This is a genomic window from Pantoea sp. alder81 (assembly GCF_020179835.1).
GTDB lineage: Bacteria > Pseudomonadota > Gammaproteobacteria > Enterobacterales > Enterobacteriaceae > Pantoea.
This window is the reverse complement of sequence record NZ_JAIUDA010000001.1, coordinates 173,015-288,357: the sequence shown is the minus strand read 5'-3', so window position 1 is coordinate 288,357 and position 115,343 is coordinate 173,015. Positions and strand designations below refer to the sequence as shown.

At 55.6% G+C, this 115,343-nt stretch carries 103 protein-coding genes (2 of these 103 running past the window's edge); 38 read left to right on the top strand and 65 right to left on the bottom strand.

What is annotated here, in order from left to right; translation table 11 throughout:
- The 4 genes from artJ (LBW88_RS01380) to artJ (LBW88_RS01365) form a co-directional block, all read left to right on the top strand.
- Positions 1–226, top strand: partial view of an arginine ABC transporter substrate-binding protein gene (gene artJ, locus LBW88_RS01380; RefSeq protein ID WP_034820697.1) — the end only. Its footprint begins 506 nt before the window's first position; only the last 226 of its 732 coding nucleotides appear in the window; its start codon lies beyond the left edge, outside the window; the stop codon is at positions 224–226.
- Between the two features lie 6 nt (positions 227–232).
- Positions 233–946, top strand: a complete 714-nt coding sequence (artQ, locus tag LBW88_RS01375) for an arginine ABC transporter permease ArtQ (protein WP_224929610.1) — start codon at positions 233–235, stop codon at positions 944–946.
- Positions 947–949: 3 nt separating this feature from the next.
- A complete protein-coding gene (artM, locus tag LBW88_RS01370) occupies positions 950–1,618 on the top strand; it encodes an arginine ABC transporter permease ArtM (RefSeq protein WP_097119344.1) in 669 nt (222 codons plus the stop codon).
- Positions 1,619–1,811: 193 nt separating this feature from the next.
- Positions 1,812–2,543, top strand: a complete 732-nt coding sequence (artJ, locus tag LBW88_RS01365; protein ID WP_224929613.1) for an arginine ABC transporter substrate-binding protein — start codon at positions 1,812–1,814, stop codon at positions 2,541–2,543.
- Between the two features lie 63 nt (positions 2,544–2,606).
- On the opposite strand, the gene rlmC is transcribed toward artJ (LBW88_RS01365), so the two are convergent.
- The 10 genes from rlmC to LBW88_RS01315 form a co-directional block, all read right to left on the bottom strand.
- Positions 2,607–3,743 carry a 23S rRNA (uracil(747)-C(5))-methyltransferase RlmC gene (gene rlmC, locus LBW88_RS01360; RefSeq protein WP_224929616.1) on the bottom strand — a complete coding sequence of 379 codons (1,137 nt, stop codon included), beginning with the start codon at positions 3,741–3,743 and terminating at the stop codon, positions 2,607–2,609.
- A gap of 48 nt (positions 3,744–3,791) precedes the next feature.
- Positions 3,792–4,256 (bottom strand): YbjO family protein, encoded by a 465-nt coding sequence (locus LBW88_RS01355; RefSeq protein WP_224929619.1) that lies wholly within the window; start codon positions 4,254–4,256, stop codon positions 3,792–3,794.
- A 199-nt stretch (positions 4,257–4,455) separates the two neighbouring features.
- Positions 4,456–5,301: a putrescine ABC transporter permease PotI gene (gene potI / locus LBW88_RS01350; protein WP_224929622.1), complete on the bottom strand. Its 846-nt coding sequence runs from the start codon at positions 5,299–5,301 to the stop codon at positions 4,456–4,458.
- Positions 5,298–6,254 (bottom strand): putrescine ABC transporter permease PotH, encoded by a 957-nt coding sequence (potH, locus tag LBW88_RS01345; protein WP_224929624.1) that lies wholly within the window; start codon positions 6,252–6,254, stop codon positions 5,298–5,300. Before potH ends, potI begins: the two co-directional genes overlap by 4 nt.
- A 9-nt stretch (positions 6,255–6,263) precedes the next feature.
- Positions 6,264–7,397 carry a putrescine ABC transporter ATP-binding subunit PotG gene (gene potG / locus LBW88_RS01340; protein WP_166936485.1) on the bottom strand — a complete coding sequence of 378 codons (1,134 nt, stop codon included), beginning with the start codon at positions 7,395–7,397 and terminating at the stop codon, positions 6,264–6,266.
- A 118-nt stretch (positions 7,398–7,515) separates the two neighbouring features.
- Positions 7,516–8,625, bottom strand: coding sequence for a spermidine/putrescine ABC transporter substrate-binding protein PotF (gene potF, locus LBW88_RS01335; RefSeq protein ID WP_224929628.1), 1,110 nt, complete (start codon positions 8,623–8,625; stop codon positions 7,516–7,518).
- A 372-nt stretch (positions 8,626–8,997) separates the two neighbouring features.
- Positions 8,998–9,480 carry a YbjN domain-containing protein gene (locus LBW88_RS01330; protein WP_034820718.1) on the bottom strand — a complete coding sequence of 161 codons (483 nt, stop codon included), beginning with the start codon at positions 9,478–9,480 and terminating at the stop codon, positions 8,998–9,000.
- Positions 9,481–9,566: 86 nt separating this feature from the next.
- Entirely contained in the window at positions 9,567–10,469 is a 903-nt protein-coding gene (gene rimK, locus LBW88_RS01325; RefSeq protein ID WP_224929631.1) for a 30S ribosomal protein S6--L-glutamate ligase, read from the bottom strand.
- A gap of 17 nt (positions 10,470–10,486) precedes the next feature.
- Complete coding sequence (gene nfsA / locus LBW88_RS01320) at positions 10,487–11,209, bottom strand: oxygen-insensitive NADPH nitroreductase (RefSeq protein WP_224929634.1); 723 nt, start codon at positions 11,207–11,209, stop codon at positions 10,487–10,489.
- 12 nt (positions 11,210–11,221) lie between these two features.
- Positions 11,222–11,473, bottom strand: coding sequence for a DUF1418 family protein (locus LBW88_RS01315; RefSeq protein WP_224929637.1), 252 nt, complete (start codon positions 11,471–11,473; stop codon positions 11,222–11,224).
- A gap of 261 nt (positions 11,474–11,734) precedes the next feature.
- On the opposite strand from LBW88_RS01315, the gene LBW88_RS01310 reads away from it, so the two are divergent.
- The gene (locus LBW88_RS01310) at positions 11,735–11,998 is read left to right on the top strand and encodes a GrxA family glutaredoxin (protein ID WP_034820748.1); all 264 of its coding nucleotides are present in this window, start codon (positions 11,735–11,737) and stop codon (positions 11,996–11,998) included.
- Between the two features lie 33 nt (positions 11,999–12,031).
- On the opposite strand, the gene ybjM is transcribed toward LBW88_RS01310, so the two are convergent.
- Positions 12,032–12,403 (bottom strand): inner membrane protein YbjM, encoded by a 372-nt coding sequence (gene ybjM / locus LBW88_RS01305; protein WP_224929643.1) that lies wholly within the window; start codon positions 12,401–12,403, stop codon positions 12,032–12,034.
- A 255-nt stretch (positions 12,404–12,658) separates the two neighbouring features.
- Here ybjM and LBW88_RS01300 point away from each other — a divergent pair, with 255 nt between their 5' ends.
- The 3 genes from LBW88_RS01300 (at position 12,659) to ybjG (ending at position 15,897) form a co-directional block, all read left to right on the top strand.
- On the top strand, positions 12,659–14,347 hold the full coding sequence (locus LBW88_RS01300; RefSeq protein ID WP_224929646.1) for an aspartate:alanine antiporter: 1,689 nt from the start codon (positions 12,659–12,661) through the stop codon (positions 14,345–14,347).
- Between the two features lie 202 nt (positions 14,348–14,549).
- Complete coding sequence (locus tag LBW88_RS01295) at positions 14,550–15,311, top strand: phosphatase PAP2 family protein (protein WP_224929649.1); 762 nt, start codon at positions 14,550–14,552, stop codon at positions 15,309–15,311.
- Positions 15,292–15,897: an undecaprenyl-diphosphate phosphatase gene (gene ybjG, locus LBW88_RS01290; RefSeq protein WP_224930313.1), complete on the top strand. Its 606-nt coding sequence runs from the start codon at positions 15,292–15,294 to the stop codon at positions 15,895–15,897. The genes LBW88_RS01295 and ybjG overlap by 20 nt, the downstream gene beginning before the upstream one ends.
- A gap of 37 nt (positions 15,898–15,934) precedes the next feature.
- On the opposite strand, the gene LBW88_RS01285 is transcribed toward ybjG, so the two are convergent.
- Positions 15,935–17,140, bottom strand: a complete 1,206-nt coding sequence (locus LBW88_RS01285) for a serine hydrolase (RefSeq protein ID WP_224929652.1) — start codon at positions 17,138–17,140, stop codon at positions 15,935–15,937.
- Between the two features lie 276 nt (positions 17,141–17,416).
- On the opposite strand from LBW88_RS01285, the gene LBW88_RS01280 reads away from it, so the two are divergent.
- Complete coding sequence (locus tag LBW88_RS01280) at positions 17,417–18,073, top strand: HAD family hydrolase (RefSeq protein ID WP_224929655.1); 657 nt, start codon at positions 17,417–17,419, stop codon at positions 18,071–18,073.
- Between the two features lies 1 nt (position 18,074).
- On the opposite strand, the gene LBW88_RS01275 is transcribed toward LBW88_RS01280, so the two are convergent.
- From LBW88_RS01275 to LBW88_RS01265, 3 genes are all read right to left on the bottom strand, one after another.
- Positions 18,075–19,208, bottom strand: a complete 1,134-nt coding sequence (locus LBW88_RS01275) for a PQQ-dependent sugar dehydrogenase (RefSeq protein ID WP_224929658.1) — start codon at positions 19,206–19,208, stop codon at positions 18,075–18,077.
- 105 nt (positions 19,209–19,313) lie between these two features.
- Positions 19,314–19,970 (bottom strand): DUF3313 domain-containing protein, encoded by a 657-nt coding sequence (locus tag LBW88_RS01270; protein WP_224929661.1) that lies wholly within the window; start codon positions 19,968–19,970, stop codon positions 19,314–19,316.
- Positions 19,971–20,088: 118 nt separating this feature from the next.
- On the bottom strand, positions 20,089–20,724 hold the full coding sequence (locus LBW88_RS01265) for a carbonic anhydrase (protein ID WP_224929664.1): 636 nt from the start codon (positions 20,722–20,724) through the stop codon (positions 20,089–20,091).
- Between the two features lie 330 nt (positions 20,725–21,054).
- On the opposite strand from LBW88_RS01265, the gene rimO reads away from it, so the two are divergent.
- On the top strand, positions 21,055–22,380 hold the full coding sequence (gene rimO, locus LBW88_RS01260; protein WP_224929667.1) for a 30S ribosomal protein S12 methylthiotransferase RimO: 1,326 nt from the start codon (positions 21,055–21,057) through the stop codon (positions 22,378–22,380).
- Here the strand turns inward: rimO and LBW88_RS01255 are convergent.
- Entirely contained in the window at positions 22,377–22,826 is a 450-nt protein-coding gene (locus LBW88_RS01255) for a DUF4385 domain-containing protein (RefSeq protein ID WP_224929670.1), read from the bottom strand. The two genes, rimO and LBW88_RS01255, sit on opposite strands and share 4 nt — an antisense overlap.
- Positions 22,827–22,940: 114 nt before the next feature.
- Between LBW88_RS01255 and LBW88_RS01250 the strand changes: the two genes are divergently transcribed.
- A complete protein-coding gene (locus LBW88_RS01250) occupies positions 22,941–24,605 on the top strand; it encodes a methyl-accepting chemotaxis protein (RefSeq protein ID WP_224929673.1) in 1,665 nt (554 codons plus the stop codon).
- A gap of 183 nt (positions 24,606–24,788) precedes the next feature.
- On the opposite strand, the gene gsiD is transcribed toward LBW88_RS01250, so the two are convergent.
- From gsiD to LBW88_RS01225, 5 genes are all read right to left on the bottom strand, one after another.
- Positions 24,789–25,694 carry a glutathione ABC transporter permease GsiD gene (gene gsiD, locus LBW88_RS01245; protein ID WP_224929677.1) on the bottom strand — a complete coding sequence of 302 codons (906 nt, stop codon included), beginning with the start codon at positions 25,692–25,694 and terminating at the stop codon, positions 24,789–24,791.
- Positions 25,695–25,704: 10 nt separating this feature from the next.
- Complete coding sequence (gsiC, locus tag LBW88_RS01240; protein ID WP_224929680.1) at positions 25,705–26,625, bottom strand: glutathione ABC transporter permease GsiC; 921 nt, start codon at positions 26,623–26,625, stop codon at positions 25,705–25,707.
- Positions 26,626–26,674: 49 nt separating this feature from the next.
- Positions 26,675–28,210 carry a glutathione ABC transporter substrate-binding protein GsiB gene (gene gsiB / locus LBW88_RS01235; protein WP_224929683.1) on the bottom strand — a complete coding sequence of 512 codons (1,536 nt, stop codon included), beginning with the start codon at positions 28,208–28,210 and terminating at the stop codon, positions 26,675–26,677.
- A gap of 64 nt (positions 28,211–28,274) precedes the next feature.
- Complete coding sequence (gsiA, locus tag LBW88_RS01230; protein ID WP_224929686.1) at positions 28,275–30,128, bottom strand: glutathione ABC transporter ATP-binding protein GsiA; 1,854 nt, start codon at positions 30,126–30,128, stop codon at positions 28,275–28,277.
- 9 nt (positions 30,129–30,137) lie between these two features.
- Positions 30,138–31,103, bottom strand: coding sequence for an isoaspartyl peptidase/L-asparaginase family protein (locus tag LBW88_RS01225; RefSeq protein WP_224929689.1), 966 nt, complete (start codon positions 31,101–31,103; stop codon positions 30,138–30,140).
- A gap of 228 nt (positions 31,104–31,331) precedes the next feature.
- On the opposite strand from LBW88_RS01225, the gene moeA reads away from it, so the two are divergent.
- Together moeA and moeB are read left to right on the top strand one after the other, a co-directional pair.
- Entirely contained in the window at positions 31,332–32,567 is a 1,236-nt protein-coding gene (gene moeA, locus LBW88_RS01220) for a molybdopterin molybdotransferase MoeA (RefSeq protein WP_224929692.1), read from the top strand.
- Positions 32,567–33,322, top strand: coding sequence for a molybdopterin-synthase adenylyltransferase MoeB (gene moeB / locus LBW88_RS01215; RefSeq protein ID WP_224929694.1), 756 nt, complete (start codon positions 32,567–32,569; stop codon positions 33,320–33,322). The genes moeA and moeB overlap by 1 nt, the downstream gene beginning before the upstream one ends.
- A gap of 476 nt (positions 33,323–33,798) precedes the next feature.
- On the opposite strand, the gene LBW88_RS01210 is transcribed toward moeB, so the two are convergent.
- The 7 genes from LBW88_RS01210 to mntR form a co-directional block, all read right to left on the bottom strand.
- Positions 33,799–35,391, bottom strand: a complete 1,593-nt coding sequence (locus LBW88_RS01210; protein ID WP_224929697.1) for an ABC-F family ATPase — start codon at positions 35,389–35,391, stop codon at positions 33,799–33,801.
- 185 nt (positions 35,392–35,576) lie between these two features.
- Positions 35,577–35,978 carry an H-NS family nucleoid-associated regulatory protein gene (locus tag LBW88_RS01205; RefSeq protein ID WP_224929700.1) on the bottom strand — a complete coding sequence of 134 codons (402 nt, stop codon included), beginning with the start codon at positions 35,976–35,978 and terminating at the stop codon, positions 35,577–35,579.
- A gap of 837 nt (positions 35,979–36,815) precedes the next feature.
- Complete coding sequence (locus tag LBW88_RS01200; RefSeq protein ID WP_224929702.1) at positions 36,816–38,333, bottom strand: efflux transporter outer membrane subunit; 1,518 nt, start codon at positions 38,331–38,333, stop codon at positions 36,816–36,818.
- A gap of 1 nt (position 38,334) precedes the next feature.
- Positions 38,335–39,903 carry a DHA2 family efflux MFS transporter permease subunit gene (locus tag LBW88_RS01195; protein ID WP_224929705.1) on the bottom strand — a complete coding sequence of 523 codons (1,569 nt, stop codon included), beginning with the start codon at positions 39,901–39,903 and terminating at the stop codon, positions 38,335–38,337.
- Complete coding sequence (locus LBW88_RS01190) at positions 39,900–41,027, bottom strand: HlyD family secretion protein (RefSeq protein ID WP_224929707.1); 1,128 nt, start codon at positions 41,025–41,027, stop codon at positions 39,900–39,902. The genes LBW88_RS01195 and LBW88_RS01190 overlap by 4 nt, the downstream gene beginning before the upstream one ends.
- 187 nt (positions 41,028–41,214) lie before the next feature.
- A complete protein-coding gene (locus tag LBW88_RS01185) occupies positions 41,215–42,324 on the bottom strand; it encodes an SLC13 family permease (protein ID WP_224929709.1) in 1,110 nt (369 codons plus the stop codon).
- A gap of 21 nt (positions 42,325–42,345) precedes the next feature.
- Positions 42,346–42,804: a manganese-binding transcriptional regulator MntR gene (gene mntR, locus LBW88_RS01180; RefSeq protein WP_224929712.1), complete on the bottom strand. Its 459-nt coding sequence runs from the start codon at positions 42,802–42,804 to the stop codon at positions 42,346–42,348.
- Between the two features lie 265 nt (positions 42,805–43,069).
- Here mntR and LBW88_RS01175 point away from each other — a divergent pair, with 265 nt between their 5' ends.
- The 4 genes from LBW88_RS01175 (at position 43,070) to LBW88_RS01160 (ending at position 47,358) form a co-directional block, all read left to right on the top strand.
- On the top strand, positions 43,070–43,264 hold the full coding sequence (locus LBW88_RS01175) for a hypothetical protein (protein WP_045814029.1): 195 nt from the start codon (positions 43,070–43,072) through the stop codon (positions 43,262–43,264).
- A gap of 307 nt (positions 43,265–43,571) precedes the next feature.
- Positions 43,572–44,300: a gluconate 2-dehydrogenase subunit 3 family protein gene (locus LBW88_RS01170; protein ID WP_224929715.1), complete on the top strand. Its 729-nt coding sequence runs from the start codon at positions 43,572–43,574 to the stop codon at positions 44,298–44,300.
- Positions 44,300–46,078 (top strand): GMC family oxidoreductase, encoded by a 1,779-nt coding sequence (locus LBW88_RS01165; RefSeq protein ID WP_224929718.1) that lies wholly within the window; start codon positions 44,300–44,302, stop codon positions 46,076–46,078. The genes LBW88_RS01170 and LBW88_RS01165 overlap by 1 nt, the downstream gene beginning before the upstream one ends.
- 11 nt (positions 46,079–46,089) lie before the next feature.
- Positions 46,090–47,358, top strand: coding sequence for a c-type cytochrome (locus LBW88_RS01160; RefSeq protein ID WP_414004073.1), 1,269 nt, complete (start codon positions 46,090–46,092; stop codon positions 47,356–47,358).
- A gap of 59 nt (positions 47,359–47,417) precedes the next feature.
- Here LBW88_RS01160 and ompX read toward each other — a convergent pair whose 3' ends face one another.
- Positions 47,418–47,930 carry an outer membrane protein OmpX gene (gene ompX, locus LBW88_RS01155; protein ID WP_224929721.1) on the bottom strand — a complete coding sequence of 171 codons (513 nt, stop codon included), beginning with the start codon at positions 47,928–47,930 and terminating at the stop codon, positions 47,418–47,420.
- Positions 47,931–48,309: 379 nt separating this feature from the next.
- Between ompX and rhtA the strand changes: the two genes are divergently transcribed.
- The 6 genes from rhtA to ybiO all read left to right on the top strand — a co-directional run bounded on the left by rhtA (position 48,310) and on the right by ybiO (position 54,945).
- On the top strand, positions 48,310–49,218 hold the full coding sequence (gene rhtA, locus LBW88_RS01150; protein WP_224929724.1) for a threonine/homoserine exporter RhtA: 909 nt from the start codon (positions 48,310–48,312) through the stop codon (positions 49,216–49,218).
- Positions 49,219–49,513: 295 nt separating this feature from the next.
- Positions 49,514–50,017, top strand: a complete 504-nt coding sequence (dps, locus tag LBW88_RS01145; protein WP_038647945.1) for a DNA starvation/stationary phase protection protein Dps — start codon at positions 49,514–49,516, stop codon at positions 50,015–50,017.
- 320 nt (positions 50,018–50,337) lie between these two features.
- Positions 50,338–51,084 carry a glutamine ABC transporter substrate-binding protein GlnH gene (gene glnH, locus LBW88_RS01140; protein ID WP_224929727.1) on the top strand — a complete coding sequence of 249 codons (747 nt, stop codon included), beginning with the start codon at positions 50,338–50,340 and terminating at the stop codon, positions 51,082–51,084.
- Between the two features lie 85 nt (positions 51,085–51,169).
- Positions 51,170–51,829 (top strand): glutamine ABC transporter permease GlnP, encoded by a 660-nt coding sequence (gene glnP / locus LBW88_RS01135; protein ID WP_224929730.1) that lies wholly within the window; start codon positions 51,170–51,172, stop codon positions 51,827–51,829.
- Positions 51,826–52,548 (top strand): glutamine ABC transporter ATP-binding protein GlnQ, encoded by a 723-nt coding sequence (glnQ, locus tag LBW88_RS01130; RefSeq protein ID WP_038647952.1) that lies wholly within the window; start codon positions 51,826–51,828, stop codon positions 52,546–52,548. Before glnP ends, glnQ begins: the two co-directional genes overlap by 4 nt.
- A 162-nt stretch (positions 52,549–52,710) precedes the next feature.
- Positions 52,711–54,945 (top strand): mechanosensitive channel protein, encoded by a 2,235-nt coding sequence (gene ybiO, locus LBW88_RS01125; RefSeq protein ID WP_224930319.1) that lies wholly within the window; start codon positions 52,711–52,713, stop codon positions 54,943–54,945.
- A gap of 95 nt (positions 54,946–55,040) precedes the next feature.
- On the opposite strand, the gene rlmF is transcribed toward ybiO, so the two are convergent.
- Positions 55,041–55,967, bottom strand: coding sequence for a 23S rRNA (adenine(1618)-N(6))-methyltransferase RlmF (gene rlmF / locus LBW88_RS01120; RefSeq protein ID WP_224929733.1), 927 nt, complete (start codon positions 55,965–55,967; stop codon positions 55,041–55,043).
- Positions 55,968–56,199: 232 nt separating this feature from the next.
- Between rlmF and LBW88_RS01115 the strand changes: the two genes are divergently transcribed.
- Positions 56,200–56,829 (top strand): flavin reductase family protein, encoded by a 630-nt coding sequence (locus tag LBW88_RS01115; protein WP_224929735.1) that lies wholly within the window; start codon positions 56,200–56,202, stop codon positions 56,827–56,829.
- A 606-nt stretch (positions 56,830–57,435) separates the two neighbouring features.
- Here the strand turns inward: LBW88_RS01115 and LBW88_RS01110 are convergent.
- The 7 genes from LBW88_RS01110 to hutI form a co-directional block, all read right to left on the bottom strand.
- Positions 57,436–58,920 carry an HAL/PAL/TAL family ammonia-lyase gene (locus LBW88_RS01110; protein WP_224929738.1) on the bottom strand — a complete coding sequence of 495 codons (1,485 nt, stop codon included), beginning with the start codon at positions 58,918–58,920 and terminating at the stop codon, positions 57,436–57,438.
- On the bottom strand, positions 58,917–59,717 hold the full coding sequence (locus LBW88_RS01105) for an ABC transporter ATP-binding protein (RefSeq protein WP_224929741.1): 801 nt from the start codon (positions 59,715–59,717) through the stop codon (positions 58,917–58,919). The genes LBW88_RS01110 and LBW88_RS01105 overlap by 4 nt, the downstream gene beginning before the upstream one ends.
- Before the next feature lies 1 nt (position 59,718).
- Entirely contained in the window at positions 59,719–60,447 is a 729-nt protein-coding gene (locus LBW88_RS01100; protein WP_224929744.1) for an ABC transporter permease, read from the bottom strand.
- A gap of 11 nt (positions 60,448–60,458) precedes the next feature.
- Complete coding sequence (locus LBW88_RS01095; RefSeq protein WP_224929748.1) at positions 60,459–61,178, bottom strand: ABC transporter permease; 720 nt, start codon at positions 61,176–61,178, stop codon at positions 60,459–60,461.
- Between the two features lie 12 nt (positions 61,179–61,190).
- Positions 61,191–62,042, bottom strand: a complete 852-nt coding sequence (locus tag LBW88_RS01090; protein ID WP_224929751.1) for a transporter substrate-binding domain-containing protein — start codon at positions 62,040–62,042, stop codon at positions 61,191–61,193.
- A gap of 424 nt (positions 62,043–62,466) precedes the next feature.
- Positions 62,467–63,258 (bottom strand): N-formylglutamate deformylase, encoded by a 792-nt coding sequence (gene hutG / locus LBW88_RS01085; protein WP_224929754.1) that lies wholly within the window; start codon positions 63,256–63,258, stop codon positions 62,467–62,469.
- On the bottom strand, positions 63,255–64,472 hold the full coding sequence (gene hutI / locus LBW88_RS01080) for an imidazolonepropionase (RefSeq protein WP_224929757.1): 1,218 nt from the start codon (positions 64,470–64,472) through the stop codon (positions 63,255–63,257). Before hutI ends, hutG begins: the two co-directional genes overlap by 4 nt.
- An 85-nt stretch (positions 64,473–64,557) precedes the next feature.
- Here hutI and LBW88_RS01075 point away from each other — a divergent pair, with 85 nt between their 5' ends.
- Together LBW88_RS01075 and LBW88_RS01070 are read left to right on the top strand one after the other, a co-directional pair.
- Positions 64,558–65,913 carry a formimidoylglutamate deiminase gene (locus LBW88_RS01075; RefSeq protein WP_224929760.1) on the top strand — a complete coding sequence of 452 codons (1,356 nt, stop codon included), beginning with the start codon at positions 64,558–64,560 and terminating at the stop codon, positions 65,911–65,913.
- The gene (locus LBW88_RS01070; RefSeq protein ID WP_224929763.1) at positions 65,910–66,449 is read left to right on the top strand and encodes a HutD family protein; all 540 of its coding nucleotides are present in this window, start codon (positions 65,910–65,912) and stop codon (positions 66,447–66,449) included. Before LBW88_RS01075 ends, LBW88_RS01070 begins: the two co-directional genes overlap by 4 nt.
- On the opposite strand, the gene hutC is transcribed toward LBW88_RS01070, so the two are convergent.
- Positions 66,433–67,188: a histidine utilization repressor gene (hutC, locus tag LBW88_RS01065; RefSeq protein WP_084936049.1), complete on the bottom strand. Its 756-nt coding sequence runs from the start codon at positions 67,186–67,188 to the stop codon at positions 66,433–66,435. The two genes, LBW88_RS01070 and hutC, sit on opposite strands and share 17 nt — an antisense overlap.
- Positions 67,189–67,507: 319 nt before the next feature.
- Between hutC and hutH the strand changes: the two genes are divergently transcribed.
- The 3 genes from hutH to LBW88_RS01050 all read left to right on the top strand — a co-directional run bounded on the left by hutH (position 67,508) and on the right by LBW88_RS01050 (position 72,287).
- Complete coding sequence (hutH, locus tag LBW88_RS01060; protein ID WP_224929766.1) at positions 67,508–69,061, top strand: histidine ammonia-lyase; 1,554 nt, start codon at positions 67,508–67,510, stop codon at positions 69,059–69,061.
- 10 nt (positions 69,062–69,071) lie between these two features.
- A complete protein-coding gene (hutU, locus tag LBW88_RS01055) occupies positions 69,072–70,757 on the top strand; it encodes a urocanate hydratase (protein WP_224929769.1) in 1,686 nt (561 codons plus the stop codon).
- Between the two features lie 372 nt (positions 70,758–71,129).
- The gene (locus tag LBW88_RS01050; RefSeq protein ID WP_224929773.1) at positions 71,130–72,287 is read left to right on the top strand and encodes a M20 aminoacylase family protein; all 1,158 of its coding nucleotides are present in this window, start codon (positions 71,130–71,132) and stop codon (positions 72,285–72,287) included.
- Between the two features lie 301 nt (positions 72,288–72,588).
- Here the strand turns inward: LBW88_RS01050 and ybiB are convergent, their stop codons facing one another.
- The 3 genes from ybiB to LBW88_RS01035 all read right to left on the bottom strand — a co-directional run bounded on the left by ybiB (position 72,589) and on the right by LBW88_RS01035 (position 76,757).
- Entirely contained in the window at positions 72,589–73,557 is a 969-nt protein-coding gene (ybiB, locus tag LBW88_RS01045; RefSeq protein WP_224929776.1) for a DNA-binding protein YbiB, read from the bottom strand.
- 71 nt (positions 73,558–73,628) lie between these two features.
- On the bottom strand, positions 73,629–75,806 hold the full coding sequence (gene dinG / locus LBW88_RS01040; protein WP_224930322.1) for an ATP-dependent DNA helicase DinG: 2,178 nt from the start codon (positions 75,804–75,806) through the stop codon (positions 73,629–73,631).
- Between the two features lie 54 nt (positions 75,807–75,860).
- On the bottom strand, positions 75,861–76,757 hold the full coding sequence (locus tag LBW88_RS01035) for a LysR family transcriptional regulator (RefSeq protein ID WP_224929779.1): 897 nt from the start codon (positions 76,755–76,757) through the stop codon (positions 75,861–75,863).
- 124 nt (positions 76,758–76,881) lie between these two features.
- Between LBW88_RS01035 and speB the strand changes: the two genes are divergently transcribed.
- Both speB and LBW88_RS01025 read left to right on the top strand, forming a co-directional pair.
- A complete protein-coding gene (speB, locus tag LBW88_RS01030; protein ID WP_234472960.1) occupies positions 76,882–77,841 on the top strand; it encodes an agmatinase in 960 nt (319 codons plus the stop codon).
- Positions 77,838–78,923 carry an iron-containing alcohol dehydrogenase family protein gene (locus tag LBW88_RS01025; RefSeq protein WP_224929782.1) on the top strand — a complete coding sequence of 362 codons (1,086 nt, stop codon included), beginning with the start codon at positions 77,838–77,840 and terminating at the stop codon, positions 78,921–78,923. Before speB ends, LBW88_RS01025 begins: the two co-directional genes overlap by 4 nt.
- Before the next feature lie 934 nt (positions 78,924–79,857).
- On the opposite strand, the gene LBW88_RS01020 is transcribed toward LBW88_RS01025, so the two are convergent.
- Genes LBW88_RS01020 through argH form a run of 7 tightly spaced genes read right to left on the bottom strand, consistent with a single transcriptional unit; the run spans position 79,858 to position 86,876 of the window.
- The gene (locus LBW88_RS01020; RefSeq protein WP_224929785.1) at positions 79,858–81,219 is read right to left on the bottom strand and encodes an MmgE/PrpD family protein; all 1,362 of its coding nucleotides are present in this window, start codon (positions 81,217–81,219) and stop codon (positions 79,858–79,860) included.
- Positions 81,203–82,090, bottom strand: coding sequence for a polysaccharide deacetylase family protein (locus LBW88_RS01015; protein ID WP_224929788.1), 888 nt, complete (start codon positions 82,088–82,090; stop codon positions 81,203–81,205). Before LBW88_RS01015 ends, LBW88_RS01020 begins: the two co-directional genes overlap by 17 nt.
- Complete coding sequence (locus LBW88_RS01010) at positions 82,083–82,928, bottom strand: polysaccharide deacetylase family protein (RefSeq protein WP_224929792.1); 846 nt, start codon at positions 82,926–82,928, stop codon at positions 82,083–82,085. The genes LBW88_RS01015 and LBW88_RS01010 overlap by 8 nt, the downstream gene beginning before the upstream one ends.
- 12 nt (positions 82,929–82,940) lie before the next feature.
- Positions 82,941–83,762 (bottom strand): ABC transporter substrate-binding protein, encoded by an 822-nt coding sequence (locus LBW88_RS01005; RefSeq protein WP_224929795.1) that lies wholly within the window; start codon positions 83,760–83,762, stop codon positions 82,941–82,943.
- Positions 83,763–83,781: 19 nt separating this feature from the next.
- Positions 83,782–84,546 carry an amino acid ABC transporter ATP-binding protein gene (locus tag LBW88_RS01000; RefSeq protein WP_045816651.1) on the bottom strand — a complete coding sequence of 255 codons (765 nt, stop codon included), beginning with the start codon at positions 84,544–84,546 and terminating at the stop codon, positions 83,782–83,784.
- A 13-nt stretch (positions 84,547–84,559) separates the two neighbouring features.
- Complete coding sequence (locus LBW88_RS00995; protein ID WP_160832550.1) at positions 84,560–85,438, bottom strand: amino acid ABC transporter permease; 879 nt, start codon at positions 85,436–85,438, stop codon at positions 84,560–84,562.
- Positions 85,439–85,448: 10 nt separating this feature from the next.
- A complete protein-coding gene (gene argH / locus LBW88_RS00990; protein WP_224929797.1) occupies positions 85,449–86,876 on the bottom strand; it encodes an argininosuccinate lyase in 1,428 nt (475 codons plus the stop codon).
- A gap of 157 nt (positions 86,877–87,033) precedes the next feature.
- Here argH and LBW88_RS00985 point away from each other — a divergent pair, with 157 nt between their 5' ends.
- Positions 87,034–88,005 (top strand): LysR family transcriptional regulator, encoded by a 972-nt coding sequence (locus tag LBW88_RS00985; protein ID WP_224929801.1) that lies wholly within the window; start codon positions 87,034–87,036, stop codon positions 88,003–88,005.
- Positions 88,006–88,015: 10 nt separating this feature from the next.
- Here the strand turns inward: LBW88_RS00985 and LBW88_RS00980 are convergent, their stop codons facing one another.
- The gene (locus LBW88_RS00980; RefSeq protein ID WP_224929804.1) at positions 88,016–88,534 is read right to left on the bottom strand and encodes a GNAT family N-acetyltransferase; all 519 of its coding nucleotides are present in this window, start codon (positions 88,532–88,534) and stop codon (positions 88,016–88,018) included.
- A complete protein-coding gene (locus LBW88_RS00975; protein WP_224929807.1) occupies positions 88,531–89,094 on the bottom strand; it encodes a helix-turn-helix domain-containing protein in 564 nt (187 codons plus the stop codon). Before LBW88_RS00975 ends, LBW88_RS00980 begins: the two co-directional genes overlap by 4 nt.
- Positions 89,095–89,245: 151 nt before the next feature.
- On the opposite strand from LBW88_RS00975, the gene LBW88_RS00970 reads away from it, so the two are divergent.
- Positions 89,246–89,980, top strand: a complete 735-nt coding sequence (locus LBW88_RS00970; protein WP_224930325.1) for a MerR family transcriptional regulator — start codon at positions 89,246–89,248, stop codon at positions 89,978–89,980.
- Between the two features lie 171 nt (positions 89,981–90,151).
- Here the strand turns inward: LBW88_RS00970 and LBW88_RS00960 are convergent, their stop codons facing one another.
- From LBW88_RS00960 to LBW88_RS00945, 4 genes are read right to left on the bottom strand one after another with little or no spacing between them, the layout of a single operon-like run.
- Positions 90,152–90,883, bottom strand: a complete 732-nt coding sequence (locus LBW88_RS00960; RefSeq protein WP_224929813.1) for an ABC transporter permease — start codon at positions 90,881–90,883, stop codon at positions 90,152–90,154.
- Complete coding sequence (locus tag LBW88_RS00955) at positions 90,883–91,818, bottom strand: ABC transporter ATP-binding protein (protein ID WP_224929816.1); 936 nt, start codon at positions 91,816–91,818, stop codon at positions 90,883–90,885. Before LBW88_RS00955 ends, LBW88_RS00960 begins: the two co-directional genes overlap by 1 nt.
- On the bottom strand, positions 91,811–92,977 hold the full coding sequence (locus LBW88_RS00950) for an ABC transporter permease (protein ID WP_320442527.1): 1,167 nt from the start codon (positions 92,975–92,977) through the stop codon (positions 91,811–91,813). Before LBW88_RS00950 ends, LBW88_RS00955 begins: the two co-directional genes overlap by 8 nt.
- Positions 92,978–92,980: 3 nt before the next feature.
- Positions 92,981–93,889, bottom strand: coding sequence for an ABC transporter substrate-binding protein (locus LBW88_RS00945; protein WP_224929819.1), 909 nt, complete (start codon positions 93,887–93,889; stop codon positions 92,981–92,983).
- Between the two features lie 218 nt (positions 93,890–94,107).
- Here LBW88_RS00945 and LBW88_RS00940 point away from each other — a divergent pair, with 218 nt between their 5' ends.
- Complete coding sequence (locus LBW88_RS00940) at positions 94,108–95,574, top strand: MFS transporter (protein ID WP_224929822.1); 1,467 nt, start codon at positions 94,108–94,110, stop codon at positions 95,572–95,574.
- Positions 95,575–95,604: 30 nt separating this feature from the next.
- Here LBW88_RS00940 and idi read toward each other — a convergent pair whose 3' ends face one another.
- The 4 genes from idi to LBW88_RS00920 all read right to left on the bottom strand — a co-directional run bounded on the left by idi (position 95,605) and on the right by LBW88_RS00920 (position 100,395).
- On the bottom strand, positions 95,605–96,138 hold the full coding sequence (gene idi, locus LBW88_RS00935) for an isopentenyl-diphosphate Delta-isomerase (RefSeq protein ID WP_224929825.1): 534 nt from the start codon (positions 96,136–96,138) through the stop codon (positions 95,605–95,607).
- Between the two features lie 345 nt (positions 96,139–96,483).
- Positions 96,484–98,046 carry an MFS transporter gene (locus LBW88_RS00930; RefSeq protein WP_224929828.1) on the bottom strand — a complete coding sequence of 521 codons (1,563 nt, stop codon included), beginning with the start codon at positions 98,044–98,046 and terminating at the stop codon, positions 96,484–96,486.
- A 104-nt stretch (positions 98,047–98,150) separates the two neighbouring features.
- Positions 98,151–99,215 (bottom strand): Gfo/Idh/MocA family protein, encoded by a 1,065-nt coding sequence (locus tag LBW88_RS00925; RefSeq protein ID WP_224929831.1) that lies wholly within the window; start codon positions 99,213–99,215, stop codon positions 98,151–98,153.
- Between the two features lie 10 nt (positions 99,216–99,225).
- Positions 99,226–100,395, bottom strand: coding sequence for a Gfo/Idh/MocA family protein (locus LBW88_RS00920; RefSeq protein ID WP_224929834.1), 1,170 nt, complete (start codon positions 100,393–100,395; stop codon positions 99,226–99,228).
- Positions 100,396–100,591: 196 nt separating this feature from the next.
- Here LBW88_RS00920 and LBW88_RS00915 point away from each other — a divergent pair, with 196 nt between their 5' ends.
- A complete protein-coding gene (locus LBW88_RS00915; RefSeq protein ID WP_224929837.1) occupies positions 100,592–101,659 on the top strand; it encodes a LacI family DNA-binding transcriptional regulator in 1,068 nt (355 codons plus the stop codon).
- Between the two features lie 86 nt (positions 101,660–101,745).
- Here the strand turns inward: LBW88_RS00915 and LBW88_RS00910 are convergent, their stop codons facing one another.
- Both LBW88_RS00910 and LBW88_RS00905 read right to left on the bottom strand, forming a co-directional pair.
- Positions 101,746–103,641, bottom strand: coding sequence for a methyl-accepting chemotaxis protein (locus LBW88_RS00910; protein WP_224929839.1), 1,896 nt, complete (start codon positions 103,639–103,641; stop codon positions 101,746–101,748).
- 175 nt (positions 103,642–103,816) lie between these two features.
- On the bottom strand, positions 103,817–104,926 hold the full coding sequence (locus tag LBW88_RS00905) for a suppressor of fused domain protein (RefSeq protein WP_224929842.1): 1,110 nt from the start codon (positions 104,924–104,926) through the stop codon (positions 103,817–103,819).
- 114 nt (positions 104,927–105,040) lie between these two features.
- Between LBW88_RS00905 and LBW88_RS00900 the strand changes: the two genes are divergently transcribed.
- Complete coding sequence (locus LBW88_RS00900; protein ID WP_224929846.1) at positions 105,041–105,445, top strand: hypothetical protein; 405 nt, start codon at positions 105,041–105,043, stop codon at positions 105,443–105,445.
- 2 nt (positions 105,446–105,447) lie between these two features.
- Here LBW88_RS00900 and LBW88_RS00895 read toward each other — a convergent pair whose 3' ends face one another.
- Both LBW88_RS00895 and bglX read right to left on the bottom strand, forming a co-directional pair.
- Complete coding sequence (locus tag LBW88_RS00895; RefSeq protein WP_224929850.1) at positions 105,448–106,311, bottom strand: oxygenase MpaB family protein; 864 nt, start codon at positions 106,309–106,311, stop codon at positions 105,448–105,450.
- Positions 106,312–106,481: 170 nt separating this feature from the next.
- Positions 106,482–108,779: a beta-glucosidase BglX gene (bglX, locus tag LBW88_RS00890; protein WP_224929853.1), complete on the bottom strand. Its 2,298-nt coding sequence runs from the start codon at positions 108,777–108,779 to the stop codon at positions 106,482–106,484.
- A gap of 155 nt (positions 108,780–108,934) precedes the next feature.
- On the opposite strand from bglX, the gene dld reads away from it, so the two are divergent.
- Positions 108,935–110,644: a D-lactate dehydrogenase gene (dld, locus tag LBW88_RS00885; RefSeq protein WP_224929856.1), complete on the top strand. Its 1,710-nt coding sequence runs from the start codon at positions 108,935–108,937 to the stop codon at positions 110,642–110,644.
- Between the two features lie 36 nt (positions 110,645–110,680).
- Here dld and LBW88_RS00880 read toward each other — a convergent pair whose 3' ends face one another.
- The 3 genes from LBW88_RS00880 to LBW88_RS00870 all read right to left on the bottom strand — a co-directional run bounded on the left by LBW88_RS00880 (position 110,681) and on the right by LBW88_RS00870 (position 114,990).
- Complete coding sequence (locus tag LBW88_RS00880; protein WP_224929859.1) at positions 110,681–113,125, bottom strand: DUF3772 domain-containing protein; 2,445 nt, start codon at positions 113,123–113,125, stop codon at positions 110,681–110,683.
- A 158-nt stretch (positions 113,126–113,283) separates the two neighbouring features.
- The gene (gene pbpG / locus LBW88_RS00875) at positions 113,284–114,213 is read right to left on the bottom strand and encodes a D-alanyl-D-alanine endopeptidase (RefSeq protein ID WP_224929862.1); all 930 of its coding nucleotides are present in this window, start codon (positions 114,211–114,213) and stop codon (positions 113,284–113,286) included.
- 189 nt (positions 114,214–114,402) lie between these two features.
- Positions 114,403–114,990 carry a Yip1 family protein gene (locus LBW88_RS00870; protein ID WP_224929865.1) on the bottom strand — a complete coding sequence of 196 codons (588 nt, stop codon included), beginning with the start codon at positions 114,988–114,990 and terminating at the stop codon, positions 114,403–114,405.
- A 168-nt stretch (positions 114,991–115,158) separates the two neighbouring features.
- Between LBW88_RS00870 and LBW88_RS00865 the strand changes: the two genes are divergently transcribed.
- Positions 115,159–115,343, top strand: the start of a protein-coding gene (locus tag LBW88_RS00865; protein ID WP_200538939.1) for a DedA family protein. Its footprint extends 391 nt past the window's final position; only the first 185 of its 576 coding nucleotides appear in the window; it begins with the start codon at positions 115,159–115,161; the stop codon falls past the right edge of the window.

The following is a 115,343-nucleotide window of genomic DNA, read 5'->3' as shown; positions in this document are numbered from 1 at the left end:
TGCGGTATTCGGTGACACCGCCGTGGTGAACGAATGGCTGAAACAGAATGCCAACCTCGCGCCACTGGGTGAGAAAGTCACGGATAAAGATTACTTCGGTACCGGTCTGGGCATCGCGGTCCGTCAGGGTAATACTGAGCTGCAGGGCAAATTCAACACCGCTCTGGAGAAGATCAAAGCTGACGGTACTTACAAAACCATCTACAACAAATGGTTTCAGCAGTAATCACTGATGAATGAGATGATCCCTCTCGCAAGCGCCGCCGGCATGACCGTCGGCCTTGCTGTTTGTGCACTGATCGCCGGCCTTGCGCTGGCGATGATTTTTGCTGGCTGGGAAACGGTGCGCTGGAAACCGCTGGCGTGGCTTGGCACTGCACTGGTCACGCTGATCCGTGGATTACCCGAAATTCTGGTGGTGTTGTTTGTCTACTTTGGCGCCTCACAGCTTTTACTGACCTTGTCCGACGGCTTCCAGATCAATCTTGGTTTGTTCAGCATTCCCGTGCAGGTGCAGATTGAAAACTTCGACGTCAGCCCGTTCCTGTGCGGTGTGATTGCCCTCGCGATGCTTTACTCAGCCTACGCCTCCCAAACGCTGCGTGGCGCGCTAAAAGCCGTGCCGGTGGGCCAGTGGGAATCCGGCCAGGCGTTGGGCATGAAGAAGTCGGCAATTTTCTTTCGTCTGATCATGCCGCAAATGTGGCGTCACGCGCTGCCAGGCTTAGGCAATCAGTGGTTGGTGCTGCTGAAAGATACCGCGCTGGTGTCGCTGATTAGCGTGAATGACATCATGCTGCAAACCAAAAGCATTGCCACGCGCACGCAAGAACCCTTTACCTGGTATCTGGTGGCTGCGGCCGTCTACCTGATTATCACGCTGTTCAGTCAGGCGATACTGCGCCGTATTGAATCGCGCACCACGCGTTTCGAGCGGGGGGCCTGACGCATGCTGGATTACTTACCCGAACTTCTGAAGGGCCTGCACACCAGCCTGACCTTAACCATCGCGTCACTGATTGCCGCGTTGGTGCTGTCGCTGCTGTGTACCATCGTGCTCTCACTGAAAGTCCCGGTGCTGAACTGGCTGGTGAAAGGCTACATCACGGTGTTCACTGGCACGCCGCTGCTGGTGCAGATCTTCCTGATTTATTACGGTCCCGGCCAGTTTCCCAGCATTCAGAACGTGCCGTGGTTATGGCATTTGCTATCACAGCCCTGGCTGTGCGCGCTGATTGCGCTGTCGCTCAACAGTGCGGCTTACACCACTCAGCTATTTTACGGTGCAGTACGCGCCATTCCTTCGGGTCAATGGCAGTCCTGCGCTGCACTGGGGATGAACCGTAAAGACACGCTGCGTATCCTGCTGCCGTATGCGTTTAAACGCGCCCTCTCCTCTTACTCTAACGAAGTCGTTTTAGTGTTTAAGAGCACTTCACTGGCGTACACCATTACGTTGATGGAAGTGATGGGGCATGGGCAATTGCTGTATGGCCGCACTTATGACATCACGGTGTATGCCGCTGCCGGACTGATTTATCTGGTGGTCAACGGTTTGCTCACGCTGATGATGCGTTTAATCGAAAAGCGCGCATTGGCATTCGAACACCGCAATTGATACCGTCGCGGCATGATCCATCGCGCTAATCTGAAGCGAAGATGCTGCAAACAAACGCGCAAAGGATTGCGCCGCCACGCTTCTCAACACCCTCTGAATATTTAATTTTTTAATCATATTTATTGCATATAAATTCATTAACTGGCATCGTGTAACCCGTTCTATCTCTGGCATGGTTTACAGGAGTCACATAATGAAAAAATGGATTGTTGCTGCAGCGCTGGCAACACTGGCAATGAATGCTTATGCGGCGGAAAAAATCCGCTTCGCCTCTTCTGCGACCTATCCTCCGTTTGAATCCCTCGACCACGACAACCAAATCGTTGGCTTCGATATCGATCTGGCTAAAGCGTTATGTCAGCAAATGAAAGCAGATTGCACCTTCACTAATAACGCCTTTGACAGCCTGATCCCTTCACTTAAGTTCCGTCGTTATGATGCCGTGATTTCAGGCATGGATATCACGGCGGAGCGCAGCAAACAGGTCGATTTCACTCAGCCGTATTATGCAAACTCCGCGATTGTGATTGCGCATAAAGGTCAGTTCACCGACTTCAGCCAGCTGAAAGGCAAACGCGTCGGTGTAGAAAATGGCACCACACATCAGAAATACCTGCTGGAGAAGCATCCTGAAGTGATCGCCGTGGCCTATGACAGCTACCAAAATGCGATTCTCGATCTGAAAAATGGTCGCCTGAACGGCGTATTTGGCGATAGCGCAGTGGTGAATCAGTGGCTGAAGGCCAACGACGATCTCAGTGCGGTGGGTGAACATATCACCGATACCGAGTACTTCGGCACCGGCTTAGGCATTGCGGTTCGCAAAGGCAATGCAACGCTGTTGAAAGAGATGAATGACGCGCTGGTAGCGTTGAAAGCTGATGGTACCTGGCAGCAAATCAATCAGAAGTGGTTCCCGGAATAAGCATTATGGAGCAGCGTGGCGTGCCACCTGGCAGGTTCTGCATGTCCTCAGTTCAGGCGGCAGCTACGCGGCTCCACCCTTCTTAATCAGCAACGTCAGCACTTCAAAGTGTGCCGTATGCGGAAACATATCAAACAGCTGGACGCGGCTCACCGCGTAATCTGCCAGACGCGCAATATCCTGCGCCATCGTGCCGGGATTGCAGCTTGAGTAGAGAATGTAGTCTGGTGCCATCTCACTGAGATAAGCACACAGCTCAGCGCCAATGCCGCGACGCGGCGGATTGACCAGCACCAACTGTGGCACCTGCTCACGCGATGTGGCGAACTGGGTCGAATCCAGCGCGGCGAAGCTCACCTTATCAAGCCCCAACTGTTCAGCCGACTGCTGTGCACAGGCAATGGCTTCCGCACTGATCTCAATACCGGTCAGCTGCATCTCTGGCGTGGCGCAGTGCAAGCCGAAACCGCCTACGCCGCAGAACAGATCCCACATGCTGGACACTGGCAGCTCTGCTACCCAATCTCGCGCGGTGGCATACAAATCGGCAGCGACCTGCGGGTTAGTCTGGAAGAAACTCTGCGGGCGAATATACAGCGGCACCTGATTGAAACGCTCTGCCAGCGCCTGGTCCGGCGTCAAAGCAATCTCTTCATCCCCTTCCAGAATCGCCATATGCACCGGTTGGATATTGGCGGAGATCACTTTCAGCTGCGGCAACTGCTGCTGCAGCCAGGGTAAGGCCGCGCGCAACTGCTCCAGTTTGCTGGTGGAACGCAGCACAAACCGCAGCATCATGCCTCCTTGCGAACTCTCGGTGAGCAGCAGGAATTTCAGTTCTCCGCGTTTACGCGCCACGTTGTAGGGCGTTAATCCGGCGCGGGCAATAAAGGGTTTCAGCACCTCGAATACCGGCGCAAAGCTGGCGGGATAGAGCGGGCAATCGCACAGATCAACCGGTTCGCCATCACGCGCCACCATGCCGAAAATCGGCCGCTCGACACTGCCGCTCACCACCATTTTGGCTTTATTACGAAAACCCTGCAGCGCCGAGGTCACCGGTGGTAAATATGTGGCCACCGCGGTCTGTGACAGTAGCTGCTCGAGCAGCGATTGCTTCTCATTAAGCTGCTGCGGATAGGGTTTCTCCAGCCACTGGCACGAGCGACAGCGACCGGCATCATAAAGCGCGCAATGCATGGAAAGGCCTGTATTCAGAATTGGGAGAAAAAACGGGGGCAGATTGTATCACCGGGCGCGGAAAAAAGCGCGACTGCTGGCCGGCACAAACAGTAACAGCAACACCAGTACATCCGGCACTTTCTGCATCAACGTATGATGGATGATCTGCGCATTGGTTTCACCGGGAATACTGAAAATTTCCGGGTAGATCCAGCCGACAGATGCCATCAGCATATAACCGAGCACGATAATTTGCGCCACCACATATCCCCAGCGCCCGTGATTGCTACCGCGCAGCAGGGTAAACGCACAGCGCAGTTCAAACAGAAAGATCAGCTGACTGGCGATAAAAATCAGCGTGGAATCCCACGCCTGCGCGCTGCGGTGGACAAAGTTAGCGATTTCGTCGTAACCCAGTTCATTGGCCAGCATCAGCACGCTGAGGCAGCGCGTGGCAATGATGGCGATCCCCGCCACCATCACCGGTGCAGGCGTAGAATTTGCCATCGCGTTTTTAAGGGTTTCCGACATCACTGAACTCCGCAACCATAAAAAAACGGGCAGGTCTTTCCCCAAAATAATTCACGTTTTAGGAAGGCGGCAAGTGTGAGAATCCTCAGGAGCTTACCTAAGTAAGTGACTGGGGTGAACACACGTAGCCAACGCACCTACTAACGTGAAGTATGAAGGGTAAACCGGCCCGTTCTTATATTGGCAAATGTTACGGGTTTCAGCCACGTCTGGCTTTCTGAATATCGCGTAAACGTTGTTTTTCTTCATGCGCCATAAAGCGCCAGGCGATAAATCCGACCAGGCCAACCACAAACAGAATCAATGAGGCTAACGCGTTGATCTCTGGGTTGACGCCGCGGCGCACGGTGGCAAAGATTGCCATCGGCAGCGTGGTGGCGCCAGGCCCTGTGACGAAGCTGGAAATCACCAGATCATCAAGTGACAGCGTAAAGGCCAGCAGCCAGCCTGTAACAATCGCTGGAGCAATCATTGGCACGGTAATCACGAAGAACACTTTCAGCGGCGTTGCCCCGAGATCCATTGCCGCCTCTTCAATCGAGCGATCCAACTCGCGCAGGCGGGAGTTGATCACCACCGCCACGTAAGCGGTACAGAAGGTGACGTGCGCCAGCCAGATGGTGAGCATGCCGCGATCGCTCGGCCAGCCAAAGGTGTTGCCCATCGCCACAAACAGCAGCAGCAGAGACAACCCGGTGATCACATCTGGCATTACCAGCGGTGCGGTAAGCATAAATGCAAAACCGCTATGTCCACGGAAACGGCCAAAGCGCACGATGATCACCGCCGCCATGGTGCCCAACACCACCGCCATGGTGGCGGAGAGCGCGGCGATGGTCAGGCTGAGGCCAACGGCATCCAGCATCGCATCGTCCTGGAACAGTACTTTGTACCAGTGGAACGAGAAGCTCTCCCACACGGTCACCAGCTGCGAGCTGTTAAAGGAGTAAACCACCAGCAGCAACATCGGCGCGTACAGGAACATGAAACACAGCACCAGAATTGCCGTGCGCCATGGAGAGCGAATGGTGGGTAACTGATTCATTCCTTCTCTCCTAACTCACGGTTTTGATGCTTGTGGAACCAGATGATTGGCAGAATCAGAATCAACAAAATGATCACTGCCAGTGCCGAAGCCACCGGCCAGTCGCGGTTGTTAAAGAACTCCTGCCACAGAATACGGCCGATCATGATGCTATCCGGCCCTCCCAGCAGTTCCGGGATCACGTACTCCCCCACCGCCGGGATAAACACCAGCATCGAACCAGCGATAATGCCGCCTTTGGTGAGTGGCACGATCACGCTAAAGAAGGTTTTCAGCGGGCGCGCACCGAGATCCAGCGAGGCTTCCACCAGCGAATAGTCGATGCGGGTTAACGCGGTATAGATTGGCAACACCATAAACGGCAGATAGCAGTAAACAATGCCGATGTACACCGCGGTGTTGGTGTAAAGGATCACCAAAGGATGGTCGATGACACCCAGCCACATCAGGAAACGGTTGAGAATGCCGTTGTTGTTCAGCAAGCCCATCCACGCGTACACGCGCACCAGGAACGAGGTCCAGGAAGGCAAGATCACCAGCAACAGCAGAATGGTGCGCATTGAAGGCTTACTGTGCGCCACCGCCCACGCCAGCGGATAACCTATCAGCAAACAGATTATCGTGGAGATCCCCGCCACTTTTAACGAGGTGAGATAGGCTTCGGCATACAACGGATCATCGGTGAGCGTGATGTAGTTACCGAGATTCAGCACCAGGTTGAACTGGTCATCGGCCCAGGTCACCAGATCGGTGTACGGCGGAATGGCGCGCGCAATGTCGGCAAAACTGATCTTCAGGACGATCAGGAACGGCAGCAGAAACAGCAGGGTCAGCCACAGGTAAGGCAGTGCGATCACCAGCTTGCGGCCATGCAGCATTTTAATGCGCGTGCCCCAGCGCTGCAGCGGTGTACCCACTACTTCCGGCTCGCTGCGTTGAGAAATCTGGCTCATTACGCCTCCTTAAACCGTCAGAACCACACAGCTGTCGGCATCCCAGCACAGGCGAACTTCATCACCCCATGTTGGCGCACCTTTGCGGTAGCGATGTGCATTCTGCAGCTGCGCGCTGATCATCTGACCACTGCGCAGGCGAACGTGATAAATCGACAGGTCACCGAGATAAGCGATATGTACCACTTCGCCGACGGCAAAGTTGCAACCATCTGCCGGTACCTCTTCACACAGCATCACTTTCTCAGGACGCAGCGCGACGTGCACCGGCACGTTATCAATGATGGACACATCGGTCTGTACTTTCAGCGGATGCACCAGGCCCGGCGCATCAATCACCACACCATCTTCAGCACGCTCGCGCAGCAGGCCGTCAAACACGTTGACCGAACCAATAAACTCGGCGCTATAGCGGCTGGTAGGATGCTCGTAGATCTCTTCCGGCTCACCAATCTGCACGAACTTACCGCGGTTCATGATGGCAATACGACCCGCCATGGTCATGGCCTCTTCCTGATCGTGCGTCACCATCACGCAGGTCGCGCCAACGCGCTCAAGGATATCCACCACTTCATGCTGCATACGGTCGCGCAGTTTTTTATCCAGCGCGCCCATAGGTTCATCCAGCAGCAGCAGTTTGGGCCGTTTCGCCAGACTACGCGCCAATGCCACACGCTGACGCTGACCGCCCGAAAGTTGATGCGGTTTGCGCTTAGCAAATTCCTGCATATGCACCAGCGTCAGCATTTCGGCCACGCGGCTGCTGATTTCGCCTTTTGGCAATTTATCCTGCTTCAGTCCGAAGGCGATGTTCTGTTCCACCGTCATATGCGGGAACAGCGCGTAGGACTGGAACATCATGTTGATCGGGCGCTGATAAGGCGGAACGTGTGACAGGTCTTGCCCGTCCAGCACAATCTGCCCGCTGGTCGGTGGCTCAAAGCCTGCCAGCATGCGCAGCAAGGTCGATTTACCGCAGCCGGAAGCACCCAGCAGGGCAAAAATCTCACCTTTGTAAATGGTCAGGCTGACATCATCCACGGCGTGCTGGCCGTCAAAAGATTTGGTCAGGTTGCGAATTTCCAGCAGCGGCGTTAACGCCTTAGCCGTTTTATTTGGGGGGCGGGGAATCGCGTCGTTCACTAACATTTCTCCGGCGCTAAGCGGGGTAGCGCGGCACAGCCAGCCGCTGAAATGGCACAACAGAGGCCATCACCGCGCCTCTGTTGTCGTTACAGGTAATCAATACGTTTAAAACGAATTACTTACCACTTTTTACTTTAGTCCATGCACGGGTACGCGCACGATCCAGTTTCGGATCCTGGACTTTGAGCACAAACAGTTTGGCCATCGCATCCGGCGTTGGGTAAATGCCTGGGTTGTTGCGGATATCGGCATTGACCAACTGCAGAGAGGCTTTGTTTCCACTTGCGTAGTTAATTTTGTTGGAAACATCGGCGATGACTTTTGGATCCATCATGTAATTCAGGAACTGATAGGCCGCATCAAGATTTTTCGCGTCTTTAGGAATCGCAAACATATCGAAGAAGGCCAGAGCGCCCTCTTTCGGCACGCTGTAACCCAGGTGCACGCCGTTATTGGCTTTCTCTGCACGATCTTTCGCCTGCAGAATATCGCCCGACCAGCCGATGGCCACACAGATATTGCCATTTGCGAGGTCGTTAATGTACTGAGACGAATGGAAGTAACGGATATTTGGACGCAACTTCAGCAGCAGATCGGTGGCGGCGCCGGTGTAATCCTTGGCGTCAGAGCTGTTCGGATCTTTGCCGAGGTAGTTCAGCACGGTGGCGAAAATCTCTTCCGGTGCATCAAGGAAGGAAACACCACAGCTTTTCAGTTTTTCCAGGTTTTCTGGCTTAAGCACCAGATCCCAGCTGTTGACTGGCGCATCTGTGCCTAACGCGGCTTTCACCTTATCGACGTTATAGCCGATACCGGTGGTGCCCCACAGATACGGAATCGCGTATTTGTTACCTGGATCGTGTTGCGCGACTTTCGCCATCAAATCAGGATCGAGGTTTTTGTAGTTTGGCAGCTTACTCTTATCCAGCTCCTGGAAAACGCCTGATTGCAGTTGGCGTGCAAGGAAGCTGGAGGATGGCACCACGACGTCGTAACCGGTTGAACCGGCCATCAGTTTACCTTCCAGCACTTCGTTGGAATCAAACACGTCATAGACCACTTTAATGCCGGTCTGCTTTTCAAAATTAGGCACGGTATCTGGCGCAATATAATCAGACCAGTTATAGACGTGCAGCGTTTTATCCTCTGCCTGAGCACCAACGGCCGCAGCCATCAGCACACCTGCAACCACACCTGGCAACCATTTTTTACGTTGGTTGATCATGTTTTACTTCCTCCTGAGGGGGTCATCACAACGCTGCATACACGCGATCCGGTCGTTGCGTTTTTTCTGTTTAATCACAGACACACAATGAATCAATATTCAGCGGGAGTTTAATAGCAAAAACCTATAGTTGTGCTGAGGTTGCATGTCTCAAGCAGCCCCGCAAGAATAGCCCCCCAGCTTCACGCGTGCCAGATCCCAGCGTAAAAAACGCCTTTTCGCGATATTTTATGCATGTTTCTGCTATGGGCTTTGGCACTAGTGGCATAAAGCACGACTAATATCTGGCAATAAAGGGCAAAATGCAGAATAAAAAGTGGTGGGGCTAAAATGAAAACTGCCGCAAAAAGCGGCAGTTAGCGAGGCGGGAAGTTAGTGCAGCATGGCGTGACTGCTGGAACTCGGCTGTCGTTCCTCTTCTTCTTCGCCCACCATCAAGAGATTGTTGGCAAAGGCTTCCATGATCACCATAGAAACGCCCTCTTCACTTTGCTTCATAAAGTGCGAGAACTGGCCAAAGGTTAACCCGGCAGTGGTACTGATCGACTGGCAGACAATCAGCTTGGGTAGATTGTCATCCTGAATATCGATAAAGGCTTTCACCGTGAGCGAACTGGCATTGATCTGCGATAAATCGCCGACCAAAGGAATCAGCGCGGTGGGTTTCACTTCCGCGAGAGCCGAGAAGAGGATGACGTTGTCCACCAGGTCGATTTTTGCATCAAACACCCCGTCAAAATTCTGCATGTGCGGCAGGTGCAGTGCCTGACAGGCATCGCATTCGAACCAGGTGATATTTTGTTGATCCAGCCAGCGACGCAGGATGTCGATGTCAGGAACGACCAGTGAATCCATCGTTATGTCCTGTGGGGTGAAGAAATAAGCGCCTTAGCTTACGGAAAAAGTCTATCTGATGCCACGAAAACCACGTAAAAGCACGCCTAGCCCCCGGTTTTAAGACGATAGCCGGGGCAAGCATGCGCTTCTATCCAGTTAATCATCATGGAAGCAATGTCCAGACCGGTGATGCCCTCAATGCCCTCAAGCCCTGGCGAGGCATTGACCTCCATCACCAGTGGGCCACGATCGGCGCGGAGAATATCCACTCCTGCCACTTCCAGTCCCAGTGTAGATGCGGCTTTCACCGCGATTTCACGCTCCTGCTCAGTAATACTGACCACGCGCGCGGTGCCGCCGCGATGCAGGTTGGAACGGAAATCGCCCTCTTTAGCAATGCGTTCGATGGATGCCACCACTTCATTACCGATCACCAGGCAGCGAATATCGCGTCCCTGCGCTTCTTTAATGAATTCCTGCACCAGGATATGGGCGTTGAGGCCACGAAAGGCATCAATGACGCTCTCCGCCGCCTGGCGCGTTTCCGCCAGCACCACACCAATCCCCTGCGTGCCCTCTACCAATTTCACCACCAGCGGCGCGCCACCGACCATGGCAATCACATCCTGAGTATCGTCAGGCGAAGAGGCAAAACCGGTGATGGGCATATCAATGCCTTCCCGCGCCAGCAACTGCAGCGAACGCAGCTTGTCACGCGCCCGGGTGATGGCGACCGATTCATTCAGCGGATAGCTGCCCAACATCTCAAACTGGCGCAACACCGCCGTGCCGTAAAAAGTGGTCGCCGTCCCAATACGCGGGATAACGGCATCAAAGTGGCCCAGTGCTTCGCCACGATAATGCACCGCTGGCGAATCGGAGTTGATATTCATGTAGCAGGAAAGCGGATCGATCATCTGCACCTGATGGCCACGCTCTTCCGCGGCGTCACGCAGACGCTTACACGAATATAGCGTTCCATCGCGTGTGAGAATGGCCATTTTCATTGCAGAATTCCTTGTGCTTAGCGCGTTGCCCAGCCCTGTTGATGCAGATAATCCAGCATAAACGGACGCGTTTCTTTGATGATCAGGCGTTGAATCAGTTCGCTCCAGGTTTCCGAACGCTGGTTGCTGTCACGCTGCTGATAATAAGCGGTGATTTGGTTATCGTACTGGGCCAGCACGCTTTTATCGACAGCCTGATAACGATTTTCATGCACCAGCATCGTCGCAGGCATGCGTGGTTTCACGTCGGGTGCAGAGGCGGGATGACCGATGCAGAAGCCAAACAGTGGCAGCACAAATTTCGGCAGTTCCAGCAAATCGGTGACTTGCGCAATGCTATTACGGATGCCACCAATAAACACACCACCCAGCCCCAGCGACTCCGCCGCGACCATGGCGTTTTGTGCCATTAATGCCGTATCCACACAGCCCAACAGCAGCTGTTCGGCGCGTCCGAGATGCGCATCCGGGCAAATCTGCTGATGACGGTTAAAGTCGGCACAAAACACCCAAAACTCAGCGGCGGCGCTCACCCACGGCTGCCCGCCGGTGAGTTGCACCAGCTGTTCACGCTTTTCCTGGTCGGTAATGCGAATAATTGAGGAGCACTGTAAAAAACTGGAGGTCGAGGCCGCTTGTGCTGCAGCGATGATCGCGCTGCGCTGAGCATCATCAATGCCCTGCTCGGTAAAGGCGCGAATGGAACGGTGGCTGCACAGTAAATCTATGGTCGGCGTCATAATCCTCTCCGGTTACTTCTTTTTGTGGTTGTGATTGAACAACTGTGGCGCCATCGCTTGCGCCGTGCGCCACATCATCAGCCAGGCGGCTGGCAGCATCAGCGCGATGCCAAGGAAAAACAGCACCGTCGCCAGCGACTTCTGCGCTATAAAATCAGGCGCGCTGATCCAGTCATTAACCAGCAGCAGCGCGCCAATCACCGCGAGCACGCCAAGCACTTCCAGCAGCAAAACCGGTTTAGGCAACGTGGCCAGATTACGCATGGGCGATTTCCTCAGTTGCTCAATTTGTTAGTCGCATTTTAGACCCGAATATTTCGCTCTGCAGCAAGGCGCAGCTTTCCCCAGCAAGTCAGCTGGAGTCAAACACGTCTGCGCAGTGAAGTATGACGGAAATAGATTGCGGCCATTAGAGTAACAGGCATTTTCTTCTTTGCTTAAGCAGGATGGGCGGGCATGATGTTAGCCATTATTCACGCTGTTCTGTGAAACTGGTCACAAAACAGCAGCGGAAGGAGAGAAGCAATGATTGCAGTGATTTTTGGCCGTTCAAGCTGCCCATACTGCGTACGTGCGAAAGAGTTAGCCACCAAGCTGACCAGCGAGCGCGATGATTTCAACTATCAGTATGTCGATATTCAGGCGACTGGCATCACCAAGGCCGATCTGGAAGCACGTGCCGGCAAACCGGTGACTACCGTGCCGCAAATTTTCCTTGATGACCAGCATATCGGTGGTTACACCGAATTCGCGGCCTGGACGAAAGAAAACTTGGGTGTTGAAGCCTAAGCAAACGGGCCTGCGGGCCCGTTTTTGATCGTGCTACTCGGCACGCATCGCCAGCATAATCCGCATCAGGCGGATCAGTAACGCCCCGCATCCTGCCCAAAACAGCGCACTCAAACTCCATGCGACGATCAGCAGCCAGCTGTGCATCTGCGTGACGGTCAGCCACATCCAGGCCATGCCCAGCAGCGTACCGACCAGCGCGATCCACAGCGTGCTAATTAATGGACTATCCGGCTGCAACATCGCCATTAACATGCCCGGCAATAAAAACAGCAATAATTCAGGCTGACCACGAACTGCTTGCTCCGCAGCGACCGCCCAAAAATGATGTGCAAAAATAAACACCAGCGTATAAAGCATCACACCCAGAACCGATGCTGGCCAGCGATTATTGCGCTGCAACATAACCATCCTCAACTTTGTTGTTAACAATATTGAAACGTTTACTGCCCTGATGCGCACAAGTGGAAATAAAAAGAAACAGCCGCCGGCAGAAGGATTAAAAACTGCTGATAGCTGAGGAAGTTATTTATGATTAGAATGACGCCGTTTTAAATAATGGTCTGCACCTTCCTGGCGGCAAGGACATTCACAGCTGCCACAAGATAGCGAAAAAAGGCCTTTTCATCAACTTGTTACAGGTAAAGAAGAAGTTAAACCGTGAACATTAACGTCGCAGAATTGTTAAGCGGAAATGACGTTCTGTTATTATTTGTCGTCTTAGCCCTTGGGCTGTGCTTGGGCAAATTACGTCTCGGCTCGGTACAGCTAGGAAATTCCATTGGTGTCCTCGTTGTTTCATTGATTTTAGGTCAGCAGCACTTTGCGATAAATACTGACGCACTCAGTCTCGGCTTTATGTTGTTTATTTTTTGTGTCGGTGTTGAAGCCGGACCTAACTTTTTCTCGATCTTTTTCCGCGACGGTAAAAACTACTTTCTTCTTGCCATTGTCATGGTGGTCAGCGCCCTGCTCGTTGCGTTGGGACTCGGCAAACTGTTCGGCTGGGATATTGGTCTCACGGCGGGCATGCTGGCCGGTTCCATGACTTCTACACCGGTGCTGGTTGGCGCGGGTGACACGCTGCGACAAAGCATCAGTGACAGCCATCAGCTCAATATGATGCAGGATAACCTCAGCCTCGGTTACGCCCTCACCTATTTGATAGGTCTGGTGAGCCTGATCTTTGGCGCTCGCTATCTGCCTCGTCTGCAACATCAGGACTTACCCACCTGCGCGCAGCAGATTGCGCGTGAACGCGGTCTGGATGCTGACAGCCAGCGCAAAGTGTTCTTGCCGGTCATCCGCGCGTATCGCGTCGGCGCGGAACTGGTGGGATGGAGCGGCGGCAAAAACCTGCGCGAGCTGGGCATTCACCGCCAGACCGGCTGCTACATTGAACGCCTGCGCCGTAACGGGATTCTCGCCAGTCCGGATGGGGATGCGATGCTGCAACTCGGCGATGAAATTTCGCTGGTGGGCTATCCTGACGCGCATGCACGCCTCGATGCCAGTTTCCGAAATGGCAAAGAGGTGTTCGACCGTGATTTGCTCGACATGCGTATCGTCACCGAAGAGATTGTGGTGAAGAACCACAATGCGGTGAATAAACGTCTAAGCCATCTGAAACTCACCGATCACGGTTGCTTCCTCAATCGGGTGATTCGCAGCCAGATTGAGATGCCGATTGATGACAGCATCATGCTGAACAAAGGTGATGTGCTGCAGGTCAGCGGTGAAGCGCGCCGTGTGAAAAGTCTGGCGGATCGCATCGGCTTTATTGCGATTCACAGTCAGATGACCGATCTGCTGGCCTTCTGCGCCTTCTTTATCATTGGTTTGATGATCGGCATGATCACCTTCCAGTTCAGCAACTTCAGCTTCGGTATCGGTAATGCTGCCGGTTTGCTGTTCGCGGGAATCATGCTCGGCTTCCTGCGCGCCAACCATCCGACCTTCGGCTACATCCCGCAAGGGGCGCTGACTATGGTGAAGGAGTTCGGTTTGATGGTGTTTATGGCGGGTGTTGGCTTAAGCGCCGGCAGCGGCCTGCAGCATGGCCTCGGCAGTGCGGGCGCATTGATGTTGCTGAGCGGCCTGCTGGTCAGTTTGATCCCGGTGGTAATCTGCTATCTGTTTGGCGCCTACGTGCTGCGCATGAACCGTGCGCTGCTGTTTGGTGCCATTATGGGCGCACGTACCTGTGCACCGGCCATGGAGATCATCAGTGATACCGCACGCAGTAGCATTCCGGCACTGGGCTATGCAGGAACTTATGCGATTGCTAACGTTTTGCTGACGCTCGCCGGCACGCTGATTGTAATAATTTGGCCGCTTTTGCCTTTTTAAAAATATTTTTACGCCGTTCAGAACTTTCTATTTGGGGCGCAGTCTGAATAAGTGCCACTGCTTTTCTTTGAAATCCCCAAATTGTGGAGCCCGCCGGTCACTGACTTGCGGGTTTTTTTATGCCTGTAATCCCTGCCGCTTAAGGTTCTCCTAAGCGTAAATTGCGACCCTGCGATTCTGGTTTCGCTATTTTCAAACATTCATGCAACTTTCATCAAAGTTAAACACTCCAACAACCCGCGATAAGATTAAGAGCCCGACTATTTATTGTTTGTCTGGTCGCTTTTACGCTATCAACTTTATTTTACTGGCAATTTCGGCACTGGTGTTTATGTGGTGGTCACGCCACGAAAACCTGGACATCGCCATCAGTCAGCGGTGGTTTGACCCACAAACGCAGACATTTCCATTGCAGCACAATCGCTGGCTGGATCTGATCAATCATCGCTTGTTTAAGGATGTGATTATCGCCGGTGCGGTATTGATGTTGTTACGTGGGGTGCAGATACGCGATGGCCGTCGCGTGCTGGTGGCCCTGCTGTTTGGTATGGGGCCGTTAGTGGTGGGCATCCTGAAGGCGCACAGCGCGCACTCCTGTCCGTGGGATTTGGCGATGTTTGGCGGTAAGGCAGCCAGTTTTGTGCTGCTGGATCCCACTCCGGTCAATAGCGGCCCGGGGCAATGTTTCCCAGGCGGTCACGCTTCCAGCGGCTTTGCCCTGATGGCGCTGTTCTTCCTGTGGTGGCCCGAGCGTCCGCGCCGCGCCGTCATCGCACTGTTGTTCGGAATCGCGGTGGGTTTGCTGATGGGATACGGCCAGGTGATGCGCGGTGCCCACTTCTTCTCTCACAATCTGTGGTCGGGATGGTGGGTGTGGCTGAGCCAGGTGCTGATTTTTGCTGGTGTTTCTTTTTGGGTAGACAAGATGAGGAAAAGCAAACGTGATGGAAGCGCTCAACCATAGCCTGTTTCTATGGATCAACGCCACGACGGATTCACCGCCATGGTTGATTAACCTGGCGACCTTTATCGCCAAAGATGTGATTGCCATTGTCCCACTGCTGATTGTGGCATTGTGGTTTTGGGGACCGCGTGAGCAGGTGCAATCTCAACGCGCGCTGGTTCTGAAAACCGGCATGGCGCTGATTTACGCGTTAAGTATTTCCTGGTGTGTCGGCCAGCTGCTGCCACATCCGCGCCCGTTTGCCATTGGCTTTGGACATCAATTCCTGGCACACGCCGCCGATGACTCATACCCCAGCGATCATGGCACCACCATCTTTACCTTTGCGCTGGCGTTTATCTTCTGGCACCGCTTGTGGTCAGGGGTGATTTTACTGGCGGTCGGCAGCACCATTGCCTGGTCGCGCGTCTATCTGGGCGTACATTGGCCAATGGATATGCTGGGCGGATTTTTGGTGGGATTACTGGCGTGTCTGGCTTCGCATATGGCGTGGCAGCTGTATGGCGACCGCATGCTGGCGTTTACGCATCAGGTGTATCGCTCATTGTTCGCCATGCCGATCAAAAAAGGCTGGGTGCGCGGATAGTATAAAGGGCGACCCGCTCGGGTCGCCTCATATCGGATTAGCTAAACCACTTTCCAAACCAACCGTTGAATTTCATCATGATGAAATCCCAGATACGGCCAACAAATCCGCCCTCCGGCACCGCTTCCATCACCACCAGCGGGCGCTGATCTATCGTTTTGCCATCCAGCTGGAAATCAATGGTGCCCACCACCTGATTCTTCTCCAGCGGTGCTTCCAGCTGCGGTGAATTCAGGGTGAAACTCGCCTTGAGGTTTTTCATCTGCCCTTTCGGCACGGTGATCGCTGCGTCTTTCGCCACGCCGAGATTGACCTGACTCTGCTCACCAAACCACACGCGCTGCTGGGCAAAAGGCTTATCCGTTTTTATCGGCGTCACGGTTTCGTAGAAACGGAAGCCCCAGGTCAGCAGCTTCTCACTTTCACGGAAGCGAATCGCATCGGTTTGCGTGCCCAGCACCACCGAAATCAAACGCATATCTCCGTCCACGGCAGACGCGACCAGGTTATTGCCCGCGCCCGAGGTATGTCCGGTTTTAATCCCATCCACCTTGAGGTTACTGCTCCACAGCAGGCGGTTACGGTTCATCTGCTTAATATGATTAAAGGTGAACTCTTTCTCGCTGTTTAACGCATACTCTTCAGGCACATCGCTGATCAGACGCTGGCCGATGATTGCCATATCGCGCGCGGTACTGTATTGGCCATCAGCATCCAGACCGTGCACGGTCATAAAGTGGGTATTCTGTAATCCAAACGCCTTAACGTAATTGTTCATCAGACCGATAAACGAGTCCTGGCTACCGGCGACATAATCGGCCAGTGCGATGCAGGCATCATTGCCTGACTGAATCACCACGCCCTTGTTGAGTTCAGAAACCGGAATGCGGTCACCGGGTTTGAGGAACATCAGCGAGGAGCCGCGCAATTTCGGGTTGCCGGTTGCCCATGCGTCCTGACCGATAGTCACCAGATCATCGTTATGGATCTTGCCGGACTTTAACGCCTGGCCGACGACATAGCTGGTCATCATTTTGGTGAGGCTAGCGGGATCCAACCGCTGGTCGGCATTGGACTCTGCCAATATTTTGCCGCTGTTGTAGTCCATCAGAACCCAGGCTTTGGCCTCGATTTGCGGTGCAGCAGGCGCCTGTTCAGCCTGAGTGGTGACGGGAAGGAAAAGCACTAATAATGAAGTGGCAGCCAGCGGCCGCAAGGCAGAAATGACGGAATTTTTTCTCATGAGCGTGACCAGATTGTCCTTGTTAAATCATGGTTTTCTAGCAGGTAAGACATGTCTTATTAAAAGCTACACGCTTACCACCTGCGAACAAAACCGTCCAACCGTAAAGTTTTATAGAGTTTATTAGAGTAACCCTGGCACCAACCCCGATGCGCTGCCACTTTTCCTGTTCTGCCGTAGTGGAAAAAGTGAGAGAAATTCCGATTTTTCGCAGAACGGTTAAGCCAGTCACAAAATTCCGCTAACCTGATGCCAATCAGCCCGAGGAGAACCACGATGGACTTAGCCGTTTTCGATCTGGACGAAACCCTGATTTGTGAAGACAGTACCAGCCTGTGGCTGCGCTGGCTGGTCTCACAGGGATTTGCCCCCGAAGCACTCATCTCTCAGGAACAAGCCTTGATGGAGAAATACCATGCCGGCACCCTGTCGATTGAAGAGTATATGAGTACTACGCTTTCCCCGCTCGCCGGTATGGCGACCCTGACGGTTGAGGGTTGGGTGCGGCGTTTTATCCATCGCGATATTCTGCCACGCGTCTTCCCCGCCGCACGAGAACGCATTAACTGGCATCAGCAGCGCGGCGACACCGTGATGATCATTACCGCCAGCGGCGATCATCTGGCGGTGCCGATTGCGCAACGTCTGGGCGTGCACGGCGCGTTGGCGATTGGCGTTGAAGTGGTAGACGAGCGCTACAGCGGACAGATTTATGGCACCGCCACCTATCGTGAAGGCAAAGTCACCCGTTTGAGCGACTGGAAAGCTTTACAACAGGATCAACGTTTTGATCGTACATGGGCTTACAGCGACTCCATGAACGATTTACCGCTGCTCAACCACGCCGATCACGCCTGGGTGATCAACCCAAATGCGCTGCTGCTGGAGCAAGCACAGCAGCGCGGTTGGGAAGTCTGTAACTGGGTACGTTAAGTTAACCGCGTGAGGCGCTGGCGGGTTCCGCCAGCCCTACTTTTAACAGCTTGCCGTTGGCTTCATCGGTGAGCACATAGAGATAACCATCCGGCCCCTGACGCACATCGCGAATACGTTCACCACGATCCTCCAGCAGTCGCTGCTCTTCGACCACTTTCTCACCGTTCACCCGCAGGCGAATCAGACTCTTTTCTTTAAGTGCGCCAATAAACAGCGAATTTTTCCACTGTGGGAAACGTGCACTATTATAAAACGCCATCCCGCTAATGGCCGGTGACACCTTCCACCAGAACTGCGGTTGTTCCGTGCTGGCAACGTGCGTGCCCTGCGCTTCCGGCACTTTCTGTCCGCTGTAATCAATACCGTAGGTGGCCAATGGCCAGCCGTAATTTTTGCCTTTCTGCGGGATATTCACTTCATCGCCGCCGCGCGGGCCGTGTTCACTCTCCCACATCTGCTGCGTCCACGGATTGAAAGCTAGCCCCTGCGGATTACGCATGCCGTAGGACCAGATTTCTCCACGCGCGTCTTTGCGCTGCACAAAGGGATTATCCGCAGGGATTTCACCGTTCTGCGTCAGACGCACGATTTTACCTGATAGCTTGTCGAGCTGTTGGGCGCTGAGGCTGGAAAAGTTGTCGCCAAACGCAATGTAGAGATAGCCCTGGCCATCAAATGCGAGGCGAGTTCCAATATTGGCGCCGCTGGAGAGCTTGGGTGTCTGCTCCAGCACCGCCTTAAAATCACTCAATTGACGATTATCTTCACTGAGTCGGCCATAACCCACCACCCCGCCAGCCCGCCCTTCAGCATCTGCCGTGGTGTAACTGAGCCACACGCGGCGGCTCTGGGCAAAGTCGGGGGCCAGCACCACATCCAGTAAACCACCTTGCCGATTAGCCCAGACTTTTGGCACGCCGCTAATCGGCTGCGACAGTCCTTTACCTGGCTGCCAACTGCGCAGTTGCCCGGATCGTTCCGTAATTAACAATGTTTGATTGTCGGGCAAAAAAGCCACCGACCACGGATGGTCGAGTTTGTCCTGTAGTACCTGAACCTGAACATCAGCAGCCAGGGTCGAATGGGCATAACTCAATGCGCCAAGCAACAGCGCGACAGGCAGTAAACGCATGGGATTCTCCTTTATCACGGTCTGCCGTTAAGGGTAGTCAGCCAGTAAGAAAGGATGTGCAGGATTTACAAAACATTAAGCCCGACATAACGCCGGGCGACGGGATTAAGGCGCTGAGAAGGCCACTACATCACGCACCATCTCATCGATGCCTGGACGCACATCGTTGAGCGTAATCGGCGCGCTGTTGTTGGGCAGTGACTTGCCGAAGGCCTTACGTACGGCTTTGATCATCGGTTTTCCGGTCTGCGCATCGACCGCTTCCACCTCCAGGAACAGCGCACTGTTCTGGGTGCGATGGCCGGTGGCCGCCATGGTGCTGGCGACAACCGCCGCAATCGGCACCACTTCATAGAACTGCATCCCTTCGTTTTCCGCCGTTACCGCAGTAATTGCGCTCTTCACCCGCAGCGTACGCGCACCCGGTTTCGCGACGACAGGCTTACGCTCTGCCACAGCCCGTTTTAACTGGCTATCGGTGTATTGACGAATTTCATCCAAAGTCTGCTGGCTGATGCGTTCAGTCGGACGCGCAGCAGGGTAATAAACCACCGGTTCAAACACCACATTCGTGTAATTCGCGCTGTGATAATCCGGTGAGATCCAGCGCAATGTCGGTTTCCCGCTCGGTGACTGTTCAGATTTTAACTGACTGTAATCGCCGAGGAACCCGGAATACTGCTGTTTATCCGCAACATGAGAGGTACAACCCACCGCCAGCATGGCCAGCGTTAAAGCAGGAATATAAAGACGAAATCGCATGAGAAGGCCCTTATAAGAGGTAAATCGCTTCTCAAGTGTAGAGCGCACGCTGCGCTTTAGCGGGGAATTTTCTCAGAATGGGAGAAGAAACCACCTGCATTGCAGGTGGTTAGGGGAATCACTCGAAGCAGGTCTCAGGATTCTCAGACAACGAAATGAAACTTTCGCCACCTTTGGTCAGGGCAATGATTCCACCGCTCTCAATATCATAAACCCATCCATGCAGGCGAACTTTGCCTTTGCGCAGCGCAACGGCTACTGAAGGGTGTGTTTTGATATTGTGCAGCTGGGCAATGACGTTCTCTTTGACCATCTCTTTGAGTCGGGTTTCCACCGCTTCATAGTTACGCTCTTCCACCACGGCTTTCGCGGCATTGGCGTAATGCAACCAGTGATCGACCGCGGGCATGCTTTCTAAATCCGCATTAGAAGCGATGGCGTTCATGGCACCACAGTTGGAGTGACCGCAAATGATGATTTCAGTGACGCCCAGCGCGACCACCGCGTATTCAATCGTCGCGGACACACCACCCGGTTCTGGACCAAACGGCGGCACAATATTACCGGCGTTACGGATCACGAACAGCTGGCCTGGCTCGGATTGAGTGACTAATTCAGGCACCAGACGGCTGTCTGAGCAGGAGATAAACAGGGCTTTGGGATTCTGGTTTGACGCCAGACTTTTGAAAAGATCCTTCCTTTCAGGGAACACATTCTGTTGGAAATTCAGAAAACCTTTAACGATCTCTTGCATTTGTCTGCTCTCACTTTATCCGCATCTGCGCTGGCGGTACGATCTGCACCGTCAGCACGCGTTCAAATTCTTCAGTGCGGTGAATAACTTACAATCACCAACCGAGCATTTAAGCAAAACAGGCTGGATTACACAACTCGGATCACCGTTAACGCTTCGCAGCCGCAAAGCTAATCGGCGACGATTTGAGCTGATAACGGCTCTGATAAGCATAGCGGGAAACACTCATTTTGCGGTTAAGGAGATTCTTACATCACCTATACATTTTCCCTCGCAACCTCTGTACAATCCCCCGCCTATCCACACTAATTATGATGAATTATTATCCTTATGAGCCATGTCAAAAATCCGCCGCGCGTAGGCTTCGTCTCACTCGGCTGCCCAAAAAACCTCGTCGACTCTGAACGCATCCTGACGGAACTGCGTACTGAAGGCTACGATGTGGTGCCACGCTACGATGATGCGGAGATCGTCATCGTTAACACCTGTGGATTTATTGATAGCGCCGTACAGGAATCACTGGAAGCGATTGGTGAAGCGCTGAACGAGAACGGCAAAGTGATCGTTACCGGCTGCCTCGGCGCCAAAGTGGATCAGATCCGTGAAGTGCATCCCAAGGTGCTGGAGATCACTGGTCCGCACAGCTACGAGCAAGTGCTGTCACACGTGCACACCTATGTGCCAAAGCCGGAGCACAACCCGTTCCTGAGCCTGGTGCCAGAGCAAGGCGTTAAGCTGACGCCACGCCACTACGCTTACCTGAAAATCTCCGAAGGCTGTAACCATCGCTGCACCTTCTGCATTATCCCGTCCATGCGTGGCGATCTTGATAGCCGTCCGATTGGTTCGGTGCTTGATGAAGCCAAACGTCTGGTGGAAGCTGGCGTGAAAGAGCTGCTGGTGATCTCACAGGATACTTCGGCTTACGGCGTTGACGTGAAACACCGCACCGGTTTCTGGAATGGATCCCCGGTGAAAACCAGCATGGTGAGCCTGTGCGAGCAGCTGGCGAAACTCGGCGTATGGGTGCGCCTGCACTATGTCTACCCGTACCCGCATGTGGATGACGTGATTCCGCTGATGGCCGAAGGCAAAATCCTGCCGTACCTCGATATTCCATTGCAGCACGCCAGCCCGCGCATTCTGAAGCTGATGAAGCGTCCTGGTGCGGTTGAACGGACGCTGGAGCGCATCAAACGCTGGCGTGAAATTTGCCCGGAACTGACGCTGCGTTCGACCTTTATCGTCGGCTTCCCTGGTGAAACCGAAGGAGATTTCCAGATGCTGCTCGACTTCCTGAAGGAAGCGCGCCTGGATCGTGTCGGCTGCTTCCAGTACAGCCCGGTTGAAGGCGCGACTGCCAACCAACTGCCGGACCAGGTGCCAGAAGAGGTGAAGCAGGAGCGTTTCGATCGCTTCATGCAGCTGCAGCAGAAAATCTCCAGCGAACGTCTGCAGGAGAAAATCGGCCGTGAAGTGCTGGTACTCATCGATGAAGTGGATGAAGAAGGCGCGGTTGGCCGCAGCATGGCCGATGCACCTGAGATCGACGGCGCGGTGTATCTGAATGGCGATCGTCAGGTGAAAGTCGGTGATGTGGTGCGTGTCAAAGTTGAACACGCCGATGAGTACGATTTATGGGGTACGCGCGTTTAACCGTGCTGCTGCTGGTGCGCACGTTTGCGCGCCAGATAATCGGTATCCGATCTCAGCCGATCCCAACATGATTTGAATATGGCCGCCGCTGCGGCCTTTTCTTTTTCAGTGGTGCGCGGTAACTCGTTACCGTCCGCATCATATTTACGTCCGCCTTTGTGATTGCTATAACGGCGCGCGCGGGTATATCCCATCTGAATAAATTTTCGCGCCATATCCATGCCGACAAAGTCGTCTTGTGCGCGATAGTCCTCAAACAACTGCATGATCTGAACGGAAGATTCCTGAGCCAATTCCACGGTCCGGAAGCGCCAGAATGGCAGAATTTCGCTCTTATAAGGCTCCACCATCAATACCCCCTGCTCACCGCGTCCTACCTGATAAAGATCTGGCTGCTGTCGGAAATCGATATTCTTAAAGTCTTGTTCGTAATCAAAGGGTTTCACTGCATTTCTCCTGCACGACATTATCACTTACTGCAATTATTTTTTTGCGGCTCTTAAGCAATGTGCTTTTACACCGATAACTTCTCTACTAGCCTACTTTGCTCAGGGAAAATCATGTTAACGAAAATGAAAATTGTGACTGCCATCATATTGATGCTGTTGGTATTCACCGCTATGCAGGCCATCTCCGGCTCACTGTTTTTATCTTCCCTGATTGCTGGCCAGCATAATTTCACCGCCAGTAACCAACTATCGCATCAACAACGTGAGTTCTCCGATAGCTGGCAAACGCTGGTGAAAACGCGCGTTATCATCAACCGCGTGGCGATTCGCATCCTGAAAAACCAGACCGATGATGCTTCACGCGCTGCCATCAACAAGCTGCTGGTTTCCGCGGGCGCCTCGCTTGATGAAGCCAAACAGCACTTTGACCGCTACAAAAGTGTCCCGCGTATTGCAGGGCAAAGTGCGGCAGCCGCCGAGCGCATTGAAAGCAAATTTACCGCTTATTATCAGCTTTTAAATCAATCCGCTGTGTTCCTGCAAGCCAACAACTACGCCGCCTATGGCGAGCTGGATGCACAGCAAGCACAGGATGATTTGGAAGCGGCCTACAAGCAGTGGCGTGGCGACAACGTTCAGTTAATCAATTCCCGCGCTGCAGATAACGATAGCACTTATCAGCATATGCTGGTGATGGTTGCTGTGATGGCAGTGATTGTGGTGCTGTTGCTGCTGGTGGTGTGGCTGCTGGTTCGCCGCATCCTGTTAGCGCCGATGAAGCAAGTTCAGCAGCAGATGGAGCGCTTTGCCGATGGCGATCTCTCCGCCAGTTTGAAGATTGAAGGACACAGTGAAATGGCCGCCATTGCCGCGAGCCTCAACCATATGCAGCAAGCACTGCTGGGCACGATCAACAATGTGCGCGACAGTGCGGATGCCATTTTCGGCAGTGCCAGCGCTATCGCTAACGGTAATAACGATCTCTCCTCCCGTACCGAACAACAGGCCGCCTCGCTGGAAGAGACTGCCGCCAGCATGGAAGAGCTGACCGCAACCGTAAAACAAAACGCCGATAACGCGCGTCAGGCGACACAGTTGGCGAAAACTGCCTCGGAAACCGCTGACAAAGGCGGCAACGTGGTGGATGGCGTAGTGAAAACCATGCGCGATATCGCCGACAGCTCGAAGAAAATCGCTGATATCACCAGCGTGATCGATGGTATTGCCTTCCAGACCAATATTCTGGCGCTGAATGCTGCCGTGGAGGCCGCACGCGCCGGTGAGCAGGGGCGTGGTTTTGCGGTGGTCGCGGGTGAAGTACGTAATCTGGCACAGCGCAGTGCGCAGGCAGCGAAAGAGATTAAGCTGCTGATTGAGGGTTCCGTGCAGCGCGTTAATTTAGGTTCACAGCAGGTGAGCAGCGCGGGCGATACCATGCAGGAGATCGTCAGTGCGGTGACGCGCGTGACCGATATCATGGGCGAAATTGCGTCAGCTTCTGACGAGCAGAGTCGCGGCATCGATCAGATTGGTGTGGCGGTGAACGAGATGGATCGCGTGACGCAGCAGAACGCCACGCTGGTGCAGGAATCCGCTAACGCCTCGGCTTCGCTGGAGCAGCAAGCCAGCAGTCTATCCTCCGCGGTGGCGCGCTTTAAAACCGGGACGCGGGCAGTGATCGCACCGGTGACAAACACGGCGAAAGCCCCTGTCGCACCACCACGTGCCCTTCCAGCTGCCGGTGCACATAGCAACGACAACTGGGAAACTTTCTGAGTCGACAAAAAACCTGGTCGCCATGAATGGCGACCCTACAGGAACAAGTGCAGGTTTGCAGGGTGCACATTAATGGCGAACCAACGTACGAAAGTGGGATCTCGTAGGGTGCAGATTTATGGCGGACCAATGTACGAAGTGGGATTTCGTAGGGTGCGCATTCATGCGCACCTCTTCAACATTTCAGGTTTTTAACTTCGGATCCAACGCATCCCGCAGCCCATCCCCCAGCAGATTAAACGCCAGCACCGTCAGGAAAATCGCCAGACTGGGGAAGATTGCCACATGCGGCGCAATCACCATATCGGCACGCGCTTCATTGAGCATCGCGCCCCATTCCGGCGTAGGTGGCTGAGCGCCCAAACCCAGGAAAGACAAACTTGCTGCCGTGATAATCGACGTCCCGATACGCATGGTGAAATAGACCACAATCGATGACACCGTCCCGGGCAGAATGTGACGCATAATAATCGTCCAGTCGGATGCGCCGATACTGCGGGCTGATTCAATAAAGGTTTGGTGTTTCAGCACCAGCGTGTTGCCACGTACCAGACGAGCAAACGCCGGAATACTGAAAATCGCCACCGCCACAATCACGTTGCTCATGCCGCTGCCCATGATCGCCACCACCGCAATCGCCAGCAGAATACCGGGGAAAGCAAACAGTACATCACAGATACGCATGGTAATCCGATCCCACCAGCCTTCGTAATAGCCCGCCAGCAATCCCAGCACCGTGCCAATTAGCGCACCGATCGCCACCGAGAAGAAGCCAGCAATCAGTGAGATGCGCGTGCCGACCAGCACGCGGCTAAAAATGTCACGTCCCAGCGAATCCACGCCAAACCAGTGCATCATCGACGGTCCGTCATTCAGCCGGTCATAGTCAAAATAGTTTTCCGCATCAAACGGGGCGATTAACGGTGCGACGAACGCCACCACAATCAACAGCAGCACAAATAAGCCCGCCACCATCGCCACATGTTGATGGCGAAAGCGGCGCCAGAATTCGCGCCACGGCGTACGTACCCGGGTTTCCGTCATCATCGGCATGGTTTTCAATGCCGCTGCGCGTCGCCAGTTCTTCAATTGCGACTCCTTATCTGTAACGGATGGCCGGGTTGATCGCCGCATACAGCATATCGACAATCAAATTAATCAAAATAAACTCCAGCGAGAACAGCAATACTTCGGCCTGAATCACCGGGTAATCACGCATCTCCACCGAGTCCACCAACAAGCGGCCTAAACCGGGCCAGTTAAACACCACTTCCACCACAATCGAGCCACCGAGCAGGAAACCAAACTGCAGGCCCATCATGGTCACCACCGGAATCATCGCATTGCGCAGGCCGTGCTTGACCACCACCAGCGATTCACGAACCCCTTTGGCGCGCGCGGTGCGCATATAATCTTCCTGCATCACCTCGACAAACGAGGCGCGGGTAAAGCGTGCCATTACCGCCGCGACCGCCGCGCCCAGGGTGATGGACGGCAGAATATAGTGTTTCCAGCTGTCGGCACCGACGGTCGGCAACCAACCCAGCTCCACAGAGAACACCTGCATCAGCAGCATGCCCAAGGCAAAAGCAGGAAAGGAGATACCGGATACGGCCAGCGTCATGCCGATACGATCGGGCCAGCGGTTGCGCCAGACGGCCGATGTAATGCCGATGGTCATACCGAAAATCACTGCCCACACCATGCTGGTCAGCGTCAGCCACAGCGTCGGGAAGAAGCGTGCGGCAATCTCTTCCGAGACCGGGCGTTTCGACACCATCGACTGGCCGAAATCTCCCTGCAAGGCATTGAGGATAAAGTGCCAGAACTGCTGGGTCAGCGGCTGATCAAGGCCCAGCTCCTGACGCACCAGCGCCACCACTGAGGCATCCGCTTCCGGACCCGCGATCAGGCGCGCCGGATCGCCCGGCAGCAGGTGGACAAACAGAAACACCAGCACCGCGACAATCAGCAGCGTGGGGATCAGCCCCAGTAATCGTTTGAGAAAATAGTTGAGCATGCAAAATCCTGCGCAGCAGCGGCCAGCCTCGCAAGGCTGGCCGCGCCTGTTACTTCAGATCCGCCTCATCAAAATTGAATGAGGTGTCGGGCATGACATAAAAACCGGTGAGGTTTTTATTGTTCGCGGAGAGCAACTGCTCAACCACCAGCGGGATCCACGGATGATCGTTCCAGATGCGATCCTGAGCGTCTTTGTACAGTTTGGCTTTCTGCTCACGATCGGTGGTTTTCAGTGCATCGCTCAGATCTTTATCCACCTGCGGATTGCTGTAGAACGCCGTGTTAAAGATGGCTGGCGGCCAGGAGGTGGTGGCAAACAGTGGCGTCAGCGCCCAGTCAGCTTCGCCTGTGGAAGCAGACCAGCCAGTGTAGAACATGCGCACACCGCTCTCTTTCTGCCCTTTACTCTCGACTTCTGCGGCACGCTGACCAGCATCCATCGCGGTGACTTTAACCTTCACACCGACCTGCGCCAGCTGCTGCTGAGTGAACTGCAACACTTTCTGCGCCGTGCTGTGGTTATGAGATGACCACAAAGTGGTTTCGAAACCGTTCGGGAAGCCGGCTTCTTTCAACAGCTCACGTGCTTTGGCCGGGTCATATTTGATCGCCGGGTATTTCTGCGCAAAATCAATCGCCGGTGGCACGATGCCGGTGGCTGGTGTGGCATAACCAGCAAACGCCACTTTGACCAGCGCCTCACGGTTGATAGCGTATTCCAGCGCTTCACGCACTTTCGGGTTATCAAACGGCTTCTGCGTCACGTTGAGACTGATGTAACGCTGCATGATTGATGGCGTGGTGACCACATCAAGTTTGCTGTTGCCCTGCAGCAGTTTGGCCTGCTCAAACGGCACCGGGAAAGCAAAAGTCGCTTCGCCGGTCTGCAACATCGCCGCACGGGTGTTGTTGTCCACCACCGGGCGGAAAGTGATGCTATCCAGCTTCGGATAACCTTTCTTCCAGTAGCCATCCCACTTCTTCACCTTGACGAAGTCGGTCTGATTCCAGGTAACAAACTCATACGGACCGGTACCGACCGGATGGAAGCCAATGTCCTTGCCGTATTTCTTCAGCGCGGTAGGCGAAATCATCACTGCCGCCGGGTGCGCCAGATTATTGATGAAGGCCGAGAACGGCTGCTTCAGGGTAATCTTCACCGTGGTCGGATCCACCGCTTCGGTGCTGGCGACATACTTGAACAGGTTATAACGCTTGAGGTGATTGTCGGGATTGCTGGCACGATCGATGTTGGCCTTCACCGCTTCCACGTTGAAATCGGTGCCATCCTGGAACTTCACGCCTGAGCGAAGTTTGATGGTGTAAGTTAAACCATCACTGCTCGCCTGATAGCTTTCCGCTAACACGTTTTGCAGCTTCATGTCTTTATCGAAGCCGAACAGTCCCTGATAGAACGCCTTGGCCACCGACTGCGACAATGTGTCATTGGCGTCGTACGGATCCATAGTGGTAAAGGTTGACGCCACAGCAATCACCGCGTCCTTCGCTGCCCACGCTGGCATCGCCAACGCTGAACTCAACAACCCGGCAGTGATAACCCCTTTTCGCATAATGTGGTGCATTGTTATCGTTCTCCTGTAATCCCTGTCATGCGCGACATCCGTGGATGACGCGGTTGCTTGCTGCTCAGGCGCCGCTAATGGCGTGGCGGGCAACAAAATGCCCGGGTGCCACTTCCAGTAACGGCGCCACTTCTGGCTCATCACCCAATGGGCGGATCGGGCTGGGTATCTCATCCACCATTAACGCCCGCTCGCGATGACGGTGCGCCGGATCGGCGACCGGCACCGCGGCCATCAGTTTTTTCGTGTAAGGGTGGCGCGGTTGCTCAAACACCGCCTGACGCGGCCCCATTTCCACAATCTGTCCGAGATACATCACGGCCACGCGATGGCTGATGCGTTCTACCACCGCCATATCGTGAGAAATAAATAAGAAGGCGATGCCAAATTCGCGCTGCAGGTCGAGCATCAGATTGATGATTTGCGCCTGAATCGACACATCCAGCGCCGAGACTGACTCATCGGCGATCACCACTTTAGGGTTCAGTGCCAACGCGCGGGCGATACAGATGCGCTGGCGCTGGCCGCCTGAAAACTCATGTGGATAGCGCTGCGCATGTTCCGGCAGTAAACCGACGCGCTCCAGCAGCCAGGCGACTCGCTTTTCCGCCTGTCGCCGATCCATGGTTTTGTGCACCAGCAGCGGTTCCATAATCGAGAAACCCACCGTCAGGCGCGGATCGAGGGAGGCGTAAGGGTCCTGAAAAATGAACTGGATATCGCGGCGCAGTGACGCCAGCGCGTTGCCCTGCAACGCGTCAATTCGCTGACCATTAAAAGTAATAGTGCCGCCCTGGCTGGCGACCAGGCGCAGCAGCGATCGACCCGTGGTGGATTTTCCGCAGCCAGATTCGCCCACCAGCGCCAATGTCTCGCCAGCGTGCAGATCAAAGCTGACCTTCTCCACCGCATGCACGCGGTGCTTCACGCGATTGAGTAAACCACCACGAATATCAAAGCGCGTCACCAGATCGCGCACCTGCAAAATGGGTGGCTCATCGCTGCGCACCGTATCCTGCGGGGTGGCGATCTCTTCTCGGCCATTGGTGTGCAGTAAGGGGAATTTCGCGGGCAGCGGCTGGCCGCTCATCGCACCCAGCTTCGGTACTGCCGCCAGCAAGGCGCGGGTATAAGGCTGCTGAGGCGCATCAAACAGTTGCTGCACTGGCGCACGCTCAACCACATCGCCGCGATACATCACCTGCACGCGATCGGCCATCTCCGCCACCACGCCCATGTCGTGAGTGATAAAAATCACCCCCATCTGCATCTCTTTTTGCAGCACGCGAATCAGCTGCAGAATTTGCGCCTGAATGGTGACGTCCAGCGCGGTAGTGGGCTCATCGGCAATCAGCAACGCCGGTTTGCACGACAGCGCCATGGCAATCATCACGCGCTGGCGCATGCCGCCGGAGAGCTGATGCGGAAAACGCGATAACACGCTGTGGGCTTCAGGTATGCGCACCAGATCCAGCATACGCCGTGCTTCGGCCTGCGCTTGTTGGTGACTTTTACCCTGATGTAAACGAATGGATTCGGCTATCTGCTCACCCACCGTGAAAACCGGGTTGAGCGAGGTCATCGGCTCCTGGAAAATCATCGCCATATCGGCGCCGCGCACTTTGCGCATTTGACCGGCAGAGGCACGCATAACATCCAGCACTTCGCCGTTACGTCGACGCAGCTGGATCTCGCCGCTGACATCGCCGCCCGCCTGCTGAATCAAACGCATCAGCGCCAGCGAGGTCACCGATTTTCCTGAGCCTGATTCACCGACCAGCGCCAGGGTTTCGCCTCGGTGCAGGTCAAGCGACAGATTTCGCACCGCTTCGGTGATTCGCCCTTCATGCTCAAAACGTACGTTGAGGTCACGCACCGCCAGAACCTGCTCGGGTGCAAACTGCTGCTGCTGCGTCATGCCTGCTCCTTAGCTATCGCGGTAAATCGCTACCTCGACTTCGCCACCTACATAAGCGAATCCCCGATACATCCCTTCACTGTTAAAGGGCAATACCACGTTGCCGTGCCTGTCGACGGCAATCAGCCCGCCGCTGCCTTCCAGCTCCTGAACTTTGTCATGAATCACGTTGGCAGTGGCTTGCTGCAGGCTACGACCGCCATACTCCATCTGTGCGGAAACGTCATAAGCGGCCAGCGTGCGGATAAACACTTCACCCGTGCCGGTACAGGACACCGCGACAGTTTCATTATTAGCGTAGCAGCCCGCGCCGACGAGCGGCGAATCGCCAACGCGCCCGACCTGCTTGTTAGTCATACCGCCTGTTGAAGTGGCGGCCGCCAGATTACCCTGAAGATCGAGCGCCACCGCACCCACGGTGCCGAATTTGCGATCGGGATCGAGCGGGTCATCGCTGTGACTTTGCGCGGCACCATCATGATCGAGCACCATCTGCTGGCTGCTCAGCGCACGCTGTAACTGCTCCCAGCGTTCAGGCGTGGAGAAGAAATCCGGCGCAACCTGTTCCAGCCCCTGTTCAGCGGCAAAGGCTTCTGCACCCGCGCCGATAAACAGCACGTGCGGACTGTTTTCCATCACTTTACGCGCCGCCAGGATCGGGTTACGAATGTGGCTGACGCCCGCCACCGCACCCACGTCGAGAGTGCGGCCATCCATAATGCTGGCATCCAGTTCGTGGGTGCCCTGATGGGTAAATACCGCGCCTTTGCCTGCGTTGAACAGTGGGCACTCTTCCAGCAGCCGCACCGCCTCGGTAACCGCATCCAGCGCGCTGCCGCCTGCGGCGAGAATCTGCTGACCTGCGGTAACGATTGCGTTTAGTTGCTGACGATAGTGCTGCTCTTTTTCAGCGCTCATAGCGGCACGCGTGATTGCGCCCGCACCGCCGTGAATTGCGATAACTGCTTTAGCCATAACCGGTACCCTGTCAGGAAATCAGAACCAAAAACACTGATTTAGAATGGTTTTCATCTTTTTTAGGCAATTTTCGACTATAGAAAGGCACTCCCGGCTTGTAAAGCAGAAAGTGTATCTCCGGTCATAACCTTTTATTGTGGATTATGCATTTTTAGTCACATGTGACTCGGCCGACAAATGCCACCATAATAGGCAGCATCAGAAATTCATCACGCAGAGACAGACATGGAACCTTTCACCGCAGGATTAATCTCCCTCGAAGACGCGCAGCAAAAAATGCTGCAACAGCTCACGCCCATCAGCGATTGCCTCAGCGTCTCGCTGTTTGAAGCGGCGGGACGCATCACGGCGAAACCGGTCACTTCCCCGCTGGATGTGCCACCGTTTGATAACTCGGCAATGGACGGTTATGCCGTACGTCTTAGCGATATCGCGCCGGACCGCGAATTCCCGGTCGCAGGCAAAGCCTTTGCCGGCGCGCCGTTCAACGGCGAATGGCCAGCCGGCAGCGTGATTCGCATTATGACCGGTGCGCCGATTCCTGCCGGTTGTGATGCCGTGGTAATGCAGGAGCAAACCGAGCAGCGTGAGGGCGGTATCGTCATCACCGCCGCTGTGAATGCGGGTCAAAATATCCGCCGCATCGGTGAAGACATTGAGGCCGGTAAACAGGTGCTGGATGCGGGCGTTCGCCTGGGCGCCGCCGAGTTGCCGCTGCTGGCTTCATTGGGTATTGCCGAAGTCAGCGTGCTGCGCAAACTGCGCGTAGCAATTTTCTCCACCGGCGATGAGTTGCAGGCAGTAGGCCAACCTTTGGCGGACGGTCAAATCTACGACACCAATCGCTTCACCGTATCGCTGATGCTCAACAAACTGGGCTGCGAAGTGATCGATCTCGGTGTGATTGCGGACGATCCCGAGGCGCTGCGTCAGGCGTTCAGCGAGGCCGATCGTCAGGCAGATGTGGTAATCAGCACTGGCGGCGTATCCGTCGGCGAAGCGGATTTCACCAAAGCGATGCTGGAAGAGTTAGGCGTGATTACCTTCTGGAAGCTGGCGATGAAGCCGGGCAAACCTTTCGCCTTTGGCCGTCTGGCCAACAGCTGGTTCTGCGGCCTGCCCGGCAATCCGGTGTCTGCCGCCGTGACCTTCTATCAGCTGGTGCAGCCTTTACTCGCCACCCTTACCGGCCAGACCACGCGCATTATGCCGCTGCGCCAACGCGCCCGCGCTACCCAGCGTTTGAAGAAGTCGCCTGGCCGCCTCGACTTCCAGCGCGGTATTCTCAGTCGTGGTGAAGACGGCGTACTGGAAGTGCGCAGCACCGGCGCCCAGGGTTCGCACGTGTTTAGCTCTTTCGCCCTGGCCGACTGCTTTATTGTGCTTGAGCGCGACCGTGCGGATGTTGAACCTGGCGAATGGGTTGAGGTTGAAGTTTTCAATAGCCTGCTGGAGGGCTAATGAGCGTCGAACTGAGCCATGAAGAGATGCTGCGTTACAACCGTCAGATCGTGCTGCGGGATTTTGATTTTGACGGTCAGGAGAAGCTGAAAGCCTCACGGGTGCTAATCGTTGGTCTCGGCGGGCTGGGTTGTGCCGCCGCACCCTATCTTGCTTCGGCGGGCGTAGGTCATCTTACTTTGCTGGATTTCGACACCGTCAGCCTCAGCAATTTACAGCGCCAGATTTTGCACAGTGATGCCACCATCGGCCTGGCAAAAGTGGAGTCTGCGCGTCAGCAGCTGGCGGCGATTAATCCGCACTGCCAGCTCGAAGCGATTGATGCACAGCTGGATGATGAGCAACTCAGTGCCCTGATCGCGCGCCATGATGCGGTGCTGGACTGCACGGATAATGTCAGTGCACGTGAACAGATCAATCGTTTGTGTTACCAGCACAAGGTGCCGCTGATTTCCGGCGCGGCCATTCGCATGGAAGGTCAGCTCAGCGTGTTTACCTGGCAGCCGGGCGAACCGTGCTATCGCTGCATAAGTCGCTTGTTTGGCGAGCAGACATTGAGCTGCGTAGAAGCCGGCGTGTTGGCGCCGTTAGTGGGCGTGATTGGCGCGATGCAATCTTTAGAGGCAATAAAAGTGCTGACCGCGTTGGGGCAACCTGCCCGTGCACGCTTGTTGATCTATGACGCGATGAGTGCAGAATTCCGTAGCATGAATGTTATGCAGGATAGGCATTGCGAGGTGTGCGGCCAGAAATAATTAAGGTGCTGGAGGCCAGGAGTCGGGTCAGATAAGGTCCGGCCGATCGCAAAGGGAACCGGCATCCATGCCGATCGGCTGGGCCATCCGTGGCCCAGACGCTTTGCTCTTCGGGCGAACCTTATCTTCCCTATAACCCCTAGTGTTGCTGTTTAAACCGCACAGGTCGTGCAGACTGAATTAACCAAAAGAGGGCACATACATTGATAAAGGCAGGAATGGTGGGTCCGGAGTAAAGCGTTCGCCGCAGGGATGCGGCGACCGAGGCTACAGGGATGTATTCACGCCGTCTTTACGGAGCGGCCCACCATTTGTGCCTGAAGGTGCAGAACTCTCAGGCGAAATGGCAAACCAGAACAAAGCGCCCACCGCAGGGATGCGGCGACCGAGGCTGCAGGGAGGTATTCACGCCGTCTTTACGGAGCGGCCCACCATTTATGCCTGAAAGTCCGGGACTTTCAGGCAACATAACGATTTTAAACAATACCCTGACTACGCAGATAATCTTCGTAGTTGCCGGTGAAGTCGACAATGCGATCGCCTTTCATCTCCATCACGCGGGTGGCCAGCGAGCTAACAAACTCACGGTCATGCGAGACGAAAATCAGCGTGCCTTCATAGGCCTCGAGAGCCAGGTTAAGCGACTCAATCGATTCCATATCGAGGTGGTTAGTCGGTTCATCCATGATCAAGATGTTCGGCTTCTGCATCATTAGCTTGCCAAACAGCATGCGGCCTTTCTCACCACCGGACAGCACTTTAGCTGGCTTCTTGATTTCATCATGACCAAACAGCAGACGGCCCAGAATACTGCGCACCGCTTGCTCGTCATCACCTTCCTGCTTCCACTGGCTCATCCAGTCGAACACACTCAGGTCATCGGCGAAATCTTCGGCATGATCCTGCGCGTAATAACCAATCAACGCATTCTCAGACCATTTAACCGTGCCGCTGTCAGGCGTCAGTTCGCCAATCAGCGTTTTCAGCAGAGTGGTTTTACCGATACCGTTGGCGCCCAGAATTGCGACTTTCTCTCCGACTTCAACCATCAGACTCAATTTGCTAAACAGCGGACCGTTATCAAACCCTTTCGTCATGGTTTCGACTTCAAGCGCATTTCGGAACAGCTTCTTGTCCTGATCAAAACGCATATAAGGGTTCTGACGACTTGAGGCTTTCACTTCATCCAGTTTGATTTTATCAATCTGTTTAGCGCGCGAGGTGGCCTGGCGAGATTTAGAGGCGTTGGCGCTAAAACGGCTAACAAAGGATTGCAGGTCGGAAATTTGCGCTTTCTTCTTCGCGTTATCAGATAATAGACGTTCACGCGCCTGGGTTGCCGCAGTCATATATTCGTCATAATTACCCGGATACACGCGCAGTTCGCCGTAATCCAGATCCGCCATATGCGTACACACCATATTCAGGAAGTGACGGTCATGCGAAATGATGATCATGGTACTGTTACGTTCGTTTAGCACCTGCTCCAGCCAACGAATAGTATCAATATCCAGGTTGTTCGTCGGTTCATCGAGCAGCAAAATATCCGGGTTTGAGAATAATGCCTGCGCCAAAAGCACACGCAATTTCCAACCTGGTGCGATTTCGCTCATCGGACCGTAATGCTGTTCCACTGGAATGCCCACGCCCAGCAATAATTCACCGGCACGAGATTCCGCGCTGTAACCATCCATTTCACCGTATTCAACTTCCAGGTCGGCAACTTTATAGCCTTCCTCTTCGCTCATTTCTGGCAAAGCATAAATACGATCGCGCTCTTCCTTCACCGCCCATAATTCGGCGTGACCCATAATCACCGTATCGAGTACGCTAAATTGCTCAAAGGCAAACTGGTCCTGACGTAACTTACCGATACGCTCGTTAGGGTCGAGTGAAACATTACCGTTGGTCGGTACCAGGTCGCCGCCCAGTATTTTCATGAAGGTCGATTTACCGCTGCCGTTCGCACCGATTAAACCGTAACGATTACCGCCGCCAAACTTAACGGAGATATTCTCAAACAGCGGCTTACTGCCGAACTGCATAGTGATATTGCTGGAAACTAACACGGCATTGACCTTTGTTACGCGATGGAGGAAAAAACAGCGGGCATTATGCCAGAAACGGGCATCAGGACGCCACCTTTGCGCCTGTTAGCGTGAAGATGAAATGCTGAACGCGTTGTTGCAAAAAGAGAAATAAAAAAGCCGAAGACGATGTCATCTCCGGCTCCCGCTTACAAGGATTGTGCAGATTATTTGATCAGGAAGCTGTCCAGGCTTTTACCTGAGTCCAGCGCTTTCTTAATCGCTGCTGGGGTACGGCCCTGGCCGGTCCATGATTTCTCTTCACCGTTTTCATCGGTGTAAGAATATTTAGCCGGACGCGGTGCACGCTTCGCGCGTTTTTTACCGGTTTCCAGCGCACCCAGCAATTCGTTCGGATCAATACCGTCAGCCAACAGCATTTCGCGATATTTAGACAGCTTTTCTTCTTTCTCGCGGTTCTGCGCTTCTTCGGCGTTAACTTCGTCACGACGTTCAGTCACAACAACGGTTAATTTCTCCAGAATCTCTTCCAGATCGGTCAATGGCAGTTCACGAGCTTGCGCACGTAATGTGCGAATGTTGTTCAGAACTTTAAATGCGTCACTCATCACAATGTCCTTGCATATGGGGTTTTAATAAACTGTAGCGGCAAGACTACCCAATTCAAATAAAAAAATAAATTAATTTATGCGGACGGATAATTCCTAACAGATTAGCGTATTCACAATTTGAGCGATTACCCCAGCGATAAGCTTTAATTAACGGCGAATTAACAACAGCAGTTTAGTACCACCCGCTGGAACTGGTACCGATTTCAGCGGTTATTCCCGGCTGATAAACAAGCATTTAGCCACTAATGTCCTGTTCGGCTGAAGTGCGTTGGCAGATTAATCAGGATTAATGTTATGGACGAAAATCTATTTTCACAGGTGATTATTATATTTTCACCGTTGAGGGCACAATCGCATTTTTATCTCCCTTTACGATAAAAAGCCGGCGCATGCACCGGCTTTTATCTTCATAAAACGTAACCTCAGGTTACGGGCTTTTCTTCAGGGCGGGCGTCAACTGCGGTTGCGGTTCTTCATTTGACAACCAGTCGTGCAAATAATGCTCGAACTTTCCAGTGAGCGATTTCGTGTTTACGGTGCTCAACGAAAAACAGAACTCGCGTTCCCTATTCCAGTCAGTGCGAAAAAATAAAGAACGCGAGGGATAAAACCGCTAATCCTTCCAGGCATCCTGATGCCGAGAACGTGCCTTAATACCAAAATAGCCCCCCTGCCAGGGTTGGCAATTAATGTCACCTTATGGCGTATGACTGCCGTTTTAACAGGCTGGGGCGTACTACATGATGGTATTCGCCCAGGATAACCGCTGAATCACAGCGTGACGACTCAGTTTAAAAATAATTGAAACGGTGCTGAGCCGTTCGCCACCTTGTTTTAAGGCACCGTGGTGGCCGGCCCGAACACCGAATATTCAGGTAAATCCACGTTCTGATACGGCTCCCAGCCGCCGCCCAGCGCTTTGTAGAGCGCCACCAAATCCAGCGCGCTTTGCATTCGCGCCTGTGTCGATTGCGCTTCCGCCTGCGCTAACTGGCGCTGTGCATCCAGCACATCCAGGAAGGTGGAAATGCCCTGCTTATAGCTATCGCTGGCGAGATCAAACGCTCTCTGCAATGCGCCAGTGGTTTCATCCAGAGCGGTGACCTGCTGCTGATCGGCGCGGTAGCTAACCAGCGCATTCTCAACATCCTGCAGCGCGGTCAGCACCGTCTGACGATATTCCAGCGCCGCATTGGCCTGCTGCGCGCGCGCCAGTTTCACACTGGAAACTAAACGCCCGCCCTGGAAAATCGGAATGGAGAGCGAGGGTCCGATGCTATAAAAATGGCTGCTCCAGTCATCCAGATAGCTGGCATCGGTGTTGCGAACCCCGAGCTGTCCCGTCAGTGACAGGCTGGGGAACAGATCCGCCACCGAGACGCCAATGTTGGCGGTCTGCGCATGCAGATTGGCTTCCGCCTGCCGAATATCCGGACGTCGCCGCGCCAGCGTGGATGGGATTCCCACCGCCACCATTTTCGGCAGCGCCGGTAACGCTTTGCTGCTCATCAGCTCGTTATCCAGTGCGCCCGGCGTTTTGCCCAGTAATACCGCTAAGCCATTCATGGCCTGACGCTCCTGCGACTGATAACCCGGCAATTGCGCATTTAGAGAGGCAAGTTGTGCACGCGCATTTTCCACATCAGTTAGCGGTGCCATGCCGTTACGCTGCTGGCTTTGCGTCAGTTCCCAGGTTTGCTGCGCCACATCGATTTGCTGCTGCAGCGTGTTGAGCACCGCTTGCGCGCCACGCAGTTGCAAATAGGCGCGCGCCACTTCCGCTTCGAGCGACACCAGCGCGTCATTGCGCTGCTCAACAGCAGCCTGCTGCTGTGCGTCTGCGGCTTCCATCTGCCGACGGACTTTGCCCCACAGATCCAGCTCCCAGCTGGCGTCAAAGCTGCCTTGATAAAGGGTGACAGAATGATCGAGCCCGTTCAGCTGATTGGCGACGTCACTGTCCACCTGATCGTAAACCCCGTTGGATTTCAGTATGCCTTTTAAACCCAACTGCTGACGTGTGGCTTTTGCCGAGCCATTAAGTGACGGAAAAAGTCCGCCGCGTGCCTGCGCCAATTGCTCACGCGCGCCGGCAATGCGCAACACCGATTGCTGCAAAGATAAGTTACCGGCGATGGCGCGCTCGATCAGGCTATCCAGCTGTGGATCATTAAAGCTTTTCCACCATAGCGGGTTGATGGCCGCCGATTGCGGTTTTGAAGCTTCCTGCGACGGCAAATCGCGATAACTGCCCGGTGTCTGCGCATGAGGTGGCTGATAATCAGGGCCCACAGCGCAACCTGCCAGAAGCAGAGACAGCGCCAGCAAACTCAAGCGCGGAGAGGTGATCATTTTAGTGTGCTCCTGCACTGCCTTCGCTCTTGATCGGCGAAAGCAACCAACAAAAAGGAATCAACAGCAAGGCCACGATACTCAGGCCCATAAATACGTCGATGTACGCAAGGATACGCGCCTGCGCAATCATCTCTTTGTACAGCTGACCCGTCGCCAGCGTCAGCGGATCGCCCACCGCAGTTGTGAAGTCGCGAATCGACTGCGCCCAATGCTGCAAGGTGAGGTTGAACGGCTCGTTGAGCGGCGTCATGTTATGCACCATACTCGCCGACCGCGTTTGCATACGCTCAGTGATCCCTGCCGTTGCCAGTGAAATGCCGATCGATCCCGCCACATTACGGAACATGGTAAACAGCGCAGCAGCATCCGCATTAAGCCGCTGCGGCACCGTGATAAAGGCGATGGTAGTGAGTGGCACAAACAGGAAACCTAGCCCGATGGACTGTGCGCTGCGCATTAAGACCAGGGTGGTGAAATCAACGTTTGGCGTTAAGGTCGTGGAATAGAAAAACGCGCTGGCAAGGCAGGTAAAACCAAAGGCGATGATATAGCGCGTTTGCACAATGGGCATCAGTTTCAGCACCAGCGGAATCGTCAGCACAATCAATACCGCGCCGGGCGACAGCACCAGCCCCGACCAGGTGGCGGTATAGCCGAGATCCTGCTGCGCCAGCTGTGGAAGTACCACCGAGCTGCCATACAGAATCATCGCCATGCCCGCCATCAGTAAACCGGCAACCCAGAAGTTGCGATCTTTCATTACCGTGATATCCACCACCGGCTTACGGGCGTACAGCAGCCAGTAGACTGCGCCGACAATGCCAATCACCGCCAGCATGCAAAACAGGCGAATAAAGTGCGAGGCAAACCAGTCTTCATCTTCACCACGGTCGAGAAATACCTGCAAACAGCCCAGACCAAGGGTTATCAGGCTGATGCCGATGTAATCGATCTTCAGCTTGCCCTTGGCCCACTTGCGCTCCCACGGCGGATCTTCCAGCAGCTGATAGATCGCCAGCACCGTTAAAATCCCGACCGGGATATTGATGAAGAACACCCAGCGCCAGCTGTAGTTATCGGTGATCCAGCCACCAAGCGTTGGACCGATAACGGGTGCGACGATAATCGCAATCGAGGAGAGACCAAAGGCTTTGCCACGATCTTCCGCTTTAAAATAATCGAGGAGTACCGATTGCTGCACCGGCTGCAAACCGCCGCCGAAAAAGCCCTGCAACACGCGGAACAGAATGATTTGCCACAGTTCTGTGGCGATGCCGCACAGGAATGAGCAGATGGTGAACATCACAATACAGATCAGGAAGAACTGTTTACGCCCGAACAAGCGGCTAAAGAAGGCGGAGATCGGCAACACAATGCCGTTGGCCACCAAATAGGAAGTCAGTACCCAGGTGGATTCGTCGTAACTGGAAGAGAGTGAACCGGCGATGTGCGGCAGCGCCACGTTGACGATGGTGGTGTCGAGGATCTCCATAAACACCGCCAGCGTCACCGTGATGGCGACCAGCCAGGGATTGCTGGCCGGACGCCAGCTTTCGCTCGCACTCATTCTACGGTGACCTTCGGCTCAACCGACAGACCCAGTGGCAGCGGATGATTCGGATCCAATCCTTTATCGATGACAATTTTCACCGGCACGCGCTGCACAATCTTCACGTAGTTACCGGTGGCATTCTCAGCCGGGAAGGTGGAGAAGCGCGAGCCGGAACCCATCTGCACGCTGTCGACATGTCCTTCCAGCTTCATATCAGGCCAGGCATCAATACTGATATCCACTTTGTCACCAGGATTCATGCGCGCCAGCTGCGACTCTTTGAAGTTGGCGTTAATCCAGATATCCGGCGACACCAGTGAAAACAGCGCGGTACCAGCCTGCACCAGCGTGCCGACCTGTACGTTGCGCTTGGTGACAAAACCATCGTACGGGGCACGCACTTGTGTATAAGAGAGATTCAGTTCGGCGGTGTTGAGCTGTGCCTGCGCCTGCTCAACCTGCTGCTGGCGCGCTTCTACGTTGGTTTCCTGCTGACGAATCTGCAATTGCACCTGCGAAGCCACTTCGACCTGCGCTTTGGCGCTTTGCAGTTGTGCTTCAGCGGATCGCAGCTGCGCGGCCGCGGTATCAATGTTGCGCTGTGAGGTCGCGCGGGGATCCACGCCGCGCTGACGACGATAGTCCGCCTGCGCATTCAAAAGATTGGCCTGAGCTTTGGCTTGATCGGCTAATGCCTGATCGCGCTGCGCCGGATACTGCACGCGTGACAGCGCTAATTGCGCCTGGGCCTGATGCAGTTGCGCCTGAGCCAGACCAAGCTGGGCTTTGGCCTGATCGCGTTGGGCACTGGTGTCACGCGGGTCGATCTCCACCAGCAAATCGCCCTGCTTCACTCGTTGGTTGTCTTTTACCAGCAGTTTCACCACATAACCGGCCGCTTTCGGTGCGATGGTCACCGCATCGCCTTCGGTAAAGGCATCATCCGTGGTTTCAATATTGCGCGTAGTGAACCAGAACCACAGCCCCACCACCAGCATGATCACCACCACGATGGCGAGAATGATCAGGGGCTTTTTGCCGGGGCGTTTACGTTGTGGTTCGTTGTCTTGGCTGGAGTCTGAAGCGTGCTGCGCATCCTGCTGCTCGCGAGCGGGCGGCTGATTGTGGTTATCACTCATAGGTTATCATCGCTGGCTGTGATCCCGATCCACGGGCAAAAACGGTCAACTTAACCTTAGATCGAAAATTGACAAATGCCAGTACAACTTTACACAAGCCAACAATCAACGCATTTTCTGCCACTGAGTGCGATAACGCGCTGAATAACCAGCGCGTCAGCTCAAGGTGCAGAACAAAATGGCAGGCTTATTTTAACCAGTGCAATAGGAACCAGCCACACAGCATCGACCACGCCAGCATGGGCAGAGAAAACAGGTGAAAGCGCCACCAGACTTTGCTGTCCTGCGCCATACGCAGCGCAATCAGATTAGCCAGTGAGCCCGGCAGCAAGCCAAATCCCCCAATGTTGACGGCCCATGCCAATACCTCTGACGGCGGCACTTTTTGCAGCAACAGAATGGTCGCCGGCACATTACTGATGACCTGTGAAAGGCCGATCGCCAGCAAATATAAACCGCCTTCACTCAACTGGCTTATTGCGGCGAAATGCGGCTGCAGCAAGGAAAGATGCATCAGTAAAAACACATCGATGAACATCGCGACAAATACCAGCAGCAAGCTCCAGTCGATACTGATTAATACGCTGCGCGCCATAATCAGGAAGCATGCCGCCACCAACAAGAGTGCCCATCCGGTCATTTTTAGCTCTAAAGCCACAATAAACACCAGATAGAGCAACACACTGATGATAAATAGCGGTTTATGCCACTGATGCGCTTCGCTTTGCGCATGTTTCTGAATGGTTCGTTTGGGAAAGCTGTACCAGGTCAGCGCCATCAGGCTGATCATCAATACGGCAGCCAACGGTGCCATCTGCAGGATAAAGCCCGGTACGCTGAGTGTACCGTGGCTCCATAACAGAATATTTTGCGGGTTGCCCACCGGCGTTAGCAGCGATCCGGCATTCACCGCCAGCGCTTCAAAAATGATTAAACGAGATATCGGCAGGCGCGAGAATTTGCGCAGCGTGAGCGTCAGCGGCACCAGAATAAACAGCGCCACATCGTTGGTGAGAAAAGTGGAAAGCAGCGCGGCGGCACACACCATAAACAGCGCCAGTGTGCGCTCATGTTGAAAGCGCTGCACCAGACGCGCGCCGAGCACATCAAAATAGCCGCTGTTTTCCAGCCCTTTGGTCAGCATCAATAGCCCGGTGAGCGTCATGATAGTGTGCCAGTCAACGGCGGCGGGCAATTGCGGCCAGCGAAACTCCGCCAGCGGCAATAAAATCACACCCAACAGCAACAACAAATGCAAAATACGATCACGCATTAAGGAACGCAGCACGATGGGCATGATGGCGGAAGGCCTTGTAGGTTAGCGGCTCTCGTAAAACTTCTGGAAAACGGCGAGGGTTTCATCACTGACGTGATGTTCCAGGCCTTCAGAATCCCGGCGGGCAGTTTCCGGGCTGACACCCAACGCCAGCAGGAAGGTTTCCACAATGTGATGACGGACGCGGCTCGCCTCCGCCAGCTTTTCACCTTCAGGCGTCAGAAACACACCGCGATAGGGAACCTGCTCCACCAGACCGGTGGTGCCTAAACGCTTCAACATTTTCGCTACGGTGGGCTGCGAAACGCCGAGGCGCGCGGCCATATCCACCTGGCGAGCTTCACCAAATTCACGAATCAAATCAGAGATTAACTCTACGTAGTCATCAATAAGTTCACGTCGATGCGCTTCGCGCACCTGGCGAAATCCTTCGACATGCTCCTCTATCTCTTTAAGCGGCCCCTGGGGCGTGTTGGTGGCGCTCTTTGCACGACGACTCATTCAGCTTCCTCTTTATTATCTGCCGCACTTTACCTGCGGTGCGGGCCTGGCTGCGCTCATTGTAAACCAGGCACAAATAAGCACAAATTTTTCCTAAATAGTGTTGGCTAAAGAGTATAGCCAGTGCTATCTTTGTTCGTAATGTAAGCGAATAGCTTAATTAGGAGGCAACGATGAACGCACCCTATTTGCTGCTACTCCTTTTCCTGCTGTTTATCGCAGGTTTGTGCTTACTGTTACGTCGTTATTCATTCGGGAGGTGAACATGACCACCATGAAAAACTGCCTCGACTGTGGCAAATGCTTCCAGGTTGAGCAAAGCAAACCGGCTTTTGAGCTGAAATCATTATTGTGCCTGTTTAAACGCTCGCCTTTTGCCCTGCGTCTGATGCTGATTGAAAAGCTGACCGGCAAACAGCTGACTGAGCGCCCTTGCCCAAATCTTATCTGGCGCGGCTGATTCATCCATAAATTCCTTCTCAGGATCCGTTTTCTCAACGGATCCTTTGCACGATCTCACATTTTGTTACCCTTTTTAGTCCCACTCTTTCTATTGTTATTGAACGAATTTCAAACCCTTGCTCTCTCTGTGGCTGAATCGCTTCAGGCACTGACATAACTTTACCTTCAACACTCCTTAAACGATTAGGCTGCTAACTTTTAGCTTGCAACCTATTGTGACGTCTGATTAATCTCCTCATAACAAAAAATTACATACTTATAACAAAATCAACCCAGGGTGGGTTTTTTCGTAAGGAAGATTAGCAATGTCACATAAAAAGCCTGAAGAGCAACCATCGGGCAGGAGACGATTTTTACAAAAATCGCTCTCGCTCATTCCTCTCGCCGCCGCAGCCAGCACCGGTGTGGTGTCACTCTCCTCCCCCGCCGCCGACAAACCACAAGGTGTGTTATCCGACTATGTTCCCGCCTACTTTAACGATAAAGAGTGGAAGTTTCTGCTCGCCGCACTGGATTGCCTGATCCCCGCTGACGCCAACGGCCCCGGCGCAGTCAGCGAAGGTGTGCAGGTGTTTATCGATAAGCAGATGGAATTGCCCTACGGCTATGGTCGCCTGTGGTACATGCAGGGCCCGTTCGCCGATTCGATTCCGGAAATGGGTTACCAATCTCATTTGGTTCCGCGCGATACCTACCGATTGGGCATCGCTTTAGCTGACCAGCACTGTCAGCAGCAGTATCAAAAGGACTTTTACCAACTGGAGACGGCGCAGCAGGAAGAGGTTCTGCATGCGCTGGAAGCCGACAAACTGCGTAACGATGCTATTCACGGCAAGCAGTTTTTCGAGCAGCTACTGGAAAACGCCAAAGAGGGTTATCTCGCCGATCCGATTCACGGCGGTAACCAGACTCTGGCTTCGTGGAAGATGATCGGATTTCCCGGCGCTCGCGCGGACTTTGTGGATACCGTGCAGCAGCCGAATAAACCCTATCCCCTCGGTCCAGTCAGTATTTCCAGCAAAAGGAGCGTGTAATGGCGGCAGTAAAAAAAGCGCCCGTCGATGTGGTGATCGTCGGGTTTGGCTGGACCGGTTCGCTGATGGCGATGGAACTGGCCAGTTCGGGTTTGAACATTGTGGCATTAGAGCGTGGTGAAAATCGCGACACCTACCCTGATTTCTCCTATCCACGCATTGCCGATGAGTTGACCTACGGCATCCGTCTGAAATTATTCCAGAACGCCTCGAAAGAGACGGTCACAGTACGTCACACTACACAGGAAACCGCGTTGCCCTATCGACGCTTCGGTTCCTTCCTGCCCGGTGATGGCGTGGGCGGAGCCGGTACGCACTGGAACGGCCAGCTGTGGCGTCCGCTGGAAGCCGATTTGAAAATGCGCAGTACGGTCATCGAAAAATACGGTGCTGACTTCATCCCTAAAGACATGACGGTGCAGGATTACCCGTTCTCTTATGCTGAGATGGAACCCTACTTCGATAAGTTTGAAAAAATTTGTGGTGCTGCCGGCCAGGTCGGTAATCTCAATGGTGAAACCGTCGAAGGCGGTAACCCGTTCGAATCTCCGCGTAAAAATGGCTATCCCACCAAGCCGCTGGAGACGTTGTATGCCGGCGAGCTATTCTCCAAAGCAGCGAAGCAACTGGGTTATCATCCGTTCGAATGCCCCGCAGCTAACTGTACCGAAGCCTGGACCAACCCTTACAACGTGCAGCTTGGCGTATGTAACTACTGCGGTTATTGCGAACGCTTTGGTTGCTTCAACTACTCCAAAGGCTCACCGCAAAGCTGCGTCATCCCTGCTCTGAAGCCGTTCAGTAACTTTGAGTTACGCACCCAGGCGCACGTCATTCGTGTCAATACCGACAGCAGCGGCAAAAAAGCCACTGGCGTGACTTATATCGATGCACAAGGTAACGAAGTCGAGCAACCGGCTGACCTGGTGATCCTCAGCGCCTTCCAGCTGCACAATGTGCGCTTACTGCTGCTATCAAAAATCGGCAAGCCTTACGATCCGCAAACCGGCGACGGCGTAGTGGGCAGAAACTATGCCTACCAGATGACCGGCGGCATCAAGCTGTTCTATGACAACGACAACTGGTTCAATCCGTTTGCGGCCACCGGTGCCACCTCGACCGTTATCGATGATTTCAACGCGGAAAACTTTGATCACAGCAAAGTCGGCTTCGTTGGCGGCGCCACGATATCTGCGGCGTTCTCCGGCGGCCGTCCGATCCAGCAGATGGGCATTCCTAAAGATGCTCCGCGTTGGGGTTCTGGCTGGAAACAGGCGATCAAAGATAACTACCTGCACAACATGAATGTTGGCTCGTCCGGTTCCGTGATGCCTTACAAACAGTGCTATCTCGATCTGGATCCGACTTACCGTGATATCTATGGTCAGCCCTTGCTGCGTATGACGTTTGACTGGCAGCAGAACGAGCTGAAGATGACCAATTTCATCAAGGATAAGGCCGAAGAGATCGTCAAAGTGATGAATCCAAAGCACTATGAAATTGGCTTCAAAACCCTGAACAGCCACTACGATGTCCGCCCTTATCAATCCACCCACACCACCGGTGGTGCGGTGATGGGTGACGATCCGCGTACCAGCGTGGTGAACAAGTTCCTGCAAAGTTGGGATGTGCCGAATGTGTTTGTCACCGGTGCCTGCTGCTTCCCGCAGAACCTGGCGTACAACCCGACCGGGATAGTCTGTGCCACGGCATTGTTCGCGGCGGATGCGATTCGCAACCGCTATCTTGCTAACCCTGGTCCGCTGGTTCAGGCCTGATAAGGAGCGTCATAGTGAAAATTTCCGCACTCTTTCTCGCTCTCAGCGGCGCGCTGATCAGCCACGCCTCCTGGGCCGCGACCGATGCCTCGGTTAAGCAAGGCGAATATCTGGCCAAAGCGGGCGATTGCGCCGCATGTCATACCGTCGCCGGAGGTCAGCCTTTTGCCGGTGGGCTCAAAATGAGCACGCCGATTGGCGCCATTTACTCCACCAACATCACGCCGGATAAAACCCACGGTATTGGCGACTACAGCTACGAGGATTTTTCCAGGGCGGTGCGCGGTGGAGTCGCCAAAGATGGCAGTTCGCTCTATCCGGCTATGCCTTACCCTTCATATGCCAAAATCAGCGACAGCGATATGCACGCGTTGTATGACTATTTCATGCAGGGCGTGAAGCCGGTGAGCCAGGAGAATCATAAAAGTGATATTCCCTGGCCGCTGAGCATGCGCTGGCCGCTGGCGTTCTGGCGCTGGACCTTTGCCGATGACAGCACTTACGCTCCGGCTGCCGGTCAATCGGCTCAGTGGCAGCGCGGTGCTTATCTGGTGCAGGGGCTCGGCCACTGTGGCTCTTGCCATACGCCACGCGGCATCGGTTTCCAGGAAAAAGCCATGGATCAGAACAGCAAAGGCTATCTGACCGGCGGCACGCTCGAAGGCTGGCATGCGCCGGATCTGACTGCCAGCCCGGTAGCAGGATTGGGCAGCTGGTCTGAGCAGGATATCGCCACCTTCCTGAAAACCGGCGCGAATAAGCAAGGGGCCGCATTCGGTTCGATGACGGATGTGATTGCGCACAGCACACAGTATCTCAGCGATGAGGATCTTAATGCTGTTGCGGTGTATCTGAAGTCATTACCGGCTGCGGATAACACCACTGCACCACAGGCCAGCGATGCGACATCGCAAGCGCTGTTCAAAGGGGATGTCAGCCAACCAGGCGCGCAGGTGTACGTGGATAACTGCGCCGCCTGCCACCGTACGGATGGTAAAGGCTATGCCAGTACTTTCCCGGCGCTGGCGCATAATCCGGCTTTGTTGAGTGAAGACCCGTCATCAGTGATCAGTGTGATTCTGAAAGGCGGCCAGCGTGCGATTACCCAACAGGCACCGACCGGTTTCACCATGCCAGACTTTGCCTGGCGTCTGGATGATCAGCAGGTCGCTGATGTCGCTAACTTCATTCGCAATGGATGGGGTAACAAAGCGGCACCGGTCACGGCCGATCAGGTGAAGAAAATCCGCGCCACGCTTCCTCCCGCCCCGCAAAAATAGGCATAAAAAAACGGCCCGTAAAGGGCCGTTTCTTGTGCAACTCTGGTCTAAGCAAAAACTTAGAAGCTGTAGCCTACGCCAGCAATCCAGGTGCCTACGTCTACGCTACGGATACGGCTCTGCTCGTAACCCACGTCAACTGCAACGTTTTCGATTGGGTTGAACTGCATGCCTGCACCGTAAGAGAAGCCGTAATCGCTGGTGTCAGTTTTGTACTGTGCAGCAGCGTCAGTTGCCTGGTATTTACCGTAACCGATACCGACCACGCCGTAGATGCTTGCCCAGTCGTTCAGACGGTAAGCAGGACCACCGGTGATGCCGTAGTACTGGCCTTTGTTATAAACGCCAGCGTCAGTACGGTCTTTCTCGGTGTAGGTGAAAGAACCGATCCAACCCAGTGGGTTAGTACCATCTTCGTAACGGTATTTCAGGTTGAAGCCGTTTGCTTTGTTAGCAACGCCCTGATAATCGCTCTGAGCGTAACCAGCAGAAACGGTGCTCTGCGCCATGGCTGAACCTGCAGAAACTGCCAGTACACAAGCCAGTGCTGAAAGACATGCAATTTTTTTCATAAACCACCTCAAATGTGAATATACTTCTCTCCTGACAACCCTGAAAATATAACAAAAATTAGCAAGAAACTCTGCCCGCTATTTGTTGTCTAACAGATTGTTTGGTGTAACAGAAAGTTAATGAAGTTTCCTATGTCATTCATTTTACTTATAAAAAGCGTCATCTTTCTGCAACAATATTTCGGACAACAAATAATGCCTTTAAGGATATTCCTAAACTAATCTGACATTTCTTTACTTAAATGGCCCGAAAAACGGTTATTTCCCAGGCTGTCACTGCATTTATTTTCCCTCTTACACGCCTCCTTATTTCCTGAAGATTCCTTTACACTGACGTTTTGTTGCTGTGTTGTTAATCACTACAGGATTGAATTACAGGATGTCTACGCCTCTGACGAACGCCAAAATGGCCCCGGTTTTGTTCCCAATTTCCGTGCTACTGATTGCTATGCTCTCGCTTCAGGGCGGTGCTTCACTGGCAAAATCGCTGTTTCCCAGCGTGGGGGCACCCGGCATCACCGCATTACGCCTTGGACTGGGCACCCTGATTCTGTGCATCATCTTTAAGCCGTGGCGTTTACGGTTCACTTCTGCACAGCGCAAACCGCTATTGATGTACGGCCTGGCGCTTGGCTGTATGAACTATCTCTTCTACTTATCTATTCGTACTGTGCCGCTGGGCGTCGCCGTTGGTTTGGAATTTCTGGGCCCTTTGACCCTGGCATTGGCCGGTGCGCGCCGTCCGCTCGATTTCATTTGGGTGTTACTGGCGGTGATCGGTTTATGGTTCCTGCTGCCGATTGGTGATGGCATCAGCCATATCGATCCGCTGGGTGCGCTGTTAGCAGTGGGGGCCGGTGCCTGCTGGGCGGTCTATATTCTGGCAGGGCAACGCGCCGGTGCGGAACATGGTCCAGCGACGGTTGCCATGGGATCGCTGATTGCCTCGGTAATTTTCGTACCGCTTGGGTTAACCTTTGCGGCACCCGGTATCTGGCACTGGGAAATTCTGCCACTGGCACTGATTATTGCCCTGCTCTCCAGTGCGATTCCTTATTCACTGGAGATGATGGCCCTAACCCGCCTGCCAGCCCGCATCTTTGGCACGCTGATGAGTCTGGAACCTGCGATGGCAGCACTTTCAGGGATGCTGTTCCTCGGTGAGCTGCTGACGCTGAAGCAGTGGATCGCGCTGCTGGCGATTATCGCCGCGTCGGCGGGTTCGACACTCACCATGAAACAGAAGAGTGCCAAAATAAGCGAAGTGGATATTAATAATCCGCAATAAATAATGCCAAATTCAGCCTGTTAAGCTGCAGGCTGAATATATAAGCATTCTCATTCTCTTTTTTCTCATCACCGCCTTCGGTTTTGTTATTATTTTGCAACATCATTGAAAAGCAATTAACACACAACATAAATCCTTGTTTTAATTGAAAAATACATAAAACGCTCAAATCCCGAACAACATTAAGGTTTATCTATTCCTGTCATCGGTTTAAACAATCCGGCACAGCCAAAAACTGCTGCTATACTTATTCCCGTGCTTGATTAGGACAACCATCAATTAGAGGATATTAATGATGAGTACCGCAAAACTGGTTAAAACTAAATCGTCTGATCTCATTTACACCCGTAATGATGTTGCTGATAGCGATAAGAAAGCGACCATCGAGGTGCTCAACCGTCTGGTAGTGGAGTTTATTGATCTGTCACTGATCACCAAGCAGGCGCATTGGAATATGCGCGGTGCCAACTTTATCGGTGTGCATGAAATGCTGGATGGATTCCGTACTGCCATCACCGATCATCAGGACACCATTGCAGAGCGTGTTGTACAGCTTGGCGGCGTGGCGCTGGGTACCACTCAGATCGTCAACGACAAGACGCCATTAAAAAGCTATCCGCTCAACATCCATACCGTTCAGGATCACCTGAAAGCGCTGGCCGATCGTTACGCGATTGTCGCGAACGATACGCGTAAGGCCATCAGTGAAGTAAGCGATGAAGACACTGCAGACATTTTCACGGCGGCATCGCGTGATTTGGATAAATTCCTGTGGTTCATCGAATCCAACATCGAATAATGTCAGTTACAGCGAAGGCGGGTTATCCCGCCTTTTTTTATGTCTGTAACATTTTGGTGCTTTTTTTGACGTCGTTAACAAAATCTTAATCCTGCCTTTCCCTTGCTAAGCCCTTGGTGCACACTGTGCCTGCACCACAACAGCACGATGCACTATTTTGGTGAGTCATATTAGTGCAGACTTTTCGACTACAGCAAAATCGCTTCAGCCAGGCCCTGCATCCTGCTGATTTCGAGCAAAATGAAAAGTTGGCATAATTTTTTCATATGAATAGCCGTACATCAGGCCATCAGGTCTGAAGGGTAATAAGGAAAATAATGATGAAGTCTTTGATTAAAGTCTCCGTGGCCGCGCTGGCGCTGGCCTTCTCGCTTTCTTCCACTGCAGCAGATAAGAAACTGGTTGTTGCGACCGACACCGCATTCGTTCCTTTTGAATTCAAACAGGGCAACGATTACGTTGGTTTCGATATCGACCTGTGGGCCGCTATCGCCAAAGAACTGAAGCTGGACTACACTCTGAAGCCAATGGATTTCAGCGGTATCATCCCAGCACTGCAAACCAAAAACGTTGACGTGGCACTGGCCGGTATCACCATCACCGACGAGCGCAAAAAAGCCATCGACTTCTCTGACGGCTACTACAAAAGTGGTCTGTTGGTGATGGTGCGTGAGAACGAAAACAACATCAAAGGCATCGACGACCTGAACGGTAAAACCGTGGCAGTGAAGAGCGGTACGGGCTCAGTTGATTACGCGAAAGCGCACATCAAATTCAAAGACCTGCGTCAGTTCCCGAACATCGATAACGCTTACATGGAGTTAGGCACCAACCGTGCTGACGCCGTTCTGCACGACACACCAAACATCCTGTACTTCATTCACACCGCCGGTAAAGGTCGCTTCAAAGCGGTTGGCGAGTCTATCGAAGCTCAGCAGTATGGTATCGCCCTGCCAAAAGGCAGCGATGACCTGCGTAACCAGATTAATGGCGCGCTGAAAACCCTGCGCGACAACGGCACTTACAACACAATTTATAAAAAATGGTTCGGCAGCGAACCAAAATAATTCCGGCCTAAGCCGATTTTTCCAGCAGGGAGCATAGTCTCCCTGCTTTTTACATTTCCATTGCAACAGATTTTGGAGTTACACCATGGAGTTTGACTGGAGCGTCATTTGGCCAGCCCTGCCGATTTTGATCGAAGGCGCCAAAATGACCCTGATAATTTCCGTACTCGGCCTGGTTGGCGGGTTATTTATTGGCTTAGTCGCCGGTTTCGCCCGCGCCTACGGCGGATGGATTACAAATAATCTCGCGCTGGTGTTCATTGAACTGATCCGCGGTACGCCAATCGTGGTGCAGGTGATGTTTATCTACTTCGCCTTGCCGATGGCCTTCCCAGACCTGCGCATCGATCCGTTCACTGCCGCCGTGGTCACCATCATGATTAACTCCGGTGCCTATATCGCGGAAATCACGCGTGGTGCCGTGCTGTCGATCAACAAAGGCTTCCGCGAAGCGGGCCTGGCGCTGGGCCTGTCAAGTCGTGAAACTCTGCGTTACGTCATCATGCCACTGGCACTGCGTCGTATGCTGCCACCGCTTGGTAACCAGTGGATCGTCAGTATAAAAGATACCTCGCTGTTTATCGTGATCGGCGTGGCGGAACTGACCCGTCAGGGCCAGGAAATCATCGCCGGAAACTTCCGCGCGCTGGAGATCTGGAGTGCCGTTGCGATTATCTATCTGGTTATTACCTTGGTGTTGAGCTTTGTACTGCGCCGTATTGAGAAGAAGGTGAAAATCCTGTGATTGAATTTAAAAACGTCTCTAAAAACTTCGGCCAGACCAAAGTCCTGCATGACATTAACCTGAAAATTAATCAGGGCGAAGTGGTGGTGATTATCGGGCCATCGGGCTCAGGTAAATCTACCCTGCTGCGCTGTATCAACAAACTGGAAGAGATCACCACCGGTGACCTGATTGTTGATGGCATGAAGGTGAACGATCCTAAGGTCGACGAACGCTTGATTCGCCAGGAAGCCGGCATGGTGTTCCAGCAGTTCCATCTTTTCCCGCAGATGAGTGCGCTGGATAACGTGGCTTTCGGCCCGATTCGTGTACGCGGTGCGAAGAAGGACGACGCACAGAAACTGGCACGTGAACTGTTGGGTAAAGTCGGCCTCGCCGAGCGTGCGCACCACTTCCCTGCCGAACTGTCAGGTGGCCAGCAGCAACGCGTGGCGATTGCCCGTGCGCTGGCGGTGAAGCCGAAAATGATGCTGTTTGATGAGCCAACCTCTGCACTCGATCCAGAACTGCGCCATGAAGTGCTCAAGGTGATGCAGGATCTGGCCGAAGAAGGCATGACGATGGTGATCGTGACGCACGAAGTGGGCTTCGCTCAGAAAGTGGCTTCGCGTCTGATCTTCATTGATAAAGGCACCATCGCCGAAGATGGCAATCCGGATGAGTTGATCACCAACCCACCGAGCGATCGTCTGCGCGAGTTCCTGCAGCACGTGTCATAAATGACGAGGCGGCTGTAAAGCCGCCTCTTCTTCCGTAAAGAATTTTCCTTTCAGAATCTTCACCTTCCATCACTGACTATACTTTTTCTCTTGTGCCGCTGTGCGTTGCTCAAGGAGAAGGTCATGTCGTTTGCCCGCCCATCATGGTGCCTCACCATATGGATGCTGCTCTGTCTGTTCCTCGTTCCCACCGCAGACGCGGTCAATCTGCCGCAGGCCGCCGTCGCCGCCCAACAAACTTCAACGCCTGCTGCCAGCACCACCGCTGAAGGTGAGCCGACCCTGGAAGATAAAAAAGCCGCTTATGCCGCGCTGGCCAATATCCTGGAGAATAACGATTCGCGTCAGGAGTTGATCGATCAGCTGCGTCAGGCCGCCACCAGCAAAACTAATAATGAACAGCCGGTACTGGCTCCGCCACAGGCCGAGCAGGAAGATCCTACGGTATTAGAGAGCGTCACCAACGTCACACGCGAATATGGGGGAGCTGTCGCCTCGCAGTTTGTAAGACTGCACGACAACATCGTCAGCGCGCCGCACAAGTCCTTTAATCAACAAACCTTCTTCAATGCACTGAAGTATTTCGCGGGACTCGCCGCTGCCGTTTTTGCTTTTTACTGGTTCACGCGACTGTTGATGTATCCCGTGTGGCAGCGCATGGGCCGCTGGGGGCGCAATCATAATCTGGAACGCACTAAGTGGCTGCATCTGCCCGCCACCATTGTCGTAGCCTTTCTGCTCGACTTAGTGCTTCTGGCACTGACGCTGTTTGTTGGCCAGATCATCAGCGACAACTACCACAACAACAATCGCACCATTGCCTATCAACAAGGGCTGTTCCTCAATGCCTTTGCGTTGATTGAATTCTTCAAGGCGGTGCTGCGATTGATATTCTGCCCACGCTTCCCCACGCTGCGCTTCTTCCATCTTTCCGATGCGCGTGCCGCTTACTGGAACACGCGTCTTAGCTGGCTCAGCGGCACCATTGGTTATGGTTTACTGGTGGTGGTGCCGATCGTCGGCAATCAGGTGAATGTGCAGATCGCCGCGTTGGTGAATGTGCTGATCATGTGCATTATGACCGGCTGGGCGCTGTGGCTGATTTTCCGTAATCGACGCAATATCCACGACGAATTATCGCGTTTGGCGGATCGTAGTATGAGTTTCTTTGCCCTGTTTATCCGTGCCTTTGCAATGGTGTGGCATTGGCTGGCGAGCGCCTATTTTATCGCATTGTTCCTGTTCTCGATCTTCAACCCGGGTGACAGCCTGAAGTTCATGATGTCCGCCACGGTGCGCAGCCTGGCTATTATCGTTATCGCCGCGCTGGTTTCCGGCATGCTGACGCGCTGGATTGGCAAGACGTTGACGCTGTCGCCGGATCTGCGGCGTAACTATCCGGAGCTGCAAAAACGCGTCAATGACTGGGTCAAAGCGCTGCTGAAACTGGCGCGGGTGATTACCGTGTTCGCCACCCTGCTGCTGCTGCTCAATGCCTGGAATCTGTTTGATCTCTGGCACTGGCTCACGCTTGGCGCCGGGCAGAAGATGGTGGATGTGCTGATTCGTATCGTGATGATTTTGCTGCTTTCCGCCGTTGGCTGGACGCTGCTGGCCAGCCTGATCGAAAGTCGTCTGGCCTCAGACTCGCATGGAAGACCGATGCCCAGCGCACGCACGCGCACCTTGCTGACGCTGTTCCGTAACGCGCTGGCGGTGGTGATCAGCACCATCACCATTATGATTTTGCTGTCGGAAGTGGGGGTAAACATCGCGCCGCTGCTGGCGGGTGCCGGTGCACTCGGTCTGGCGGTGTCGTTCGGTTCGCAAACGCTGGTGAAGGATATTATCACCGGTATCTTTATTCAGTTTGAGAATGGCATGAACACCGGCGATCTGGTGACCATCGGCCCGATTACCGGCACGGTTGAGCGCATGTCGATTCGTTCCGTCGGCGTGCGTCAGGATACCGGCGCGTATCACATCATTCCCTGGTCTTCGATCACCACCTTCGCCAACTTTGTGCGCGGCATTGGCTCGTTTGTCGCCAACTATGATGTTGACCGCAGTGAAGAGACCGAACGTGTGAATGCGACTTTGCAGGCGGCAGTGAAAGCGTTGCTGGAGAACCCGGATATTCGCGGCATGGTGATTGGCGAACCGAGTTTTTCCGGGCTGGTGGGCTTGACTAACCAATCCTTTACCGTACGCGTGTCGTTCACCACCCAACCGCTGAAGCAGTGGACAGTGCGCTTTGCGCTGGATGATAAGGTGAAGAAGCATTTTGATGCCGCAGGAATCAAAGCGCCGCATCAAACGGTGGAAGTGATGCAGACCGGCAACGATGTGGGTTCCGCGGCCACGCTGGCAGCCTTACCGCCGCCCAATCCATCGTAGAGTCACCAGGGAGCGGAACTGGCCTGCCAGATTCGCTCCCGCATTTTGGGCTAAGCTCGCACCAGTATCCTGACGGATCAGGGCAAACCCTGGGTTCAGCGCGCGAAGCGTTTAGTGCGCGCGGCTGGCGGCAGGAATGTCCAGGCGATAAAGCGGCTTTGTTTCTGCCCTTGTGCCATCTCGATGATTCGCACTTCCTCAACATCGAGATCGCGCAACTGGTCGCGCAATGCAGGCAGATTCTCTTTGCGTGAGACCAGCGAGGTAAACCAGACAATGCGATCGGCATAAGCCACGCTTTCGTCGATCATCTTGCCGACGAACTGACGCTCGCCACCTTCGCACCACAGTTCTTTATGCTGACCACCAAAGTTAAGCGGTGCATTTTTCCCTAAACCCAGATTGCGCGTTTTACGCTGACCGACCATCGCCGCTTCCTGCGCTGAAGCGTGGAACGGTGGATTACACAGCACCGCGTGGTAGCGCTCATTTTTATGCACCACACCGGCGAAAATGGCAGAATCGTCTTTCTGACGACGCAGGCGCACACCGCGCTGTAAGCCGGGATTGCTGGCTACGATTTGGTTAGCAGCGGTAATCGCCTCAGCCGTGATGTCCGTGCCTGTGAAACGCCAGCCGTATTCAGCGTGACCGATCAACGGATAGATCAAATTGGCACCGCAACCGATATCCATGACATCGACATCACGCGGAACGTTGCCGCCGTTGTCACTGGCCAGCAAATCGGCCAGCGCGTGCACATAATCGGCGCGTCCCGGCACTGGCGGCGTGAGGTAACCTTCCGGTTGCTGCCAGTTGAGGTTATAAAACAGTTTGATCAGCGCCTGATTGAGCAGCATCACTGCTTCAGGATCGGCAAAATCCACCGACAGCTCGCCGTAGCCATTTGGACGCACTTTTACCGCCAGCGGCGGATGGGCAGCGGTCAGAGCAGCAAAATCATAATGGCCCTGATGGCGATTACGGGGATGAAATGGCGAGGTGGCGGTTGGCTTGTTCATAGATTCTCCGGATAGTAGCGCGGGCGTAAGATACGCTGGATGGCGGCATCGCACAATCCGCTTACACGATTATCTGTATTGCATTTAAACCTAATATCCCAAAAATGAGTCCAATATCATTCGTGCTACAGCAATGCTGGTGTGCTCATCCACTGGCGCTTCTTAAAGACAGTGACCGGGTAGCAATGACGCCGTTGTGGTGCGAAGTTTAACAGACAAGCCAGGAGCACTAATGCGACAACGTTACACTTATCAGCCAAGGAGCGGGCATGGTTTACCACACGACCCGCTGAACGCCATTGTTGGTCCTCGCCCGATTGGCTGGGTGAGTTCGCTGAGCGCCAGCGGACAGCGCAATCTGGCTCCGTACAGTTTCTTTAACTGCTTTAACTATCATCCGCCGATCATTGGTTTTGCAAGCAGCGGCTGGAAGGACAGCGTGCGCAATATCAGTGAGAGCAAAGAATTCGTCTGGAATCTGGCCACTCGCCCGCTCGCCGAAGCGATGAATGAAAGCTCTGCTTCTGTGCCGCCCGAACAAGATGAGTTCGCACTCGCAGGATTGACACCAATCGCTGCCTCGCACGTCAACGTCAGCATGGTGGCAGAGAGCCCGGTGAATTTTGAGTGCCGTCTGACTCAGCTGATTCGTCTGCAGGATGTGCAAGGCATTGAACTGGAGAGTTGGCTGGTGCTGGGTGAAGTGGTGGCGATTCATATCGATGAAGCCTTGCTGGAAGATGGCATTTACCAGACCGCTAAGGCACAACCTATTCTGCGAGCCGGCGGCCCATCCGCGTATTACGGCATCAGTGAGGATTTGCGGTTTGATTTGGTGCGCCCGGATGCACGCCGGGGTTAATTTTTTGCAGGCTGGCGGTTCCGGTTCCGGTTCCGGTTCCGGTTCAAATTCAGTTTGAAACATAGGCTTGGATTGCAGGCTGAAATGCGGGTTGGCTTAAAACCGAGTTAACGCTGGCTGGGGGCGCAGGGGGGCTGGCGTCCTCGCGCCGCTGACGCGTTACCCTCACTTCGTTCGTCTGCCTCACGGAACGGCGGGGGATGGCACATCCCTGTGCCGCCCCGCCTTCCGCCCGCGTCATGCGGGCTATCCTGGCAGACTCACTCTGCTCGGCGCTGCGGATTGCCTGCCCCCCTGCGCCCCCAGCCTGCTCATAAACTTGATTGCGCGTGGTAAAAAACGGCACAGATGTGAAAGGCCGTAGCACCTCTGATGCTGCAAGGGCTATCCGCAGCGCTGAGGCTTTTACGTAGGGCCAGGAGATCCACGCAGGGATACGTGGATCAGTTCGGGGCCGACCAGGGATGGTCGATCCCCGAACGATCCGTAGGCACGACGTGGAAGCCGAGGGTACCGCGTCAGCGGCGCGAGGACTGCCCGGCAGCAGCAGCGGTGCTACGGCCCGCACCCACAAGCACCCAGCACTTCAGCATCGCTTAAGAGCACTCAGCAAACACCGTTTTTCATCACCTGAACCGCCCGGGCAATTTCCGGTGCCAGCCAGCGATCTTCCTGCCAGTTCGCCACCACCGCCCGTAAACGGCGCAATGCCTGTTTTGTACCTTCTGCCAACTCCGCCTCGCCATGGAAATCCAGCGCCTGCGCCGCCAGCAAATACTCAATCGCCAGAATCTGCCACACATTCCCCACCAGCTTCAGCAGTTTCAACGCAGCTCCCGTACCCAAGCTGAGATGATCCTCCTGCAAACCAGACGTCACGTAATTATCCAGCACCGCCGGTTGTGCCAATTGACGGTTCTCCGCGCACAACGACGCCGCCACGTACTGCGCAATCATCATGCCGGAGTTCACGCCCGGCTGCGCCACCAGAAACGCCGGTAGCCCGCTGACCAGTGGATTAACCAACCGATCCAGACGCCGCTCGGCAATGCTGCCAATTTCCGCCATGGCTATCGCCAGCAAATCTGCCGCCATGGCCACCGATTCACCGTGCGGATTGGCCTGCGATACCACACGCCAGTTATCCACGGTGCCCAATACCAAAGGATTATCAGTGCAGGCATTCAACTCGGTATCCACCTGACGTGCCGCGTGATCAAACTGATCGCGACTGGCCCCGTGCACCTGCGGCATCGAGCGCAAACTCAGCGCATCCTGCGTACGCACACCCTCGCTTCTCGCCAGCAGTGGGCTGTCGCTCAGTAACTGACGCAAACGCTGCCCGCTCACCTGCATACCGGGGCTGGCTTTCAGCGCGATCACTTCGGCATCAAACGCCACCAGCTGACCACGCAGTGCCTCAAAACTCATCGCGCCAGTCACGTCAGCCCAATCCAGCAGCCGCGCCGCATCATCCAGCGCCAGACAAGACAACCCGGTCATGCACGGCGTGCCGTTCACCAGGCTCAAGCCCTCTTTGGCGCCAGGTCGATAAGGCGTTAATCCGGCCTGCGCCAGCGCTTGCTCGGCAGACACGATCTGTTGCTGATACTCAACATCACCCACGCCAATCAGCGCGAGTCCGATATGCGCCATATGGCTGAGATAGCCCACCGAACCCTGCGATGGCACCTGCGGCGTAATCTGGTGATTCAGCAGCGCCAGCAAATGCTGCACCAGTGCCACCGAAACACCAGATTTCCCGTGGCTATAGTTCGCAATCGCGGCACACAAGATGGCGCGCACCTGCTCGCGCGCAAGTAACGGCCCGACACCGCAGGCGTGACTCAACAGCGTATTGCGCGACAGTTGACTCAGCTGTTCCTCCGGCAAGGTAATATTGCACAGCGCACCCAATCCGGTATTGATGCCGTAAGCGATATGGCCGCTGGCTACAATCTGCTCGACGATCTCACGCCCCTGCGCAATCCGCTGCCAGGCGCTGGTGCTCAACGTCAGTTCGGCATGGTGCCGCGCCACCTGCACCACATCCTGCCAGGTAACAGCTTCATCGCCCCACACTAACGTCATGCTGGCTGCTCCGTATGATGATTTTGATGGCTGGAGATAAACTGCTTAAAGCGCTGCGATCCCTGTGCACCAAACATCTCCTCAGGCGTTCCCTGACAATCGATGGTGCCCTGATGCATAAACACCACACGATTAGAGACATTACGCGCAAAGCCCATTTCGTGCGTCACCACCAGCATGGTGCGCCCCTCTTCCGCCAGGCTGCGCATCACTTTCAATACCTCGCCCACCAGTTCGGGATCCAGCGCCGAGGTTGGCTCATCAAACAGCATCACTTCCGGGTCCATCGCCAGCGCGCGGGCAATCGCCACACGCTGCTGCTGACCGCCGGAAAGCTGTGCCGGGTAAAAATCTTTGCGATTCAGCAGGCCGACGCGATCCAGCAACTGCTCCGCCTGAGCAATGCAGCTTTTCTTGTCGCGCTTCAACACATAGTGCGGCCCTTCAATCACGTTTTGCAGCACCGTCATGTGCGACCACAGGTTAAAACTCTGGAACACCATGCCCAGACGCGAGCGCAGGCGCTCTATCTGTTTTGGATTGGCCGCCAGCTGATGACCACGCGCATGGCGTTTCATCTCAATGGTTTCACCACCGACGCTCACCACACCAGCATCCGGCGTTTCCAGCAGGTTGATACAGCGCAACAAGGTACTTTTACCGGAACCGCTGGCGCCGAGAATTGAAATAACATCGCCTTGATGCGCCTGCAGCGAAATGCCTTTCAGTACTTCCATTGCGCCAAAGGATTTATGGATATCGGTGGCGCTTAAGGTTACGGGGGATGTGGATTGCATATCACTCTCCGGCAAGCGGTTTAACGGCGGATAACGGCTTTTTTTCAACGCGATGCACCGGGGTTAAACGGCGTTCTAACCACGCGTAAAGCTGGACGATAATAAAGTTCAGGATCAGATAAATGGCGGCGGCGCAGATAAACACTTCCATCGTACGATAGGTGCGCTGGATGATTTGCTGCGCCACGCCAGTGACATCCCACACGGTGACCAGACTGGCCAGCGCCGTGGACTTCACCAGCAGGATCGCTTCGGTGGAATAAGCGGGCAATGCATAACGCAGCATGATCGGCGCGATGATGCGACGCAGCAGCAGCCAGCGCGACATGCCGCAGGCCAACCCGGCTTCGACCTGTCCGGGCGGCACCGCCAGCAAAGCACCACGCAGGATTTCAGCGGTATAAGCCGCGGTACACAGCGACAGCGCCAGCACGGCGCAGGCAAAGGGCTCGCGCAGGAACGGCCAGACAAAGCTATGACGAATTACACCAAACTGCCCCAATCCGTAATAGATCAGGAACAGCTGGATCAGCAGCGGTGAGCCGCGAAACACCAGAATGTAGCCGCGCGCGAAGCCGCTCAGCACCCGCCAGCGGCTCATGCGCAGTGAGAGAATTCCGATAGCGAGAATGCCACCGCAGAGAAAGGCACTGATAAACAGGCCGAGCGTCACCGGCAACGCCGCGCTCAGCTTGAGGAAAGTGTCGGTCATGAAGGCGAAGTCAATCATACTGCTGCTCCTTAATGCTGTGCCGCAGTGCGACTTTGCCACGCGCGTCCAAGGCGAGACTCTGCCCGACGGAACGCATGATTAGACAGCAGCGTCAGCACCAGATAGCAGCCACCGCCAATCAGATAGAAAGTGAAGTAATCGCGCGTGGATCCCGCCGCCACCTGGCTGGCGCGCATTAGCTCGACGATGCCGGTAACTGACACCAGCGCCGAGTCTTTCAGGCTCATCTGCCAGACATTCGACATGCCTGGCAGCGCATAGCGCACAATCTGCGGCAGCAAAATGCGCTGGGCAATACGCCAGCGCGGCATGCCGATCGCTACCGCCGCTTCCACTTCGCCTTTCGCCAGCGCCAGACGTGCCGCGCGATAGACTTCACCTTGATAGGATCCAGAGATGAGCCCGATAGCCAGTGCACCAATCAGGAACGGCGGCGCTTCGATAAAGCCATCCGCGCCGAACATCTGTCCCACCAGGGTGATCAGGCCCGATCCGCCAAAATAGAACAGGTAGATCACCAGCAGTTCCGGGATGCCGCGAAACACTGTGGAATAGGCTTCACCTAACCAGCGCATCCAGCGTTTAGGTGACAGCTTGGCCGCCGCCACGCCGGAACCGACCACTGCGCCAATCATCAACGCCGCCAGCGACAACAGCAGCGTGGTGAAGGCAGCCCCTAAAATCAGGCGGCCCCAGCCATCAGCACCAAAACTCAGCAGGCTCATCATCTTTCACCTCACTTACGGGGTTACGTCAGTTTTAAACCACTTCTCGCTCAGCTTTTTCACGGTGCCATCGGCCAGCGCAGCCTTGATAGCCTCGTCGAGTTTGGCTTTCAGATCGTTGTCAGCCATACGCACGCCCATCGCTTCGCCCTCACCCCAAATCGGGCCACCCAACTGCGGGCCACTGAAGGTCAGGTTATTGTTCTCTTTACGCGCCAGCATCGATTGGGCAAAGGTCACATCGTCGAACACCGCATCAATACGACCGGCCTGCAGATCAAGAATCGCATCTGCTGAGGAAGTGTATTCGCGCACGTCGGCGACATCTTTGAAGTACTTATCAATAAATGGCGTGTAAACCGTGCCGGACGCGATGCCGATGGTTTTGCCTTTCAACGCCGCTTTCAGTGGCGCAATCGCCGTGTTGATCTCTTTCTCATCGTCATGCAGCTTGATGATGTTGTGATCGGCTGGCATCAGCGGGCTGTCTTTGGTGGTGATAAAGGTGGCTGGCGTGGACGCGTAAGGCACGGTGAAATTGACCACTTTTTTGCGGTCCGGCGTGATGACGATGGCATCCATGATCACGTCATATTTGCCAGCATTCAGTCCGGCGATCATGCCGTCCCAGTTTTGCACCACCAGCTTGCACTGGATGCCCATGCGCTTACATAAGTCTTCCATCAGTTCAGGTTCAAAGCCGCCTAACTTGCCGCCCGGCAGCGTCAGGTTCCAGGGTTCATAGCTGCCTTCGGTAGCGATGGTGATCGATTTCCACTCTTTGGCCTGTACAGCAACACCGCTGATCATCAGGCTGGCAAACAGGGTCGTGAGGCAAAAACGGCGAATCGGGGCACGGTGCGTCATGCGGCTTCTCCTGGTCATTAATCGAATTGGCTGTCTCTGTTAGCTGATACAGCGCAGATGACATTTCATGTATATACAAGTTAGCTTGCGGCAGATCATTGTCGGCATAAGCTTTTTGTGAGCCAGCCAGAATAAAAAGTGATAATTACCACGTGGTCTTTACTTGTACATACAACCTAGCAAGCGGTGTGCCAAATCGGCAGAAGCGCTGGAATCAGGGAATGGTCACGGCACGGACGTTAGTGGCGCACCTTCCTGGGGCGCTAATGCACTGTTATGGGGATTGCAGGGTTTGAGAGGGAAGCAAGATGGATCTGGTGCGTTACCCAAGCCCCCGATTTAATACCAATAAAAAAGGCAGCCAACTTTCATAGGTGGCTGCCTGGTAAAAAATTTGCCCCGATGGGCATGACGACTCGAACGATTAGCGCGGCTTTCCAGCCTGTAAAAACGCCTGCATCATCGGTTTTAACACTTTCTGCAGCTGTGTCGCGCGATCCTGCTGCCAGGCAAACGGCGGCGTTTCATCCATGTAATTTAGCTGTGCCAGTTCCAGCTGCACAGCCTGTACGCCCTGCTGCGGCTGGCCGTAAGCACGCGTGATATAACCGCCTTTGAAACGGCCATTAACCACCCAGCTGTAATCGCTTTGTGCGGCACAAACCTCTTTAATCGCTTCGATCACCGCCTCCGAGCAGCTTTCACCGCTGTTGGTGCCAATGTTGATATCCGGTAACTGGCCATCAAACAAGCGTGGAATCACCGAAGCAATCGAATGGGCGTCAAACAGCAGCGCATAACCGTGTTCGGCTTTCAGTCGCGCCAGCTCTTGCTGGATCTGCTGGTGATACGGCTGCCAGATATCATTGAGATAACCCTGCCGCGCAGCAGCGCTGGGGGTTTTACCCTCAGCGAAGGTCGGCGTGCCGTCAAACAGCGTCTCAGGATAGAGTCCGGTGGTGGCGGTGGTGTACAGCGGCTGGTTATCCGGCGGACGATTAAGGTCGATGACAAAACGTGAGTAGTGGCCAATCAGTACGCTGGCCCCTAAATCGCGCACAAAATCGTACAGCAGCGGAATGTGCCAGTCGGTATCCGGCAAGCCGCGGGCCGCGTCGCTCAATCCAGCATCCACTTCAGGCGTTAACTGGGTACCCGCATGCGGGATGCTGACCAGCAGCGGCAGCTTTCCGGCGGTGAAATGAAAAGGTGTCATTGCGCTTCTCCACGATAGATAACCTGGCACGGCAGTTCGCCGCCCAACCAGTAAACCAGTTCTGCCGGGCGCGCCAGCGGCCAGTGCACAAAGTTTGCCACCTTGCCGGCCTCGAGCGAACCGTGCGAATGCTGTAATCCCAACGCTTTCGCGCCCCATAAGGTCACGCCTGCCAGCACCTCTTCCGGCGTCATGCCAAACAGCGTGCAGCCCATATTCAACATCAGACGCAGCGACAGCGCCGGTGAAGTCCCCGGATTCGCATCGCTGGCCAGCGCCATTGGCACGCCGTGTTTGCGGAACAGATCCACTGGCGGGCGTTGTGTTTCTCGCAGCAGATAGAACGCGCCCGGCAGTAACACTGCGACGGTGCCGTGCTGTGCCATCGCTTGCGCATCGGCTTCGGTGGCGTATTCAAGATGATCCGCTGACAAGGCGCCGTATTCGGCCGCCAGCGTGGCACCGCCCAGTGCAGAAAGCTGTTCAGCGTGCAGTTTGACCGGCATTCCCAGGGCTTTTGCTTGATCAAAAACCGCCCTAACCTGCTCAGGGGAAAAGGCCAGATGTTCGCAGAAGGCATCGACGGCATCCGCCAGCCCTTCCGCCTTCACCTGTGGTAACAGGCGATTGCAGATGATATCGATCCAGCCTTGTGGATTTTCTTTAAACTCGGGCGGGAAGCCGTGCGCGGCCAGGCAGGTGGAGAGCACATCGGCGGGCACCGTTTCCGCTAATTCGCGGATGGCGCGCAGCATGGTCAGCTCGCTGGTTTCATCGAGGCCATAACCCGATTTAATCTCTACCGTGGTGACACCTTCTGCCAGCAATCGATCCAGACGCCAGCGCGCACTTGCCACCAACTCCTGCTGCGATGCCGCGCGCGTAGCACGCACCGTGGAGAGAATACCGCCGCCCTGCGCCGCGATCTCGGCATAGCTGACGCCGTTCAGACGCTGCTCGAACTCCTGGCTGCGATCGCCGCCAAACACCAGATGCGTATGGCAATCCACCAGACCCGGCGTGATGATGCCGCCGTCAAATTGCTGCTGCGTACGCGGGGCAAAATCCGGTAGTTCACTGCGCGGTCCTACCCAAATCAGCTCGCCGTTATCCACCGCCAGTGCGCCGTCGGCAATCAGGTTATAGTGCCCGTCTCGCATCGTGACGATATCGGCCCCCAGCCACAGGCTGTCGATCTGCTTCGCTTCTGCCATCCCACTCCCCTTCACGTCTGACGATTTACAGTGCGTCTCAAAGTATGTATATGTATATACAACTTTCCGCCCTTAAGGATCAACCATGGCCGTTTTTTTTGCCCCACGCGCGCTGCTGGCCGACGGCTGGCATGAAGACGTATTGATTACCACTGACGCATCCGGACAGATCGCAGAACTCACTCCCAATAGCACGCCAGGCAGCGCCACTCGCCTTGCTGGCCCGGTGATCCCTGCTATCGCTAACCTGCATTCGCACGCCTTCCAGCGCGCCATGGCCGGGCTGGCTGAAGTGGCGGGCGATCCGCAGGACAGCTTCTGGACCTGGCGCGATTTGATGTACCGCATGGTGCAGCGCCTGTCGCCTGAGCAGGTCGGCGATATCGCCACCCATCTCTATATCGATATGCTGAAGGGCGGCTATAGCCAGGTGGCGGAATTTCACTACCTGCACCACGATGCGCAGGGCAAACCCTATGCCGATGACGCGATGCTGCTCAACCTGATTGCCGCCGCCGAGACGGCCGGTATCGGTCAGACGCTGCTGCCGGTGCTCTACAGCTACAGCGGATTTGGATCGCAACCGGCCAGCGACGGCCAGCGCCGTTTTATCCAGCAAACGGAGGCTTATCTGCAGCAACAGCAACGCGCAGCGCAATGGAGCGCCAATAAGCCGCTGCTTAATCATGGCATCTGTTTCCACTCGCTGCGCGCGGTGAGTGAGGCCCAGATGCGTGAGGTGCTGGCCGCCGGCGCTGCTGATGTGCCGGTGCATATTCATGTAGCCGAGCAGGAAAAAGAGGTTAATGACAGCCTGGCGTGGAGCGGCGAGCGGCCAGTTTCGTGGCTGTATAATCGATTCGAGGTGGATCAGCGCTGGTGCCTGATTCATGCCACCCATCTGGACGACAGTGAAATTCAGCGCATGGCGGCCAGCGGTGCGATTGCCGGACTCTGTCCCACCACCGAAGCCAATCTCGGCGACGGCATCTTCCCGGCGGTGGAATACATTGCACAAGGTGGACGCTGGGGCATTGGCTCGGACAGCCATGTATCGCTCAGCGCACAGGAAGAGTTGCGCTGGCTGGAGTACGGTCAACGCCTGCGCGATCGTCGTCGCAACCGAATCACCCTGCCCCATCAGCCTTCTGTGGGCGATCTGCTGTGGCAGCAGGCGGCACAAGGCGGTTCGCAGGCGTGCGCGATCAACACCGGTGAACTGGCGGTGGGAAAACGTGCCGACTGGCTGGTGCTGGAAAACGATGCCTTCCTGAGCAGCGTGAGTTCCGCTTCCTTACTCAATCGCTGGTTGTTTGGTGGCACGCAAAGCCAGATCCGCGATGTGTTTGTCGCCGGTAATCAAGTGATCAGCGAAGGCCATCATCCCGCCGAAGAAGCCGCAGCCGCACGCTTCGCCCAGGCCATGAGTGCACTGCAATGAGAACGCATTTTGACTACAGCCAGCTGCCGGTCAGCCGCTGGCGCAACGGCGGCGGTGAAACGCGTGAAATCGTCAGCTTCCCGCTCAGTGAGGCGCAGTTTGGCTGGCGCGCCAGTATTGCCACCATCGATGCCGACGGACCTTTTTCGCCGTTCCCCGGTATCGATCGTGTGATTACGCTGCTGAATGGCGACAGCGTGATACTGCGCAGCGAGAGTGTTGAGCACAGGTTGTTGCCGCATCAGCCATGGGCATTTCCGGGGGAATGGTCGATTGAGGCACAGATCAGCGGCAGCTGTCAGGATTTCAACATCATGACACGCCGCGACAGTTGGCAGGCTCAGGTGGATGTCGTGCAACACGCCGCTACCAGCGAACACGGTGTCGCGTGGGTATTATCCGGCGAATGGCAGAGTGCAGACGGCGAACGCATTACGGTTAATCAGGGAATGTGGTGGCTGGATGAAGAGACGCAGCTGGCACCGCGAACCTCGGATGCCAGCCTGCTGTTTGTGGCGCTTAACCGTGTCCTCTGAAACGCCCCAGTAACTTATAGCGCGAGCCCGGATAAAGCAGGCGCGCGTAAGTCACTATCTTGTTGTCGCTCCAGGTCTGACGACGAATCAACAAGCAGGGTTCGTGCTCATCCAGCGCCAGATGTTTACGCTGGCGCAGATCGGGCAGTACCGCTTCCACAATATGCTCACCGGCGGTCAACGGCGCCACGCGCATCAAATAGGTGTAGGGCGTCAGTTGATGATAATCCTGACTGAGGTAATCCGGCGCCACCAGTGGGTTGACCAGACGATCTTCCAGTTGCACCGGCATATCGTTTTCGTAATGCACAATCAACGAATGATACAGCGTCTGCCCGGTGGATAAGCCCAACACAGCGGCCTGCTCCGGATCGGCCTTCATCTGCCCAATCGATAAAATTTTGCAGCTGTGGCGATGACCACGTTGGGCAATTTCATCGGCGATGTTATGTACTTCGAGCATCGCGGTATAGCCCTTCATCTCCGCGACGAAGGTGCCGACGCCTTGCATACGCACCAGGAACCCTTCACTGGTGAGTTCACGCAGCGCGCGGTTGATGGTCATGCGACTCACGCCCAGCTCATTCACCAGTTCACTTTCGGACGGCACGCGCTGGTTGGCTTTCCAGTGGCCTTCACGGATCTGGCTGACGATGGCCTGTTTCACGCGTTGATAAATCGGCGCGGGTTCATCACCCATTGCCGCAGCCAGCTGGGCTACTGCCGTTTGCTCCGCCATGTCCTGTTCCTTTTTCGAGTAATGCCCAAAGTTTACTGTCTCAGCCCGTAAATGTATATACATCCAATTGTGCAGACCGCGCGTTAACAGTGCAGCGTTCTCCCTGTTTCGGTGCAATGCGGCTGCGGCTGGATGACACTTCCCGCATTGCGGCGCATTTCACAGAATCCAATCAATCTGGCACAGCCCTTGCTACTTGTATAGACAAGATTAGACACTTATGCTTCACTCAGCTCATTCAATGGTGCTACCCCATGCCACATCGCAAACCTAAGGCTTGCAGGTCGCACCCGATCACTTGTATAGACAGGAGTAGACTATGTCAGGTTCGGTTCAGGAAATTCGCCTCGTTCCCGGTGAAGTGGACCTCGCGACCTTGCGGGCGATTTATCAAAGCAAGGTAACGCTCACGTTAGCGGATGACGCTCGTGCGGCCATCGATCGCGCCAATGAAACCGTCGATGCCATCGTGGCTTCAGGCAAAGTGGTGTACGGCATTAACACCGGCTTCGGCAAACTGGCCCAGACACAGATTCCTTCTGAGCGTCTGGCAGAGTTGCAGCGCAATCTGGTGCTGTCGCACAGCGTGGGTTTGGGCAATTTACTACCGGATAACGTCGCACGTTTAGTGGTCGCCACCAAAATTATCAGCCTGGCACGCGGTCACTCCGGCGTGCGTATCCAGTTAATCGAAGCCCTGCTAGCGCTGTTTAATGCCGGTGTGATGCCGTGCATCCCGGAAAAAGGGTCGGTTGGCGCCTCCGGCGATTTAGCCCCGCTGGCCCATCTGTCACTGATGTTGCTGGGCGAAGGCCAGGTGCGCGTTGACGGAGAATTGATTCCTGCCACTGAAGGTCTGGCACGCGTCGGTCTGCAGCCGATTGTGCTGGGACCGAAAGAAGGTCTGGCACTGCTGAATGGCACCCAGGTTTCTAACGCGCTGGCACTGCGCGGCCTGTTTGAAGCCGAAAACCTGTTTGCCGCGGGCCTGATGGCGGGCGCACTGTCACTGGAAGCGATCAAAGGCTCGGTAAAACCTTTCGATGCACGTATCCATCAGGCACGCGGTCAGCACGGGCAAATCGCGGTGGCCGCTGCCGTTTCTTCCTTACTGGAAGGCAGTGAAATCCTCAGCTCACATACCAACTGCGGTCGCGTGCAGGATCCCTACTCGATTCGCTGCGTTCCTCAGGTGATGGGCGCGTGTTTAGACAACCTCAGCCATGCGGCACGCGTACTGCAAATCGAAGCCAACGCGGCCTCTGATAACCCGCTGGTGTTCAGTGAGAGCGGTGATGTGATTTCGGGCGGTAACTTCCACGCCGAGCCTGTGGCGTTTGCCGCCGATATCATCGCATTGGCGATTGCCGAAATCGGCGCCATTTCCGAGCGCCGTATGGCGCTGTTGCTGGATACCGGCCTCTCTGGCCTGCCGCCATTCCTGGTGCGTGATGGCGGAGTCAACTCCGGCTTTATGATTGCCCAGGTCACGGCTGCTGCACTGGCCTCTGAAAACAAATCGCTGGCGCATCCGGGTAGCGTGGATAGCCTGCCGACCTCTGCGAACCAGGAAGATCATGTCTCAATGGCCACCTACGCCGCGCGTCGCCTCGGAGATATGTGCTTCAACACCGCTGCCGTAGTGGGCATTGAAGCTATGGCTGCGGCGCAAGGCATCGACTTCCATCGTCCGCTGCAAAGCTCGACCGCGCTGGAACAAGAGATGAGCCGCATCCGCGAGAAAGTCGCCTTCCTCGATCAAGACCGTTTAATGGCGCCGGATATCGAATCCATGCGTCTGTGGGCCAGCAGTCATGCCTGGCCTGAATCCCTTACTGCGCTGCTGCCAAGCCAGCGTTCACCTTCCCTTTAAGGAATTGATGATGAGCGAAACTTTGTCTCAGGCTGTTGCCCGTGAAATCCGTGCGCCGCGCGGTAATGAACTGCATTGTGCGAACTGGTTGATTGAAGCGGCTTACCGCATGATCCAGAATAACCTCGATCCTGATGTGGCCGAGCGCCCGGAAGATCTGGTGGTATACGGCGGTATCGGTAAGGCCGCACGTAACTGGGAGTGCTTTGAGCAGATTCTGCGTTCACTGCGTGCGTTGCAGCCTGAAGAAACCCTGTTAATCCAGTCGGGCAAACCGGTGGGCGTGTTCCGTACCCACGCCGATGCACCGCGTGTGTTGCTGGCCAACTCCAACCTGGTGCCGCACTGGGCCAACTGGGATCATTTCCACGAGTTAGATAAAGCTGGCCTGATGATGTACGGCCAGATGACCGCCGGATCCTGGATCTACATCGGTGCGCAAGGCATCGTGCAGGGCACCTTTGAAACCTTCGCCGAAGCTGGTCGTCAGCATTATGACAGCGATCTGAGCGGCCGCTGGATCCTGACCGCAGGCCTGGGTGGCATGGGCGGCGCACAACCGCTGGCTGGCGTACTGGCCGGTGCCAGCGTGTTAGCCATTGAGTGCCAGGAATCCCGCATCGATTTCCGTCTGCGTACCCGATATGTCGACCATAAAGCTTACACCTTAGACGAAGCGCTGGATCTGATTGATAAGGCCACCAAAGCCAAACAGGCGATCTCCGTTGGCTTACTCGGCAACGCCGCCGAGATCGTGCCAGAGCTGGTGAAACGCGCCAAAGCTGGCGGGATGAAGCCGGATATCGTTACCGATCAGACTTCCGCTCACGACCCAATCAACGGCTATCTGCCGGTGGGCTGGGACGTTGAGCGCTGGCAGTCCGAGCGCGTCAGCAATCCGAAAGCTGTCGAGAAAGCGGCTCGAGCGTCGATGGCAGTGCATGTGCAGGCGATGCTCGATTTCCACCACATGGGTGTGCCAACCGTGGATTACGGCAACAACATCCGTCAGGTGGCGCTGGATGAAGGGGTGAAAAACGCCTTTGATTTCCCTGGCTTTGTGCCGGCCTATATTCGTCCGCTGTTCTGCGAAGGCAAAGGTCCGTTCCGCTGGGTGGCGCTGTCAGGCGATCCAGAGGATATCTACAAAACCGACGCCAAGCTGAAAGAGCTGTTCCCGGAACACAAGAACCTGCATCGCTGGCTTGATATGGCGCAGGAGCGTATCGCCTTCCAGGGCTTGCCGGCGCGTATCTGCTGGCTGGGCCTCGGCGAGCGCCATAAAGCTGCACTCGCGTTCAATGAAATGGTGCGTAACGGTGAGCTGAAAGCGCCTATCGTCATCGGCCGTGACCACCTGGACTGCGGTTCTGTAGCGTCACCAAACCGCGAAACTGAAGCGATGAAAGACGGTTCGGATGCCGTCTCCGACTGGCCGCTGCTGAACGCCTTGCTGAACACCGCAGGTGGCGCGACCTGGGTGAGCCTGCATCACGGCGGCGGCGTCGGGATGGGCTTCTCGCAGCACTCCGGCGTGGTGATTGTCTGTGACGGCACCGCCGAAGCGGATGCGCGCCTCGGCCGCGTGCTGTGGAATGACCCGGCAACCGGCGTGATGCGTCACGCGGATGCGGGCTATGAACTGGCGCAGAGCTGTGCGAAAGAACATGGCTTGAACCTGCCAATGCAGAAGTAAACTGTCGTGATAACTGAAGTCGCCCTTCACCGGGCGACTTTTACTTTCGTTTTAGCTCAGCCGCCAAACTGCCGCGCTACGCAATTTTTCGCGCAATACCTCCGACTGACAACCTTCGATTGCCGGATAAAGCGCGTGGATCCCCTTCAATCCTTCAATCCTTCAATCCTTCAATCCTTCAATCCTTCAATCCTTCAATCCTTCAATCCTTCAATACCGCATGCTGACTGGCATATTCCATTCCGCTATACCCTATAGCCAAATTATTCCTTTCCACGATAGACGCCGCACTGCGCTTACCACTACAGTGGAGACATCACGTTACGTGTCAGAGAAATCGCAGCCATTGCTGCTGATGGAGAGCCTTACCTTATGAGCCTGCCTGCCGTCCTGCTGGAAAACGCCCTGAACTGGCGTCGTCAGTTACACCAACATCCTGAACTCGGTTACCAAGAGCAGCAAACCAGTGAACTGGTTGCGAACGTGCTTTCTGAAGCAGGGTTACAGGTGTTCCGTGGGCTAGCAGGCACAGGCGTGATTGGCACGCTGGAAAACGGTCCGGGCCCGGTCATTGGTTTACGTGCCGATATGGATGCGTTACCGATTACCGAAAAAGGCGCGCCGGAGTGGAAATCTACCCGTCCCGGCGTGATGCACGCCTGCGGTCACGATGGACATACCGCGATTCTTCTCGCGGCGGCCTGCCAACTGGCCGCGACGCGCAACTTTAAAGGTACGGTGCACTTCCTGTTCCAGCCGGCTGAAGAGAACCTCGGCGGTGCGCGCAAGATGGTGGAAGAGGGTTTATTCACGCGCTTCCCGATGGATGCGGTGTACGCCATGCACAACTGGCCGGGTTTGCCGGTGGGTTCGCTGGCAGTCAATCCGGGTGCGATGATGGCCTCGCTCGATTCGTTTGGGATCACCCTCAACGGCAAAAGCTGTCATGCCGCGATGCCAGAAAGCGGTGCCGATCCGATGGTGGTGGCAGCAGAGCTGATCATGGCGCTGCAAACCATCCCGTCACGCCGTTTGTCGCCGCTGGCGTCAGCGGTGGTGAGCGTGACGCAGATCCACGGTGGTGAAGCGATCAATGTGATTCCCGAGCAGATTGTACTGCGTGGTACGGTGCGATGTTTGCAGACTGACGTACGTGACCGCGTGCGCAGTCTGATTGAAGATTTTGTCACTACCCTGCCGCGCCCGTTTGGCGTCAGCGGCGAGATTCACTGGTATCCGGGTTATCCCGTCACGGCTAATCATGCCGGTCCAGCGGAACAGGTGCGTGAGGTTGCCCAGCGCATGTTAGGCGAATCGCAGGTGCACTGGCAGGTTAACCCTTCTATGGCATCAGAAGATTTCGCCTGTATGCTGGAATCCTGTCCTGGTGCTTATTTCTGGCTCGGTGCCGATGGCACAACACCTTCTGCCCCACTGCACAACGCGCATTATGATTTCAATGATGAGTTGCTGCCGATTGGTATCAGTTTCTGGCAACACCTGGTGGAGAGCGTGCTGGTCAAACCCTGACTGGCAGAATTCCCGGAACTCAGGAGTCTCATGCGAAATTGCAAGTTGGTTGCAGCCTGACTGCCGGATTTCCCAGAACCAGGAATCTCAAGCGGCACTGTAGCAAGCAGCGGTAAACTCTACGGCGCTACTCATACTGAGGGGAAATCGGGTAGGTGCCCGCCACGCGAACCGCATCAAAGCCCTTAACACTCGCATACCGCTTCAAAGCGCTCTATGCACGACTGCACGATTGATTTTAAATCATCTCTCGGCTGTGTATTTGACCCGCAACCCAAGGCTGCGGGTATTGTTCTATCCGTCAGATCCCAGCCTGCTGCAATCGCATCTCCGCCTCATCAAGCGTCGCTGATTCCCCGGTTGCCACTAAGCAGCACGCCAACTGCAAAAGCAGCGCCTGCGGCACCGCACGTTCGCCCTCCAGCACCTGTTTGATCCAGTCAGCGGTATCCTGCGCATTTTTACTTTCTGGCAGTTCCACACTGATTTCCGGCTGGCGCTCAATCCACACTTCAGCCTCTGCGCCCGCGCCCGCAATATAGTTAATCGCCGGGCAGCGTTGCGGATTGGCATACACCTCACCTTCAGTACCGTTCAGCAGGATGGCGGGCGCATCAATATCCTGGAAGAACTTGCCGACGCGCGGCACATATTCCGGATGGGAAACACTCGCCAGGCGCAACGCGGCGCGTTCGGCAAACGGCGTCGCCAGCTTAGCCAGTGTATGCGCGCTGTTACGCACGCCCATGCGCCAGCGCAGCGACAGCTGTTTTGCCATCGGTGCACACAGGTGATCGATGGTGATAAAAGCCAGTTCGCCACTGTCCAGCTTCACTTGTGCCTGCTGCGCTGTGGTGACCGGCGCAATATCCAGCGCTGCCAGTACCGCTTCGGTGGTAATGCGCGTTGGGTCGTCACTCACACCGTGCAGCAATACCGGAAAACCGAGTTTGCTTAACAGTAAGGCCAGCAGCGGGGTGAGATTGCCCTGGCGGCGTGCGCCGTTATAGCTGGGAATAACAATCGGCATCGGACGATTGGCGGGCGGCTGCAACTGCATCATCTGCTGCTGCATGGCGTGGTAAAAACCGCGCATCTCCTCCTCGCCTTCGCCCTTGATACGTAGGGCGATCAGCACACCGCCGAGCTCAAGTTCTGGCACTTCATCCGCCAGCATGGCGCTGTACAGCGCAACGGCGGTGTCGAAATCGATATCGCGCGCGTGGTTCTTTCCGCGCCCAATCTCTTTGATTATTTTATTCAGTTCCATCAGGGCATTCCCGCTTCCAGGGCGCGCCGATACCCGGCTGCCAAAAGGTCATTGATGTGCGCCTGGCACATCTACGATTTCTTACTTTTACGCTTCGCTGGTTTAACTGCAGCTTTAACCGCTACTTTTACCACTGGTTTTATGCTGGCTTCGGGCACCGCCGGTTGTTCAATCGGAAACACCGGCAAGGCGGCCAACAGGCGACTGCCATAGGCTTTGTTAAGCAGACGCCGATCGTATATCACGATCTCACCGGAACAGTGATGGCTACGAATCAGACGCCCAACCTGCTGAATCAGCGTAAACGAGGCGCTCGGTAAACTCTGCACTTCGAACGGGTAGCGTTTGAGGCTCTTCAGCCACTCCCCTTCGGTCAAAATTACCGGACTGTCCACCGGGGGAAAAGCAATTTTATGGATATGCACCTGCGTTAGCAGTTCGCCCTTTAAATCCAGCCCTTCAGCAAAAGACTGCAGCCCGACCAGAATACTGGTTTGCCCCGCTTCGACTCGCTGGCGATGCAACTCCACTAAACGCGAACGGGGCTGATCGCCCTGCACCAGCATTGATAAACGTAATGCGGTGACATGGCTGACAAACTGCTGCATCGCACGTCCGCTGGCAAACAGCACCAGCACGCCTTTATGCTTCTCTTCCGCCATTTGCTGCAGGAAGAAGCCTGCCATTTCGGCGATGTGCTCCGCTTCATTGGCCATCAACGGCTCATAGCGCATTTGCGGGATCACCAGCTTGCCCTGATCGACATGATTAAACGGCGAGTCCAGCGCCACAAAGCGATCGCCCGCTTTCTCACTCAGGCCAGACATCTCCTGCAAGCGATGAAAACTGTTGAGTGAACGCAAGGTCGCCGAGGTCACTACCACATGCGGAATCTTGCGCCACAGCAGTTTCTCCAGCTGATCGCTGACGCGAATCCCTGCGCAGTGGAACAGCAGATGCGCCTGGCCGTCGCGAATTTCACGGGTAATCCATTTCGATACCGGCGCGTTGGAGGCTTTCTCCATCGCCGCCAGCCGCCACAGTTTGCTGATTGATTCGAACCAGCCGAACTGGCGGTTAAGCTGAATGATTGCCCGATGCAGACGCATGATGTCGGCTTTCCCGGTTTGCTCACCCAACTCATTGAGTAACCCTTCGCTCAACCCGCGCAGTGCATCACTCAGCTTGAACAGCCGCGCGCACATCGTCATCAGTTCTTCTGGCAACTCACCCAGCACAAATCGAAACTCGCCCGGCTGGTTGTGCGCGGGTAATAGCGGATTGAGCGCATCGCACAGAATTTGCAGCAGCTCACGCATCTCATCGCAGTGGCCTTTTAACCGTTCAGGATTAGTCAGCGGTGGCGGCGATTTGGGGCGGAACTGCGCCATGATGGTTTCCACCAGCCGTACAAACAGATCGAGCTGTAAGCTGCTCCAGCCGGGGGTGATTTCCGCGCTCATCTCCAGCGCGTCACGCGCCACTTCAGGTAGATGATGGCCCTCGTCCAGCACCAGCATCAGATGTTTAGGCGGCGGTAAGACGGATTCATTCTCCATCGCCGCCATCACAAGCGCATGGTTCGCCACCACCACATCTGCCTGTTCAATTTCACGACGCGCGACAAAGAACGGGCACTCACGATACCAGCGGCAGTGGTGCCCCAGGCAGTTGGCTTTGTCGGTGGAAAGGCGCTGCCACAGGCTGTCATCAATCGAGACATCGGAGTGATCGCGCAGGCCATCCCATTGATAGCTGCTGAGCTGTTTCTCGAGTTTGGCGCAGAACTTCTGCTCTTCTTTCGAGCCAGTCACCGCTTCTTCATCAAGATACAGCAGCAAATCGCCTTGCTGATCTTCCGTCGCCGCCAGTGCCGCGAGATTGCGCGGGCAGACATAGCGGCCACGACCAAATGCGGCAGTGAAGGTGAGATCGGGGATGATTTTTTTCAGCAGCGGCAGGTCTTTGCTGAAGATTTGATCCTGCAGCGCCACGTTGGCGGTGCTGATCACTAATCGTTTCTCCTCGGCACGGCTTACCGCAATACCAGGGATCAAATAAGACAAGGTTTTGCCCACGCCGGTGGGGGCTTCAATCGCCAGATGGCGGCCTTCATCACCGGCCAGGCTTTTCGCCACTTCAGCGATCATCTGACGCTGTGGCGCGCGCGGGATGAAGTCAGGAACCTGCTGCTGCAGCGCCTTATACCATTGCGCAATCTGGCTTTTTATCGCTGCTGTCAGGGCCATGTTCATTACTGTTTGCTGAATTGGCCTGTATTTTTACACAGTATCGGCGCAGCGTCAGCTTTCACTGCTATTTTTTCGCGCTGGATTCAGAATTTCACGCATCGCGCGGATCAGCGTTTCGCGTGACCGCCCGCGGCGGAAGGCAAACGAAAACGGTGCGCGAAAGTGGAAATGCTGTGGCAGCAAGCGGCATAGCGTGCCCTGCTGTTCCCCGCTTTGTGCATAGTGTTCCGGCAAATAGCCGATAAATCGCCCGGAGAGGATCAGCGTCAATTGCGCTTCAATACTCTCTACCGAGGCGTTGCTCTGGCGAAAACCGCGCTTATTCAACTCCTGCTGATTCCAGTAACGTCGCGTCACCATGCCGGTTTGCTGCACCGTGCGCACATCCGGATCGCCCTGCGCCAGCGGATGCTGCGGGCTGCAATAGAGCCAGTGCTGCTCTTCATACAGCGGGATGGTCACCAGATTACTGGCACGCAGCGGAAAGTGACCAATCGCCAGATCGAGACGATCTTCCAGTAACTGCTGCTGCAACTCATTGGGATCGCGCACGCTGAGATTGAAAAACACCGCTGGAAAGCGCTGGTTAAAGCGCGCAATTGCCGCCGGCAGATCCAGCGTACTGTCAGTCACTGTCGCATCCACTACGCCCAACGAAAAGGTGCCACCCTGCGCGCTTTTTAGCGTCTCGACCTGCTCCTGCCACCCCGCCAGCGTGGCCAGCATTTCCTGGCTGTAACGATGAAACTGCTCGCCTTTAGTGGTGAGGGTAAAGCCGCCACGTCCGCGCTGGCACAAGATAAATCCCAGCTGCGTTTCCAGCTCGCTCATATAGGCGCTGATGGCGGGCGTGGTCATGTTGAGCGACTGTTGTGCACGCGAGTAGCCCTGATTTTCCACCACGCTGGCAAACACCTGCAGCAGTTTGAGATTGGGGAGTGTTTGCACCACATTTCCTTCAGTGATTACTGACTAAAGTTAACCAATCTATGAAGTGATTATTTGCTGTCAAGGATTTTTCCCGCGACTCCCACAGGCCATGATGAGCTTCACCCAGCCGAAGGAGTTCGTGATGACCGATTTTCCTCAGCCGCAGGGCGGCAACGAGATGCCCCGTTTTGCCGGCCGTGGCACCATGATGCGTTTGCCCGCTGCCGAATCGCCTGCCGATCTTGATGTCGCTTTCGTTGGCATTCCACTGGATATCGGCACGTCGCAGCGCAGCGGCACGCGCTATGGCCCACGTGCCATTCGCGCCGATTCGGTGATGATTCGCCCGTACAACATGGCGACCGGCGCGGCCCCTTTTGAATCGTTGCGCGTCGGCGATCTTGGCGATGTGCCCATCAATACCTACAGTCTGCTGAAGTCGGTCGACATCATCGAAAACTATTATACCGAGCTGAATAATTGGCCGATTATCCCTTTAACCCTCGGCGGCGATCACACGCTGACACTGCCGATTTTGCGCGCGCTGGCGAAGAAGCACGGGCCGATGGGCTTGATCCATATTGACGCGCATACCGATACCAACGATGAGATGTTTGGCGAGAAGATTGCCCACGGCACCACGTTCCGCCGTGCGGTGGAAGAAGGTCTGCTTGACTGTCAGCGCGTGGTGCAGATTGGCCAGCGTGCTCAAGGCTACGCCGCCGATGATTTTCAGTGGGGTGTCGATCAAGGCTTCCATCTGGTGCCTGCCGAACAGTGCTGGTATCGATCCATGGCCCCACTGATGGCTGAGGTGCGTGCGCGCATCGGTGACGGCCCGGTGTATCTCAGCTATGACATCGACAGTTTCGATCCTGCATGGGCGCCCGGCACCGGCACGCCAGAAGTGGGCGGGCTGACCTCGATGCAGGGGCTGGAGATTGTGCGCGGCTGTCGCGGACTCAATCTGGTCGGTGGCGATCTGGTCGAAGTGTCACCGCCGTACGATATCAGCGGCATGACCTCCCAGCTGGCGGCCAATATCCTTTATGAGATGCTGTGCGTTTTGCCCGGCGTCCGATACACAGAGAAGAAAGCATGACACAACAAAATTTGGTGTTTCCGGCGCGTGTGCTGCGCGGCGCGGGTGTGATCAATCAACTGGGCGAGATTTGCGCCGGGCTGGGCAAACGCGCCCTGCTGATCGGCGGCCATCAGGCGCTGCAGTCAGTGGAGGCGCAGGTGCGCGCCCAGCTGCTGGCTGCCAACGTGACGCTGCTGGCGCAGGAGTGGTTTGGCGGTGAGACGTCAATCAATCAGATTAACCGTCTGGCGGCGATCGCTACCGAACTGCAAGCAGACATGATTATCGGTGTCGGCGGCGGTAAATCGCTGGATACCGTGAAAGCCGTGGGCGCGCAGTTGGGCTTGCCGTTTATCACCATCCCGACCATTGCCGCTACCTGTTCGGCGGTGACGCCATTGACCATTCGCTACGACGATAACGGTAATTTCTTCGATATTTTCCCGCTGCCACAGGCACCCGCTGCAGTGATCATCGACAGTGAGCTGTTGGCGAAAGCCCCTGCACGCTGGCTGGCGGCTGGTCTGGGCGATACCCTGGCGAAATGGTATGAGTTCCGCGCGGTGAGCGTCCGCCATCCGGCGCGCGAAGGCAATGCGTTGTCATCGCTGGCGCATAGCCAGATTTGCTATGGCGTGATCGCGGAACATGGCCCCGCGGCCTATGAAGCGGTGCTGCGCGGTGAGAGCAGCGCCTCTTTGGATCAGGTGCTGGATGCGATCTTTACCTGGGCGGGCTTGACTTCGCTGATGAGCAACGGTGCCCACGCGGCGGCTTCACATGCGATTTATGAAGGTTTTACCTTCTGCGATAAGACGCGTGAGTTTGGTCATGGCCTGTTGGTGGGCTTCGGTAATCTGTGCCTGCTGGCGCTGGAAGATCGCAGCGATGAAGAGGTGCTGGATGAGATTCGTCTGGCACGTGATTGCGGTGTGCCATTGACGCTGCGTGAGATTGCCGAGTTGGATGATGCCGAGCTGGCGCTGATTGTTCGTGAATCCGTGCACGCGCCGGATATGGAAAATATGTCTGTTGCCGTGACCGAAGCCCGTCTGCTGGCGGCAATGCAGCGGATTGAAGGGTTGGCTGATCGGGTTTAAATCTGAGCTAAGTGCTTGAGCAGGATGAGACGAGTACTTATGCGGAGTGAGAACGAAAAGTGTAGGTGTGTTTAGTTTGGGGGCTGGGGGCTGAGTCCTGTGCTGGGTGCGGGCCGTAACACCACTGCTGCTGCCGGGCAGTCCTCGCGCCGCTGACGCGGTGCCCTCGGCTTCCACGTCGTGCCTACGGATCGTTCGGGGATCGACCATCCCTGGTCGGCCCCGAACTGATCCACGCATCCCTGCGTGGATCTCCTGGCCCAACGTAAAAGCCTCAGCGCTGCGGATAGCCCTTGCAGCATCAGCGGTGCTACGGCCTCAAATATTGTGCCCCTTTCAATAGCATTCACTTCAGCTCATCAGCAGACTGTAAAATTTGGGTCATCCCTGTGTGGATCACCCGGCCCAACGTGAAAGCCTCGGCGATGCGCATAGCCCTTGCAGCATCAAAGGTGCTACGGCCTCAAATATTGTGCCCTTTTCAACAGCATTCACTTCAGCTGATCAGCCGGCTGTAAGATCTGGATCAACATGCCCGCTATGGACTAAAACCAGGCTGCATTTAACAGCAAGCACAATGGTTAATGAGCAGGCTGGGGGCGATTTGGCGCAGGCAATCCGCAGCGCCGAGCAGAGTGAGTCTGCCAGGATAGCCCGCTGGACGCGGGCGGAAGGCGGGGCGGCACAGGGATGTGCCATCCCCCGCCGTTCCGTAAGGCAGACGAACGAAGTGAGGGTACCGCGTCAGCGGCGCGAGGACGCCAGCGCCAAAGCGCCCCCAGCCTGCGTTATCACCTGCATCACCACCTGCGGACAACAACATCATTACCTGCGAACTACCACTTCAGCTGTGAATTAATCTACGAGCATGCAACTGCATCAGCCAGCCTCAATATTTCCTACAAATTCAGGTGCGAAATACCGCACCCGAACCCTATGCACGAGCCAGCAACGCCACCACTTCCTGCACATCCGCGACGTCATCCAGCTCCATGCAGATCGCTTCCAGCTGTTCAACCTGCTCAACCGGCAACACGCGCCCCGCTAAGCTACGGTATTTAGCCAGCAGCGCTTCAAGGCTCAGCGGATTAGCCGGCGCACCCGACGGCACCGGCACATGCTGCTGCCACTGCTCGCCCTGCTGGGTCTCAATCCGCACCCACGGCTCGTCGTCACGGCCCTGCTGCTCATCAATCACCAGCTCAATCCGCGCCATAAAGGCTTCCACATTTGGATGCAGACGTTTGGCATCATCGTAGCTGGCCAGCTCGGCGGAACCGTACAGCGCACGCGCCGCCAGCGCATACGGCAGGCTCATTTGCGCACTTGCCAGGCTCTGCAACTCACGTCCGCCGCACATCTCCAGCAGGAACGGATTCAGCCCTACCACGATACGTTCAATCTGCTCGACACGCACCGGGTGTTCTTTCAGCAGTAAACCCAGTGCATCAATCGCCGAATGCGTCCCACGACAAGCGGCATACGGCTTGATCGAACAGCGTGCCAGTTTCCACACCGCGCCAAGATCAGCAGTCAAAGCTGCAGGTTGCTGCGTCTCAGCGGCCAGGGTTTGCAGGAATCCGCCCCACTTCGCTTCAAAGATCGCTGAAGGTCCGTTGATACCGCGCTGCGCCAACAAGGCTGCCTGCACGCCACCCTCAGCCGCACGCGCCGCATGCAGCTTCTTGGTGTGTGAGCCGTCGTGAATAAAGCCCCACAGCCCACCGCTAAAACTGGCGGCAATGCCCATGGCCGACGCGCACTGAGCGCGATCCAGTTGCAGCAATGAACACACGGCGGCGGCGGCACCAAACACGCCGCAGCTGGCGGTGGAGTGCCAGCCTGCACCGTTGTGGGCAGAGTAGCCGCCGCAGGCTTCCAGCACCCGGCGTCCGACCTCATAACCGATCACCATTGCCACCAGCAGCGCCCGGCCGTCAACCGGCTGTGTCGCCAAAGGCAGTGCCGCCAGAATGGCAGGAATGACCACCGCACCCGAGTGGTCGCAGCCGCCGGTATCATCCAGCTCATACATGTGCGCGGCCACGCCATTGAGCCATGCCGCCTGACGCGGATTGACCTGCTGTGTGCTGCCCCACACTTGCGCTTGTTCACGTCCGCCTTCTGCCAGCACCAGCGTCAGGCACTCGCGCCAGATTGGGCTGTCGCTACCCGCCAGTGAAGCCCCGAGCGTATCCAGCAGATGGCGTTTTGCCTGTTCGACCAACGCGTCAGGCAGCTTTTCAAAACCTGTGTCGGCGATAAATGCCGCCAGTTGATCAAGCGTCGAGGCCATGCGCTCCTCCCGTGATGCGAGTAAACACTTCCGCCGGATGGGAAAAATCGTTGTCCGGCTGCGTTTGCCAATGCACCGCCACCTGCTCAGCCGTGGCGATCCACACGTTGTGCTGCTGCAGCGTGTCGATCAGTTCACGCAGCAAGCCGATACGCCCGGCGGTGCCGATGATTTCCGGATGCAGGCGCAGCAGATAGCACAAGCCAAAGCGATGGAAGCCGTGGAAATCCTGCGCCATGTTTGCCAGCGTTTCGGCATAAGGCGCAATCCGCGACTGTCCTGGCGGAATGGCCGGACTCAGGTTAAAGGCAAAATAGGGTTCATCTTCCAGGGTGTAATGCATCGGCAGTTCCACCAGCCGCGTGCCGGGATGGAAGTACGGCAGATCGTCGCCGCGCCAGCTGGATGACCAGCGAATACCCTGCTCCACCAGTGCGTCCGCCAGACCCGGTTTCCACTGCCCTGCTGGGGAGCGGAAACCCTGAATCGGTTTGCCGGTAAACTGCGCCAGCTGTTCACAGCCGCGCGTCACGCTGCCGATCTGCTGCTCCAGCGACAGGGCCGAGAAGTCTTCATGACGCTCGCCGCTACAGGCGATTTCATGGCCGTCGGCCACGATGCGTTTAATCAGTTCCGGCTGCTCTTGCGCCACAATCGCCGGTAAGCACCAGCTGGCTTTTAACTGTTTTTCTGCCAGCAACGCCAGCAAGCGATCCACGCCGCGCAGGGTGCCATAGCGCCATACCGACAGGGTTTTATCGCGCCCGGCGACGGCAGGTGCCTGGGTCAAAATGCCGTGGATATCGTTGAAATCGATGGTCAAAACGGCGGCCGACTGGAAGCCCAGCGGCCAGCGGGAAGATTCAGTCATGTTGCTGCTCCTGCAGATACCACTGCGCCACCGCATCACAGCGCGCAAACCACACGTCATCACGCGCCGTCATATGTTCAAACAATTGCTCCAGCAACAGGATGCGGCCCGGCTGGCCGGAAATTTTCGGGTGGAACAGCGTGGTCAGGCACAGGCCTTCATTCATCGCGCCATCGAATTCGCGCTGCCAGTTATCCCGCGTGTGCGCATAGCTGGCGATACGATCGCCGCCTTTCGGGAAGTCAGGCTGCCGCGTGTAGGCCAGCGAAGCGTAATCGTCCATCTCCCACTTGCCGGGGATCTCCACCAGCGGCGTGTGACCGGCCACCGGAATACTGTAGGGACGATCGTCGCCGCGCATGCTGCTGGAATAAATCACCCCAGCATCACGCAGAATTTGTGGCGTCTCGGCATGCCAGTCACCTGACGGCGTGCGGAAACCGCAGGCGGTGATGCCCAAATGCTGTTTAAAGATTTCAGCGGATTTCGCCATCACGGCACGCTGTTCATCCGGCGGAATCGCCCAGAAAGATTCGTGACGATAGCCGTGATAGGCCACTTCGTGGCCCTGTTCGATAATCGCCTGACACTGCTGCGGCCACTGTTCCACCACCCACGCAGGCACAAAAAACGTGGCGGGGATCTGGAAAGCGCGCAACAGGTCGAGCAATCGCCCGAGCGCACGGTACGGCCCATACGCACCAAAGGTGAAATATTCTGGCGTTGACCACAGGCTGCCATTCAACATGGCATCGCCGGTGGGACCATCGAGGTCAAACGCCAGCGCCATACAGCCGCGTTTACCCTGCGGCCAGCGCACTGCGCCCGGTTGTTGCATCGCTATGCTCCTTTAGCCCTGGTTAACGGTCGCCTGGGTCACGCCATTGTCAGCCAGGCCCCATTTCGCGAGGATCTTTTGGTAGCTACCATCAGCAATCATCGCGTCAATCGCCGCCTGCACCGCTGTAGTCAGCTCGCCTGCATCTTTACCAATCGCCATGCCGGTGTACTGGAAGGAGAACGCTTTATCGAGCGGCTTATATTTACCTTTCTCAAGATCCATGATGTACGGCAGCGTTTCGCTCCCCTGCACTACGCCATCCAGACGGTTCTGACGCAGCTGGGTGCGTGCATCCGCCGTACCTTCGGCGCCAACGACGATGATGGCTGGCTTACCGGCGGCTTCGCAGTGCGCTTTAGACCAGTTGGCAATCTCTACCGGGAAGGTGGTACGACGGCTGGTGCCGACTTTCTTGCCGCACAGATCCATCGCACTGTTGATGTCGCTGCGCGCGGCCTGGGTGTAGAACTGCGGACCGGTTTTGAAGTAATCGATAAAGTTAACCACCTTCTGGCGCTCTTTGGTGTCGGTCATGCCGGACATCACCAGATCGACGCGCTTGGTCACCACCGCGTTCACCATCTGCTCAAAGGCGATCTCCTGCCAGTTGATCTTCACGCCCAGCTTGGCCGCAATCGCCTGGCCGAGATCGTAATCCACACCGGTGAGCTGGTTAGTGGCCGGATCTTTAAAATCCATTGGCGGATAGTTCGGCATGATCGCCACGGTCAGGCCTTTTTCTTTAATAGCCGCTGGTACGGCGATATCCGCCCAGGCAGTAGATTGCAGTAACAGCGCGGCACTGATGGCACTCAATAACAGTTTTTTCATGTTTTTCACCCCGGTCACGTTAAAGAAGAATCGCGTTAATAAAGTTTTTCATCCGTGGGTTTTGCGGGTTCAGCAGAATGTCTTCTGGTGCGCCCTGCTCGATAATGCGTCCCTCGTCCATAAACACCACCTGGTTCGCCACCTCACGGGCAAAGCCCATTTCGTGAGTGACCACCAGCATGGTGGTGCCCTCTTTTGCCAACTGGCGCATTACCGCCAGCACTTCGCCGACCATCTCCGGATCCAGCGCCGAAGTCGGTTCGTCAAACAGCATCAGTTTCGGTTTCATCGCCAGCGCGCGGGCAATCGCCACACGCTGCTGCTGCCCGCCGGACAGTGACTGCGGATAGTCGTGCGCTTTGTGCGCCAGGCCGACGCGATCCAGCAGCGCCATCGCCTCTTCCGCCGCTTCACGCTTCGGACGCAGCAGGACACGACACGGCCCTTCGATAATGTTCTCCAGCGCAGTTTTATGTGGGAACAAGTTAAAGCGCTGGAACACCATGCCGGTTTGCAGACGCTGGCGAGCAATTTGCTTATCGCTCAGCGCATGCAGTTTGTTGCCCGCAATGCGATAGCCCGCTAATTCGTTGTCGACCCAAATGCCACCCTGATCGATCTTCTCCAGCTGGTTAATGCAGCGCAGGAAGGTACTTTTACCGGAGCCGGATGGCCCGAGGATGCACATCACCTCGCCGTAATTCACTTCGAGGCTGACATCCTTCAGCGCATGAAACTGGTCGAAATATTTGTTCACCTTGACGGCGCGCACGATGTTTCTCATCTCTCTCTCCCAATTACTGACGCTGGCGGTGGCCGCGTGAGAAGAAGCGCTCAAGGCGACTTTGACCAAACGACAGCACGGTGACGATGATCAGGTACCAGATGCCCGCCACGAACAGCAGTTCCATCACGCGCGCATTGGCGAAGTAGATGGTTTGCGTGTTGTAGAGCAGTTCGGAGTACTGGATCATGCTGGCCAGACTGGTAGTTTTGATCATGCTGATGAATTCGTTACCCACCGGCGGCAAAATCACGCGCATCGCCTGCGGCAAAATGATGCGCTGCAGCGCTTGCAGACGCGGCATGCCAATCGCCTTCGCCGCTTCGTACTGTCCGGTATCCACGGACAGCAAACCGGCGCGCACCACTTCGGAGGTATAAGCCCCCTGGTTGATACTCAGACCCAGCAGTGCCGCGAGGAACGGCGTCATGATGGTGACGGTTTGCACGCTGAACACGCCGGGAATACTGATGGTGGGAAACACCAGCGCGAGGTTAAACCACAGCAGCAGTTGCAGAATCAGCGGCGTGCCACGGAAGATCCATGCGTAACCCACGGCGATGTAGTGCAGCACCGGATTGGGCGACATATACATAATCGCGGTGATCACGCCGAACAGGATGCCGAGCCCCATCGCCAATACCGACATAATCAACGTGTTCACCACGCCGTTAAGGATTGCCTGGGCAGTAAAGAACTGGCCGACAAACGACCATTCAATGTTGCCGTGGGCGAAGGCGTTGACCAGCAATGCCAGCAGCACCAGGATCACCGCTGAAGCCGTGATGCGGCCGTAATAGCGGCGTGGCACCACCTGATAGCGATCCAGATCGTAATGCATCTGCTCGCGGCTATTTTTCAAGCTGGGTTCAACCGGGGTGGATTGGGACATAGATGTCTCCTCAGGCGCGGGGGCCAGCGTAATCTTCAGTCCAGCGCTGCTGGTCCTGCATCAGGATTTGCAAGCGCGCGAGCTGTTCGCGTACGCGTGCCGGGGCGGTGCCGCCATAGCCGCTACGTGCCGCCAGTGCTGCTTCCAGCGTCAGGGCACTGCGCACTTCTGGCGTTAAGCGTGCATCGACAGCCTGCAACTGCGCATCGCTCAGGTCGGACAGGCCGCAATTTTCGCGTTCACACAGCTGCACCAGCTGGCCGGTGATTTCATGGGCTTCACGGAACGGCACGCCGCGCATCGCCAGCCAGTCGGCGACTTCGGTGGCTAGGGTGAAACCGTCCGGTGCCTGTTCGCGCATTACGTCGGTGTTGAATTTCAGCGTCGACATCATGCCGGCCATGGCAGGCAGCACCAGCAGCAGCGTGTCCACGGCATCAATCACGTTACGTTTGTCATCGCTGAGATCGCGGTTGTAGGAGAGCGGCATGGCTTTCATGGTGGTGAGCAACGCCATCAGGTTGCCGACCAGACGACCTGAACGACCGCGTGTCAGTTCGGCGATGTCCGGGTTTTTCTTCTGCGGCATGATTGAGCTGCCGGTGGCATAGCTATCATGCAATTCCACCCAGCGGAACTGGCGCGAGGCCCACATGCACACTTCTTCGCACAGGCGTGACAGGTTGATACCTATCATGCTGGTGACGAACAGGAATTCTGCGGCGTAATCGCGGCTGGCCACCGCATCAATCGAGTTTTCGCATGGTGCGAGGTAAGCCAGATCTTCAGCGGCTTTTTCCGGCTGGCGCGCAATCGCCGATCCGGCCATCGCTGCGGCACCGAGCGGGCAGCGCGCACTGCGGCGATCCCAATCCTGCATGCGCTCGATATCGCGGGCAAAAGATTGCGCATGGGCCAGCAGTTGATGACCAAACACAATCGGCTGTGCCTGCTGTAAATGGGTAAAGCCTGGCGCCACGCTTTCGGTGTGCTGTGCGGCTTGCTCAACCAAAGATTGCTGCAGTGCCAGTAACGCACTGACCACTTTGCGGCCGTTATCACGCAGGTAGAGGCGCAAATCGTTGACGGTCTGATCGTTACGCGAACGGCCTGCACGCAGTTTGCCGCCCAGTGGCCCTAAGCGTTCAGTTAGTGCGCGTTCAATGAAGGTATGAACATCTTCATCAGCAGCAATCGGGTGCAGATTGCCTGCACGATAATCAGCATCCAGCGCATCAATCGCTGCCAGCATAGTATTGAGTTCTTCGCTGCTCAGCAGATCGCCGCGAGCCAGCTCACGGGCATGGGCCCGGCATCCCGCTAAATCGTAAGGTGCCAGGGCAAAGTAATAATCCGGGCTGCGCGACAGCGCGGTTAAACTGGCCGCCGGTGCCGCTTTAAAGCGCGCACCCCATAACAGTTCGGCATTATCAGACATGCTATTTCCCCTTACAGATACTCGTCAGCGATATGAAAAAGATATGAATAAACCAGGGGTGATAATAAAAACTTATTTCACGCTCGCACTGGTAAATACGTCATATTTCAGGTTCACTGTACTTTCACCGCATTTATTCCGGAGTTGAATAGCAAAGATGGAAAGTAAAGTTTCCCAGTCTGGAAACAATGCAAATAATCGCGGCGATAATGCGGTTCTGGCACTGAATAATATCGACTTAAAATTACTGCGCGTATTTAAATGCGTGGTGGAAGCCGGAGGATTAACCGCTGCCAGTAACGAACTGAATATTGGTTTAGCCGCCATCAGTAAGCAGGTTTCCGATCTGGAGATTCGTCTCGGCATGACGTTATGTAGCCGGGGCCGCGAAGGCTTTGAACTGACGCAGTACGGGATTAATGTTTATCAGGCCACGCTGGAGCTGTTCGTCTCGCTGAATCTGTTCCGCGAACGTCTGCATAACAGCCGTAATGAACTGCTGGGGGACATCGCGATTTGCGTGGTGGATAACACTATTTCTGATCCGCATTCCCCGGTCACCGCGGCGGTGCAACAGTTGCACCAGAAAGCACCAAAGGTGCAGATTCGCTTACAGACCGCGCAATTAGATGATATTAAACGCGGGATGAGTGAAGGGCGTTTTCATTGTGGCATAGCGCCGGTTTATGAAATGAAAAGTGATTTTGATTACTTCCCACTTTATAAAGAATATTCGAAATTATATTGCTCCATGTCACATCCTTTATATTCGGGATCTTGTGATAAGAATATATCGGTGGAAATATTACGTGAGCAGAAAATCATTAATCATTTATATGTCACGCCGCGCGACGACCGTCGCCTCATTCCATTACAGGACAGCGGTGCGCAGGCGGTGCAAGTTGAATCCGTCGCCATGCTGATTTTAACCGGGCACTTTATTGGTTATTTACCCGAACATTATGCCGCGCCTTTTATTGCACGTGGGCAGCTGTGTGAATTGGGCGATGAATCGGTGCGCCGGGAAAATCCGTTCTGCCTGATGATGAAAAAAGGCCGGAAAATTAATCCAATTATCCGGCTATTTATGCAATCACTGGGCCTGGCAGAGGCAGAAGAGGCGCACTGAGTTGGTGCAATCACCCCACCACTTTATACATCACCGTGGTGGCATCTAACGCCCCTTCCGTCGATTCAGCGTACAACGGAATGGATCCCGCAATTTGCCAGTCCATTGATAAATAGAGATCCGTGGCCACATCGCCGCTGCGCGTGTCCAGCACCAGCAGCGTTTTGCCCTGCTCAATCGCCAACTGCTCAGCCTGCTGCATCAGTCGACGCGCAATTCCCTGGCGGCGCGCATCGGGATGTACCAGCAATTTGCTGATCTCCGCGCGATGACGCCCATTGGGCATCGCGCTAAACCCGACCATTACCGTCGCAACAATCACACCCTGCTGCCACGCCACCAGCAGCTGATTATCGCCGCTCGCCAGACTGTAGATTTTATCCTGCCAGAAGCGTTCCATCGCTGCGCGATCCCCGGCATCGATAAAACCCACGCTGGCCCCGTCGGCCACGCACCCCTGCAACACCTCGGTCAGCGCAGCCAGCAATGGCTGCGCCTGAGTGGCACTTAACTGTTCAATTTCAGTCATGGTTTACACACCACCAGAATGTAACGCGCACCGCCTTCCGGGTGCGCCTGAAACGATGATTTGCCGGTGAGATGAAAGCGCAGGCAATCTCCCGCCTGCAGCGTCCAGCGCTGATCGTCCATGGTGAACGTCAGCTCGCCGGATTGCAGCCAGATATGTTGCTCCAGCCCCTGCACCGGTGGTGCGTCGTAATCGATGCGCGCGCCGCGTTGTAACACGCTCTCAACCAGCTCGGCCTTGAAATGGCTGGCGGGCGGCGAGACACTGCGACGCAGATAACCGCTGGCATCGTCGCGCCAAACGCTCTGATCGCTCGCTTTCAGCAGCAGCGCGGCTTCCTCTTCCACTTCACTCAACAGGCGCGACATGGTCAAGCCATACGCCACACACAGTCGATTAAGCAAAGCGGCTGTAGGGCTGGTCTCTGCCCGTTCAATGCGCGACAATGAAGCCCGACTGATGCCGGTAGCCATCGCCAGTTCGTCCAGCGACCAGCCGCGTTGCACTCGTAATTCGGCCAGTCGTGCGGCCAGCCGATCTTCGCTATCCGGTACAGACATATTCACCTCTCATAAATGGGAAATAAATCTCACATATGAGATATCACCTTATATTGGTCAAAACGTCAAGTTGTACAGAAATAAAAGAGTTGTACAACATAAGCGCGGCGGTTAAGGTGTTGTAATGCAGGTCAGAATTTTCGAGGACGCCATGGCCTTATACAGTATCGGTGATGTTGCCGAACGCTGTGGAATCAACCCGGTAACACTTCGCGCCTGGCAGCGCCGTTACGGTCTGTTAAAACCTCAGCGTACGGAAGGCGGTCACCGCCAGTTTGATGATGAAGATGTTCAGCGAATTGAAGAGATCAAACGCTGGATAGAGAGCGGTGTGCCTGTTGGCAAGGTGAAAGCCCTGCTGGAAGGCCAAACCATTAATGTGCACGATGGCTGGACCGCACTGCAGGAAGAGTTGATGAGCGTGCTGCGTCACGTTCGTCCGGCTAAACTGCGCACCAAAATTGCCACCATTGGCCGCGAACATCCGGTGGATGCGCTGATCGATCACGTGTTTGTCCCGGTGCGTCAACGCCTGGGATTGGATCAGCATACCGCGCGCACCATGTGCAGCCTGTTAGATGGTGCGCTGATTGATTATGTGGCGTTTTGTCTGGCTGGCGGCCGCAAAAAAGCCGGCAAGGATGCACTAATGATTGGCTGGGGCGTGGAAGATCGCACCCGCCTGTGGCTGGAAGCCTGGCGTTTATCGCAGCAGGGCTGGCGCATGGATGTGTTAGCTGAACCGCTGGATATGCCCCGCCCTGAGCTGTTCCCTGGTCAGAACCTGTTTATCTGGACTGGCAAAAAACCTACGCGACGTCAGTTAGAGCAGTTTGAGCACTGGCAGGCGCAAGGGTTCGCTACCCATATTCACGATCCCGCCTGACAAAAAATCGCACACACGGCCTTTGCCTCGCCGGGTGTGCGCGTTATCATGCCGCACTCCATGACTTTTCTCAGGTTTCCCTTATGAACTGGAATAAAATTTTCATTGGCACCCTGTTTGCCGTGATGGCTCTTGGTGGCATGGGCGGCATGATGTTGGTGGGCTACAGTCTTATCCTTCCCAGCCACTGAGTTGACGTTGCACGCGTTCTAATACGCGGTCACAAATCAGTGCCAATAGCGCGACTAATAGCGCGCCCTGAATGACATAGGCGGTGTTAAAGCCGCTCAGTCCGATAATCACCGGTGATCCCAGGCTTTCTGCGCCCACCGTTGACGCAATCGTCGCGGTGCCGATGCTGATCATCACCGACGTGCGCATGCCTGCCATGATCACCGGAGCGGCCAGCGCCAGTTCAATCTGCCATAAGCGTCGCCAGGGCCCCATGCCCAGTCCAACGGCAATTTCCCGGTTGCTGTCTGGTACGCTATCCAATCCTGCCAGCGTGCCCTGCAAAATCGGCAACAACCCGTATAGAAACAGCGCCATGATGGCCGGTGTCGCGCCAAAGCCCATCACCGGCACGGCTATCGCCAGCACTGCTACCGGTGGAAAGGTCTGCCCCGCTGCCGCCAGCGTCTCCAGTAAGGGTCTGAACGCCCGTCCGGCACGACGCGTAGCGAAAACTCCACAGCCCACGCCAAAAATAATCGCCAGCGCACTGCCGCTGATCACCAATGACAGATGCGCGAGGGCCAGCCGCCAGAAGCTCTCCTGCTGATACAGCGGGCGTTCCAGCTGCGGGAACCAATGGGCAAACAGCGCTCCGCTGTGCGGCAATCCCCACAGCAGCAACAAAAATGCCGCCAGCAGCCAGTACAGTGGATCGCGCCATACCCGCATCAGATCGCCTCCCGCTGGCGCAACAGATCGTTGAAATGCAGGACACCCAGCGGCTGTTGATGCTGATCGATCACCGGTAACTTGTCGGTGCGTCGGGCAATAAACTGTGACAGTGCTTCGCGCAGCGTGAGGCTCGCGGCTATCGGCTCACCGTCCAGCCACTCGCCGCGCCGCGCCGCACTGCCGGCACGCCCCAGCGCCAACAGCCGCACACCCAGTTCACTACGGCCAAAGAATTCGCGGGCGAAATCCGTGGCCGGTTGCGTCAGCAGTTCAATCGGTTTGCCCTGCTGGACGATTTTACCGCCGTCCATCAGCACCAGCTGATCCGCCAGCGTCAGCGCTTCGTCGATGTCGTGCGTCACCAGCACCACCGTGCGCCCAGACAGCTTCTGAATGCGCAGCATCTCCTGTTGCAGCGCCTGGCGGTTCACCGGATCCAGCGCACCAAAGGGCTCATCCATCAGCAACAGTTCGGGATCGGCGGCCAGCGCGCGCGCCACGCCAACCCGCTGCTGCTGACCGCCGGAAAGTTGATGGGGAAAACGCGTCGCCAGATGCGTATCCAGATTCAGCAGCGCCAGTAGCTCCTCAACCCGCTGTTGGATTTTTGCCTGCGGCCAGCCAAGCAGTGACGGCACCGTGGCGATGTTCTTTGCCACGTTCCAGTGCGGGAACAGGCCAATCGACTGGATGGCATAGCCAATGCGCCGCCGCAGGGCGCGTGCATCCATGCGTTCAATCGGTTCACCGGCAAAGCGGATTTCACCGCTGTCATGCTCCACCAGTCGATTGATCATTTTCAGCGTGGTGGATTTGCCCGAGCCGGAGGTGCCAATCAGCACGGTGAAGCTGCCTTTCTCAATATGCAGTGTGAGATCCTGCACGGCCGCTTTGCCTGCAAACATTTTGCTTACCTGGTGAAACTCAATCATCGGTTCTCTCCAGCAGTGCCGACAGTAAACGCAGTGCGGCATCAAACACCACCGCCAGCGCCACCACCGGAATCACGCCCAGCAACACCAAATCCAGGGCGCTGCTCAGCAATCCCTGAAAAACAATCGCACCGAATCCGCCTGCGCCGATCAATGCCGCCACCACCGCCAGGCCAATGGTTTGTACCACCACTACGCGCAATCCCGAGAGCCATACTGGCAGCGCCAGCGGGAGTTCGGCATGCCAGAACTGTTGCATCGCGCTCATTCCCATGCCGCGCGCCGTTTCCCGTACCTCCTGCGGTACCTGCTGCAAACCTGCCACCACGCTGCGCACCAAAGGCAGCAGCGCATAGAGCACCAGTGCGATCAGTGCGGGCGCCAGACCAATGCCGCTGATGCCCCAACTTGCCAGCACCGGGAAGTGAGCCACCAACCCCGCCAGCGGCGCAATCAGCAGGCCAAACAGCGCCACGGAAGGTACGGTCTGGATCAGGTTGAGTACGCTGAAAGCGGCACTTTGCCAGCGCGATCGCCGGGCAATCACTAACCCCAGCGGCAAGCCTATCAACAGCGTGGGCAGCAATGTGCCGCCCAGCAGGAGCAGATGCTGGCTAAAAGCCGCATCAAATACCGCCGTGCGGTTGGCATACTCTTTCATCAGGGAGAGGTGGTCGAGATGGCCGCTGAGCAGTAACAGCAGCGGCACCAGCCAGATTTGCAGGTTCAGCAGAATACGCCACGGCGTGCTGGCCGTGAGTTGACGAATGGCCTCGGCTGCCAGCAATAGCGCCAGCGCCGCCGCACACCATAAACCGCTGCCAAAGGCGGTGCGTGCCAGCGGGCTGCCGTTGTTGGCCAGTTGAGCCGCGGTCTGCCCGCCGATAAAGATCAGCAGCGCAAACAGAATCTCAGCATCCAGCAATGCCATTACCAGATTGAGACGCCGTGGCTTCCACCACAATCCTTGCCATAACCAGAGTAACGGCAGCAGCAACAGCCAGGATTGCGTGACCTGCCACAGCATCAGCGGCTGGCCGGACACCAGGCGGTTTGCGGCGAAACTGAGTAACGGCAAAGCCATTAGCGCGCAAGTGATCAGCAGCGTGAGTACCAGCAGCACCGGCTGCTGGCGCGGTCTTGATAACAGTAACGGCACCGCTTACAGCAACTTATTCTGCTGCAGCCACTGTTTCGCTACCTGGCTGGCATCCTGACCGTCAACCGCAATCTGCGCGTTAAGCTGTTGCAGGGTTTTCTCATCCAGCTTGCTAAACACCGGCTGTAACCAGTTGCCGATGTCCGGATACTGTTTCAGCACGCTTTCACGGATCACCGGCGCAGGCGCATAAATTGGCTGGACGCCTTTGGGATCGGTCAGGGTTTGCAGGCCGAGCGCCGCCACCGGGCCATCCGTGCCATAGGCCATTGCCGCGTTGACGCCGGACGTTTGCTGTGCTGCCGCTTTGATGGTCACCGCCGTATCACCGCCCGCCAGTGACAGCAGTTGTGATTGATCCAGTTTGAAGTTGTAGGCTTTTTCAAACGCCGGTAACGCATCGCTGCGTTCAATAAATTCTGCTGAGGCCGCCAGCTTGAAGGTGCCCCCCTTTTTCAGGTAGGCACTGAGATCGTCGAGGGAGTTAAGCTTATTTTTCTGTGCCACATCGCCGCGTACCGCGATGGTCCAGGTGTTATTGGCTGGGGCTGGCGTCAGCCATACCAGATGGTTTTTATCCGCATCGAGCTTTTTCACCTTCTCATAGCCCTGCTGCGCATTTTTCCAGGCCGTGTCCTTCTCATCGTTAAAGAAGAATGCGCCGTTGCCGGTGTATTCCGGATAGATATCTAACTCGCCCGCAGTGATGGCCCCGCGCACCACCTGGGTAGTGCCGAGCTGAATTTTGTTGACGGTTTTTACCCCGTGTTTGTCCAGCACCTGCAGGATGATGTTGCCCAGCAGCGAACCTTCGGTATCAATCTTCGAGCCGACCTTCACCGGATCGGCCGCATTCGCTGCACTCACACTCATCGCTAATGCGATCATCCCCAATAAACCCTGCTTAATCATGCCGCTGTCCTCTGCTTATGTTTTCAGTCTGTGACTATCAAGCGTAGCCTGGCGAAACAGGATAGGGGTGGTCAAGCGCCTAACTTCGAGCTTTTTCTGCTATCTAAAGCGCATTGCTTATAACCCATTCGCAGGACTTATAACCAAATGGAATTTTTAATGCGTAAGCACAGGCTTATTCTCATAGACCCACTCTTTACAATAAAATACATAACATCATGTCCGATTTAGCTTCTCCGGCGCACGTCGCGCTGGCAGGGAATACGCCGACTGGCGAGACCAAATGGATACGCAGCGCCGCTGACGTATCAAACCTCGTTAACAACAGTAACGAATCGCGCAGCAATGCGCGCATCGTGGTGGCCATCGCCCTCGGCGGGGTGTTCCTCGATGCCTACGATCTCGGTGCACTGGCTTTCGGTATCAAAGACGTCACGCGTGAATTCAACCTGACACCGACTGGCACTGGATTGGTGGCTTCGGCCATTACCTTCGGTGCGATTGTCGGTGCGCTGATTGGCGGTTATCTCACTGATAAAATTGGCCGCTACCGCGTATTTATGGCCGATATGTTCTTCTTTGTCGTTGCAGCGCTGGCCTGTGCCTTTGCCCCGAACGAATACGTGTTGGGCGGTGCGCGCTTTGTGATGGGGTTGGGGGTGGGGATCGATCTGCCCGTCGCGATGGCGTTTCTTGCCGAGTTTTCAAAACTGCGCGGGCAAGGAAATAAAGCCGCCAGCGTGGCGATGTGGTGCCCCACCTGGTATGCGGCAATCAGTATTTCCTACTTGCTGGTGTTGCTGCTGTATGCGGTGCTGCCGGAGAGTCACACTGACTGGTTGTGGCGACTGATTCTTGGTTTCGGTGCGGTGCCTGCGCTGCTGATTATTGCCATTCGCAGCCGCTATATGAGTGAGTCTCCAGTGTGGGCGGCCAATCAGGGCAATCTGCACGGCGCCGCGCAGATCCTGCAACGCTCTTACAACATCAATGCCCATGTGGCGGAAGATGCCGATCTGACGCAGGTCAAACCGGTGCGCAAGGCCAGCTGGCGTAACTATGGTGCGCTGCTGCAGGGCGTTTATCGACGTCGTACTATTCTGGCAACCGTGACGTCCATCGCTTCGTCATTTGCCTATAACGCAGTGGCTTTTGGCCTGCCGGTGATCATCTCCAGTTTCTTCGCGCAATCAATGCTGACCACCATTCTGGTGTCGCTGGCACTGAACCTGCTGTTTGCTTTTGTCGGTGGCTTGCTGGCGGTGCGTCTGGTGCCACGTCTCGGCGCGTGGAAGATGTCGGTAGCAGGTTACAGCTGTCAGTGTATCGCCCTGCTGGGTCTGGCGCTGATTGGTCGTCCGGAAGGCGGCGAACAGGCAGCGGTGGCGATCGCCATGCTGGCGCTGTTCCTGTTTGGCCAGGGATTCGGTCCGGGTTCACACACCATGACCTTTGCCTCGCTGAGCTACCCTGCTTCACTGCGCGGCGTGGGGGTCGGTTTTAACCAGACGCTGATGCGCGGCAGTTCAACCGTGTCGCTGTTCCTGTTCCCGCTGCTGGTGGCGGCATTCGGCACCGGCGTGTTCTGGGTGATTTTCCTCGCCCCGCTGATTGGCTTGCTGGCGCTGCTGGCGATTCGCTGGGAGCCCTCAGGCTACGACGTGGATGCGGAAGACTTCACTTAATACAACAACGCCCCATCAAGGGGCGTTTTTTTATGCGGTCAGGCGGAAATCGCCGAACGTATGGGGAATGCGCGGAAAGGTGTGCAGGAACCACGGCGTAAACTGCTCGGGTTGATCCAGCATCTCCTGTTGAATCTGCTCAATCGAGCGATAACACCAGGCATCCGCTTCTTCCGGATTCAGCTCAGGTTCAACATCACTGGTGGCGAAGAATACATGGCCATACTCGTGCTCGGTCAGACCATTGCTTAATGGCAGGTTGTAGCTCAACTCGAACACCGGCGTCAGCGCCACTTGCATCCCCATCTCTTCCCGCAAACGACGTTCAGCGGCATCACGGGTCGACTCCTGCGGATAAGGATGGCCGCAACAGGTGTTGCTCCACAAGCCACCACAGTGATATTTACCGTTTGCACGACGTTGCAGCAGCAGTTCATGGCGCGAATTGAACACGTAGACCGTCACCGCACGATGCAGCAATCCTTTCTCATGTACTTCCAGCTTTTCCATCTTGCCGGTGGGACGATCGAGGTGGTCGACGAGAATAACTTCAATGGCGGGCATGACAACTCCTTAAGATAATTCTCAGCTATTGTACACAACCTCAAACACCGAAACTGAGGAAATCGCGCACATTCCGTGCGCTTAAGTAGAGAAATTTAAGCTTAGCAGTCATCAGACAAAGCGGTGACGACTCAGGATGTAGAAATCAAATCGGCCAACCCTGGGCGAGATAATATCGTCATCGTTATCAGCCAGGGTGCAGGGGCGAGCGGAGTCTCGGGTCGCCTTGAGTCTGACGTCGCCACGCCCTGAAACGCTCAATCCCGCCTGAGCGCACAGATGAGGCTGCCCCTTTTTAAAGGGCAGCCTTAATGGCCTAAGTCATTCGCTGACAGGCACTCGCCCTTAAAGCCGCCCCTTTAGTTTTAGCTCGGATTCGATAGTCTTATCGCTGGCGGTTTTGTGACGAGTCGCGCCCCACACTTCGTCATACTCATAGCCGGTGAGATCTTTAATCACCACACGCGTTTCAGCATCACAACCTCTTGCCGTGCCACCCAGTTTGCGGCGCGCCACCTCTTTAATCAGCAATTTGTGGCTACGCTGCGTCAGCTTGAACTTAAAGGTCAGCCAGAAGCTCGCCGCCAGCAGTGCCGTGGTGACAAACACCATCAGCCCGACAATCGCATTGATGGCACTCTCCGGCTGTGCGCCGTTGCCTTTGACAAAACCACTCTCCTGCAGCACGATGCCAATCATGAAAATGGCGATCGCCACCGAGCTTTTGCGCGTCAATACCATCACCCCGGCAAATATCCCTTCACGTCGTTTACAGGTGACCATCTCATCAATATCGGGAATAAAGCTGTAGATATTCCACGGGATGTAAAACAGTCCGGCGCGCACAATGCCCAAAAACAGAAACACTGCGCTGAACAGCAACGTAGGCACCTGCCATTGCCACACATACACGGCAAACAGGAACACGAAGACGGCGGCGATACTCAGGTAGGAAATACGCAGCGCGTTGGAGGGCGTCATGTTAAAGCGGCCCAGCAGCATCATAAAAATGAAGGTGCCGGGAATCGACATAAACATCATATTGCTGAGCAGCAGCGAAGCTAAAGAGGCATCCTGCTTCAGGCCATAAATCACGAAATAGGTGAACACCGCCAGAAACGCATCCATCGCGGTGAAAGAGCAGATGTAGATCAGCAGATGCTGGCAGAAGGCTTTAATTTTGAACGACGACGCCAAATCGACAAACAGATACTTCAGGTGCGCTTTCAGGCTGCCCTGACGCGCAGAGTGTTGCGCCACATCCTCTTTCGGCTGAATATCTTTGGCTTCCCAGGTGGTGAGCCAGGTAATAAACACCGCCACGCAATAGATCACTGAGAAAATGACGCCGGTCAGCGTGTAGGTGATGGCGTTGTCTTTGCCGGTATAGGCCATGATCACGCCCGGCACCGAGACGGCGAGGAAACTGCCGAGCGCCGAGAACATCAGGCGTACACCGGAAAGACGCGTGCGTTCGCTGAAGCGGTTGGTCATCTCAGATGACAGGGTTTCCCATGGCACCAGCACCATTGCCGACAGCAGTTCGATGGTGAGATAGGTACCGAGATAGTACCAGTAGCCCATATCCGTCACCCACAGCGCGCCATACAGCAGCATCAAGGGAGAGGAGATCAGTAGAAAGAAACGTCGGCGGCCAAATTTGCGCCCCAGCCAGGTATTGCCGAAGTTGTCGGTAATGTAGCCCATGATCGGGCTTAAAATCGCATCGATGACGCGGGCGATGGCGAATATCGAGCCCGCTTCAAACACCGATAATCCGCAGTAGGTGGTATAGAAAAACAGTAGCCAGGTGCCAATCACCGCAAAAGCACCACCGCCAAATAAGTCCGTTAAGCCGTAGCCAATGGCGACGCCATAACCGACGCGACGTTCTGTAGGTTTAACCATCGATCCGATTCCTGTTCTGGTAGGGTATGTCATAACGGCAAGGTGCAATGCCTTGCCGCCGTTGTTATCAACAGAATTGGAAATCAACTGAATAAACGAATGCGTTAGCCAGCGTTGGCGAGCATCTGTGCCTTCACGCACAGTTCCGCTGCTTTAAAAGCATGGGTTTGCGTCATCGCATGCTCGGTGCGATGGAGACAGTCATTGATGAGCTGTCCAAAGAACGGGAAGCCCACTTCACCGGAAACGGCATAGCGGAACTCGCCCTCTTTATTCACCAGATACACCACGTCCTGCTCACCGCGCGTGAGATCGGTGTATTTGCGGATTTCGATGTAACCATCAGTGCCGAGCAGCGTCATGCGCCCATCGCCCCAGGTGGATAAGCCATCCGGCGTGAACCAGTCACAGCGGAAGTAACCGGTGGCGCCGTTCTCGCCTGCCAGCATCGCATCGCCGAAGTCCTCAAATTGCGGATGCTGTGGATGGCGGAAATTCCGCACCTGGCTCGCCACCACCGTGGCTTCGCTGTTGCCGGTGTAATGAAGGAATTGCTCAATTTGATGGCTGCCGATATCGCAGAGAATGCCGCCGAAATAGCGACGCTGATAGAACCAGTCTGGCCGTCCGGTGCCTTCACGATGTGGGCCGGTGCCAAGGGTTTGCACCACCTGCCCGATGGCCCCCTTCTCCACCAGTTGTCCGGCAAACACCGCGCTCTCCACGTGCAAACGCTCGCTGTAATACACCGCGTATTTGCGCCCGGTTTTGGCGCACATTGCTTTGGCATCCTCCAGCTGTTCGAGGCTGGTAAGCGGGGCTTTGTCAGTGAAGTAATCCTTGCCCGCCGCCATCACTTTCAGCCCCAGCGCACAGCGTTCCGACGGGATCGCCGCACCTGCCACCAGTTGCACCTGCGCATCGGCCAAAATGGTTTCCAGCGAGTCAGCAATCTGCACCTGCGGGAACTGCTGCACAAACTTATCGACTTTGGCGGCATCGGGATCAAATACCCACTTCAGCGTAGCTCCGGCTTCCGTCAGGCCATTGCACATGCCGTAGATATGGCCGTGATCCAGCCCGGCGGCGGCAATGATAAATTCCCCCGGCTGCACCACCGGCTGCGGTTTGCCTTTCGGCGCGTAGTTCATGCCATCCTGCTTATTCATGGTTGTTTCCTCACGCAAAGTTTTTGCCCAGTGGGATGTCATCGACATCGGCGAAGTTATCGACCGAAGCCTGCTTTTCGTGGAAGTGCGGCGCATGGGCAATCAGCCCACCGGTGCGGTAGAAGGGATCATTTTTGGCGATGGGTAACGACACGGTGCTTTTAGTGATGGCCGATTTGTAGATGGCGGTAATCAGCTCCAGCGAGCGCTTGCCCTGCTCACCGTCGATCAACGGTGCACGCTGTTGTTCAATCGCCGAGAAGAAGTCATCGACCTGCCCGGCGTGCAGCGTCCAGGCGAGCGGTGCGGTGCTGGAATGAAGGCGATCCAGCTCATGCTCCAGCGCCAGATTGTTCTCTTTTTCCGGGAAGCCATTCTCTGCTGCCTGCATGGCGACCGCTTTCCACGGTGCTGAGAGACGCGCTTTCTCTCCCTGCAGCACGATTTTCTGATCCTCACCGTGATGCACAACGGAAGCGGTCAACTGCGCCAGCGTGCCGTTGGGATAGCGAAAAATCGCGGCGCTGAGGTCTTCCACTTCGGCGTTGTCATGCGCCACGTTGCCGATCATCGCCACCACTTCACTGGGCGCACCGAGCATCCACTGCATGGCATCGATGTGGTGGACCGCATGGTTAAGCGTGCAGCCACCGCCCTCTTTTTCCCAGGTGCCGCGCCACCACAGGTCGTAGTACGAATGGCCACGCCACCAGAATGAATCGATCTGCGCGTGACAAATTTTGCCCGCCATGCCCGAATCCACCGCGGCTTTCAACTGCCAGAACGCATCGGTGAAGCGGTTTTGCGCCACCACTGACAAAATTTTGCCACTGGCTTTTTGCGCGGCGATCATGGCATCGCACTCTTCCAGCGAGGCCGCCATCGGTTTTTCGCACAGCACATGCTTGCCCGCCTGCAGGGCTGCAATGGTGTTTTCCGCATGCACATAGGGTGGTGTACAGACATCAACCACGTCGATATCCGCGCCCTCGGCCAGCATCTCGCGGTGATCGTGATAGACCCGTACATCATGCAGACCGTATCGCTGCAATTTCTCCCGCGCTTTTTCCGGATAGACATCCGCCACCGCGACAATTTTGCCGCGCTCGGGAAATTGCAAAAATGCCTGGATATGTGAATTGGCAATGTTGCCCATGCCCACTATCGCAATTTTTAACATCGTGATTCTCCGCCGATAACCGCTGTTGAGGTGTCTGCGAGGAACATAAAAAAGCGCTGCGGGTCGGACAATCTGTTTTTGTGAGAATGCTCGCAGAGCGATGCGGGAGTTTGTGAACCAAATGTAAAACCGTCTTAATATCAGTCCACTGCGTCTGCAAAAAATTGCAAACATTGATTGGGATCGGGATCACACTATGGCCGGCAAGCTCAGAATGGACGAAATTTCAGCAGTGACCGGGTATTCGGTCAGCACCGTTTCGCGCGTATTGAGCGGCAAATCCTACACCAGCGATAAAGCGCGTGAGGCCATCGTCGACTGTGCCCGTCGACTCGGCGTATTGCAGGAGATGGTAAGTGGTCGTCTGCTGATCAATGACATTGTGGTGTTTGCGCCAGGACGCACTTTCACGCCGCGTGGCGATCTCTTTTACCATGAAGTGACACGCGGGATTGCAGAAGCCTGCGCATCACATGATGTGCATATCAGCTATTGTCCGTTAGAGGAGCAGCGCGCCGATGTGAAGCTGTTTCTGGAGAAAGCGGGAGCAAAAAACATCAGCGCCATCATCATTATCGGCACCGACGATCAAGCCATCTTCAGTCTGGCGGCGTCACTCGGGAAACCCTGTGTGCTGATTAACTCACGCGATAAAGATATGCGGCTGGATGCGGTGTCACCCGATCATCGGGCGATTGGCTTTAGCGCCATGCAGCATCTGTTTGAGCAAGGCCATCGCCGGGTGTTGACCGTGACCTGCCTGCGACGCGAAACGCTGTTTTTGCGGCTGGAGGGGATCAAAGACGCCTATCGCCATTTTCATATGCCGTTTAATGCGCAGCAGGATTTGATCGTCATCGAAGCCTACTCCTCGCAGGACACCGAGATCGCGCTGAATCAATGGCTGGATGCGCACCCACGCGATCAGTGGCCAGATGTCATTCTGCCTGGCGGCAAAGGCATTATTACCGGCGTGCAGAACGCACTGCTGTCACGCGGATTGCGTATTCCCGAAGATATTTCGCTGATGACCACAGATCTAGCCAGTCGACTGGAGGGATCGCCGGAGATGCCGATCACCGGCTTTGCGGTGCCGTGTCGCGAGCTGGGTTATGAAGCGATCCAGCTGATCCAGAATCGCCTCAATCGTCCGCAGTCGTCGATTTACAATCTGTTGTTGCAGGGTAAGTTGGTGGATCGCGGCACGGTGGCGAATGCCACCCGCCATGCCGCGCGTGAGGAGATTCGTAACGCGTTTCCGTGAGTGAGGGCACAGCGTCAGCGGCGCGAGGACCGCCGGCCCCTGAGCGGCACCAGATTGCGTTATCACTTGTGGTAAATCGCCCAGCCTTACAACTTAAAGCTCTGCACCACCAGTTCCAGCTGTACGCTCTGCTCTTCCATGGCGCGCGCGGCAGCCGACACCTGCTCGACCAGCGCGGCGTTCTGCTGGGTGCTGCCATCCAGCTGCGTGATTGCCAGGTTAACCTGCTCAATCCCCATACTCTGCTCGCGACTGGCAGACATGATTTCGCTCATCAAAGTGGTGACGCTGCTGACGCCCTGCATCAGCTCATCCATAGTCTGACCGGCTTGTTCCACCAACTGGCTGCCAGTATCGATATTGGCCACCGACTCCTCAATCAGCTTCTTAATCTCACGCGCCGAGTTAGCGGAGCGCTGCGCCAGATTACGCACTTCTGACGCCACCACGGCAAATCCACGCCCCTGCTCACCCGCACGCGCCGCTTCTACCGCCGCGTTGAGTGCGAGAATATTGGTCTGGAAGGCGATGCTGTCAATCACGCTGATGATGTCCACCACTTTACGTGATGAGTGGTTAATCGCGCCCATGGTGGTGACCACCTGACGCACCACGTCCGTTCCGCGTGCCGCCACCTGCGAGGCACCGTCCGCCAGTTGATTGGCGTGGGTAGCATTGTCGGCGTTCTGACGTACCGTGCCGGTCAGCTCCTCCATTGAAGCCGCGGTTTCGACAATTGAACTGGCCTGCGATTCGGTACGCGCAGACAGATCGGCGTTGCCGCTGGCAATTTCACGCGAGGCAGAGGTGATCGCCAGTGCGCTGTCGCCGACCTGACGCATCAGGCCCTGCAGATACTCAATAAACTGGTTAAAACTCTGCGCCACTGCGTTAAATTCCGGGCTGTTGCTGGCAGGCAGACGCTGGGTTAAATCTGCGCCGCCGGTCGAGAGTGCTTCGATATTGCGGTTCAGCAGGCTGAGACGCTTCATCATGGCGCGTACGAAGCCGAGCAGCACCAGCAGCAGGATCACCGCCAGCGGGATCTGCACCAGACCGAGTCGGGTCAGCATGCTGTGAGTCTGTGCATCCAACAGGCTGGATGGCACATCGCTGGCGAGATACCACGGGCTACCCGCAATCGCCTGCAGGAACAGCGTGTGCTCACCATCTTCACCTTTGAAGGTGGTTTGCATCGGTTGATTGCCCGCCTGGCTCAGCAAACCTTTCAGCGCACCCGCCATCGGCAGTTGCGTATCAGAGAGATTTTCCAGTTTCGGCGTGCCATCCATCAGCGCGGCGTTCCCCACCACTTTGCCATCCGCTTCGACGATTAACACGCGACCCTGAATCGCATCGCCCATCTGTTTCGCCAGCTGATTGAAGAAGCCGAGCGTCACGTCGATGGTCGCCACGCCCCATACGGTGCCGTCGCGATAAATCGCCATCGCACAGTTGGTACGCGGCTGCGGGCTGGCCGCATCCTGATAGGCTTTGGCCCAGGCACACTGACCTTTGGCAGCAGCCATGCCGTCTTTGTACCACGGCTGCTCCCAGTATTTGTCGGCCGCATCCGAGTTCCAGTAAGTGTTGACCTGCAACTGATTGCTGGCGTTACGGGCGAAGAACGAACTGTCTTTCTCTTTCGCCGGATCGCGACGATTCGGCAGCGGCCAGATTCCGCCACCAAACACGTTACTGTCCTGATACTGGTTCACCAGCGCAGGCAGCAAGGTATCAATCGCCGCGCTATCCATCACGCCAGCAGCCTCGGTGATGGCACGCTGCTGCGCCTGCACGCGGTTCATCTGTTCAACGATGCGTCCTGCCAGGCCGTCCACTTCATAACGCACCAGACGGCTCTCATTTTGCGTTAACTGCGGAGCGATAAACTGATTGATCACCACCACGGTAACCAGCATCAGGACCACGAAAAATGCGACCAGCGTCGCGGTAAAACGAGATTGTGTAGTTTTTAACATCAGTGTGCCCTTACCCTGGTTGGCGAGTTGCCTGATCGAGGTTAACGGCGTGTTACAGAGGAACTTGAGGTGAGCAAGATCACAAAAATGCAAATAGTTGATTTAGGTGATCATTAGGAGGGTGACTAACGTTGCGCTTACTGCTCAGCGTGCGGGCAACAGCCCGCAAAGAGGACTATTGCGGCGGCTCCACCACTTCCTGACGTGGCCGAAACACATGGTCATTGCCCTCCGCCTGCAAGCGCTGCAGCAGCTGTTGTCCACCGCGATCGTCAGCCTGAGCAAACTGGCGTTCCGCTTCGGTGATTGGTGTCGCCCACAGCAGATTCGGGCGATCGCCATCGCGCTTGGGCAAACGGAACTGGGCCGCTTCCGGTGCCAGACCATTGGCCAGCAGGAAACTCTCGAAGCCCACTGGCGCCACTTCTGATGCCAGTGTATGCCCTTCGCCAATCCACGTCAGACGCGCCCACGGCAAGTGCGCGAACTCGGCCAGCGCGCTGGCCATCTGCACCGCATTGGCTTCCGTCATCACTTCGCCGTCCACCGCCATCGCCAGCTCAACACGGCGGTACTGCGGGGCCAACTCATCAAACAGATAATCCACCTGCGGCATGGGACGAATTCCCATACCGAGGGTGAGAAAATACCACACGCCATTATGCCAGTGCTGGGAAATGGCCATCGGCGGCCAGCTGCCTTGATCGATGGCGTAATACTTCACTGACTCACCAAACTGTGCCTGATAGCACTGCGTCAGCTCGCGCTGCACCACATCCCACAGATGGCCATCATGCCAGTCACGCCAGAAATGGCGCTGCTGCTCGGCGCGCGCGTAGTAATCATTGGTGGAGGCCGAGCCGAGTGGTGCAGTCAGACGATTCTCTTTGATACAGGCTGCAGAGAAACTCACCTGCTTGTCCTGATACAGACTCCAGCCGGGGATCACCGCCAGCAGTTGACCGTAGTACCACAGCGCTGCACCGTCATCGCTCGGCTCCCACAATATTTGCAAACCAGCTGGATCGAGCATCGGTTCGGCTTCCAGCGTGCGGCAGTATTCTGCGCTCAACAGGGGTGCAATGCCCTGCTCCATCGCTTCGCGATCTTCACGCGCCGGTGCTGGCAGCAGATTGCGCAGCCAGCAGCCGCGCACCGCGTACTGGCTGCGAAACAGATCGTTCGGCCAGATGTAAAAGTAGGCCGTGCGCGCATCCTGTTCGACGATGGCGGTGAGTGTGTTTTGCTGATTTGGCACCTCAGCAATCAGAGGTTGGTGTGTCATAACGCCTCGACAAAGCCTTGAGGGATCCATTTTCCCTGAGAATAGAGCAGGATCGGCACTCGCACCACGTGACACAAGGGTAAAACTCTCAAAGTGCAGTCAGGAAGCTTGAGAATGACTGATGAATGCCAGCACAACGCCCTGACAAACTTCAAATTAATTCGCGATTCATTTGCCGCTTCGCATGCTATTGTCTGCACATTCCTCCTTACGGAGCTGCCCAGCATGGTGTTGCAAAACCTCGATTTGAACCTGCGCGATGTCGTTATTTTCGCGATTTTGGTGTGGCTGTTTATCCGTTACACCTGGGTGATGTCGGCACTGACGATAATGCTGGCGGGGGGCGCACTGTTGCTCTTATTGCCTGTCGATATTTACTACAGCTTACTGCCGCTAGCCCTGCTGGGATTGGGTCTGGGAATGCTGTTCCACTATTATCAGCAGCGCCAGCTCACGCTAAAACGCGAAGCCCGCACGCCACGGACTTACACCAAAAAGCAAGACGAGCTGCATTTGTAGCCTTAGCGTCCCATACGTTGCATCGCGCGGGAATAAGCCCCGCGCTGAATCGACCAGCGCAGCAAACCGGCAATCACCGCCATTTCTTTATCCACGCGCCACTGCGTGAGCGGCCTAATTGGCTGCTGAATTTGCTGTTGTGCCCAATCGGGTAGCAAGCCCATACCGGCTTTTAACATCGTCTTCATCGCCGGTTTGGCCTGCCAGCTGGGAGCCGGCGCGTTGATCAGCAGCTGCATCACTTCCCGCGTGCGTTCATCGCAGATTAATTCCGGGCGCATCGCCTGCAGATAATCTTCCACCGCCTGTACCGTTTTGGGCACCTTTTCCGCACCTAAAGCTTCGGCGATGATCGCCGCTTCCTCGTAATAACGATCCTGCTCGGCCAGCGAGAGCTGTGGATTTTTGTAGCGCAAATGGGCGGCGAGAAAACGACTGGTTTCAGCGACGTGTACCCAGGTGAGCAGATGGGGATCGCTGGCTGCGTAAGGATGCCCCGCGTTATCAATGCCGGTCACACGCAGATGAATGCGTTTGACGCGTTCAATCAGGATGTTGGCGTCTACCGTGTTACCAAAAGTGGTGACGGCAATAAACTGGCTGGTGCGCCGCAAACGGCCCAGCATGTCCTGACGAAAGTTGGAGTGATCCCAAACGCCTGCCAGCGCGGCCGGATGCAGCATTTGCAGCATGAGTGCGCTGATGCCACCGCACAGCATCGACGGGAAATCGCCGTGCACGCGCCAGATGACGTGGTCAGGGCCAAACAAGCCCGGATCGCCCAGCGGTTGCGAGATATCGAATTCGTTGAGCGCGAGGCCGTTAAGTCGAAAGACTTGCTGTTGGATACGGTTACGGAGATTCATGTCGTCTGGATTATGTGCTGATTGACGTGGTCGGCATAAATGCCAACCCTACGAAACCTGGCAAGCTGAGCGTTGTAAGGTCAGCATTCCGGCCAACCCTACAAAACCCTGCCAGCATAGCACTGTAGGGTCAGCATTCATGCTGACCTTGTGCCAAATCGCACTCATGTTTACAGATAATCAAACTGCCCGTCTTGGGTGCGTACCGAATCGAGGCCAATCATCACGTTGAATTTGCCCGGCTCAGCCACTTGCTGCATCTTCTGATTCCAGAATTTCAGCGCATCCACGTCAATCTTAAAGCTCACGGTCTGCGATTCGCCGGCTTTCAGCATAATGCGTTTAAAGCCACGCAGCTCCTGCACCGGACGACTAATGCTGGCCACCGGATCGTTGAGATACATCTGCACCACCGTGGCACCATCACGCTTGCCGGTGTTGGTGACGGTAACGCTCGCTTCCACCGTGCCGGTGCGCGGCATGGTTTTCGCAGACATCTTCACCGGAGACACCGTAAAGGTGGTGTAGCTCAGGCCGTAACCAAACGGATAAAGCGGGCCGTTCACCGCATCGTAGTAATGCGAGGTGTACTTGTTTGGTTTAGCAAAGTTATACGGACGGCCGGTTGGCAAGTGGTTGTAGTAAATCGGCAGCTGGCCCACAGAGCGCGGGAAGGACATCGGCAGCTTGCCCGATGGGTTGTAGTCGCCAAACAGCACGTCGGCAATCGCGTTGCCGCCTTCGGTGCCGCTAAACCAGGTTTCCACCATCGCATCAGCGATTCGGTCTTCGTTCACCACCGTCAGCGGACGACCGTTCATCAACACAATCACCAGCGGCTTACCGGTGGCCTTCAGCGCCGCCAGCAGTTTTTGCTGACTTGGCGGGATCACCAGATCGCTTCGGCTGGAGGCTTCATGCGCCATGCCCTGCGCTTCACCCACGGCGGCGACCACTACATCGGCTTTTTTCGCCTGGGCGACCGCTTCATCGATCAGTTCTTGCGGCGAGCGTTTATCCACGCTGACCGCCTGCTCATACAGGTTGAGGAAGTCCTGAATGCCTTTGTTGTCGGTGATGTTGGCCCCTTTGGCATACAGCACCGTGCCTTTACCCGCCATCGCATTGCGCACGCCCTGCAACAGCGGAATCGACTGTTTCGCCACGCCCGCGGCTGACCAGCTGCCCATAATATCGCGCTGGCTGTCGGCCAATGGCCCAACGAGCGCGACGGTGGCGTCTTTCTTCAACGGTAAGGTTTCATGCCAGTTTTTCAGCAACACAATGCTCTTGCGCGCCACGTCACGCGCTTCGGCACGATGTAAACGGCTCTCGGCATTGGTGTCCTGTGGATCGCTCTCTTTCGGCCCTAAATGGCTGTAAGGATCGTTGAACAAGCCCATGTCGTATTTAACGTTCAGCACGTGACGCGCTGCATCGTCAATTTCCGCCATGCTCACCGCGCCGCTTTTCACCAGGCCCGGCAGATATTTGCTGTAGTACTCATCGCTCATGCTCATGTCGATACCGGACTTCAGCGCGATACGCACCGCGTCCTGTGGATCGCTGGCCACGCCGTGTTTCAGCAGCTCTTTGATCGCACCGTGATCGCTGATGGTGATGCCTTTAAATTTCCACTCACCGCGCAACAGATCTTTCAGCAACCAGCCATCGGCCGTGGCAGGTGTCCCGTTAAGCGAGTTGAGCGCCACCATCACGCCGCCGCTGCCCGCATCCAGCGAAGCTTTGTACGGTGGCAGATAATCCTGGAACAGGCGTTGAGGACTCATGTCGACGGTGTTGTAATCACGGCCGCCTTCCACTGCGCCATAGGCGGCGAAGTGCTTCACGCTGGTCATGATCGAATAACGATCGGCGGCGCTTTTGCCCTGCATGGATTTCACCATCGCGCTACCCATTTGCGAAGACAAGAAGGTGTCTTCACCGAATCCTTCAGACACGCGCCCCCAGCGCGGTTCGCGGGTGACATCGACCATCGGCGCCCAGGTCATATTGAGACCATCATCGGCGGCTTCATAAGCGGAGATGCGCCCGACTTCGCCAATCGCATCCAGATCCCAGCTGGCCGCCAGGCCGAGCGGGATCGGGAAGATGGTGCGCTGGCCGTGTACCACGTCATAGGCGAAGAAAAGCGGGATTTTCAGGCGGCTGAGCTGCATCACCTGATCCTGCATCGCGCGGATATCCTGACGCGTCACGGTGTTGAATATTGCACCGACCTGACCGTGCTGGATCATGTCGCGCACCGCCTCTTTTGGCGTGTCTGGCCCCACACTGATCAGACGCATCTGCCCGATTTTTTCATCCAGGGTCATTTTGCCGAGCAGTTGGTTAACAAAGGCGTCGCGCGCCGGTTCTGTCATTGGATGGGGGCCAAACAGGTCATCTGCGAAGGCAGGCTGCATGGCAAGGGAAACAGCGAGGCTAACAGAGCAAATCCATTTCATCAGGTCGGGTTCTCTTAAGTGACTGCGCAATATCGAAATAACCGGGGCAGTGTGCCACAAGTTCAGGATAGCAGGTAGCCGCCGATGTCACACCGCGACCATGCCGTTGACGCGTGCTAAAGTAGATGCGCAACGTTAACGACAAGGACAGGTTCATGAATAACAACACCTCACACCCTACACTGCTGGCTGAACTGCGCCGCCTCGTCGGCCCGTCAAACCTGTTAACGGAGGCGGAACAGACCGCGCGCTATCGCAAAGGTTTTCGCTCAGGTGAAGGCGACGCACTAGCGGTTATTTTCCCTGGTTCACTGCTGGAGCTGTGGCGCGTGCTGCAGGCACTGGTGCAAGCCGATGCGGTGATCCTGATGCAGGCCGCAAACACCGGTTTGACCGAAGGTTCTACACCTAACGGCAACGATTACGACCGTCCGGTGGTGATCATCAGCACTTTACGACTCGATAAATTGCAGCTAATCGAAGGCGGGAAACAGATTCTCGCCTTCCCCGGCAGCACGCTGTATCAGCTGGAAAAAGCCCTAAAGCCGCTCGGACGTGAACCGCATTCGGTGATCGGATCCTCATGCATCGGCGCATCGGTGATGGGCGGGATTTGTAATAATTCGGGCGGATCGCTGATCAAACGCGGTCCGGCCTACAGCGAAATGGCGCTTTACGCGCAGATCGATGCCGATGGCAAACTGAAGCTGGTGAATCATCTCGGCATGGATCTCGGTCATTCGCCGGAAGAGATGCTCGGTCGACTGGATGACGATCGCTGGCAGCAGAGTGACGTGCGCTGGGACGAGCGTCATGCCTCCGACCACGAATACGCTGACCGCGTGCGCGATATCCACGCGGATACGCCAGCGCGCTTTAACGCCGATGAACGCCGCCTGTTTGAAGCTTCTGGCTGTGCGGGCAAACTGGCCGTGTTCGCGGTGCGCCTGGATACCTTCCCCACCGAACCGAAGCAGCAGGTGTTCTATATTGGCACCAACGATCCGGCGGTGCTGGGCGATCTGCGCCGCCATATTCTGGCCGAGTTTAACAACCTACCGGTGGCGGGCGAGTATATGCACCGCGATATTTTTGATATCGCTGAGGTGTACGGTAAAGACACCTTTGTGATGATCGACAAGCTTGGCACCGACAAAATGCCGCTGTTCTTTACGCTGAAAGGTCGCGTGGATGCCTGGCTTGGCAAACTGAGTTTTGTTAAACCGCACTTCACCGATCGCGTGTTGCAGCGCATCAGCGGTTGGTTGCCAGCCCATCTGCCGAAACGCATGAAGCAGTATCGCGATAAGTTTGAGCATCATCTGATGCTGAAGATGTCCGGTGATGGTGTGGCAGAGGCACAGGAGTATCTGCACGAATACTTCCGCGAAGGCGGTGGTGAGTTCTTTGTCTGCGACGGCAAGGAAGGCGCACATGCTTTCCTGCACCGCTTTGCCGCCGCCGGTGCGGCAGTGCGCTATCACGCAGTGCATGCGGATGAAGTAGAGGATATTCTGGCGCTGGATATCGCGCTACGTCGCAACGATCAGGATTGGTTTGAGCGCTTACCGGTGGAGTTTGATAACGACCTCAGTCATCGCCTCTATTACGGCCACTTCTTCTGCCACGTTTTCCATCAGGATTACATTGTGAAGAAAGGCGTCGATGCGCATGCGTTGAAGGAGAAGATGCTGGCGATCCTCAGCGAACGCGGTGCCGAGTATCCCGCCGAGCACAACGTTGGGCATCTGTATCAGGCGAAACCGCAGTTGCAGGCGTTTTATCGTCAGCTGGACCCGACCAATACCTTCAATCCGGGGATTGGTAAAACCAGTAAGCAGAAAGGTTGGGCGGTGAAGGTTTGATGGAACAAATGGGCGGCCCGAGAGCCGCCCATGTGATTATGGCAGTTGCTCGCCTTCATCCTGCGCTGCCGCTGGCAGGGTCCGACGTTCAATGATCATCGTCTGCGGCGTGGAGAGCACAATGCCCTCTTTGCGCAGGCGCGTCAGAATATCGAACAGCAGGTCACTTTTGGCGCTGGAAATCTGGCGCTGGCCCGCCACGTTACCGGTGACGCTCAGCACGATACCGGCAGAGGTCAAATCCTTGAATGACACGGAAGGTTCTGGCGTTTCCAGAATGCGCTCGTTCTCCTCGTAAACCTCCAGCAGAATCTCACGCACGCGCACCGGATCGATATCCAGCGGGAAGGTCAACAGAATGGTCACTACCCCCTGGGCATTACCCATGGTGGCATTACGCACGTTCTGCGAGATGAACTGCGAGTTCGGCACAATCACCGTGGATTTATCACTGAGTTGAATCTCGGTGGCGCGCACGTTGATGCGACGGATATCCCCTTCAATGCCGCTGATGCTCACCAGATCGCCCACTTTTACCGGGCGCTCGGTTAACAGAATCAAACCGGAGATAAAGTTCTTCACTATCTCCTGTAAACCGAAACCGATACCGACCGACAAGGCGCTGACGATCCACGCCAGTTTGTTCCACTGCAGGCCCATGATCGACAACGTCAGCAGGATGATCAGCACATAACCGATGTTGCTAAACAGCGTCACCAGCGACACGCGCATGCCGACGTCCATGGTGGTCTTCGGCAGGAAATCTTTATCCAGCCAGCGACGCACCGAACGCAGCACGTAGATGCCCACCACCAGACACAGAATGGCATTGACCATATGCGCCGGCACGATGTTCAGCGATTCCAGCCCTTTGCCGCCCCAGAACTCAATCACTTTCTGAATCAGCTCGATCGGTGTTGACGAGGCAAAGGTGCCGTTCAGCAGCGCCAGCGCCACAATACCAATCAGTGCGGTTTTGCCCACCGCGCCCAACAGCGTGGCCGCCTGTTGCAGATGGCGTTCATCAATATTCAATGACGTCTGCAGACGTTTGCCGGTGGCGTTGTTGGTGGAGAACAGGCTTTCACAGCCGTCATTGATCAAATGGCTGAGGAAGTAGAACGAGCCAAACAGAATGCCGCACCAGATCACTTCATAACCAAGGAAGCGCGCCAGCGTGACGTATCCGACGATCAGCGAAATCAGTATTGCCAGGGCAGTAATCGTCAGTGCCAGCTGTACCAGCCCCACAATGGTTGGACGGGCTTCCGGCGCATTGCCCTCTTGCACCATACGACGGCGCACGCGATTGGTACGCATGCTGATCGCCATACCGGTGGTGCCAATCAGCAGCGCCGTCAGGCCATTCGCGAAGATGGTGGTGTTCAGGCTGGTGCCGACGCTGTAGTTAAAGGACTCTGCCGTCTGGAAGAGAAACACCAGTCCTGCCGTAATCGGTGGGAACGGCTTCAGCGCCTGCGCCACTTCATTGGAGATACTCGGCAAGCGCCAGCTCGGACGACGCGTGGACAGGAAGGCACGGCCTAATCCGGCGATCAAACCGCAATAGACGCTGAGTTGTACCAGGCGCTCAACAAAATCCTGCACGTCAGTGGAGACTTCATCACGGCGAGTAAATGCCAGCGCGATAAAGTTGAAGGTCAGCACCACGGCCGCCAGGGTAGTCAAGGCAATTGCCGCAGCCAGGAAGCTACGACGCAAGCGCCCCTCTGGCAATTTGTTGATGCTCACCCAGGCCAAAAACTCTTCGCTGTAGCGACGACCCAGAGTCATTACCAGCATCGCCGCAATCAACCAGCCAATGGTGCCGAAACGCCAGCCGGGTTCCCAGGAGAGCGCCGCCGTGTCCTGCAGTTCAGCGATAAAATCACTGATCTTTTCACCGTCCAAATCCTGACGGCTGACCATCGGTGCCCAAAAACGCGGCCCCAGAATACTGCCAGAATTGAGCGCCAGCTGGCTTTTCAACTGGTCACGACGCAGGTTGACGATCTGGGAGGAGAGCACCAGCGCACCATTTTTAATGCCGTCGGCCTGCTTGATCTGGTCATCCAGCTTGCTTTTCTGGCTCTCCAGCGAGGCACGTTTGCGCGTCACTTCCGGCGTCTCTTTCACGCCGCTGTCCGGTTTCGGTGCCGGACCGAGTACCGCTAACTGAGCATCCAGCTGCTGCCCCTGCGGGATCAGCGCCTGGCTGAGGGTTTCGGCGTTACCGGATAACTCCAGCGCCATTTCATTCAGCTGGTTCAGCTGGTTTTCATTGGTATCGCCAGAGACCTGACCTTTGATCTTGTCGAGAATTTTCTGCATTTTCGGCAGCTCAACCGCCGGGTTGACCTTCGGCGCAGCGTCCTCTTGCTGAGCCGCGGCGGCAGTGCTGTCATCCGCGTAGCTCAGTGCCGGGCTCAACAGCACCAGCAGCAGTAAAAATGGGGTAACGAGTGATCGAAGCTTGAACATATAAATGAGATTCCAGCGCAATTTCAGCCGATAAATGCCAGTTAACTTTGAATGGCGGCCAGTGTAGAGCGTAGCCGAAGCGGAAACTATAGGAATGAAGCGATAACTCACAGACGCACAATCCGTTGCGCATCTGTGAATTGACACAGACGTTGTGATTACTCGTTGCTGGCCGTCTGCGACGATTTCTGCTTCTTGTACGCCAGCGCAGCTGCCGGAACCGGCGCCGCTTTGCCGGTTTCCAGCCAGTCACGCAGACGATTAGCATCGGCAAAATGGGTGTACTTGCCAAAGGCATCCAGCACCACCAGCGCCACCGGACGATTATTGATCACCGTGCGCATCACCAGGCAGTGACCCGCTTCGTCGGTATAACCGGTTTTGGTCAGGGCGATACGCCAGTCGTTTTTGTACACCAGATGGTTGGTGTTGCGGAACGGTAGCGCATAGTTAGGATGCTTAAACACCGCCGTGTCCTCTTTGGTGGTGCTCAGTTCACCAATTAAAGGATACTGACGCGTGGCCTTGGCCAGTTTGATCAGGTCTTCCGCATTGGAGACGTTTTGAATCGACAAACCGGTCGGCTCAACATAACGGGTGTGCGTCATGCCCAGCGCACGCGCTTTGGCATTCATGGCTCGGATAAAGGCATCGTAGCCGCCCGGATAGTGATGCGCCAGGCTGGCGGCGGCACGGTTTTCTGACGACATCAGCGCCAGCAGCAACATGTTGCGGCGGCTGATTTCACTGTTCAGTTTAACGCGCGAAAACACGCCGCGCATTTCTGGCGTGTGGCTGATATCAACCGACAGCATCTCGTCCATTGGCAGCTTAGCGTCGAGCACCACCATGGCAGTCATCAGCTTGGTCAGTGACGCAATAGGACGCACGCGATCGGGATGGCTGGAGAACAGCACTTTGTTAGTTTCGAGATCGACAATCATGGCACTGCCGGAAGCGATTTGCGGTTGGGCAATCGGCGCCAGATTCGACAGCGCAGCAGGCGCGGCCAGTGCCGGAGTTACAGCTGCGGGCGCGGCGACAAACAGCGCCAGCGACAGCAAGGAAATACGCATTTTTACAGACATCGTGTCAAAAAAATCCGGTGAGGAGTTTTGCGCCGTGTTTGAGACACAGGCCGCGCGCATCAAACCAGACGGGATGCGGGCTGGCAGCAGCATAATACAAGTTTATCTGCGAAATTTCTTAGGTAGATTGTTTCCGGGCGTTAAAAAACCGGGGGCCAAATGACCACCCGGTTGATGTTTTATTGCCGACTAGAAAAGTCGCGGTCCGTAGCCCCATAGCACCACCGTCAGAGCCAGCAGCACTTCGAATACCAGCACACCAATCGCCAGGGTAGAACCTGAGAAGCGCATGCTCTCATCACGGTCAATGTTGAGGAACACCGGAATGCCGACGTACAGCAGATAGCCGGTATAGAGTAACGCAACCGCGCCGGCTAACACACACAGCCACACCAGCGGATAGAGTGCCACCAGGCCACTGATGAACAGCGGTGTCGCGACATAGCCGGCAAAAACGGTACAGCGCGGAACGCTCGGGCGCTGCGGATAATCGCGCGCCATCCAGTGAATGACGCGACCCATCACCGCCACGCCGCCTAAGATAATCAGGTAAAACAGAATGCCGAGACCGATGCCGGTCAGCAGGTTGAGTTGAACGAACTGCCCTTCGCCCAGATTCCAGCCCAGTTGTGTGGTACCGATAAAGGCACAGATCACCGGGATAGCTGCCATCATCAAAACATGGTGGGTGTAGTGGTGCGAAACGCTCTCATTTTCTTGCTTGATATCGCGCATTTCCTGGTTAGGATGCGCCAGAAGACCCCAGACATGATTCATAAAATCACTCCTCTGATGCGATGGGCTGCCCCTTCAGCGATCAGGCCATACAACTCAGGCAGCTTCCCTTCAAGTATAATCGGGGCTGCTGTTTTTGCGGACAGCGGCACAAAAAAAGCTGCTGGCGTATAAACTGTTACCTGAATCACTCGCGACAGGGAGGAAAATTTGCATCTCGATATCAATGGATTAATTACCCAATACGGCTATCTCGCCTTACTGATTGGCTGTATCGCGGAAGGGGAAACTTTTACCCTGTTGGGCGGCGTGGCGGCCCATGAGGGCTTACTGCACTTTAGCGGCGTGGTGCTGGCCGCGATGATTGGCGGGATTATCGGTGACCAGCTGCTGTT

Bases quoted from the DNA above. Each gene is read 5' to 3' on its own strand.
- LBW88_RS01200 (WP_224929702.1), bottom strand. From the start codon at position 38,333: ATGATCACCTCTCCGCGCTTGAGTTTGCTGGCGCTGTCTCTGCTTCTG.
- rimK (WP_224929631.1), bottom strand. From the start codon at position 10,469: ATGAAAATGGCCATTCTCACACGCGATGGAACGCTATATTCGTGTAAG.
- LBW88_RS00870 (WP_224929865.1), bottom strand. From the start codon at position 114,990: ATGAATCATGTCTGGGGTCTTCTGGCGCATCCTAACCAGGAAATGCGC.
- potI (WP_224929622.1), bottom strand. From the start codon at position 5,301: ATGAATCAGTTACCCACCATTCGCTCTCCATGGCGCACGGCAATTCTG.
- argH (WP_224929797.1), bottom strand. From the start codon at position 86,876: ATGTCTGATAATGCCGAACTGTTATGGGGTGCGCGCTTTAAAGCGGCA.
- LBW88_RS01090 (WP_224929751.1), bottom strand. From the start codon at position 62,042: ATGACGCACCGTGCCCCGATTCGCCGTTTTTGCCTCACGACCCTGTTT.
- LBW88_RS00925 (WP_224929831.1), bottom strand. From the start codon at position 99,215: ATGAATAAGCAGGATGGCATGAACTACGCGCCGAAAGGCAAACCGCAG.
- gsiA (WP_224929686.1), bottom strand. From the start codon at position 30,128: ATGACGCAGCAGCAGCAGTTTGCACCCGAGCAGGTTCTGGCGGTGCGT.
- hutH (WP_224929766.1), top strand. From the start codon at position 67,508: ATGTCAGGTTCGGTTCAGGAAATTCGCCTCGTTCCCGGTGAAGTGGAC.
- ybjG (WP_224930313.1), top strand. From the start codon at position 15,292: ATGGAAGCGCTCAACCATAGCCTGTTTCTATGGATCAACGCCACGACG.
- LBW88_RS01280 (WP_224929655.1), top strand. From the start codon at position 17,417: ATGGACTTAGCCGTTTTCGATCTGGACGAAACCCTGATTTGTGAAGAC.
- hutG (WP_224929754.1), bottom strand. From the start codon at position 63,258: ATGACACCTTTTCATTTCACCGCCGGAAAGCTGCCGCTGCTGGTCAGC.
- nfsA (WP_224929634.1), bottom strand. From the start codon at position 11,209: ATGACGCCGACCATAGATTTACTGTGCAGCCACCGTTCCATTCGCGCC.
- hutU (WP_224929769.1), top strand. From the start codon at position 69,072: ATGAGCGAAACTTTGTCTCAGGCTGTTGCCCGTGAAATCCGTGCGCCG.
- gsiC (WP_224929680.1), bottom strand. From the start codon at position 26,625: ATGCTCAACTATTTTCTCAAACGATTACTGGGGCTGATCCCCACGCTG.
- pbpG (WP_224929862.1), bottom strand. From the start codon at position 114,213: ATGTCTGTAAAAATGCGTATTTCCTTGCTGTCGCTGGCGCTGTTTGTC.
- mntR (WP_224929712.1), bottom strand. From the start codon at position 42,804: ATGAGTCGTCGTGCAAAGAGCGCCACCAACACGCCCCAGGGGCCGCTT.
- ybiB (WP_224929776.1), bottom strand. From the start codon at position 73,557: ATGGAACTGAATAAAATAATCAAAGAGATTGGGCGCGGAAAGAACCAC.
- LBW88_RS00930 (WP_224929828.1), bottom strand. From the start codon at position 98,046: ATGGTTAAACCTACAGAACGTCGCGTCGGTTATGGCGTCGCCATTGGC.
- LBW88_RS01075 (WP_224929760.1), top strand. From the start codon at position 64,558: ATGGCCGTTTTTTTTGCCCCACGCGCGCTGCTGGCCGACGGCTGGCAT.
- LBW88_RS00900 (WP_224929846.1), top strand. From the start codon at position 105,041: ATGACTGATGAATGCCAGCACAACGCCCTGACAAACTTCAAATTAATT.
- idi (WP_224929825.1), bottom strand. From the start codon at position 96,138: ATGCCCGCCATTGAAGTTATTCTCGTCGACCACCTCGATCGTCCCACC.
- LBW88_RS00910 (WP_224929839.1), bottom strand. From the start codon at position 103,641: ATGTTAAAAACTACACAATCTCGTTTTACCGCGACGCTGGTCGCATTT.
- dinG (WP_224930322.1), bottom strand. From the start codon at position 75,806: ATGGCCCTGACAGCAGCGATAAAAAGCCAGATTGCGCAATGGTATAAG.
- LBW88_RS01100 (WP_224929744.1), bottom strand. From the start codon at position 60,447: ATGATTGACTTCGCCTTCATGACCGACACTTTCCTCAAGCTGAGCGCG.
- LBW88_RS01095 (WP_224929748.1), bottom strand. From the start codon at position 61,178: ATGATGAGCCTGCTGAGTTTTGGTGCTGATGGCTGGGGCCGCCTGATT.
- glnP (WP_224929730.1), top strand. From the start codon at position 51,170: ATGGAGTTTGACTGGAGCGTCATTTGGCCAGCCCTGCCGATTTTGATC.
- potH (WP_224929624.1), bottom strand. From the start codon at position 6,254: ATGAGCCAGATTTCTCAACGCAGCGAGCCGGAAGTAGTGGGTACACCG.
- LBW88_RS01020 (WP_224929785.1), bottom strand. From the start codon at position 81,219: ATGGCCTCGACGCTTGATCAACTGGCGGCATTTATCGCCGACACAGGT.
- LBW88_RS00970 (WP_224930325.1), top strand. From the start codon at position 89,246: ATGGCCTTATACAGTATCGGTGATGTTGCCGAACGCTGTGGAATCAAC.
- LBW88_RS01195 (WP_224929705.1), bottom strand. From the start codon at position 39,903: ATGAGTGCGAGCGAAAGCTGGCGTCCGGCCAGCAATCCCTGGCTGGTC.
- LBW88_RS01205 (WP_224929700.1), bottom strand. From the start codon at position 35,978: ATGAGTGACGCATTTAAAGTTCTGAACAACATTCGCACATTACGTGCG.
- artQ (WP_224929610.1), top strand. From the start codon at position 233: ATGAATGAGATGATCCCTCTCGCAAGCGCCGCCGGCATGACCGTCGGC.
- LBW88_RS00985 (WP_224929801.1), top strand. From the start codon at position 87,034: ATGGAAAGTAAAGTTTCCCAGTCTGGAAACAATGCAAATAATCGCGGC.
- LBW88_RS01250 (WP_224929673.1), top strand. From the start codon at position 22,941: ATGTTAACGAAAATGAAAATTGTGACTGCCATCATATTGATGCTGTTG.
- LBW88_RS01225 (WP_224929689.1), bottom strand. From the start codon at position 31,103: ATGGCTAAAGCAGTTATCGCAATTCACGGCGGTGCGGGCGCAATCACG.
- LBW88_RS00975 (WP_224929807.1), bottom strand. From the start codon at position 89,094: ATGTCTGTACCGGATAGCGAAGATCGGCTGGCCGCACGACTGGCCGAA.
- LBW88_RS01110 (WP_224929738.1), bottom strand. From the start codon at position 58,920: ATGACGTTAGTGTGGGGCGATGAAGCTGTTACCTGGCAGGATGTGGTG.
- LBW88_RS00895 (WP_224929850.1), bottom strand. From the start codon at position 106,311: ATGAATCTCCGTAACCGTATCCAACAGCAAGTCTTTCGACTTAACGGC.
- LBW88_RS01005 (WP_224929795.1), bottom strand. From the start codon at position 83,762: ATGAAAAAACTGTTATTGAGTGCCATCAGTGCCGCGCTGTTACTGCAA.
- LBW88_RS00905 (WP_224929842.1), bottom strand. From the start codon at position 104,926: ATGACACACCAACCTCTGATTGCTGAGGTGCCAAATCAGCAAAACACA.
- dld (WP_224929856.1), top strand. From the start codon at position 108,935: ATGAATAACAACACCTCACACCCTACACTGCTGGCTGAACTGCGCCGC.
- LBW88_RS01105 (WP_224929741.1), bottom strand. From the start codon at position 59,717: ATGCAATCCACATCCCCCGTAACCTTAAGCGCCACCGATATCCATAAA.
- dps (WP_038647945.1), top strand. From the start codon at position 49,514: ATGAGTACCGCAAAACTGGTTAAAACTAAATCGTCTGATCTCATTTAC.
- rimO (WP_224929667.1), top strand. From the start codon at position 21,055: ATGAGCCATGTCAAAAATCCGCCGCGCGTAGGCTTCGTCTCACTCGGC.
- glnH (WP_224929727.1), top strand. From the start codon at position 50,338: ATGAAGTCTTTGATTAAAGTCTCCGTGGCCGCGCTGGCGCTGGCCTTC.
- LBW88_RS00880 (WP_224929859.1), bottom strand. From the start codon at position 113,125: ATGTTCAAGCTTCGATCACTCGTTACCCCATTTTTACTGCTGCTGGTG.
- artJ (WP_224929613.1), top strand. From the start codon at position 1,812: ATGAAAAAATGGATTGTTGCTGCAGCGCTGGCAACACTGGCAATGAAT.
- LBW88_RS00955 (WP_224929816.1), bottom strand. From the start codon at position 91,818: ATGATTGAGTTTCACCAGGTAAGCAAAATGTTTGCAGGCAAAGCGGCC.
- LBW88_RS01275 (WP_224929658.1), bottom strand. From the start codon at position 19,208: ATGCGTTTACTGCCTGTCGCGCTGTTGCTTGGCGCATTGAGTTATGCC.
- gsiB (WP_224929683.1), bottom strand. From the start codon at position 28,210: ATGCACCACATTATGCGAAAAGGGGTTATCACTGCCGGGTTGTTGAGT.
- speB (WP_234472960.1), top strand. From the start codon at position 76,882: ATGACCGATTTTCCTCAGCCGCAGGGCGGCAACGAGATGCCCCGTTTT.
- LBW88_RS00915 (WP_224929837.1), top strand. From the start codon at position 100,592: ATGGCCGGCAAGCTCAGAATGGACGAAATTTCAGCAGTGACCGGGTAT.
- rlmC (WP_224929616.1), bottom strand. From the start codon at position 3,743: ATGCATTGCGCGCTTTATGATGCCGGTCGCTGTCGCTCGTGCCAGTGG.
- LBW88_RS01025 (WP_224929782.1), top strand. From the start codon at position 77,838: ATGACACAACAAAATTTGGTGTTTCCGGCGCGTGTGCTGCGCGGCGCG.
- LBW88_RS00940 (WP_224929822.1), top strand. From the start codon at position 94,108: ATGTCCGATTTAGCTTCTCCGGCGCACGTCGCGCTGGCAGGGAATACG.
- LBW88_RS01010 (WP_224929792.1), bottom strand. From the start codon at position 82,928: ATGCAACAACCGGGCGCAGTGCGCTGGCCGCAGGGTAAACGCGGCTGT.
- LBW88_RS00995 (WP_160832550.1), bottom strand. From the start codon at position 85,438: ATGTCCCAATCCACCCCGGTTGAACCCAGCTTGAAAAATAGCCGCGAG.
- hutC (WP_084936049.1), bottom strand. From the start codon at position 67,188: ATGGCGGAGCAAACGGCAGTAGCCCAGCTGGCTGCGGCAATGGGTGAT.
- LBW88_RS00960 (WP_224929813.1), bottom strand. From the start codon at position 90,883: ATGCGGGTATGGCGCGATCCACTGTACTGGCTGCTGGCGGCATTTTTG.
- LBW88_RS01015 (WP_224929788.1), bottom strand. From the start codon at position 82,090: ATGACTGAATCTTCCCGCTGGCCGCTGGGCTTCCAGTCGGCCGCCGTT.
- LBW88_RS01165 (WP_224929718.1), top strand. From the start codon at position 44,300: ATGGCGGCAGTAAAAAAAGCGCCCGTCGATGTGGTGATCGTCGGGTTT.
- LBW88_RS00945 (WP_224929819.1), bottom strand. From the start codon at position 93,889: ATGATTAAGCAGGGTTTATTGGGGATGATCGCATTAGCGATGAGTGTG.
- LBW88_RS01170 (WP_224929715.1), top strand. From the start codon at position 43,572: ATGTCACATAAAAAGCCTGAAGAGCAACCATCGGGCAGGAGACGATTT.
- LBW88_RS01310 (WP_034820748.1), top strand. From the start codon at position 11,735: ATGATTGCAGTGATTTTTGGCCGTTCAAGCTGCCCATACTGCGTACGT.
- LBW88_RS01050 (WP_224929773.1), top strand. From the start codon at position 71,130: ATGAGCCTGCCTGCCGTCCTGCTGGAAAACGCCCTGAACTGGCGTCGT.
- LBW88_RS01355 (WP_224929619.1), bottom strand. From the start codon at position 4,256: ATGTCGGAAACCCTTAAAAACGCGATGGCAAATTCTACGCCTGCACCG.
- ybjM (WP_224929643.1), bottom strand. From the start codon at position 12,403: ATGTTGCAGCGCAATAATCGCTGGCCAGCATCGGTTCTGGGTGTGATG.
- LBW88_RS01115 (WP_224929735.1), top strand. From the start codon at position 56,200: ATGCGACAACGTTACACTTATCAGCCAAGGAGCGGGCATGGTTTACCA.
- rhtA (WP_224929724.1), top strand. From the start codon at position 48,310: ATGTCTACGCCTCTGACGAACGCCAAAATGGCCCCGGTTTTGTTCCCA.
- LBW88_RS01000 (WP_045816651.1), bottom strand. From the start codon at position 84,546: ATGAGAAACATCGTGCGCGCCGTCAAGGTGAACAAATATTTCGACCAG.
- LBW88_RS01315 (WP_224929637.1), bottom strand. From the start codon at position 11,473: ATGCGTAATCTGGCCACGTTGCCTAAACCGGTTTTGCTGCTGGAAGTG.
- LBW88_RS01190 (WP_224929707.1), bottom strand. From the start codon at position 41,027: ATGAGTGATAACCACAATCAGCCGCCCGCTCGCGAGCAGCAGGATGCG.
- LBW88_RS00980 (WP_224929804.1), bottom strand. From the start codon at position 88,534: ATGACTGAAATTGAACAGTTAAGTGCCACTCAGGCGCAGCCATTGCTG.
- LBW88_RS01270 (WP_224929661.1), bottom strand. From the start codon at position 19,970: ATGCGATTTCGTCTTTATATTCCTGCTTTAACGCTGGCCATGCTGGCG.
- LBW88_RS01330 (WP_034820718.1), bottom strand. From the start codon at position 9,480: ATGGATTCACTGGTCGTTCCTGACATCGACATCCTGCGTCGCTGGCTG.
- LBW88_RS01175 (WP_045814029.1), top strand. From the start codon at position 43,070: ATGACCACCATGAAAAACTGCCTCGACTGTGGCAAATGCTTCCAGGTT.
- moeA (WP_224929692.1), top strand. From the start codon at position 31,332: ATGGAACCTTTCACCGCAGGATTAATCTCCCTCGAAGACGCGCAGCAA.
- LBW88_RS00920 (WP_224929834.1), bottom strand. From the start codon at position 100,395: ATGTTAAAAATTGCGATAGTGGGCATGGGCAACATTGCCAATTCACAT.
- potF (WP_224929628.1), bottom strand. From the start codon at position 8,625: ATGATCAACCAACGTAAAAAATGGTTGCCAGGTGTGGTTGCAGGTGTG.
- ompX (WP_224929721.1), bottom strand. From the start codon at position 47,930: ATGAAAAAAATTGCATGTCTTTCAGCACTGGCTTGTGTACTGGCAGTT.
- LBW88_RS01070 (WP_224929763.1), top strand. From the start codon at position 65,910: ATGAGAACGCATTTTGACTACAGCCAGCTGCCGGTCAGCCGCTGGCGC.
- bglX (WP_224929853.1), bottom strand. From the start codon at position 108,779: ATGAAATGGATTTGCTCTGTTAGCCTCGCTGTTTCCCTTGCCATGCAG.
- ybiO (WP_224930319.1), top strand. From the start codon at position 52,711: ATGCTGCTCTGTCTGTTCCTCGTTCCCACCGCAGACGCGGTCAATCTG.
- rlmF (WP_224929733.1), bottom strand. From the start codon at position 55,967: ATGAACAAGCCAACCGCCACCTCGCCATTTCATCCCCGTAATCGCCAT.
- artM (WP_097119344.1), top strand. From the start codon at position 950: ATGCTGGATTACTTACCCGAACTTCTGAAGGGCCTGCACACCAGCCTG.
- LBW88_RS01295 (WP_224929649.1), top strand. From the start codon at position 14,550: ATGCAACTTTCATCAAAGTTAAACACTCCAACAACCCGCGATAAGATT.
- LBW88_RS01265 (WP_224929664.1), bottom strand. From the start codon at position 20,724: ATGCAAGAGATCGTTAAAGGTTTTCTGAATTTCCAACAGAATGTGTTC.
- moeB (WP_224929694.1), top strand. From the start codon at position 32,567: ATGAGCGTCGAACTGAGCCATGAAGAGATGCTGCGTTACAACCGTCAG.
- hutI (WP_224929757.1), bottom strand. From the start codon at position 64,472: ATGGCAGAAGCGAAGCAGATCGACAGCCTGTGGCTGGGGGCCGATATC.
- LBW88_RS01185 (WP_224929709.1), bottom strand. From the start codon at position 42,324: ATGCCCATCGTGCTGCGTTCCTTAATGCGTGATCGTATTTTGCATTTG.
- LBW88_RS01285 (WP_224929652.1), bottom strand. From the start codon at position 17,140: ATGAGAAAAAATTCCGTCATTTCTGCCTTGCGGCCGCTGGCTGCCACT.